This is a genomic window from Streptomyces sp. WP-1, from assembly GCF_030450125.1.
Taxonomy (GTDB): Bacteria; Actinomycetota; Actinomycetes; order Streptomycetales; family Streptomycetaceae; genus Streptomyces; species Streptomyces incarnatus.
In genome coordinates this window covers 3889750-4005092 of record NZ_CP123923.1, presented here as the reverse complement: position 1 = coordinate 4005092, position 115343 = coordinate 3889750, and the positions used below count along the sequence as shown (strand labels likewise).

Annotated in this window: 92 protein-coding genes and 3 pseudogenes (2 of these 95 only partly in view); 51 read left to right on the top strand and 44 right to left on the bottom strand. The window is 72.7% G+C overall.

All coding sequences use genetic code 11. The features are described from left to right. Window positions 1-574, top strand: partial view of a hypothetical protein gene (locus QHG49_RS17350; RefSeq protein WP_159703166.1) — the 3' portion only. The gene continues 239 nt to the left of window position 1, outside the view; 574 of the gene's 813 nt are visible here — the last part of the coding sequence; its start codon lies beyond the left edge, outside the window; the stop codon is at window positions 572-574. A 49-nt stretch (window positions 575-623) separates the two neighbouring features. Next, on the top strand, window positions 624-953 hold the full coding sequence (locus tag QHG49_RS17345) for a rhodanese-like domain-containing protein (RefSeq protein ID WP_086811240.1): 330 nt from the start codon (window positions 624-626) through the stop codon (window positions 951-953). Between the two features lie 24 nt (window positions 954-977). On the opposite strand, the gene QHG49_RS17340 is transcribed toward QHG49_RS17345, so the two are convergent. The 6 genes from QHG49_RS17340 to paaA form a co-directional block, all read right to left on the bottom strand. Further along, window positions 978-2120 (bottom strand): acyl-CoA dehydrogenase family protein, encoded by a 1143-nt coding sequence (locus QHG49_RS17340; RefSeq protein ID WP_159703169.1) that lies wholly within the window; start codon window positions 2118-2120, stop codon window positions 978-980. Between the two features lie 113 nt (window positions 2121-2233). Then, window positions 2234-3298, bottom strand: coding sequence for a 1,2-phenylacetyl-CoA epoxidase subunit PaaE (gene paaE, locus QHG49_RS17335; RefSeq protein ID WP_159703172.1), 1065 nt, complete (start codon window positions 3296-3298; stop codon window positions 2234-2236). Further along, on the bottom strand, window positions 3298-3852 hold the full coding sequence (gene paaD / locus QHG49_RS17330) for a 1,2-phenylacetyl-CoA epoxidase subunit PaaD (protein ID WP_301490245.1): 555 nt from the start codon (window positions 3850-3852) through the stop codon (window positions 3298-3300). The genes paaE and paaD overlap by 1 nt, the downstream gene beginning before the upstream one ends. Beyond that, the gene (gene paaC / locus QHG49_RS17325) at window positions 3846-4577 is read right to left on the bottom strand and encodes a 1,2-phenylacetyl-CoA epoxidase subunit PaaC (RefSeq protein WP_159703178.1); all 732 of its coding nucleotides are present in this window, start codon (window positions 4575-4577) and stop codon (window positions 3846-3848) included. Before paaC ends, paaD begins: the two co-directional genes overlap by 7 nt. After that, entirely contained in the window at window positions 4574-4861 is a 288-nt protein-coding gene (paaB, locus tag QHG49_RS17320; RefSeq protein ID WP_145486907.1) for a 1,2-phenylacetyl-CoA epoxidase subunit PaaB, read from the bottom strand. The genes paaC and paaB overlap by 4 nt, the downstream gene beginning before the upstream one ends. Next, on the bottom strand, window positions 4858-5892 hold the full coding sequence (gene paaA, locus QHG49_RS17315; protein ID WP_159703181.1) for a 1,2-phenylacetyl-CoA epoxidase subunit PaaA: 1035 nt from the start codon (window positions 5890-5892) through the stop codon (window positions 4858-4860). Before paaA ends, paaB begins: the two co-directional genes overlap by 4 nt. Before the next feature lie 943 nt (window positions 5893-6835). On the opposite strand from paaA, the gene QHG49_RS17310 reads away from it, so the two are divergent. Genes QHG49_RS17310 through QHG49_RS17300 form a run of 3 tightly spaced genes read left to right on the top strand, consistent with a single transcriptional unit; the run spans window position 6836 to window position 9521 of the window. Next, window positions 6836-7570, top strand: a complete 735-nt coding sequence (locus QHG49_RS17310; RefSeq protein WP_301490240.1) for a DUF5819 family protein — start codon at window positions 6836-6838, stop codon at window positions 7568-7570. Next, complete coding sequence (locus QHG49_RS17305; protein ID WP_301490239.1) at window positions 7567-8772, top strand: HTTM domain-containing protein; 1206 nt, start codon at window positions 7567-7569, stop codon at window positions 8770-8772. The genes QHG49_RS17310 and QHG49_RS17305 overlap by 4 nt, the downstream gene beginning before the upstream one ends. Beyond that, window positions 8769-9521: an RNA methyltransferase gene (locus QHG49_RS17300; RefSeq protein ID WP_301490238.1), complete on the top strand. Its 753-nt coding sequence runs from the start codon at window positions 8769-8771 to the stop codon at window positions 9519-9521. Before QHG49_RS17305 ends, QHG49_RS17300 begins: the two co-directional genes overlap by 4 nt. 52 nt (window positions 9522-9573) lie before the next feature. Here QHG49_RS17300 and paaN read toward each other — a convergent pair whose 3' ends face one another. After that, on the bottom strand, window positions 9574-11265 hold the full coding sequence (paaN, locus tag QHG49_RS17295) for a phenylacetic acid degradation protein PaaN (protein WP_301490237.1): 1692 nt from the start codon (window positions 11263-11265) through the stop codon (window positions 9574-9576). A gap of 159 nt (window positions 11266-11424) precedes the next feature. Here paaN and QHG49_RS17290 point away from each other — a divergent pair, with 159 nt between their 5' ends. Together QHG49_RS17290 and QHG49_RS17285 are read left to right on the top strand one after the other, a co-directional pair. Then, window positions 11425-12939 carry a 3-hydroxyacyl-CoA dehydrogenase gene (locus tag QHG49_RS17290; RefSeq protein ID WP_301490236.1) on the top strand — a complete coding sequence of 505 codons (1515 nt, stop codon included), beginning with the start codon at window positions 11425-11427 and terminating at the stop codon, window positions 12937-12939. Then, a complete protein-coding gene (locus QHG49_RS17285; RefSeq protein WP_301490234.1) occupies window positions 12936-13526 on the top strand; it encodes a TetR/AcrR family transcriptional regulator in 591 nt (196 codons plus the stop codon). The genes QHG49_RS17290 and QHG49_RS17285 overlap by 4 nt, the downstream gene beginning before the upstream one ends. Before the next feature lie 90 nt (window positions 13527-13616). On the opposite strand, the gene QHG49_RS17280 is transcribed toward QHG49_RS17285, so the two are convergent. Beyond that, window positions 13617-14114 carry an Lrp/AsnC family transcriptional regulator gene (locus QHG49_RS17280; protein WP_370530477.1) on the bottom strand — a complete coding sequence of 166 codons (498 nt, stop codon included), beginning with the start codon at window positions 14112-14114 and terminating at the stop codon, window positions 13617-13619. A 175-nt stretch (window positions 14115-14289) separates the two neighbouring features. Between QHG49_RS17280 and pdhA (QHG49_RS17275) the strand changes: the two genes are divergently transcribed. The 7 genes from pdhA (QHG49_RS17275) (at window position 14290) to QHG49_RS17245 (ending at window position 22395) form a co-directional block, all read left to right on the top strand. Next, window positions 14290-15444, top strand: a complete 1155-nt coding sequence (gene pdhA, locus QHG49_RS17275) for a pyruvate dehydrogenase (acetyl-transferring) E1 component subunit alpha (RefSeq protein WP_301490233.1) — start codon at window positions 14290-14292, stop codon at window positions 15442-15444. Then, a complete protein-coding gene (locus tag QHG49_RS17270) occupies window positions 15441-16445 on the top strand; it encodes an alpha-ketoacid dehydrogenase subunit beta (protein WP_301490232.1) in 1005 nt (334 codons plus the stop codon). The genes pdhA (QHG49_RS17275) and QHG49_RS17270 overlap by 4 nt, the downstream gene beginning before the upstream one ends. Beyond that, window positions 16445-17836 (top strand): dihydrolipoamide acetyltransferase family protein, encoded by a 1392-nt coding sequence (locus QHG49_RS17265; RefSeq protein WP_301490231.1) that lies wholly within the window; start codon window positions 16445-16447, stop codon window positions 17834-17836. The genes QHG49_RS17270 and QHG49_RS17265 overlap by 1 nt, the downstream gene beginning before the upstream one ends. A gap of 61 nt (window positions 17837-17897) precedes the next feature. After that, the gene (locus tag QHG49_RS17260; protein WP_159703202.1) at window positions 17898-18833 is read left to right on the top strand and encodes an NTP transferase domain-containing protein; all 936 of its coding nucleotides are present in this window, start codon (window positions 17898-17900) and stop codon (window positions 18831-18833) included. Beyond that, window positions 18830-20227: a molybdopterin molybdotransferase MoeA gene (locus QHG49_RS17255; protein ID WP_159703205.1), complete on the top strand. Its 1398-nt coding sequence runs from the start codon at window positions 18830-18832 to the stop codon at window positions 20225-20227. The genes QHG49_RS17260 and QHG49_RS17255 overlap by 4 nt, the downstream gene beginning before the upstream one ends. Next, window positions 20215-21357, top strand: coding sequence for a TrkA family potassium uptake protein (locus QHG49_RS17250; protein WP_370530476.1), 1143 nt, complete (start codon window positions 20215-20217; stop codon window positions 21355-21357). The genes QHG49_RS17255 and QHG49_RS17250 overlap by 13 nt, the downstream gene beginning before the upstream one ends. Window positions 21358-21414: 57 nt before the next feature. Further along, entirely contained in the window at window positions 21415-22395 is a 981-nt protein-coding gene (locus QHG49_RS17245) for an NAD(P)H-quinone oxidoreductase (RefSeq protein WP_301490228.1), read from the top strand. A 21-nt stretch (window positions 22396-22416) separates the two neighbouring features. On the opposite strand, the gene QHG49_RS17240 is transcribed toward QHG49_RS17245, so the two are convergent. Then, window positions 22417-23109 (bottom strand): hypothetical protein, encoded by a 693-nt coding sequence (locus tag QHG49_RS17240; protein WP_145486922.1) that lies wholly within the window; start codon window positions 23107-23109, stop codon window positions 22417-22419. 181 nt (window positions 23110-23290) lie between these two features. Here QHG49_RS17240 and QHG49_RS17235 point away from each other — a divergent pair, with 181 nt between their 5' ends. Then, complete coding sequence (locus QHG49_RS17235) at window positions 23291-23833, top strand: bacterial proteasome activator family protein (RefSeq protein WP_159703211.1); 543 nt, start codon at window positions 23291-23293, stop codon at window positions 23831-23833. An 85-nt stretch (window positions 23834-23918) separates the two neighbouring features. Here the strand turns inward: QHG49_RS17235 and QHG49_RS17230 are convergent, their stop codons facing one another. After that, window positions 23919-25556, bottom strand: a complete 1638-nt coding sequence (locus QHG49_RS17230; RefSeq protein ID WP_301490226.1) for a protein kinase — start codon at window positions 25554-25556, stop codon at window positions 23919-23921. A 344-nt stretch (window positions 25557-25900) separates the two neighbouring features. Between QHG49_RS17230 and QHG49_RS17225 the strand changes: the two genes are divergently transcribed. Next, window positions 25901-27532, top strand: coding sequence for a protein kinase (locus QHG49_RS17225; RefSeq protein ID WP_301490225.1), 1632 nt, complete (start codon window positions 25901-25903; stop codon window positions 27530-27532). Between the two features lie 201 nt (window positions 27533-27733). Here QHG49_RS17225 and QHG49_RS17220 read toward each other — a convergent pair whose 3' ends face one another. Continuing rightward, the gene (locus QHG49_RS17220; protein WP_301490223.1) at window positions 27734-28753 is read right to left on the bottom strand and encodes a phosphotransferase; all 1020 of its coding nucleotides are present in this window, start codon (window positions 28751-28753) and stop codon (window positions 27734-27736) included. Window positions 28754-29277: 524 nt separating this feature from the next. On the opposite strand from QHG49_RS17220, the gene pdhA (QHG49_RS17215) reads away from it, so the two are divergent. The 3 genes from pdhA (QHG49_RS17215) to QHG49_RS17205 are packed head-to-tail and all read left to right on the top strand — an operon-like array spanning window position 29278 to window position 32943. After that, entirely contained in the window at window positions 29278-30531 is a 1254-nt protein-coding gene (pdhA, locus tag QHG49_RS17215; RefSeq protein ID WP_159703217.1) for a pyruvate dehydrogenase (acetyl-transferring) E1 component subunit alpha, read from the top strand. Window position 30532: 1 nt separating this feature from the next. Further along, on the top strand, window positions 30533-31510 hold the full coding sequence (locus tag QHG49_RS17210; protein WP_037650243.1) for an alpha-ketoacid dehydrogenase subunit beta: 978 nt from the start codon (window positions 30533-30535) through the stop codon (window positions 31508-31510). Window positions 31511-31521: 11 nt separating this feature from the next. Beyond that, window positions 31522-32943, top strand: coding sequence for a dihydrolipoamide acetyltransferase family protein (locus QHG49_RS17205; RefSeq protein ID WP_301490222.1), 1422 nt, complete (start codon window positions 31522-31524; stop codon window positions 32941-32943). 80 nt (window positions 32944-33023) lie between these two features. Here QHG49_RS17205 and QHG49_RS17200 read toward each other — a convergent pair whose 3' ends face one another. After that, on the bottom strand, window positions 33024-33878 hold the full coding sequence (locus QHG49_RS17200; RefSeq protein WP_301490221.1) for a calcium-binding protein: 855 nt from the start codon (window positions 33876-33878) through the stop codon (window positions 33024-33026). Window positions 33879-34248: 370 nt separating this feature from the next. Between QHG49_RS17200 and QHG49_RS17195 the strand changes: the two genes are divergently transcribed. Further along, complete coding sequence (locus QHG49_RS17195; protein WP_301490220.1) at window positions 34249-35148, top strand: hypothetical protein; 900 nt, start codon at window positions 34249-34251, stop codon at window positions 35146-35148. A 35-nt stretch (window positions 35149-35183) separates the two neighbouring features. On the opposite strand, the gene QHG49_RS17190 is transcribed toward QHG49_RS17195, so the two are convergent. The 3 genes from QHG49_RS17190 to QHG49_RS17180 all read right to left on the bottom strand — a co-directional run bounded on the left by QHG49_RS17190 (window position 35184) and on the right by QHG49_RS17180 (window position 37660). Further along, complete coding sequence (locus tag QHG49_RS17190; protein ID WP_301490219.1) at window positions 35184-36182, bottom strand: DUF1648 domain-containing protein; 999 nt, start codon at window positions 36180-36182, stop codon at window positions 35184-35186. Further along, the gene (locus tag QHG49_RS17185; RefSeq protein ID WP_159703229.1) at window positions 36179-36529 is read right to left on the bottom strand and encodes a GntR family transcriptional regulator; all 351 of its coding nucleotides are present in this window, start codon (window positions 36527-36529) and stop codon (window positions 36179-36181) included. The genes QHG49_RS17190 and QHG49_RS17185 overlap by 4 nt, the downstream gene beginning before the upstream one ends. Window positions 36530-36757: 228 nt before the next feature. Next, complete coding sequence (locus tag QHG49_RS17180; RefSeq protein WP_145486929.1) at window positions 36758-37660, bottom strand: D-alanyl-D-alanine carboxypeptidase family protein; 903 nt, start codon at window positions 37658-37660, stop codon at window positions 36758-36760. A gap of 188 nt (window positions 37661-37848) precedes the next feature. Between QHG49_RS17180 and QHG49_RS17175 the strand changes: the two genes are divergently transcribed. Continuing rightward, on the top strand, window positions 37849-38520 hold the full coding sequence (locus tag QHG49_RS17175) for a GntR family transcriptional regulator (RefSeq protein WP_159703232.1): 672 nt from the start codon (window positions 37849-37851) through the stop codon (window positions 38518-38520). Then, a complete protein-coding gene (locus tag QHG49_RS17170) occupies window positions 38517-39812 on the top strand; it encodes a nitrate/nitrite transporter (protein ID WP_145486931.1) in 1296 nt (431 codons plus the stop codon). Before QHG49_RS17175 ends, QHG49_RS17170 begins: the two co-directional genes overlap by 4 nt. A gap of 20 nt (window positions 39813-39832) precedes the next feature. Here the strand turns inward: QHG49_RS17170 and QHG49_RS17165 are convergent, their stop codons facing one another. Further along, on the bottom strand, window positions 39833-40585 hold the full coding sequence (locus tag QHG49_RS17165; RefSeq protein ID WP_301490218.1) for a cyclopropane-fatty-acyl-phospholipid synthase family protein: 753 nt from the start codon (window positions 40583-40585) through the stop codon (window positions 39833-39835). A 184-nt stretch (window positions 40586-40769) separates the two neighbouring features. Then, complete coding sequence (locus tag QHG49_RS17160; protein ID WP_301490217.1) at window positions 40770-41594, bottom strand: maleylpyruvate isomerase family mycothiol-dependent enzyme; 825 nt, start codon at window positions 41592-41594, stop codon at window positions 40770-40772. A 182-nt stretch (window positions 41595-41776) separates the two neighbouring features. Here QHG49_RS17160 and QHG49_RS17155 point away from each other — a divergent pair, with 182 nt between their 5' ends. Continuing rightward, complete coding sequence (locus QHG49_RS17155) at window positions 41777-42595, top strand: carbon-nitrogen family hydrolase (protein WP_301490216.1); 819 nt, start codon at window positions 41777-41779, stop codon at window positions 42593-42595. An 88-nt stretch (window positions 42596-42683) separates the two neighbouring features. Here QHG49_RS17155 and QHG49_RS17150 read toward each other — a convergent pair whose 3' ends face one another. After that, the gene (locus tag QHG49_RS17150; RefSeq protein ID WP_145486935.1) at window positions 42684-43178 is read right to left on the bottom strand and encodes an LURP-one-related/scramblase family protein; all 495 of its coding nucleotides are present in this window, start codon (window positions 43176-43178) and stop codon (window positions 42684-42686) included. Between the two features lie 153 nt (window positions 43179-43331). Between QHG49_RS17150 and QHG49_RS17145 the strand changes: the two genes are divergently transcribed. Further along, window positions 43332-45176: an NHL domain-containing thioredoxin family protein gene (locus QHG49_RS17145; protein ID WP_301490215.1), complete on the top strand. Its 1845-nt coding sequence runs from the start codon at window positions 43332-43334 to the stop codon at window positions 45174-45176. On the opposite strand, the gene QHG49_RS17140 is transcribed toward QHG49_RS17145, so the two are convergent. The 3 genes from QHG49_RS17140 to QHG49_RS17130 all read right to left on the bottom strand — a co-directional run bounded on the left by QHG49_RS17140 (window position 45164) and on the right by QHG49_RS17130 (window position 48867). Next, window positions 45164-45421 (bottom strand): DUF6458 family protein, encoded by a 258-nt coding sequence (locus tag QHG49_RS17140; protein ID WP_145486937.1) that lies wholly within the window; start codon window positions 45419-45421, stop codon window positions 45164-45166. The genes QHG49_RS17145 and QHG49_RS17140 overlap by 13 nt on opposite strands. A gap of 146 nt (window positions 45422-45567) precedes the next feature. Continuing rightward, window positions 45568-46917, bottom strand: a complete 1350-nt coding sequence (locus QHG49_RS17135; RefSeq protein WP_301490214.1) for a M18 family aminopeptidase — start codon at window positions 46915-46917, stop codon at window positions 45568-45570. A 123-nt stretch (window positions 46918-47040) separates the two neighbouring features. After that, the gene (locus QHG49_RS17130; protein WP_145486938.1) at window positions 47041-48867 is read right to left on the bottom strand and encodes an acyl-CoA dehydrogenase; all 1827 of its coding nucleotides are present in this window, start codon (window positions 48865-48867) and stop codon (window positions 47041-47043) included. A 195-nt stretch (window positions 48868-49062) separates the two neighbouring features. Here QHG49_RS17130 and QHG49_RS17125 point away from each other — a divergent pair, with 195 nt between their 5' ends. The 3 genes and pseudogenes from QHG49_RS17125 to QHG49_RS17115 form a co-directional block, all read left to right on the top strand. Next, window positions 49063-49545, top strand: coding sequence for an SseB family protein (locus tag QHG49_RS17125; RefSeq protein WP_037650207.1), 483 nt, complete (start codon window positions 49063-49065; stop codon window positions 49543-49545). A gap of 132 nt (window positions 49546-49677) precedes the next feature. Beyond that, window positions 49678-50323, top strand: a pseudogene (locus tag QHG49_RS17120) (pirin family protein). A gap of 178 nt (window positions 50324-50501) precedes the next feature. Beyond that, window positions 50502-51562, top strand: a pseudogene (locus QHG49_RS17115) (AI-2E family transporter); the annotation flags it as partial. Here the strand turns inward: QHG49_RS17115 and QHG49_RS17110 are convergent. Then, on the bottom strand, window positions 51517-53742 hold the full coding sequence (locus QHG49_RS17110; RefSeq protein ID WP_301490212.1) for a SpoIIE family protein phosphatase: 2226 nt from the start codon (window positions 53740-53742) through the stop codon (window positions 51517-51519). The pseudogene QHG49_RS17115 and the gene QHG49_RS17110 overlap by 46 nt on opposite strands. A 170-nt stretch (window positions 53743-53912) precedes the next feature. Here QHG49_RS17110 and aspS point away from each other — a divergent pair, with 170 nt between their 5' ends. Next, window positions 53913-55676 carry an aspartate--tRNA ligase gene (gene aspS, locus QHG49_RS17105; RefSeq protein ID WP_145486941.1) on the top strand — a complete coding sequence of 588 codons (1764 nt, stop codon included), beginning with the start codon at window positions 53913-53915 and terminating at the stop codon, window positions 55674-55676. A 60-nt stretch (window positions 55677-55736) separates the two neighbouring features. On the opposite strand, the gene QHG49_RS17100 is transcribed toward aspS, so the two are convergent. The 4 genes from QHG49_RS17100 to QHG49_RS17085 all read right to left on the bottom strand — a co-directional run bounded on the left by QHG49_RS17100 (window position 55737) and on the right by QHG49_RS17085 (window position 61767). Further along, a complete protein-coding gene (locus tag QHG49_RS17100) occupies window positions 55737-56435 on the bottom strand; it encodes a hypothetical protein (protein ID WP_145486942.1) in 699 nt (232 codons plus the stop codon). 100 nt (window positions 56436-56535) lie between these two features. Continuing rightward, window positions 56536-58266, bottom strand: coding sequence for a methionine--tRNA ligase (metG, locus tag QHG49_RS17095; RefSeq protein ID WP_145486943.1), 1731 nt, complete (start codon window positions 58264-58266; stop codon window positions 56536-56538). Between the two features lie 127 nt (window positions 58267-58393). After that, window positions 58394-60673: a VWA domain-containing protein gene (locus tag QHG49_RS17090; RefSeq protein ID WP_370530475.1), complete on the bottom strand. Its 2280-nt coding sequence runs from the start codon at window positions 60671-60673 to the stop codon at window positions 58394-58396. Window positions 60674-60978: 305 nt separating this feature from the next. After that, a complete protein-coding gene (locus QHG49_RS17085) occupies window positions 60979-61767 on the bottom strand; it encodes an alpha/beta fold hydrolase (protein ID WP_159703256.1) in 789 nt (262 codons plus the stop codon). A gap of 99 nt (window positions 61768-61866) precedes the next feature. Between QHG49_RS17085 and QHG49_RS17080 the strand changes: the two genes are divergently transcribed. Continuing rightward, on the top strand, window positions 61867-63234 hold the full coding sequence (locus tag QHG49_RS17080; protein WP_301490210.1) for a PLP-dependent aminotransferase family protein: 1368 nt from the start codon (window positions 61867-61869) through the stop codon (window positions 63232-63234). Here the strand turns inward: QHG49_RS17080 and QHG49_RS17075 are convergent. Together QHG49_RS17075 and QHG49_RS17070 are read right to left on the bottom strand one after the other, a co-directional pair. Beyond that, window positions 63122-64057: a hypothetical protein gene (locus QHG49_RS17075; RefSeq protein ID WP_159703262.1), complete on the bottom strand. Its 936-nt coding sequence runs from the start codon at window positions 64055-64057 to the stop codon at window positions 63122-63124. The two genes, QHG49_RS17080 and QHG49_RS17075, sit on opposite strands and share 113 nt — an antisense overlap. A 79-nt stretch (window positions 64058-64136) precedes the next feature. Next, window positions 64137-64619 carry a hypothetical protein gene (locus QHG49_RS17070; RefSeq protein WP_145486948.1) on the bottom strand — a complete coding sequence of 161 codons (483 nt, stop codon included), beginning with the start codon at window positions 64617-64619 and terminating at the stop codon, window positions 64137-64139. A 193-nt stretch (window positions 64620-64812) separates the two neighbouring features. On the opposite strand from QHG49_RS17070, the gene QHG49_RS17065 reads away from it, so the two are divergent. Then, window positions 64813-66006 carry a PP2C family protein-serine/threonine phosphatase gene (locus tag QHG49_RS17065; protein WP_159703268.1) on the top strand — a complete coding sequence of 398 codons (1194 nt, stop codon included), beginning with the start codon at window positions 64813-64815 and terminating at the stop codon, window positions 66004-66006. A 152-nt stretch (window positions 66007-66158) separates the two neighbouring features. Further along, on the top strand, window positions 66159-67415 hold the full coding sequence (locus QHG49_RS17060) for a hypothetical protein (protein WP_301490209.1): 1257 nt from the start codon (window positions 66159-66161) through the stop codon (window positions 67413-67415). A gap of 161 nt (window positions 67416-67576) precedes the next feature. Here QHG49_RS17060 and QHG49_RS17055 read toward each other — a convergent pair whose 3' ends face one another. Both QHG49_RS17055 and QHG49_RS17050 read right to left on the bottom strand, forming a co-directional pair. Next, entirely contained in the window at window positions 67577-68836 is a 1260-nt protein-coding gene (locus QHG49_RS17055) for an amidohydrolase (protein ID WP_301490208.1), read from the bottom strand. Window positions 68837-68893: 57 nt separating this feature from the next. Further along, complete coding sequence (locus tag QHG49_RS17050; protein WP_145486953.1) at window positions 68894-69073, bottom strand: hypothetical protein; 180 nt, start codon at window positions 69071-69073, stop codon at window positions 68894-68896. 112 nt (window positions 69074-69185) lie between these two features. Between QHG49_RS17050 and QHG49_RS17045 the strand changes: the two genes are divergently transcribed. Next, window positions 69186-70529 (top strand): helix-turn-helix domain-containing protein, encoded by a 1344-nt coding sequence (locus tag QHG49_RS17045; protein WP_301490207.1) that lies wholly within the window; start codon window positions 69186-69188, stop codon window positions 70527-70529. Window positions 70530-70619: 90 nt separating this feature from the next. On the opposite strand, the gene QHG49_RS17040 is transcribed toward QHG49_RS17045, so the two are convergent. After that, window positions 70620-71408: a hypothetical protein gene (locus tag QHG49_RS17040; RefSeq protein WP_145486957.1), complete on the bottom strand. Its 789-nt coding sequence runs from the start codon at window positions 71406-71408 to the stop codon at window positions 70620-70622. 193 nt (window positions 71409-71601) lie between these two features. On the opposite strand from QHG49_RS17040, the gene QHG49_RS17035 reads away from it, so the two are divergent. The 5 genes from QHG49_RS17035 to QHG49_RS17015 all read left to right on the top strand — a co-directional run bounded on the left by QHG49_RS17035 (window position 71602) and on the right by QHG49_RS17015 (window position 76911). Beyond that, entirely contained in the window at window positions 71602-72570 is a 969-nt protein-coding gene (locus QHG49_RS17035; protein ID WP_301490206.1) for a nucleoside hydrolase, read from the top strand. 94 nt (window positions 72571-72664) lie between these two features. Further along, window positions 72665-74311 carry a glycoside hydrolase family 13 protein gene (locus QHG49_RS17030; RefSeq protein WP_301490205.1) on the top strand — a complete coding sequence of 549 codons (1647 nt, stop codon included), beginning with the start codon at window positions 72665-72667 and terminating at the stop codon, window positions 74309-74311. A gap of 133 nt (window positions 74312-74444) precedes the next feature. Beyond that, window positions 74445-75146 carry a DUF6445 family protein gene (locus QHG49_RS17025; protein WP_159703289.1) on the top strand — a complete coding sequence of 234 codons (702 nt, stop codon included), beginning with the start codon at window positions 74445-74447 and terminating at the stop codon, window positions 75144-75146. 41 nt (window positions 75147-75187) lie between these two features. Continuing rightward, window positions 75188-75865: an SDR family NAD(P)-dependent oxidoreductase gene (locus QHG49_RS17020; RefSeq protein ID WP_159703292.1), complete on the top strand. Its 678-nt coding sequence runs from the start codon at window positions 75188-75190 to the stop codon at window positions 75863-75865. A gap of 107 nt (window positions 75866-75972) precedes the next feature. Beyond that, window positions 75973-76911: an MIP/aquaporin family protein gene (locus tag QHG49_RS17015; RefSeq protein WP_159703295.1), complete on the top strand. Its 939-nt coding sequence runs from the start codon at window positions 75973-75975 to the stop codon at window positions 76909-76911. Window positions 76912-76956: 45 nt separating this feature from the next. On the opposite strand, the gene QHG49_RS17010 is transcribed toward QHG49_RS17015, so the two are convergent. After that, on the bottom strand, window positions 76957-78024 hold the full coding sequence (locus QHG49_RS17010) for a CdaR family transcriptional regulator (protein ID WP_145486966.1): 1068 nt from the start codon (window positions 78022-78024) through the stop codon (window positions 76957-76959). A 237-nt stretch (window positions 78025-78261) separates the two neighbouring features. Here QHG49_RS17010 and QHG49_RS17005 point away from each other — a divergent pair, with 237 nt between their 5' ends. The 3 genes from QHG49_RS17005 (at window position 78262) to QHG49_RS16995 (ending at window position 86733) form a co-directional block, all read left to right on the top strand. After that, window positions 78262-80481 (top strand): flotillin family protein, encoded by a 2220-nt coding sequence (locus QHG49_RS17005; RefSeq protein ID WP_145486968.1) that lies wholly within the window; start codon window positions 78262-78264, stop codon window positions 80479-80481. Between the two features lie 134 nt (window positions 80482-80615). Continuing rightward, complete coding sequence (locus tag QHG49_RS17000) at window positions 80616-85619, top strand: DNA repair ATPase (protein ID WP_301490203.1); 5004 nt, start codon at window positions 80616-80618, stop codon at window positions 85617-85619. Window positions 85620-85653: 34 nt separating this feature from the next. Further along, window positions 85654-86733 (top strand): restriction endonuclease, encoded by a 1080-nt coding sequence (locus QHG49_RS16995; protein WP_236576369.1) that lies wholly within the window; start codon window positions 85654-85656, stop codon window positions 86731-86733. A 14-nt stretch (window positions 86734-86747) separates the two neighbouring features. On the opposite strand, the gene QHG49_RS16990 is transcribed toward QHG49_RS16995, so the two are convergent. Together QHG49_RS16990 and QHG49_RS16980 are read right to left on the bottom strand one after the other, a co-directional pair. Next, the gene (locus QHG49_RS16990) at window positions 86748-87905 is read right to left on the bottom strand and encodes a permease (protein ID WP_301490202.1); all 1158 of its coding nucleotides are present in this window, start codon (window positions 87903-87905) and stop codon (window positions 86748-86750) included. A 339-nt stretch (window positions 87906-88244) separates the two neighbouring features. Beyond that, on the bottom strand, window positions 88245-88874 hold the full coding sequence (locus QHG49_RS16980) for a phosphatase PAP2 family protein (RefSeq protein ID WP_145486979.1): 630 nt from the start codon (window positions 88872-88874) through the stop codon (window positions 88245-88247). Window positions 88875-89244: 370 nt separating this feature from the next. Between QHG49_RS16980 and QHG49_RS16975 the strand changes: the two genes are divergently transcribed. From QHG49_RS16975 to QHG49_RS16960, 4 genes are all read left to right on the top strand, one after another. Then, on the top strand, window positions 89245-90852 hold the full coding sequence (locus QHG49_RS16975; RefSeq protein WP_301490201.1) for a hypothetical protein: 1608 nt from the start codon (window positions 89245-89247) through the stop codon (window positions 90850-90852). 360 nt (window positions 90853-91212) lie between these two features. Further along, window positions 91213-92250 carry a sphingomyelin phosphodiesterase gene (locus QHG49_RS16970; RefSeq protein ID WP_159703309.1) on the top strand — a complete coding sequence of 346 codons (1038 nt, stop codon included), beginning with the start codon at window positions 91213-91215 and terminating at the stop codon, window positions 92248-92250. A 171-nt stretch (window positions 92251-92421) separates the two neighbouring features. Continuing rightward, window positions 92422-93366: an RNA polymerase sigma factor SigJ gene (sigJ, locus tag QHG49_RS16965; RefSeq protein WP_301490200.1), complete on the top strand. Its 945-nt coding sequence runs from the start codon at window positions 92422-92424 to the stop codon at window positions 93364-93366. Between the two features lie 130 nt (window positions 93367-93496). Then, entirely contained in the window at window positions 93497-94702 is a 1206-nt protein-coding gene (locus tag QHG49_RS16960) for an NAD(P)/FAD-dependent oxidoreductase (protein WP_301490199.1), read from the top strand. Between the two features lie 45 nt (window positions 94703-94747). On the opposite strand, the gene QHG49_RS16955 is transcribed toward QHG49_RS16960, so the two are convergent. Next, window positions 94748-95344: a TetR/AcrR family transcriptional regulator gene (locus QHG49_RS16955; protein WP_301490198.1), complete on the bottom strand. Its 597-nt coding sequence runs from the start codon at window positions 95342-95344 to the stop codon at window positions 94748-94750. A 122-nt stretch (window positions 95345-95466) separates the two neighbouring features. Here QHG49_RS16955 and QHG49_RS16950 point away from each other — a divergent pair, with 122 nt between their 5' ends. Further along, a complete protein-coding gene (locus QHG49_RS16950) occupies window positions 95467-96279 on the top strand; it encodes an SDR family NAD(P)-dependent oxidoreductase (RefSeq protein WP_370530474.1) in 813 nt (270 codons plus the stop codon). Between the two features lie 187 nt (window positions 96280-96466). Continuing rightward, on the top strand, window positions 96467-97195 hold the full coding sequence (locus tag QHG49_RS16945) for a hypothetical protein (RefSeq protein WP_301490197.1): 729 nt from the start codon (window positions 96467-96469) through the stop codon (window positions 97193-97195). Between the two features lie 311 nt (window positions 97196-97506). Here the strand turns inward: QHG49_RS16945 and QHG49_RS16940 are convergent, their stop codons facing one another. Continuing rightward, entirely contained in the window at window positions 97507-100554 is a 3048-nt protein-coding gene (locus QHG49_RS16940; protein ID WP_301490196.1) for a tetratricopeptide repeat protein, read from the bottom strand. A gap of 417 nt (window positions 100555-100971) precedes the next feature. Between QHG49_RS16940 and QHG49_RS16935 the strand changes: the two genes are divergently transcribed. After that, on the top strand, window positions 100972-103188 hold the full coding sequence (locus QHG49_RS16935) for a tetratricopeptide repeat protein (protein ID WP_301490195.1): 2217 nt from the start codon (window positions 100972-100974) through the stop codon (window positions 103186-103188). Between the two features lie 75 nt (window positions 103189-103263). Here the strand turns inward: QHG49_RS16935 and QHG49_RS16930 are convergent, their stop codons facing one another. Then, window positions 103264-104631: a hypothetical protein gene (locus QHG49_RS16930; RefSeq protein ID WP_301490194.1), complete on the bottom strand. Its 1368-nt coding sequence runs from the start codon at window positions 104629-104631 to the stop codon at window positions 103264-103266. 314 nt (window positions 104632-104945) lie between these two features. Between QHG49_RS16930 and QHG49_RS16925 the strand changes: the two genes are divergently transcribed. Next, the gene (locus QHG49_RS16925; protein WP_301490193.1) at window positions 104946-106283 is read left to right on the top strand and encodes a hypothetical protein; all 1338 of its coding nucleotides are present in this window, start codon (window positions 104946-104948) and stop codon (window positions 106281-106283) included. Beyond that, the gene (locus QHG49_RS16920; protein ID WP_145486996.1) at window positions 106280-107608 is read left to right on the top strand and encodes a hypothetical protein; all 1329 of its coding nucleotides are present in this window, start codon (window positions 106280-106282) and stop codon (window positions 107606-107608) included. Before QHG49_RS16925 ends, QHG49_RS16920 begins: the two co-directional genes overlap by 4 nt. Here the strand turns inward: QHG49_RS16920 and QHG49_RS16915 are convergent. From QHG49_RS16915 to QHG49_RS16905, 3 genes are all read right to left on the bottom strand, one after another. Further along, window positions 107568-108482: a hypothetical protein gene (locus QHG49_RS16915; protein ID WP_301490192.1), complete on the bottom strand. Its 915-nt coding sequence runs from the start codon at window positions 108480-108482 to the stop codon at window positions 107568-107570. The genes QHG49_RS16920 and QHG49_RS16915 overlap by 41 nt on opposite strands. Window positions 108483-108526: 44 nt before the next feature. Continuing rightward, window positions 108527-109405: a hypothetical protein gene (locus QHG49_RS16910; protein WP_301490191.1), complete on the bottom strand. Its 879-nt coding sequence runs from the start codon at window positions 109403-109405 to the stop codon at window positions 108527-108529. A gap of 345 nt (window positions 109406-109750) precedes the next feature. Beyond that, on the bottom strand, window positions 109751-110194 hold the full coding sequence (locus QHG49_RS16905) for a VOC family protein (protein WP_159703335.1): 444 nt from the start codon (window positions 110192-110194) through the stop codon (window positions 109751-109753). Window positions 110195-110305: 111 nt separating this feature from the next. On the opposite strand from QHG49_RS16905, the gene QHG49_RS16900 reads away from it, so the two are divergent. Then, window positions 110306-111295, top strand: a complete 990-nt coding sequence (locus tag QHG49_RS16900; protein ID WP_301490190.1) for a YafY family protein — start codon at window positions 110306-110308, stop codon at window positions 111293-111295. A gap of 177 nt (window positions 111296-111472) precedes the next feature. On the opposite strand, the gene QHG49_RS16895 is transcribed toward QHG49_RS16900, so the two are convergent. From QHG49_RS16895 to QHG49_RS16885, 3 genes are all read right to left on the bottom strand, one after another. Continuing rightward, a complete protein-coding gene (locus QHG49_RS16895; protein WP_301490189.1) occupies window positions 111473-113107 on the bottom strand; it encodes a DEAD/DEAH box helicase in 1635 nt (544 codons plus the stop codon). A 260-nt stretch (window positions 113108-113367) separates the two neighbouring features. After that, the gene (locus tag QHG49_RS16890) at window positions 113368-113571 is read right to left on the bottom strand and encodes a cold-shock protein (RefSeq protein ID WP_003969786.1); all 204 of its coding nucleotides are present in this window, start codon (window positions 113569-113571) and stop codon (window positions 113368-113370) included. Window positions 113572-113802: 231 nt separating this feature from the next. Further along, window positions 113803-114141, bottom strand: a complete 339-nt coding sequence (locus QHG49_RS16885) for a MerR family transcriptional regulator (RefSeq protein WP_145487006.1) — start codon at window positions 114139-114141, stop codon at window positions 113803-113805. A gap of 272 nt (window positions 114142-114413) precedes the next feature. Here QHG49_RS16885 and QHG49_RS16880 point away from each other — a divergent pair, with 272 nt between their 5' ends. Next, window positions 114414-115256 carry an Fpg/Nei family DNA glycosylase gene (locus QHG49_RS16880; protein WP_301490188.1) on the top strand — a complete coding sequence of 281 codons (843 nt, stop codon included), beginning with the start codon at window positions 114414-114416 and terminating at the stop codon, window positions 115254-115256. Here the strand turns inward: QHG49_RS16880 and QHG49_RS16875 are convergent. After that, window positions 115238-115343, bottom strand: a pseudogene (locus QHG49_RS16875) (hypothetical protein) (its annotated part continues 266 nt past the right edge of the window); the annotation flags it as partial. The gene QHG49_RS16880 and the pseudogene QHG49_RS16875 sit on opposite strands and share 19 nt — an antisense overlap.

Below are 115343 nucleotides of genomic sequence, written 5' to 3'. Positions count from 1 at the left end.
GGACGTGCGCCGCGCCCAGGAGGCCCGCGCCAACGTCCTGCCGCTCGCCGGCGTCGAGGAGCTGATGCACGGCTGGATGGACGGCCACGGCCTCTACCCCGAGGCCGCCGCCATGCTCACCGACCAGGCGGTACGCCCCCCGGAGCGGGTACGGCCCAGCGAGGAGGCCCGCAAGCTCTACCGCGACCTCGCCCGCAAGGCCCACCCCGACCTGGCGCAGGAAGAGGACGAGCGCACCCGGCGCGAGGAGTTCCTCACCCGCGTCAACGCCGCCTACGCCCGCGGTGACGAGGCCCTGCTGAGGGAACTTGCCGAGGAATGGGCCGCCGGACCGGTGCCGCCCGAGCGGCGCCCGAGCCCCGCCGAGGAGCTGTACGCCCGCCTCGAATGGCTCTCCCAGCGCAAGGAACTGCTCAACCTGGTCGCCCGCGAACTGGAGGACGGCGCCATCGCCGGCATGCTCCGCCTCGCCCCCGACGACCCGGACGCGCTGCTGGCGGAGATCGCCGACAAGCTCCGCGCCGACATCACCCGGCGCGAGGCGGAACTGGCGGCCCTGCTGGCGCAGGACTGACCCGGGCCCGCCGTCGGGTAGCGTCGGAGTCATGAATTTCGGAGCTGGTGTGCCCACCGTCGGTGTCACGGACCTCAAGGACGACGACTTCCTGCTGGACGTCCGGGAGGACGACGAGTGGCAGGCTGGCCACGCCGAGGGAGCGCTGCACATCCCGACCAGTGAGTTCGTGGCCCGTTACGGCGAGCTGACCGAGGCCGCCCCGCAGGACGGCCGCGTCCATGTGATCTGCCGCTCCGGCGGCCGGTCCGCCCAGGTCACCATGTATCTGGTGCAGCAGGGCATCGACGCGGTGAACATCGACGGCGGCATGCAGTCCTGGGCCGCCGCGGGCCGCCCGGTCACCACCGACGACGGCCGCCCGGGCCACGTGATCTGACTTCTCTCCCCCGGCCACCGGCGGTCAGCCGAGCGGGTGCGCCGCCAGCAGGTCGCCGAGCCGCTCCTCGTACGCCGCCGCCGGGCCGAGCGCCAGTTCCAGGTGCTTGGCCCAGGCGTGGTAGCGGTGCAGGGGGTAGTCGGTGTCCGCGCCGAAGCCGCCGTGCAGATGCTGCGCGGTCTGCACCACCCGGCGCACGCCCTCCGCCGCCCAGATCTTCGCCACCGCGACATCCCCGGCGGCGGGCAGCGCCCCCGGCGCTCCGGAGGCGATCCGCCACGCGGCCTGCCACAGGGTGGCCGCCATGGCCCGCAGATCGATGTACCGGTCGGCGGCCTGCACGGCGACCGCCTGGAAGGTCGCGATCGGGTGCCCGAACTGCTGGCGCCCGCCGGTGTATTCGGCGGTCATCTCCAGCACCCGCTCACCCAGCCCGAGTGCCAGCGCGCAGGTGCCCGTGGCGAGCAGCGCGTGCAGCCACTCCCAGGCGCCCTCGGCCTCGATGACCTCGGCCGCCTCAAGGCGCGCCCCCGCCAGCCGCAGCTCGGCCAGCCGCTCCCCGCTGGTGGACACCTGCTCGACGAGCGTCACCCCGCCCAGCCCCCGGGGCAGCAGCGCGAGCACGCTCCCCCCGGCCGCCGCGCCCTCGATGTGCGCCGGTACGACGACGAGGTCCGCGTCGTACGCCCACGGCACCGCCGTCTGCACCCCGTCCAGCACCCAACCCGGGCCCTCCCGGCGCGCGGTGACGGCGAGTTCGGCCGGGTCATGGCCGCTGCGCCCGCTCGCGGCGACGGTCAGCACCAGCTCCCCGTGCCCGGCGCGCTCCAGCAGGCGCTCCCCCGACTCCTTGCTCCCGTAGGCCCCCACGACCGCAGCCGCCGCGCTGTGCTCCAGCAGCGGCACCCGTGCGAGGACCTTCGCCGACTCCCGCAGCACCAGGCACAGGGCGATCGCGTCCAGGCCCGCGCCGCCGTACGCCTCGTCGAGCAGCAGGCTCAGGAGATCGGCGCCGGCCAGCCGGGACCACAGTTCCCGGTCGAGGCCCTCGGCCACGGCGCCCGGAGTCAGCGCCGGGCTGGGCACCGCGTCCGGCGCGACACCGGCGAACACCCCCCGCGCCGCCTCGGCCGCCGCCTGCTGCTCCTCGGTGAAGGTGAAGTCCACGGCCTGTCCCTCCGACGGTGCGGCGTCATCTGACGGGCCGTCAAGATAGAACAGGTTCTAGGAGAAGGGAAGATCGGCGGTTCCCCTCCACGGAACGTTCCGCGGTGTGCGCCTCACCGGTCGAAGTCCAGCTCCACCTGTTCGGTCAGCGGATGGGACTGGCAGGCCAGTACGTACCCGGCATCCGTCTCCTCCTCTTCCAGGGCGAAGTTGCGGTCCATGCGGACCTCGCCGGAGACCAGGAAGGCCCGGCAGGTGCCGCAGACCCCGCCCTTGCAGGCGTAGGGCGCGTCGGGGCGGTTGCGCAGCACGGTCTCCAGCAGGGACTCGCCCTCCTGTACCGGCCAGGTGCCGCCGCGTCCGTCGAGCCGGGCGGTGACCGTGCTGTGCGCGGCCCCCGGCGCGGTGCCCGCCGCGGTCGGACCCGAGTCCACGTGGAAGATCTCCTGGTGGATCCGGGCGCGGTCCACGCCCAGCCCGCGCAGCGCCCCCTCGGCGCCCTGCACCAGCCCGTAGGGACCGCACAGGAACCATCCCGCCACCCGCTCCACCGGCAGCAGCGCGGGCAGCAGTCCGGTGAGGCGCCCCTGGTCGAGCCGGCCGGACGGCAGGCCCGCCTGCTGCTCCTCCCGGGAGAGCACGGTCACCAGCTGAAGCCGCTCGGGGTAGCGGTCCTTCAGGTCGGCGACCTCCTCAAGGAACATCGTGGACGCGGCCGTACGGTCGCCCCGTATCAGGCAGAACCGGGCCTCCGGCTCCCGCGCCAGCAGGGTGGAGACGATGGACAGCACCGGGGTGATGCCGCTGCCGCCGACGATCGCCGCGTACCGCCCCGGCGCCGGTTCCAGGGTGAAGCGGCCGGCCGGGGTCATGACCTCCAGCTCGTCCCCGATGTTGATCTCCTTCAGCGCGTAGGTGGAGAAGGCGCCGCCCTCCACCAGCCGCACCCCCACGCGCAGACTGCTCGGGCCCTCGCCGTCCGGGGCGGGGGCGGGGGAGCAGATCGAGTAGGTGCGCCGCACCTCCGTGCCGTCCACCCGGCGGCGCAGCGCGAGGTGCTGGCCGGGCGCGTGCCGGTACTCCGCGCGCAGTTCGGCCGGGACGGTGAGGGTGAGGGCGACGGAGTCGTCGGTGAGCCGGTCGACCGCGGCCACCTGGAGGGGGTGGAAGCGCGCCATCACAACTCCTTGAAGTGGTCGAACGGTTCGCGGCAGGACAGGCAGCGGCGCAGCGCCTTGCACGCGGTGGAGGAGAACCTGCTCAGCAGCTCGGTGTCGGCCGAGCCGCAGTGCGGGCAGTGGACCGGCTCGGCCTCGACGGTGCCGGCGGCCCCGGTGGCTTCCATGGCGCCGGTGCGGGTCGGGCCGAGGGCCAGCGGTATCGGACCGGAGGTCCCGCGCGTCCTCGGGGGAGCTATGCCGAACTCCCTCAGTTTGCGACGGCCTTCGGGGGTGATGTCGTCGGTCGACCAGGCGGGCGTGAGCACCGTACGCACCGACACCTCGCGCAGGCCGTGCTCCCGCAGGACCCGTTCGATGTCGAGGGACATCGTCTCGATGGCCGGGCAGCCGGTGTAGGTGGGGGTCAGATCGACCTCGGCGGCATCGCTGCCGTGCAGACGCAGCGCGCGCACCACGCCCAGTTCGTGGAGCGTCAGCACCGGAAGCTCGGGGTCGGGAACCGAACCCGCCAGCTCCAGCAGCTCCGCCTCCAGGGCGGTGGCGGTCACCATGACGCCCCCGGATGGCTGCGGTGCAGATGCTGCATCTCGGCGAGCATCCGGCCGAAGGATTCGGTGTGGACGCCCTGCCGCCCGGCGCCCGCCGACCAGGCCCCGGTGCGGGGCCCCTCCGGGACGGTCAGGGTGGCCCGGTCGAGCACCCAGGTGACCGACTCCAGCCAACGGGACTCCAGGACCGCCCAGTCGACGTCCAGTCCCTCCACGGGCTGGAACATCTCCCCGGTGAACCGCCACAGCGCGTCACAGGCGCGCCGCATCCGCTCATGACTGGTCCCGGTGCCGTCGCCGAGACGCAGGGTCCACTGCTCGGCGTGGTCGCGGTGGTAGGCGACCTCCTTGACCGCCTTCGCGGCCAGCGGCGCGAACGGGCCGTCCCCGGTGGCGAGTTCGGCGTGCAGCAGATGCTGGTAGGTGGAGAAGTACAGCTGGCGGGCGATGGTGTGGGCGAAGTCGCCGTTCGGCTGCTCGACCAGCTGGAGGTTGCGGAAGGAGCGCTCCTCGCGCAGGAAGGCCAGCTCGTCCTCGTCGCCCGCCAGGGACAGCAGCACCCGGGCCTGGCCGAGCAGGTCGAGGGCGATGTTGGCGAGGGCGACCTCCTCCTCCAGGGCGGGCGCGTGCCCGGCCCACTCCCCCAGGCGGTGGGAGAGCACCAGGGCGTCGTCGCCGAGCGCGAGCGCGGCGGTCACCGGGACGGTGGCGGGGCCGGTGGCGGTCACAGGTGCTTCACCCCTTCCGGGATCTCGTAGAAGGTCGGGTGCCGGTACGGCTTGTCGGCGGCCGGCTCGAAGAAGGGGTCCTTCTCGTCCGGCGAGGACGCGGTGATCGCGGTGGCCGGGACGACCCAGAGGGAGACGCCCTCGCCGCGGCGGGTGTACAGATCGCGGGCATTGCGCAGCGCCATCTCGGCGTCGGGCGCGTGCAGGCTGCCGGCGTGGGTGTGGGACAGGCCGCGGCGCGAGCGCACGAAGACCTCCCACAGGGGCCAGTCGGTGGTGCTCATGCTCGCTCCGCTCCCGTCGTCCGGTGTCCGGCGGCCGCGGTGCCGCCGCTGTGCTTGGCCGCGTGGGCGGCGGCCGCTTCCCGCACCCACGCGCCCTCGTCGTGGGCGCGCCTGCGCTGGGTCAGGCGCTGTTCGTTGCACGGCCCGTTGCCCTTGAGGACCTCCCAGAACTCCGTCCAGTCGATGCTGCCGAAGTCGTGGTGCCCCCGCTCCTCGTTCCACCTGAGGTCCGGGTCGGGGAGGGTGAGGCCCAGGGACTCGGCCTGGGGGACGCAGATGTCGACGAAGCGCTGGCGCAGCTCGTCGTTCGAATGGCGCTTGATCTTCCAGGCCATCGACTGGGCGGAGTGCTGGGACTCGTCGTCGGGCGGGCCGAACATCATCAGCGAGGGCCACCACCAGCGGTCCACCGCGTCCTGCGCCATCGCGTGCTGCTCCGGGGTGCCCCGGCTCAGGGCCAGCAGCAGCTCGTACCCCTGGCGCTGGTGGAAGGACTCCTCCTTGCAGATCCGCACCATGGCGCGTGCGTACGGGCCGTAGGAGCAGCGGCACAGCGGCACCTGGTTGGTGATCGCGGCGCCGTCCACCAGCCAGCCGATCGCGCCGACGTCGGCCCAGGTCAGCGTGGGGTAGTTGAAGATCGAGGAGTACTTCTGGCGGCCGCTGTGCAGCTTGTCGAGCAGTTCGTCCCGGCCGGTGCCGAGGGTTTCCGCCGCGCTGTACAGATACAGGCCGTGCCCCGCCTCGTCCTGGACCTTGGCCATCAGGATCGCCTTGCGGCGCAGGGAGGGCGCGCGGGTGATCCAGTTGGCCTCCGGCTGCATCCCGATGATCTCGGAGTGCGCGTGCTGGGCGATCTGGCGGACCAGCGTCGCGCGGTAGGCGTCGGGCATCCAGTCGCGCGGTTCGATGCGCTCGTCGGCGGCCACCGCCGCGTCGAAGGCGTGCTGGTGTTCCGCCTCGTCCCCGGTGGTGTGCCGGGCGCCGTCCGCCTCCGGGCGGGCCGTGCCCTGCGCGGCTGCTGTGGCCATGCGATCCCCCTGACCTCGGGCTCTGCGGTGGGAGTCTCCCGACCGATCGTTCGGTCCGTGCGTCATCAATGGTTGCCGGGCCGCCGGACAGTGTCAACCGCTGTGGAAAACTCCGCGCGGAACCTGTGGACGAGCGGGATCCGAGGGCGTGGGATCCGGGCGGGCGGTGTCTGTGGACGAAGCGTGCGGGGACGGCGGGGTCCGGGCCCCGGGGCTGCGCTCGGTGGCCGGGGCTGAGTACCGTTCCGTGCATGTGCCGCGAGGGGGGCGCTCGCGCACCGCGCGGCGCCCGGGCCGGGCGGCCGTATCGGACGGGTCGGCCTGTGGGGGCCGTCCCGGTGGGCCGACCCACGACTGAGCCGGAATTGGGGGACGGGGCGGAATGGACGCGTACGACGAGGACCCGAGGGCCGCGCGCGGCCCGGACGGGCCGGCCGGGGCGCGTCCCCCGGGGGAGCCGGGGGCCCCGGAGAATCCGGGAGACCCCGAGAACGCGGAGACGCTTGAGAGTCCGGGGACTCCTGAGATTCCTGAGATCTCTGCGGATCTGGGGACTCCTGAGGTTTCCGAGGCCTCCGGGAGTCCGGAGGCCCCTGAGAACGCGGGGCACCCGGAGACTCTGAGGGGCTCCGAGGACGCTCCGGAACGCCTTCCGGAGGGCGAGCGCGTCGGCGGATCCGCCGAGCGGGAGCCCGGCCGTGCGCCGCTGGGCGAGAAGCCGGGCCAAGCGCCGACGGACGAGAAGCGGGCGGACGAGAAGCCGACGGACGAGAAGCCGACGGGCCACAGGCCGACGGGGCAGAAGCCTCCGGGCCAGGAGTCCCCGGGCCAGGAGTCCCCGGGCCACGAGTCGACGGGTCAGGAACTTCCAGACCGCGAGTCGACGGGCCAGGAGCCTTCGGCCCAGGGAACTCCGGGCCATGAGTCGACGGCTCAGGGATCTTTGGACCACGAGCCCCCGGCCCAGGAAGCCCCAGGCCAGGCAACCCCGAGCCCCCAGCCCCCGCCCCCGGCGGTCCCCGATCCGGCCCGTCGCGGTCTCGCCGCCCTCTCCCCCCGCTACCAGGCCGTCGCCGCGCTGGCGGTCGCCGTCGTCGGTGTCGGCGTCGTGGCGCACCTGCTGATGGTGTTCCTCAGCCTCGCGCCGCAGAACACGGTGTCGAAGCAGCACGGCAAGGCCGTCGAGGCATGGGTGTTCCCGGAGTTCGAACAGAACTGGAAGCTGTTCGCCCCCAACCCGCTCCAGCAGAACATCGCCGTGCAGGTGCGCGCCGACGTGCGGATGAAGGACGGCAGCGTGCGCACCACCGGCTGGACCGACCTGTCCGCGCAGGACGGCGCCGCCATCAAGGGCAATCCGGCACCCAGCCACACCCAGCAGAACGAGCTGCGCCGCGCCTGGGACTTCCTCACCGCGACGCACACCGCGGACAACCGTCCCGTCGGCATGCGCGGCGCGCTGTCCGAGCAGTACCTGCGCCGGATCACGGTGATGCGCCTGTACCGCACCGATCCGACCAGCAGGATCGGCGTCATCCAGCGGGTGCAGGTCCGTTCCCGCATCATCAATGTGCAGCCCCCCTCCTGGAGCGGTGAACAGGTGCCCGACAAACCCGTCTACCGGATGCTGCCCTGGTGGACGGTGAGCGCCGTCGAGGCCGCCGGAGGTGTGCGGTGAACCAGCCCTCTCAGGTCCTCTCGCGCGGGCTCACCCGTATCACCGGGGCGGCGCTCGGGCCGTACCAGAGCGCCGTGATCCGGATCGGGTTCGCCGGTACCTGGCTGTTCTTCCTGCTGCGCGAGTTCTCCCACCGCCAGGAGCTGTACGGCCCCGACGGTCCCTGGGACTGGGACATGGGCCGGCGGCTGACCCTGGACAACCACGCCTTCACGGCCCTCATGTGGTCGAGCGGGCAGCTGTGGTTCGAGTGCTTCTACGCGTTCGCGATCCTCGCCAGTGCCGCGCTGCTGCTCGGCTGGCGCACCCGTACGGCGTCCGTGCTGTTCATGGTGGGCGTCCTGTCGCTCCAGAACCGCAGCGTCTTCGTCGGCGACGGCGGCGACAACGTGCTGCATCTGATGGCCATCTACCTCGTGTTCACGCGCTGCGGGCAGGTGTGGTCCCTCGACGCGCGGCGCAGGGCCCGCGAGCGGCGGATCCCCACCGACTGGACCGGCCTCGTGCTGTGGACGGTCCTCGGGTTCGTCCTGGTCACGATGACCGCGGCGGGCCGGCTCTTCGGCAACGCCTGGCTGATCCCCGCCCTGCTGTGGGCGGCATGGGTGGGTCTCGCCCTGTGGTGGCTGGTCCAGCGCCTGGCGCGCTCGGCCGAGCCGCGGATCCTGCTGGACGTGATCGCCGACGTCCTGCACAACGGCGCCCTCGTGGTGATCATGGCGGAGGCGTGTCTGATCTACGCCACGGCCGGCTGGTACAAGATCCAGGGCTCGCGCTGGCAGGACGGCACCGCCGTCTACTACCCGCTGCACCTGGACTACTTCTCGCCCTGGCCCGGTCTCGCCGATCTGATGTCCGCCAGCGGCACCATCCTGACGGTCGTGGCGTACGGCACCGTCATCGTGCAGGTCGCCTTCCCGTTCACCCTGCTCAACAGGCGGGTGAAGAACGTGCTGCTGGTGCTGCTGATGACGGAGCACCTCGTGATCGCGATCGCGCTCGGCCTGCCGTTCTTCTCACTGGCGATGATCACCGCCGACGCGGTCTTCCTGCCGACGTCCTTCCTGCGCCGGGTCGGCGCCTTCGCCGCCCGCGCGCGGGGACGGTTCGTCAAGGAAGGCGGCGACGGCGAGGACGGTACGGTGCCCGCGCCCCGCTCGCAGCAGGACGGCACGCCCGGCCGCGTAGGGTTCACGGCATGACCGACCCGTTGACCCGCTGGCGCGAGCACGCCGCCGGTGCCGTACTGCTCGACGGCTTCCACGCCCTCAAGCACGCGCTGCGCTTCGGGGCCGAGGTGCCGGTGGCGGTCACCACCGACCGGCGGGCCGCCCTCGCCCTGGCCGAGGAACTGGCCGGGGACGTACGGGAGGCCCTGGACGGGCTGCTCGTCGAGGTGCCCGAGCAGACGTACGCCGCGCTCGTGGCCCGCCCGCATCCGACGGGGGTCGCCGCGCTCGCCGTACGACCCGCGCGCGAGGCCAACCTGGAGGCGCTCGCCCGGATGCCGCGCACCGCGCCCGTGGTGGTCCTCGACAACCCCCGCAATCTCGGCAACGCGGGGGCCGTGATCCGGCTGGCCGCCGGTTTCGGGGCGACCGGCGTGGTCACCACCGGCACGCTCGACCCCTGGCACCCCACCGTGGTGCGCGGCGGGGCGGGCCTGCACTTCGCGACCGCCGTGGAGCGCCTCGGCGTCGACGAGCTGCCGCCCGGCCCGCTGTTCGCCCTGGACCCGGAGGGCGAGGACATCCGGGGCACGGTGCTGCCCGACGACGCCGTTCTCGCCTTCGGTTCGGAGCGCACCGGTCTCTCGGCGGAGGTACGCGCGCGTGCCGACCATCTGCTGCGGCTGCCGATGCGCCCCCAGGTCTCCAGCTACAACCTCGCCACCAGCGTGGCGATGACGCTGTACCACTGGAGCACCGCCGCGAACGCACCCGCCGCCTAGCCCCGGCGGCCGTCGGGGGAACAAACCCGCTCCTCCCGACGGCCGTTGCCGACTAGCCCTGGTGGCGCACCTCGACCACCCGGAAGCGGTTCGCCACGAAGGCGCCGTCGCACAGGGCCGCGTTCGCCGCCGGGTTGCCGCCCGAGCCGTGGAAGTCGGAGAAGGCGGCCGTCTGGTTCACGAACACCCCGCCCGTGAGGTTGAAGGACAGCTGGGCGGCCTCCTCCAGGCACACCTCCTCGATGGCCCGCTCCACCTCGCTGTCCGTGGTGTACGCGCCGACCGTCATCGCGCCCTTCTCGCGGACCGTGCGCCGCAGCAGCTCCACCGCGTCGGTCGCCGAGTCGACGGCGACGGCGAAGGAGACCGGGCCGAAGCACTCGCTCATGTAGGCGGCCTCGGCGTCCGGCTTGGCGCCGTCCAGCTTGACGATCACCGGGGTGCGCACCACCGCGCCCGGGAACTCCGGGTTGGTGATCTCCCGCGAGGCGAGGGCGACCTCGCCGAGACCGGCCGCGGCCTCCAGACGGGCCTTGACGTCGGGGTTGACGATCGCGCCCAGCAGCGCGTTGGCCCGCGCGTCGTCGCCGAGCAGACCGTCGACCGCGCGGGCGAGGTCGGCGGTGACCTCGTCGAACGTCTTCGGGCCCTGGTCGGTGGCGATGCCCTCGCGCGGGATCAGCAGGTTCTGCGGGGTGGTGCACATCTGGCCGCTGTACAGGGACAGCGAGAACGCCAGGTTGGACAGCATCCCCTTGTAGTCGTCCGTGGAGTGCACGATCACCGTGTTGACGCCGGCCTTCTCCGTGTAGACCTGCGCCTGGCGGGCGTTGGCCTCCAGCCAGTCGCCGAAGGACGTCGAACCGGTGTAGTCGATGATCCGGATCTCCGGGCGGGTGGCGAGGGCCTTGGCGATGCCCTCGCCGGGGCGCTCGGCGGCCAGCGCGACCAGGTCGGCGGCGAAACCGGCCTCGGTGAGCACCTCACGGGCGATCCGCACGGTCAGCGCGAGCGGCAGCACCGCGCGCGGGTGCGGCTTGACCAGGACCGCGTTGCCGGTCGCCAGGGAGGCGAACAGGCCCGGGTAGCCGTTCCACGTCGGGAAGGTGTTGCAGCCGATGACCAGGCCGATGCCGCGCGGCACGGGCGTGAAGTTCTTGGTGAGCACCAGCGGGTCGCGCTTGCCCTGCGGCTTGGACCACTCGGCGCTGTGGGGGGTGCGGACCTGCTCCGCGTACGCGTACGCCACCGCCTCCAGGCCGCGGTCCTGGGCGTGCGGGCCGCCCGCCTGGAACGCCATCAGGAAGGCCTGGCCGCTGGTGTGCATGACGGCGTGCGCGAACTCGTGCGTCCGGTCGCTGATGCGCTTGAGGATCTCCAGGCAGACCACGGCACGCACCTCGGCGCCCGCGTCCCGCCAGGCCGGCTGCCCGGCCCTCATCGCGGGCAGCAGCACATCCAGGTCCGCGTGCGGGTAGCTCACGCCCAGCTCGATGCCGTACGGCGAGGTCTCACCGCCCACCCAGTCGTCCGTGCCCGCCTGGCCGAGGTCGAGGCGGGTGCCGAGCAGGGCGTCGAAGGCGGCCTTGCCCGCGGCGGCGTCCAGGCTGCCGTGCTCGCCGTACGCCTTGGGGTGCTCGGGATGCGGGGACCAGTACGCGCGGGTGCGGATCGCTTCCAGGGCCTGGTCGAGAGTGGGCCGGTGCTTCGCGATCAGCTCGGGGGCGGTCAGTTCGGCGGCCATGCGGGACCAACTCCTCGTCTGGAGAACTCGCCTTCGAGTTCAGGACCTGGCGGAAAGAGCAGCGGGATGGGACGGTCAGGGCTAGAGTAACCGAACGATCGGTCGGTTCAAGGGGGTCCGCCGCATCTGTGGAAAACCCCGTGCGGGAGGATCGCGCACATGACAGCACTCGACCTCAGCAGCCCCGTGGCCGTCGTCGGCACCGGCACCATGGGCCAGGGCATCGCCCAGGTCGCACTGGTCGCCGGCCACCCGGTGCGGCTCTACGACACCGCACCCGGACGGGCCCGGGAGGCGGCTGGGGCGATCGGCGCGCGCCTGGACCGGCTGGTGGAGAAGGGCCGGCTCGACGCCGCCGCCCGGGACGCGGCCCGCGCCCGTCTGGAGCCCGCGGAGGCGCTCGCGGAGCTGGCCGACTGCGGTCTCGTCGTGGAGGCCGTTCTGGAGCGGCTGGACGTCAAGCAGCAGCTCTTCCGTGAGCTGGAGGACGTCGTCGGCGAGGACTGCCTGCTCGCCACCAACACCTCCTCGCTGTCGGTGACGGCGATCGGCGGCGCCCTGCGCCAGCCGGGCCGCTTCCTCGGCCTGCACTTCTTCAACCCCGCGCCGCTGCTGCCGCTGGTCGAGGTCGTCTCCGGCTTCGCCACCGACGTCACCTCGGCGACGCGTGCGTACGAGACCGCCCGCGCCTGGGGCAAGACCCCGGTGGCCTGCGCGGACACCCCCGGCTTCATCGTCAACCGGATCGCCCGGCCCTTCTACGCCGAGGCGTTCGCCGTCTACGAGGCCCAGGGCGCCGACCCGGCCACCATCGACGCGGTGCTGCGCGAGTCGGGCGGCTTCCGCATGGGCGCGTTCGAACTCACCGACCTGATCGGCCAGGACGTCAACGAGGCGGTGACGCACTCGGTGTGGCAGTCCTTCTTCCAGGACGTGCGGTTCACTCCCTCGCTCGCCCAGCGCCGCCTGGTGGAGTCCGGCCGCCTGGGCCGCAAGGCCGGTCACGGCTGGTACGACCACGGGGAGGGCGCCGAGCGGCCCGAGCCGCACACCGCCGACCAGGAGCGGCCGCCCGCCTACGTACTCGTCGCCGGCGATCTCGGCCCCGCCGCCGAACTGCTCGCGCTGATCCGCGAGGCGGGCATCCAGGTCCGCACCGAGGACGGCGACGAGGACGGCCACCTGGAGCTGCCGGGCGGCGGCCAGCTGGTCCTCGCCGACGGCCAGACCTCGGTGGAGTTCCGCGATGTCGTCTACTTCGACCTCGCCCTCGACTACCGCAAGGCGACCCGGATCGCCCTGTCCGCCTCCCAGGACACCTCGCAGGCGACCCTCGCCGAGGCCATCGGCCTGTTCCAGGCGCTCGGCAAGGACGTCAGCGTCATCGGCGACGTCCCCGGCATGATCGTGGCGCGCACGGTGGCCCGGATCATCGACCTCGCCCATGACGCCGTCGCCAAGGGCGTCGCCACCGAGGAGGACGTCGACACCGCGATGCGCCTCGGCGTCAACTACCCGCTCGGCCCCTTCGCATGGGACCGCAGGCTGGGCGACGAGTTCGCCTACGACGTCCTGGACGCGATGCACGAGCGCGACCCCTCCGGACGCTACGCCCCCTCCCTCGCGCTCTACCGCCACGCCTACGCCGACGAGAAGCGGGAGGGCACCTCATGACCACGCCCCGGCGCGACACGTACACCCCCGAGACGCTGCTCTCCGTCGCCGTCCAGGTCTTCATCCAGCGCGGCTACGACGGCACCTCCATGGAGCACCTGTCCAAGGCGGCCGGCATCTCCAAGTCGTCGATCTACCACCATGTCAGCGGCAAGGAGGAACTGCTGGAGCGTGCCGTCAGCCGCGCCCTGGACGGCCTCTTCGCCATCCTGGAGGAGCCGGCGGCGCGCGAGGGGCGGGCCGTGGAGCGCCTGGAGCACGTCGTACGGCGCATGGTCGAGGTGCTGATAGCCGAGCTGCCCTATGTGACGCTGCTGCTGCGGGTGCGCGGCAACACCGCCACCGAGCGCTGGGCGCTGGAGCGCCGCCGCGACTTCGACCACCGGGTCGCCGAGCTGCTCAAGGCGGCCGCCGCCGACGGGGACGTACGCCCCGAGGTGGAGGTGCGGCTGGCCACCCGGCTGGTCTTCGGGATGATCAACTCCATTGTGGAGTGGTACCGGCCGGAGGCCCGCGGCGCCTCGGGCCGCGAGGTGGCCGACGCGGTCGTCCAGCTGGTCTTCTCCGGACTGCGCCGGGCCGACTGATCTTCCGACGATCCGAGAAAGACGGCCTACTGATCCGCAAAGGCGGCCCAGTGGACCGGAAAAACGGCCTGCTGGACCGGAGAAGACGGCCTACGCGTCCGGTTCCAGGTCCTCCTCCTCGAAGACCAGCAGCGTGCGGGTGCTCAGCACCTCCGGGATCGCCTGGAGCCGGGTGAGCACCAGCTCGCGCAGCGCCCGGTTGTCGGGCGTGTGCACCAGCAGCAGGACGTCGAAGTCGCCGCCCACCAACGCGATGTGCGAGGCGCCCGGCAGCTGGCGCAGCTGCTCGCGGACCGTGCGCCAGGTGTTCTGGACGATCTTCAGGGTGATGTAGGCCGAGGTGCTGTGCCCGGCCCGCTCGTGGTCCACGCGGGCGCCGAAGCCCCGGATCACCCCGTCCTCGACCAGCCGGTTGATGCGCGCGTAGGCGTTGGCCCGCGAGACATGGACACGTTCGGCGACGGACCGTATCGAAGCGCGGCCGTCCGCCTGGAGGATGCGCAGGATGTCCTGATCGATGGCGTCCAGCGGTCGCGCCGGCGGCGGCAGCGCCTCCTGCGCTGTCTCGGCCATTTGTTCAGGTGTCATGTCCCCCCGCTTCATCGCCGTGGACGTCCTGCGTTCATTGCAGGCTGTGGAGAACCGTTTGTCCACAGCCTGGAGGTGCCTGTAGCCAAAATGTGCCGACGACCGAACAATCGGTAGGTGAGGCGGGTCACAGCCGACACGTCTCCCGTAGCCGCTCCCATGAGGAGGTGCCGTCATGACGGTTCTGGAGCAGCGGGGCGCGTACCGGCCATCGCCGCCGCCCGCCTGGCAGCCCCGTATGGACCCCGCGCCGCTGCTGCCCGACGCCGAGCCGTACCGCGTCCTCGGCACCGAGGCGGCCGCCGGGGCCGATCCCGATCTGCTCCGCAGGCTCCACGCCCAGCTGGTGCGCGGCCGCCGCTACAACACGCAGGCCACCGCGCTCACCAAGCAGGGCCGCCTCGCCGTCTACCCCTCCAGCACCGGCCAGGAGGCATGCGAGATCGCCGCCGCCCTGGCCCTCGAAGAGCGCGACTGGCTCTTCCCCAGCTACCGCGACACGCTGGCCGTCGTCGCCCGCGGGGTGGACCCGGTCGAGGCCCTCACCCTGCTGCGCGGCGACTGGCACACCGGCTACGACCCGTACGCGCACCGGGTCGCCCCCCTCTCCACCCCGCTGGCCACCCAGCTGCCGCACGCCGTCGGCCTCGCCCACGCCGCCCGCCTCAAGGGCGACGACGTGGTCGCGCTCGCCATGGTCGGCGACGGCGGCACCAGCGAGGGCGACTTCCACGAGGCACTGAACTTCGCCGCCGTCTGGCAGGCACCCGTCGTCTTCCTGGTGCAGAACAACGGCTTCGCCATCTCCGTCCCGCTCGCCAAGCAGACCGCCGCGCCCTCCCTGGCCCACAAGGCCGTCGGCTACGGCATGCCGGGCCGCCTGGTCGACGGCAATGACGCGGCCGCGGTGCACGAGGTGCTCACCGACGCCGTACGGCACGCCCGCGCGGGCGGCGGACCGACCCTGATCGAGGCGGTCACCTACCGCATCGACGCCCACACCAACGCCGACGACGCCACCCGCTACCGGGGTGACGCCGAGGTGGAGGCCTGGCGCGCGCACGACCCGGTGCGCCTGCTGGAGACGGAGCTGACCGAGCGCGGCCTGATCGACGCGGCCGGTCTGGAAGCCGTACGGGGGGACGCCGAGGCGATGGCCGCCGACCTGCGCGCACGCATGAACCAGGACCCCGGGCTCGACCCGATGGACCTCTTCGACCACGTCTACGCCGAGACGACTGCCCAACTGCGCGAACAGCGGGACCTGTTGCGGGCCGAGCTGGCGGCCGAGCAGGACGGGCCCGACCCGCAGGAAGGCGACCGCCGATGACCACCGTGGCCGTCAAGCCCGCCACCATGGCCCAGGCCCTCACCCGCGCGATGCGCGACGCGATGGCCGCCGACCCCGCCGTGCACGTGCTCGGTGAGGACGTCGGCACCCTCGGCGGTGTCTTCCGCGTCACCGACGGGCTCGCCAAGGAGTTCGGCGAGGACCGCTGCACCGACACCCCGCTCGCGGAGGCCGGCATCCTCGGCGCCGCCGTCGGCATGGCCATGTACGGCCTGCGCCCGGTGGTGGAGATGCAGTTCGATGCCTTCGCCTACCCGGCGTTCGAGCAACTCGTCAGCCATGTCTCCCGGATGCGCAACCGCACCCGGGGCCGGATGCCCCTGCCGATCACCGTCCGCATCCCCTACGGCGGCGGCATCGGCGGCGTCGAGCACCACAGCGACTCCTCCGAGGCGTACTACATGGCCACCCCCGGCCTGCACGTGGTGACGCCCGCGACCGTCGCCGACGCCTACGGCCTGCTGCGCCGGGCCATCGCCTCCGACGACCCGGTCGTCTTCCTGGAGCCCAAGCGGCTCTACTGGTCCAAGAACACCTGGAACCCCGAGGAGCCGGCCGAGGTCGAGCCGATCGGGCGCGCGGTGGTCCGGCGTACCGGCCGCAGCGCCACGCTGATCACCTACGGCCCCTCCGTGCCCGTCTGCCTGGAGGCCGCCGAGGCCGCGCGGGCCGAGGGCTGGGACCTGGAGGTGGTCGACCTGCGCTCCCTGGTGCCGTTCGACGACGAGACGGTCTGCGCCTCCGTGCGGCGCACCGGACGCGCGGTCGTGGTACACGAGTCCACCGGGTTCGGCGGGCCGGGCGGCGAGATCGCGGCCCGGATCACCGAGCGCTGCTTCCACCACCTGGAGGCCCCCGTGCTGCGCGTCGCCGGGTTCGACCTCCCCTACCCGCCGCCCATGCTGGAGCGGCACCATCTGCCCGGCGTGGACCGCGTCCTGGACGCCGTGGCCCGGCTCCAGTGGGAGGCCGAGGGCTGATGGCACAGGTGCTGGAGTTCAAGCTGCCCGATCTCGGCGAGGGACTGACCGAGGCGGAGATCGTGCGCTGGCTGGTCCAGGTCGGTGACGTGGTCGCCGTCGACCAGCCGGTGGTCGAGGTCGAGACGGCCAAGGCGTCGGTGGAGGTCCCCTGCCCCTACGGCGGTGTGGTCACCGCCCGCTACGGCGAGGAGGGCACCGAACTCCCGGTCGGCGCCCCGCTCCTGACGGTCGCGGTCGGCGAACCGGACGCGGAGTCCACGGCCGGCTCGGGCAATGTCCTGGTCGGATACGGCACGTCCGAGGCGCCGGGCCGGCGCCGCAGGGTGCGGCCGGTGGCCCTGACCGGCGGCGGCGCGGGAGCGAACGGTGCCACGGGCGGGAGCGCGGCGGTGAACGGCGCCGAGGCCGCGGGCACCGGAGTGAACGGCACCGCCGCCGCGCCGGGTTCGGGCCTGCCCGCCACTGCGCTGCCGGCCGACGGCCCCGTGCCCGTGATCTCCCCGCTGGTGCGCAGGCTCGCCCGCGAGGGCGGACTGGACCTGCGGCGGCTGGCCGGATCCGGCCCGGACGGACTGATCCTGCGCGCCGACGTGGAGCGCGCCCTGCGCGACGGGGCGGACCAGGGCAGCGGTCGTACGGCCGAGGGCCCCGTCATGGCCCAGGCCATGGCGTCGGCCGTGGCCCCGGCCCCCGTCTCCGGCGAGGTGCGTGTTCCGCTCAAGGGCATCCGCGGTGCCGTCGCCGACAAGCTGTCCCGCAGCCGCCGGGAGATCCCGGACGCCACCTGCTGGGTGGACGCCGACGCGACGGAACTGATGCGCGCCCGGGCCGCGATGAACGCGGCGGGGGGCGTGAGGATCTCCCTCGTCGCGCTGCTCGCCCGCATCTGCGCCGCGGCCCTCGCCCGGTTCCCGGAGCTGAACTCCTCGGTCGACACCGAGGCCCGCGAGATCGTCCGGCACCCCCATGTGCACCTCGGGTTCGCGGCCCAGACCGAGCGCGGCCTGGTCGTGCCGGTCGTCCGGGACGCCCACGCCCGTGACGCGGAGTCGCTGACCGGCGAGTTCGCCCGGCTCACCGAGGCGGCCCGCGCCGGGACGCTCACCCCGGCGGAACTCACCGGCGGCACCTTCACGTTGAACAACTACGGGGTCTTCGGCGTCGACGGCTCCACACCGATCGTCAACCACCCCGAGGCGGCCATGCTCGGCGTCGGCCGGATCGTCCCCAAGCCATGGGTGCACGAGGGCGAGCTGGCCGTGCGCCAGGTCGTCCAGCTCTCGCTCACCTTCGACCACCGGGTGTGCGACGGCGGCACGGCGGGCGGCTTCCTGAGGTACGTGGCGGACTGCGTGGAACAGCCGGCGGTGCTGCTGCGCACCCTGTGACCCACCGGGGGCCCGCCGCCCCTCGGTTCCCTGCGATCGGACCGGCCCGCATACTCGGGGAGTGACCGACAACGCCACCGCCGGGCCGGCGGGCACCGCGGCCGCCCTCGGAGCCGACGCGGCACCCCCGCCGTACGACGCCGTCGTGCTGGCCGGAGGTGCCGCGCGGCGGCTCGGCGGGGCCGACAAGCCCGGCGTCCGGGTCGGCGGCCGGGCGCTGCTGGACCGGGTGCTCACGGCCTGCGCGAACGCTCGTACGACCGTCGTCGTGGCCGCGCCCCGCAGCACCGTCCGCCCGGTGCGCTGGGCCCGCGAGGAGCCGCCCGGCGGGGGACCGGTCGCCGCGCTGGCGGCCGGGCTGCGGCACGTCACCGCCGAACGCGCCGTCGTCCTCTCCGCCGACCTGCCCTTCCTCCGGGCGGACACACTGCGGCGGCTGCTGACCGCCCTGGGCGAGAGCGGCGCCGACGGCGCGCTGCTCACCGACGCGGACGGCCGCGACCAGCCCCTGGTCGCGGCGTACCGCACCGCCGCGCTGCGCCGCGAACTGGCCGCCCTCGCCGCCGCGCACGACGGCCTCACCGGACTGCCGCTGCGCCGCCTCACCGCCGCCCTCCGCCTCACCCGTGTCCCGGACCCGCACGCGTCCTTCGACTGCGACACCTGGGACGACATCGTCAACGCCAGGGCACGCATCAGGGAGCATGGGCACGTGTTGGATGAATGGATCTCCGCAGTCAAGGACGAGCTGGGCATCGACCTGGACGTCGACACGAACGTCCTGCTCGACCTGGCCCGGGACGCCGCGCACAATGTCGCCCGGCCCGCCGCCCCGCTGACCACCTTCCTCGTCGGCTACGCCGCGGCCCGGGGCGAGGGCGGCCCCGAGGCCGTCGCCGAAGCCGCCCGCAAGGCCGCCGCGCTGGCCCTGCGCTGGGAGGAAGAGGCGGCACGGACCGGGGAAAGCGGGGGCCCGAGCGCCCCGGACGCCGGATGACCGCGCCCGGCCTGCGCGACGGGGCACCCGTGGAGGACAGCGACGACCTCGATGTCGAGGAGGCCCTGGCCCTCGTGAGGGAAGCCAAGGACGACGGCACCGGCCCGGCCCGGGACCCGGGGGCCACCGGGCCGCACCGCCCTGCCCCGGCGGAACGGCACCGCGCCACCCCCTGGCCCGACGCCCGCGAGATCGCCGCCCGCGCCGCGCGGGCCACCCGCGCGACCCGGCCCGCCCCCACGTCACCGGCCCCCCGCCGCACCCCCGTCTCCGTCCCCCTCGGCAACGCCCTCGGCCTGGTCCTCGCCGCACCCCTGGACGCGCTCGGCGACCTGCCGTCCTTCGACACCTCCGCGATGGACGGCTGGGCGGTCGCCGGCCCCGGACCCTGGGCGGTGCGCGAGGAGGGTGTGCTCGCCGGGCACGCCCAGCCCGAGCCGCTCACCGACGGCGAGGCGGTCCGCATCGCCACCGGCGCCCGCGTCCCCGCCGACACCACCGCCGTGCTGCGCACCGAGCACGGCCGCACGGACGCCCAGGGCCGGCTGCACGCCACCCGCGAGACGGTCCACGGCCAGGACATCCGCCCGCGCGGCCAGGAGTGCCGCAGCGGCGACCAACTGCTGCCCGTCGGCACCCAGATCACCCCGGCCGTCCTCGGCCTGGCCGCGGCCGCGGGATACGACACCGTCACCGTCGTCCCCCGGCCCCGCGCCGAAGTCCTCGTCCTCGGGGACGAGTTGCTGACCGAGGGGCTGCCGCACGACGGGCTGATCCGGGACGCGCTCGGCCCCATGCTGCCGCCCTGGCTGCGGGCGCTCGGCGCCGAGGTCGTCGCGGTGCGCCGGATCCGCGACGACGCCAGGGCCCTGCACAAGGCGATCACCGCGTCCACGGCCGATCTGGTCGTCACCACCGGAGGCACCGCCGCCGGACCCCACGACCACGTCCACTCCACCCTGGAACGCATCGGCGCCGAACTCCTCGTCGACGGCGTGAAGGTGCGCCCCGGCCACCCCATGCTGCTGGCCCGCACCAAGGACGACCAGCATCTCGTCGGTCTGCCCGGCAACCCCCTCGCGGCCGTCTCCGGCCTCATCACGCTCGCCGAGCCGCTGCTGCGCACCCTCGCCGCCCGCCCCGCCCCCGAGCCGTACACGCTGCCGCTGACCGAGGCCGTGCACGGGCACCCGTACGACACCCGGCTCGTCCCCGTGGTGCTGCGCGGCGACCGTGCCGTACCGCTGCACTACAACGGCCCGGCCATGCTGCGCGGCATCGCGGCCGCCGACGCGCTGGCCGTCGTACCGCCGGGCGGGGCCCGCCACGGTGCGGAGACGGAGCTGCTGGACCTGCCCTGGACGACCGCGGGGATCGGGGTATGTTTCACGTGAAACGTGCGGACAGCGACACCCCCGGCACCCCCGACACCACCGGGACTCCGCAGGACGACGCCCGCGCGGCGGACGAACGCCCGGTCGTCCACCAGGTGAAACTGCCGGTGAAGGTGGTGGAACGGCCGCTCCGCCAGGTCGCCAAACGGCTGCTCATGGCGCTGCTGTTGCTGGTCCTCACCGCGCTGGTCGTCTACGTCGACCGCGCGGGCTACCGCGACAGCGCCGACGACTCCGTGGACCTGCTCGACTCGTTCTACTACGCCACCGTCACCCTCTCCACCACGGGTTACGGCGACATCACCCCGGTCAGCGACAGCGCCCGGCTGACCAACATCTTCGTCATCACGCCCCTGCGGGTGCTGTTCCTGATCATCCTGGTCGGCACCACGCTGGAGGTCCTCACCGAGCGCACCCGGGAGGAATGGCGCCTGAAACGCTGGAGGTCCGCCTTGCGCGAGCACACCGTCGTCGTCGGCTTCGGCACGAAGGGGCGCTCGGCCGTGCAGACCGTCTGCGCGACCGGGCTGAAGAAGGAGCAGGTGGTCGTGGTCGACCCCAGCGCCAAGGTGATCGACGCGGCGACCGCCGACGGCTACGCCGGGGTCATCGGCGACGCCACCCGCAGCGACATCCTCAAGCGGGCCGAGGTGCACAAGGCCCGGCAGATCATCGTGGCCCCGCAGCGTGACGACACCGCCGTGCTGGTCACCTTGACCGCCCGTCAGCTCAACCGCAGCGCGAAGATCGTGGCCGCGGTGCGCGAGGAGGAGAACGCCCCGCTGCTGCGGCAGTCCGGCGCCGACGCCGTCATCACCAGCGCCAGCGCGGCCGGCCGGCTGCTCGGCCTGTCGGTCCTCAGCCCCGCCGCCGGCATGGTCATGGAGGACCTCATCCAGCAGGGCAGCGGCCTGGACCTCGTGGAGCGGCCGGTGGTGCGCGCCGAGGCGGGCAAGGGGCCGCGCGAGATCGACGACCTCGTGGTGAGCGTCGTACGCGGGCACCGGGTGCTCGGTTACGACGACCGGTCCATCGGCACCCTCCAGCTGACCGACCGGCTCATCACCATCGTGCGCGCCAGCCCCGGCACCCAGATCACCCCGCACTCGCGCCCGCTGCCCAGGGACTGAGACGGGGCGTCGAGCGCCGTGGCCGCCCGGGGCGCCAGGGGGAGTAGCGTCGCGGACATGCATGCGATCACGATTCCCGAACCTGGTGGTCCCGAGGCGCTGGTGTGGGACGAGGTCCCCGATCCGGTGGCCGGCGAGGGCGAGGTGCTGGTCGAGGTGGTGGCCAGTGCCGTCAACCGTGCCGACGTCCTGCAACGGCAGGGCTTCTACAACCCGCCGCCCGGCGCCTCCCCCTACCCCGGCCTGGAGTGCTCCGGCCGGATCGCCGCGCTCGGCCCCGGGGTGTCCGGCTGGGCCATCGGCGACGAGGTGTGCGCGCTGCTCGCGGGCGGCGGCTACGCCCAGAAGGTCGTCGTACCGGCCGGGCAGCTGCTGCCGGTGCCGGAGGGCGTCGACCTGGTGCGGGCCGCCGCGCTGCCCGAGGTGGCGTGCACGGTCTGGTCCAACGTGTTCATGGTGTCCCACCTGGGGCCGGGCGAGACCCTGCTGGTGCACGGCGGCTCCAGCGGCATCGGCACCATGGCGATCCAGCTGGCCAAGGCAGTCGGCGCCAGGGTCGCGGTGACCGCCGGGACCAAGGAGAAGCTGGAGCGCTGCGCCGAACTGGGCGCGGACATCCTGATCAACTACCGGGAGCAGGACTTCGTCGCCGAGGTCGAGGAGGCCACCGGCGGCGCGGGCGCCGACGTCATCCTCGACAACATGGGCGCCAAGTACCTCGACCGCAATGTGCGGGCGCTGGCGGTCAACGGGCGTCTGGCGATCATCGGGCTCCAGGGCGGTGCCAAGGGCGAGCTGAACATCGGCGCGCTGCTGCACAAGCGCGCTGCCGTCACCGCGACCTCGCTGCGGGCGCGGCCGGTGGAGGAGAAGACGGCCATCGTCGCCGCGGTCCGCGAGCACGTCTGGCCGCTGCTCGCCGGGGGGCGGGTACGCCCGGTGGTGGACCGCGAGCTGCCGATGGCGCGGGCCGCCGAGGCGCACCGGGTGCTGGAGGAGAGCGGCCACATCGGCAAGGTGCTGCTCGTGGCCCCGTAGCGGAGCGTCCGGGCCCGGGGCTCAGCTCCTGCGCAGCCGCAGCCCCAGGAAGGCCAGGCCGAGGCCGAGACCGATGAGGACGAGCCCGCTGCCGAGCGGCAGGATCCGCAGGGCCGGCTCGCTCGCGTTCTCGCTCTGCCGGGCGGCGTCCTGGTCCGCCGACCGCCCCGGCGTGGGATCGAGACCCGCCTCCTCGGTCGGCCGGGAGGCCGTCGGGGGCTCCGCGGTCTCCGGCTCCGCGGGCTGTGCGGCGGAGTCGGGGACGGCGTCCTCGTCGCCCTCCACCTGGGCCCAGGGCCCGTCCTGGCGCCCCGGGCGCAGCTTCCCCTCACCGGCCCCGCTGCCCGCCCGCGACGGCTCGCCGGACGGCACGCTGTACGAGGCGGAGGCCGGGCCGGAGGGCGGGTGCGGGTGCTGGGCACCGGCGCCGTCGTGCCCCGGGCGGTCCTGGTGATCGTGCCCGGCGTGACCGGAACCGGCGGCGTTCCCGGCCGCCGCGGGCCCTCCGGCACCGGCCGGGCCGCCTGAGCCGCCCGTGTGGCCGGCGGGCGAGGACGAGGCCGAGGGCGTACCGGCGGGGTGGCCCGCGGAGGGGGAGTGCGGCGGGCCGGCCTCGGCGGCGTACGCGGCGGCGGTGCCGTAGGCGGGCAGGGCCGCCGTGAGGACGAGCAGCAGCCGCAGACAGGGGTGGGTGAGTCGCAGCCATGGAGTCACGTCGGTGACCTCCCGGAGCCCAGCTGGCGTGAGCGCGTGATCGATGATGAACCGACGGGAACAGCCTCACATCACCGGACTCCCGGGGCATTCCGGATTGGGCCGACGGGTCTAAACCGCGGATCCGCTGCACCGGGGGGCGCCACGGTGGTGAGGTGGGCGGGTGCGAGACAATGACGGCATGGAGATGCCGAGGAACGAACGGTCGCCGGAGAAGCCCCAGATCCTCGTCGTGGGTCAGGACGGGATGGCGCTGGGCGGAGGTGGCGGGGACGACGATTCCCGCGAGATTCCGGTCACCGAGCAGGTGGAGCAGCCCGCCAAGGTCATGCGGATCGGCAGCATGATCAAGCAGCTCCTGGAGGAGGTGCGCGCCGCTCCCCTCGACGAGGCCAGCCGGGTCCGGCTGCGGGAGATCCACGCCAGCTCGGTGAAGGAGCTGGAGGACGGTCTGGCGCCGGAGCTGGTCGAGGAGCTGGAGCGCCTGTCGCTGCCGTTCACCGACGACGTCACCCCGAGCGACGCCGAGCTGCGTATCGCGCAGGCACAGCTGGTGGGCTGGCTGGAGGGCCTCTTCCACGGGATCCAGACCACGCTGTTCGCCCAGCAGATGGCCGCGCGGGCCCAGCTGGAGCAGATGCGCCGGGCGCTCCCGCCGGGTGTGTCGGGCCCCGAGGGCGACGACCAGCACACGGGCGGGCACACGGGCGGCCCGTACCTGTAGATCCCAGATATCCGTACCCGTAGATCCGGACACGCGAAAGGGGCCCGGCGGTCGGTCACCGCCGGGCCCCTTCTCATGCGCGCGTCTACTGCGGCGGATTGCCCGTCGACACGCTCAGCTCGATGGTGCCCGGGTTCTTGGCGTTCACATCCGTGCCCTCGGACGGGAACTGGTCCATGACCGTGCCGTCGCCCCAGGTGTTGTCGTCCACCTTCTTGACGTGCAGCGTCCAGCCCGCGGCCTGGAAGCAGGCCTTCACGGAGTTGATGTCCTTGTAGCGGAAATCGGGCAGCTGGATCTTGTTCGGATCGTCGTAGGACTCCGCCGGCTCCGTGCACTTGGTCTTGTCGATCACCCGGGTGGTGTCCGGGCCCCGGTAGCCCGCCTGGTGGCGGGGGGACGCCGAGGTGCTGGCACCGCCGTGCCCGCCCGTGTCGTCACCGCCGCCGCTGTTCATGGTCAGCGCGACGGCCAGGCCGACGACCGCGACGAGCGACACCCCGACCGCCCCGATGATCACGGCCTTTCCGCTCTTGCCGCCGTCCGGGCCGGACCCCTGCGTGGTCGTCTGCGGGGACTGCGCGTACGGCGGCGGGGTGCTGGGCCCGTAGCCGGCCGGAGGCGTCTGGTAGCCCGCCGGCTGGGGATAGCCGTAGGAGGGCGCGGGCGCGGGCGTGGCCGGTGCCGGGGTATGGGGGCCGTACGGACCCGGCTGGTACGGCGTCCGCACCGGTCCGGGCGGCGTCTGCCGGGACTGGTCGACCGGCGGGAACACCGCGGAGCCGACGCCCGAGCCGCTCTGCCGCGGACCGGCGTCCGGCACGATGCTCGGCGCGGCCGCCTGGAGGGAGGCGGCGACCCGCAGGCACTCCTCGCGCATGGCGTCGGCGGTCGGGAAGCGCTCGTTCGGGTTCTTCCGCAGCGCGCGGGCGACCAGCGCGTCCACCGCCGGGGGCAGCGCGCGGTTGATGGAGGACGGGGCGACCGGCTCCTCCTGGACGTGCGCGTACGCGATCGCCAGCGGGGAGTCCGCGTCGAACGGCAGCCGCCCGGTCACCAGCTGGAAGAGCATGATGCCGACCGAGTACAGGTCGGAGCGGGCGTCCACACCGCGGCCGAGGGCCTGCTCGGGCGAGAGGTACTGCGGGGTGCCGACGACCATGCCGGTCTGCGTCATCGAGGTCACGCCGGACTGCATGGCGCGCGCGATGCCGAAGTCCATGACCTTGACCACACCTCGCTTGGTCACCATCACGTTGCCGGGCTTGATGTCGCGGTGGACCAGGCCCATCTCGTGGCTGATGTCCAGCGCGGCGAGCACGTCGGCGGTGACCTTCAGCGCCTGGTCGGCGGGCATGGCGCCGTACCGGCGTATGTCCTCCTCCAGGACCGAGCCCAGCGGGTGGCCCTCGACGTACTCCATGACGATGTACGGGGTCGCCAGGCCGCCGAGGTCGTCCTCGCCCGTGTCGAAGACGGAGACGATGTTGGTGTGCGTGAGCTTCGCCACGGCCTGGGCCTCGCGGCGGAAGCGCTCGCGGAAGGCCTGCTCCCGGCCCAGCTCGGTGTGCAGTGTCTTGATCGCGACCTGGCGGTCCAGCACGGCGTCGTACGCGAGGTGGACCGAGGCCATGCCGCCCTCGCCGAGCAGGTCGCGCAGCTGGTATCGGCCACCGGCCAGACCCTGCCCCGAATATCGGCCGTGTGTGCCGTCCTGGCTCATCTCTCCGCGTCCCCCATCGGCCGTCCGGCACCTTGGCTCGTCGCACAGGCCTTGATCGAATGTGTCATTCCCGGCCAAGTCTGCCCCAGGGCACCGGCACGTCAAGCTCGGTGCCCGTTCCGTGACCGTACGGACAAGAAGCGTCGCGCAAGCGTTACAGGGGGCGTGCGAGCAGCACACAGAATTTGCACGACGACCTGTGCTGAGGGTTTCATGGCCGGTCCGTCGCAGAGTCGGTCCCGGTTCCGGTTCCGAACCGGTGGCCCCCACGGAGGCTGTAGCGTGGCCGACGGAGACCGTGACAACACCGCGCGCACCGCGGGCAGAAACGACGGCGAGGACTGATGGCACAGACGCAGCGCGCCCAGGGCCCGTCCGACCCGGAGGCGTCTGGCGGCGGCGGCATCTCGGACGGGCCGGAGAACTGGGGCAACGCAGGGCTGGTCGGCGACGGCCGGTACCGGCTGACGCACCGCCTGGGCCGGGGCGGCATGGCCGAGGTCTTCGCGGCCGAGGACGTCCGTCTGGGCCGTACGGTCGCGGTCAAGCTGCTCCGTGCCGACCTGGCCGAGGACCCTGTCTCCAAGGCGCGGTTCACGCGCGAGGCGCAGTCGGTCGCCGGGCTCAACCACCACGCGATCGTCGCCGTGTACGACTCCGGCGAGGACGTCGCGGGCGGCCAGTCGGTGCCGTACATCGTGATGGAGCTGGTCGAGGGCCGCACCATCCGCGATCTGCTGCTGAACGCGGAGGCGCCCGGCCCCGAGCAGGCGCTGATCATCGTCTCCGGAGTCCTGGAGGCGCTCGCCTACTCGCACCAGCACGGCATCGTGCACCGCGACATCAAGCCCGCGAACGTGATCATCACCGACAGCGGCGCCGTCAAGGTGATGGACTTCGGCATCGCCCGCGCCCTGCACGGCGCGCAGTCCACGATGACGCAGACCGGCATGGTCATGGGCACCCCCCAGTACCTCTCCCCGGAGCAGGCGCTCGGCAAGGCCGTCGACCACCGCTCCGACCTGTACGCGACCGGCTGCCTGCTGTACGAACTGCTCGCGCTGCGGCCCCCGTTCACCGGTGAGACCCCGCTGTCCGTGGTCTACCAGCACGTCCAGGACACGCCCATCGCGCCGTCGCAGGTCCTCCAGGCCTGCCCGCCGGAGCTGGACGGCCTGGTCATGCGCTCGCTCGCCAAGGAGCCGGACGACCGGTTCCAGACGGCGGAGGAGATGCGCGGCCTGGTCCAGTACGGCCTCCAGATGCTCTACGACCAGGGCGGCCACACCGGCACCTGGAACACCGGCCCGGTGGCGGTGCACGACACCCGGCACACCCCGGCGGGCGGCTTCGCGGGCACCACCGCGATGTCGCCGATGGCCGGTTCCGGCACCACGCAGATCCCGCAGCCGCTGCTGCCGCAGGGCTACGGCCACGGCGACGACGGCGGCTTCGAGGGGCACGGCAACAAGGGCAGCGGCCGCGGCAAGCTGTGGATCCTCGCCGTGCTCGCGGTCATCGCCATCGCGGCGGGCGTGGCGCTGGCGCTGAAGGGCGCGGGCGGCGGTGGCGGCGCCGGTACGGACACCAAGCCGCCGGCCACGCACACCAAGAGCACCGACGACGACACCGCCAGCTCGTCCCCGAGCGACGACGACACCGGGCAGCCCACGGACAGCTCGACCGACGACGGGACGGGCACCGGTTCCGGGTCGAACTGGTCGCCGTCGTACACGCCGTCGTACACCCCGACCGACCCGGAGACCACCGGCCCGACGAACCAGCCGTCGAAGACCCCGCCCACGTCGACGCAGCCCACGGACCCGACGGACGGCGGCAACGCCGACGGCGGCGCCGCGGACGGTGGCACCGACACCGGCGCGACGGGCGGCGGCACGGACGCGGGTACGACGAACGGCAACGCCACCGACGGCAACGCGGCGGCCGGCGGGGCGGCGGGCCTGCCCACCGGATGAGCATCGGCGGGGCTGCCCGCCAGTAGGACAACCGCGGGGCCCGGGAGACCGGGCCCCGTTCGTCTGCCCGCCGCCGAAGGATCTCGGCTTCCGAAGGAGCCTGATCGGCTGAAGGGCCGTGACCGATTGAAGGGCCGTGACCGACAGAAGGGCCGTGACCGACGGAAAGGGCCTTGGCCGACGCGACGGACGTAAACCCGCTCACCCGGTGAACGCGTCGCACACCGCGTCGTACTCGCGGGTCCACCACACCACGAGCGCCGAGGCGGCCGGGAACTGGCAGTCGGCACGGCTGTCGCCGCGCTCGTAGTGCCAGCGCAGCATCCAGAAGTCGTTCAGGCGTTCCCACCACACCCGGCGTACGGCCGCCGCCAGTTCCTCGGGCGTGGCATCGGCCGCGCGCCGGTACGCGCGGGCGTACGCCCGCACCTTCGGCAGGTCCAGGGCGCCCGCGGGCCGTACGAAGAAGATCGCGGCGGCCCGCACGGCCTCCTCCGCGCGGGGCTGCACGCCGAGCCGGTCCCAGTCCACGATGGCCGCCGGGGCGCCGTCCTTGTAGAGCAGGTTGAACGGGTGGAAGTCGCCGTGCACCCAGCCCACCGGGCCGCCGGGCGGCGGTCGCCGGTCCGCGTGCCGTTCCAGCAGCTCCCGCCGCTCCCGGAGCCGGTGCCGGGCCAGCGCGTCGAAGGCGTCGGCCGGGCGGTGCCGGCGCACCCGCGCGAGCAGCTGGTCGATGAGCGCGAACGTGTCCGCCGGGTCGGCGCTCTCCACCGGATGGGGGCTGGTGGCCGGGCGGGTGCGCCCCTTGGGCGGCATCACGCGCTCCAGGCAGGCGTGCACGGCGCCCAGCAGCGCTCCCAGGCGCGCGCTCTCCGAGCGGGTCAGCTGGCCGCCGTGGCGGTGTCCGCCGTCGATCCAGGGGTGCAGGGCGTAGGCATGGCCGCCGACGACGGCGACGGTACGGCCCTCGCGGTGCGCGAGCGGCACGGCGACCGGCACGCCGAGGGCGGCCAGGCGCTGGGTGGCCCGGTGCCGGCGTTCGATGGCGGCCGGGTCGGCGGTGTCGGGGTCGAAGTGGTGCTTGAGGAAATACCGGCCGCGCGTGGTGCAGAGGCGGTAGCCGCGGTTGAGCAGCCCCTGGTCGACCGGTTCGCAGGCCAGGGGCGTCCCGGCGGCGTCGTACAGGCGGAGCAGGGCGCCCAGAGGGGGCGCGTGGGGCATGGGGGTTGGTACACAAGGGCGCGGCACGCCGCAGATGCTAAGGCACGAAAAAGGCCCCTTGAGCTGGGCCTTTCACAGTCAGTCGTCGGTGGTCGCAATCGGTCACAGGGTGAACGGGCCTGAACGGTGGAGGTCCGCCGTGTTCGAGCAGGTCGTGAAGCCTTTTCAAGGTTTCGGGGTTTTCCTCCCACAAAGCACGGGGCCGGGACTCCCTCCGGAGAACTCTTCCCGTCACCTGGGTGACCGGGATAACGTTCGGGTGCTCCGGCCTTGCCACAAGGCTGTGACCAGCGCGCTTCCGCATCTCTTCGATTTACTTGGAAATCCAAGCAAAATCGCAGGTCAAGTGGGGTTTCACAGAAATGTGGAGCACTGGGTAACGTAATGGTCGCAGGGCGCTCGCCGGGGCACCTGTCACGCCTGTTCCCGGCCGAGTGGCACCCACCCCGTGCCCGGTGGTCGAAACAGGTGAGCCGCACTGGCCTACCGGCAACCCCGGGGGCCGGAACGACGGAGGAGCACACGTGACCGTGGACAGCAGTGCCGCGCGCAAGCGCAGCGCCGCAGGCAAGGCCGGCACCACCGGCAGCAAGGCCGGCTCGGCCGGGACCAAGTCCGGAGCCACCGGCGCCAAGCGCACCACCAGCACGACCCGGGCCCCGCGCGCCGCGCGCGCCGGCGCGAAGAAGAGCACCGAGCACGAGCTCGTGCAGCTTCTGACGCCGGAGGGCAAGCGGGTCAAGAATGCCGAGTACGACTCCTACGTCGCCGGCATCACTCCCGAAGACCTGCGCGGCCTCTACCGCGACATGGTGCTCACCCGTCGTTTCGACGCCGAGGCCACCGCCCTGCAGCGCCAGGGCGAGCTGGGCCTGTGGGCCTCCCTGCTGGGCCAGGAGGCCGCCCAGATCGGCTCCGGCCGGGCCACTCGTGAGGACGACTACGTCTTCCCGACCTACCGCGAGCACGGCGTCGCCTGGTGCCGCGGCGTGGACCCGACCAACCTGCTCGGCATGTTCCGCGGTGTGAACAACGGCGGCTGGGACCCCAACAGCAACAACTTCCACCTGTACACGATCGTCATCGGCTCGCAGGCCCTGCACGCCACCGGCTACGCGATGGGCGTGGCCAAGGACGGCGCGGACTCCGCGGTCATCGCCTACTTCGGCGACGGCGCCTCCAGCCAGGGCGACGTGGCCGAGTCGTTCACCTTCTCCGCGGTCTACAACGCGCCCGTGGTGTTCTTCTGCCAGAACAACCAGTGGGCGATCTCCGAGCCGACCGAGAAGCAGACCCGGGTGCCGCTCTACCAGCGCGCCCAGGGCTACGGCTTCCCGGGCGTGCGCGTGGACGGCAACGACGTGCTGGCCTGTCTCGCGGTCACCAAGTGGGCCCTGGAGCGCGCCCGCAACGGCGAGGGCCCGACCCTGGTCGAGGCCTTCACCTACCGCATGGGCGCCCACACCACCTCCGACGACCCCAGCCGCTACCGGGGCGACGAGGAGCGGCAGGCATGGGAGGCCAAGGACCCGATCCTGCGCCTGCGCCGCCACCTGGAGGCGTCGAACCACGCGGACGAGGGATTCTTCGAGGAACTCGAGGCCGAGTCCGAGGCGTTGGGCAAGCGGGTGCGCGAAGCGGTCCGCGCCATGCCCGACCCGGACCACTTCGCCATCTTCGAGAACGTGTACGCGGACGGGCACGCGCTCGTCGACGAGGAGCGGGCCCAGTTCGCCGCCTACCAGGCGTCGTTCGCGGACTCAGAAGGGGGTCACTGAGATGGCCGAGAAGATGGCGATGGCCAAGGCCATCAACGAGTCGCTGCGGCGCGCCCTGGAGGCCGACCCCAAGGTCCTGGTCATGGGCGAGGACGTCGGCAAGCTCGGCGGCGTCTTCCGTGTCACGGACGGCCTCCAGAAGGACTTCGGCGACAGCCGGGTCATCGACACCCCGCTCGCCGAGTCCGGCATCGTCGGCACCGCGATCGGCCTGGCCCTGCGCGGCTACCGGCCGGTGGTGGAGATCCAGTTCGACGGCTTCGTCTTCCCGGCGTACGACCAGATCGTCACCCAGCTCGCCAAGATGCACGCGCGCTCGCTCGGCAAGGTCAAGATGCCCGTCGTCGTGCGCATCCCCTACGGCGGCGGCATCGGCGCGGTCGAGCACCACTCCGAGTCCCCCGAGGCCCTGTTCGCACACGTCGCCGGCCTGAAGATCGTCAGCCCGTCGAACGCGTCGGACGCCTACTGGATGATGCAGCAGGCCATCCAGAGCGACGACCCGGTGATCTACTTCGAGCCCAAGCGCCGCTACTGGGACAAGGCCGAGGTGGACGTCGAGGCGATCCCCGCCCCGCTGCACAAGGCCCAGGTGGTCCGCGAGGGCACCGACCTGACCCTCGCGGCCTACGGCCCGATGGTGAAGCTGTGCCAGGAGGTCGCCGCCGCGGCCGCCGAGGAGGGCAAGAGCCTGGAGGTCCTGGACCTGCGCTCGGTCTCCCCCCTCGACTTCGACGCCATCCAGGCCTCGGTCGAGAAGACCCGCCGCCTGGTCGTGGTCCACGAGGCGCCGGTGTTCTTCGGCTCCGGCGGCGAGATCGCCGCCCGGATCACCGAGCGCTGCTTCTACCACCTGGAGGCCCCGGTGCTCCGGGTCGGCGGCTACCACGCCCCGTACCCGCCGGCCCGCCTGGAGGAGGAGTACCTGCCGGACCTGGACCGCGTGCTCGACGCCGTCGACCGCTCGCTGGCGTACTGAGGGAGAGGGTCGTGACGACGATGACGGACGCGTCCGTACGCGAGTTCAAGATGCCCGACGTGGGCGAGGGCCTGACCGAGGCCGAGATCCTCAAGTGGTACGTCCAGCCGGGCGACACGGTCACCGACGGCCAGGTGGTGTGCGAGGTCGAGACCGCCAAGGCGGCCGTCGAACTGCCCATCCCCTACGACGGCGTGGTCAGCGAGCTGCGGTTCCCCGAGGGGACCACGGTCGACGTGGGTACGGCGATCATCACGGTGCGGGTGGCGGGCGGGGCCCCGGCTCCGGTCCCGGCGCAGGCCGAGGCGGCGGCGCCCGCGGCTGAGGCGGCCCCGGAGGCTTCGGCTGCGGCCCCGTCCGCGGCTCCGGCTCCGGCCGAGGAGGCGAAGCCCGCGGCTCGTCAGCCGGTCCTGGTGGGCTACGGCGTGTCGACCTCCGCGACCAAGCGCCGCCCGCGCAAGGGCCCCGAGGTCACCGTCCCGGCGCCCGCCCAGCCCGAGCTGAACGGCCACACCCCGGCGGCGGACAGCCCCCGCCCGCTGGCCAAGCCCCCGGTGCGCAAGCTGGCCAAGGACCTCGGCGTCGACCTGACCGCGGTCACCCCGTCCGGCCCGGACGGGATCATCACCCGCGAGGACGTGCACGCGGCGGCCGCACCGGCGGCCGTGACCGCGCCCGCGCCGGTGGCGGCGGCTCCGGCCGCGCCCGCCCCCGTGGCGTCGTACGACGGCGCCCGCGAGACCCGTCTCCCCGTCAAGGGCGTGCGCAAGGCGACCGCGACGGCGATGGTCGGCTCGGCGTTCACGGCCCCGCACGTCACGGAGTTCGTGACGGTGGACGTGACCCGGACCATGAAGCTGGTCGAGGAGCTGAAGCAGGACAAGGAGATGCAAGGCAGGCGGGTCAACCCGCTGCTGCTGATCGCCAAGGCCCTGCTGGTCGCGATCAAGCGCAACCCGGACATCAACGCGTCCTGGGACGAGGCCGACCAGGAGATCGTGGTCAAGCACTACGTCAACCTGGGCATCGCGGCGGCCACCCCGCGCGGCCTGATCGTGCCGAACATCAAGGACGCGCACGCCAAGACGCTGCCCCAGCTGGCCGACTCCCTCGGCGAGCTGGTGTCCACGGCGCGCGAGGGCAAGACCTCCCCGTCCGCCATGCAGGGCGGCACGGTGACGATCACCAATGTCGGCGTCTTCGGCGTCGACACCGGCACGCCGATCCTCAACCCGGGCGAGTCGGCGATCCTCGCCATCGGCGCGATCAAGCTCCAGCCGTGGGTCCACAAGGGCAAGGTCAAGCCGCGCCAGGTGACCACCCTCGCGCTGAGCTTCGACCACCGCCTCGTCGACGGCGAGCTGGGCTCCAGGTTCCTGGCCGACGTGGCCGCGGTCCTGGAGCAGCCGAAGCGGCTGATCACCTGGGCGTGACCGGCCCCTCCGCATAGAACCGAAGGCCCTGTGGACCGCTCCACAGGGCCTTCGTTCATGCCGCCGTCCGCGGCGAGGGGTCAGCGCACGTCGACGTAGTCGTAGGCGTCCGCGACGGAGGAGTTGGCGTTACCGGCGTAGTGGAAGCGCCAGGTGCCGTCCACCGAGGCGGTGACGGTGGTCTTCAGGTAGCCGGTGGACGAGCTCTTGACCGTCTTCACCGTGCTGTAGGTGCTGCTGTTCGCGGGCTTGAACTGCAGCTGCACGGACTGGCTGCCGTAGCCGTAGTACTTCATGTACGACCAGCTGGCACGGTTGAGGGTGCCGGTGACCGTGATGGACTTGCCCTTGGTGACGGGCTCCGGAGCGGCGTTGAAACCGCTGAAGCCGGCGGCACGCTTGACCCAGCGGTTCTTGTAGACGTCCGTCTCGACGTAGTCGCCGTTGTTGGCGACCGCGTAGACGGCCACGTTCCACTTGCCGTTCAGGGCGCTGTCGTACAGGTCGGTGCCCGGCACGGCGGTGATCGTGATCTTGCAGGTGGCGCTCGTGGCGCTCCAGTTGTCGCAGGTGGCGTTGGTCTCGCCGGTGTCCGTGTAGAGCGCGCCGTCCACGTCGTTGTCCAGGTTGGTGCCGTGCCACAGCATGGCGTCGGCGGTGTAGATCCCGGACGGGTCCGTGGCCGTGACGTAGATGTTGAAGGTCTTCTTGCCGAGGCCGACGACGACGTCCTTGTCGGCGTTGTCGGTGACCTTGGTGATCTGGATGTCACCCTGCTTCTCGTCGGCCGGCGCGTTGCGTCCGAGGGACGGCTTCGAGGTGAAGCCCTGAGGGATCCTCGGGCTGTCCGCCGCCTGCGCGGCGGGAGCGAGAAGCGCGGTGAGCGCCACGGCGCCGGACACCGTCGCGGCGGCCAGGCTGGCACGAATACGCATCTGTGTTCCCCACGTGGAGAGAGCCGCGCGCACGATGCATGGGGGGTATGCGGGCTCTGAACGATGTAGTGAGCCTGTTGGCTCGCAAGAAAGACATGTGACACCTGCGAACGGTTGTACGCCTCGCCGGCTTTTCCTGAACCGAATATGGCCGCTTCTGGCACCGCGCCGGTATATGGCGGGAGTTCGTCGGTGGTTCGGACGGAAAGGATGCGCTTGCCGCAATTCGGCCCGGAATCACGGAAGGGGGTGGAGACGATCCCTGAGCTTTTCCCGCCCGGTCCCTGACGCACGGTCAGGGGTGGATCAGGGTCTCGCCAGGGGGGGGCACGGATGGTGAGGGCGCGGCGGTCGGCGGCAGGCTGGTGGCATGACGAAATCCACTGCCGCCGGGGCCGGTTCGGGCCCCGTCCGCCGTTCCGCCTTCGGGCGGCGCGGGTCCGTCCGCCGCGTCGCCGCCGTCGCGGGTGCGGCCGTCCTCGCCGGTACGGCGGCGGTGTGCGCGCCCGGTGTCGCGGTCGCCGCGCCCCGGGCCGCCGCGTCCGCCGTGCCCACGGCCGGCTTCCGTGACTGCCCGCCCCTGCCCGGCGGGGCCGACCCGGCCCGCTGGAGATGCGAAGTGCACACCGCCGCACCGGTGCTGACCCTCGGGAAGGTGACGGTGCGGCTCGCCCCGGTCACCATGACCCACGCCGAGGGGCCCCTGCCGGACGGCGGTGACGGGCAGGTGTGGGGCGCGATGCACAGCACGCCGACGGCCGTGCCGGGCGTCCGGGGCCTCGCGATACAGCCCGAGTACGGGGGCCGGTCCGACTTCTACGCCGGCACGTTCAGTCTCCGCTTCCGGCTCCTCGGCCGCCTGCCGGCGCCGGGCTGCACCATCGGCGCCACCGCGCCCGTCGACTTCCGGCTGAAGCGCTCGGGCCCCTCCACCCGGGTCTCCCAGGACCCGCCGCTGATCGAGTTCTCGGCCTACGACGACACCTTCACCGTCCCCGCCGCCGAGCACTGCGGCCCGCTCGCCCCGCTCCTCGACCACCGCCTCGGCCTGCCCGCGGCCGGGGGAAACCTGATGACGTACGACGCGTCGTACACCTTCACGGCCTACGACGACACCTTCACCGCCCCCGCCGCCGAGCACTGCGGCCCGCTCGCCCCGCTCTTCGACCACCGCCTCGGCCTGCCCGCGGCCGGGGGAAACCTGATGACGTACGACGCGTCGTACACCTTCACGGCCTACGACCGACTGCCGCGAGCAGCCGCGCAGTAGAGGGGGCCGGAGAGGACAGGGCACGGGCACACGGTTCACCGGCCGGCAGCGGCCCGGCGCGCGCGGAGGGCGTTCAGCAGGGCCGCGCCCCGTTCCGCGTCGTCCACGCTCACCGCGAAGTCGGAACGCCGGCCCCGGGGGCGTACGACCAGGCAGTCACCGGCGCGGAGCATGACCGTGGTGCCGAGGCCGCTGAACCGGTAGCCCCAGCCGCCGACCTGGGAGGGCAGACGCCGCTCGGCGCGGGCGGACTCCAGGGCGTCCGGGGCCCAGCGGCGGACGGGCCAGCCGAGGGGGCCGAAGGAGACCTCCAGTCCCGCCTCCGAGACCTTCGCCCGGACCGAGGAGGAGATACCGCCCGCGAGGGCGACGGCGGCACAGGCGGCGCACACCGGCCAGAGCGCCGCGGCGGGCGCCAGACCCAGTGCCAGGCCCAGCGCCGCGCCGGCGGCGACCAGGCAGGCCACCGCCGACAGCGACTGGAGCCAGGGGTTGGCCGTGCGGGAAAACCAGACCAGGCGCTCGTCCCGCGCCAGGTCCAGCTCCGGGGTCCCGGCCCGGGGCGCGGTGGCGGTGACCCGGACGGTCAGCCGCCAGGCGAGCACCCCGGCCACCGCGGCGAGAGCCAGGGTGACGGCGAGCCACCAGACCGGCTGGCGCGCCTGGTGCCAGTCGGCGCGATCGAGGTTCGCCCGCACGACGCAGACCTGGGCGCCGACGAGGACGACACCGGTGGGGGCGAGGGCGATCGGCAGCCAGGAGCGGGGGCGCGCCCAGGAGCGGCGCCACCGCACGCTCAGCGCGAGGGCGAGCATTAGCCAGACCGCGGCCGGTATCAGGGAGGCCGACCACAGGGGCATCGAGCCGTCGGGTGCCGGTCCGCCGCTCCAGTGGGTGGCCAGCCGGTCGGGGAGCCGGTCCCGCTGGAGCCAGGGCAGCCCGGCGACCAGTGCGGCGACGACCGCCGTGCCGCCCGCCAGTGCCCAGCGCGCGGCACGGCGCCGGCCGCGTCCCCCGTCGTGCCCGTCCGTCATGACAACTCCCGGATCATGTCGATGAGATCGGTCCGGCTGTACCCCAGCCGGGATGCCTCGGCCACCAGCTCCCGCACCTTGATCCGGAGCCCCGAGCGGGGGGCCGCGGCACCTTCGGCGACGGTGATGCCCCGGCCGCGGCGGAACTCCAGCAGGCCCTCGTCGCGCAGTTCGCGCAGGCCGCGCAGGACGGTGTTGACGTTGAGGTCCAGGGCCGTGGAGAGATCGCGGGCGGAGGGCAGGCGCTCGCCGGCACGGCATTCGCCCTCGGCGATGGCCCGTCGGACGGCCGCCGCGACCTGCTCGTGCAGGGGGCGGGTGTCGGTGGTGTCCAGGCGCAGCAACATGGTGCTAATGAAGCTAGCACCATTCGCTTCATCGCGGCACCCCGACCGGCCCTCCGGCTCCTCCGGCTCCTCCGGCTCCGGCGGCTCCGGTGGCTCCGGTGGCCTCCCGGCTCCGGTGGCCTCCCGGCTCCGGCGGGCCCGCCCCGTCCCGGGCAGCGCGACGGGCCCGCCGCTGGATGCGACGGGCCCGGTGGTGGCGCGGGTGAGCCGGCGGACCGGCGTCGGTGGTCAGCCGAGCTTGGCGAAGCCGTAGTTGAGGAGCTTCGTGGCGTCCGACTCGCGCTGGGGGATGGAGGTGGAGGACAGGACGGTGCCGATGACGGTCTTGCCGTGGCGGGTGGCGGCGAAGACCAGGCAGTAGCCGGCCTCGGGGCCGGAGCCGGTCTTCACACCGATGGTGCCGCTGTAGCTCTTGAGCAGACCGTTGGTGTTGACCCAGGCGCCCATCGTGCGGGTGCCGCCGGACTTGGTCTTCGTCTTGGCCGTGTACGACTTGGTCCCGACGACGGTGCGGAACGTCGCGTTCTTCATCGCGCTGCTGGCGATCTTCGTCAGGTCGCGCGGCGTCGAGTAGTTCTTGCCGTTGCCGATGCCGTCGAAGGAATCGAAGTGCGTGTTCTTCAGGCCGAGGCTCTTGGCGGCGCTGTTCATCTTGCCGATGAAGTTCGACACGCGGGCGGCGCGGCTGGAGCCGGAGCCGTACTTGTCCGCGAGGGCGTAGGCGGCGTCGCAGCCGGACGGCAGCATCAGCCCGTACAGCAGCTGGCGGACGGTCACCTTGTCGCCGACGATCAGATGGGCCTGGGAGGCGTTGTTCTTGACGACGTAGTCGCTGTACGCCTTCTGGATCGTCACCGTGGCGTTGAGGTTCAGGTTCTTCTGCGCCAGTACGACCTTGGCCGTCATGATCTTGGTCGTGGACCCGGTGGACCGCTTGGTGTCCGCGGCCTTGGTGTAGAGGGTCGAACCGCTCCCGTTGTTCATCACGTAGCCGCCCTTGGCCCCGATGGAGGGCGCGGTGACGGCCTGCGCGGGTGCCGCGGTCAGGGCGCCGGTGGCGATCAGCGCACCGGAGGTGATCGCGACGGCGGTGGCTCGGCGGAGGCGGATGCCCTTGATGCCGGTAATCAAAGTGAATACCCCGATTGTCTGGAATGCCCCTGGATGCGGCCGAGTTGAGATGCTCAGAGAAAAGGGCCGCATCTGTCTGACACGTAGGTAGCACAGAAGGTTGTGCGTCCAGTCGGGGGAGAGGCGCGTCACGTCCACATCGTGGACGCCGGCGCGTGTTGCGTACCTGTTGTATCTATCCTGTGGGCATGAAGACGGCCGTCCCGCATTCCGCCCCTCCCGCCAAACAGCCACCCGCCGCCGACCGCGTCTATACGCACGTCAAACAGAGCGTCCTCGACCGGAGCTACGAGGGCGGCACCCTGCTCACCGAGGGCGAGCTGGCCGAGGCCGTGGGCGTGTCGCGCACGCCCGTGCGGGAGGCGCTGCTGCGGCTGGAGGTCGAGGGCCTGATCCGGCTCTACCCGAAGAAGGGCGCCCTGGTCCTGCCGGTCTCCGCGCAGGAGATCTCCGACGTGGTGGAGACCCGGCTGCTGGTGGAGGAGCACGCCGCGCGCAAGGCCGTACCCGCGCCGCCGGGCCTGCTGGAGCGGCTGGCCGAGCTGCTGGAGCGGCAGAAGGCGCAGGTCGCCGCCGGGGAGCTGGCCGAGGCCGCGGTGACCGACCGCTGCTTCCACGCGGAGATCGTCCGCAGCGGGGGCAACGAGATCCTGGCGCGCCTCTACGACCAGCTGCGCGACCGCCAGCTGCGGATGGGCGTCGCCGTCATGTACTCCCACCCCGACCGGGTGGCCACCACGCTCGCCGAGCACGAGGAGATCCTTGAGGCGCTGCGGGCCGGGGACGCGGAGGCGGCCGTCGGGGTCGTGCACCGGCATGTGAGCCGGGTGTCGCTGCTCGCGCGGGGTGAGGTCCGATGAACAAGCTCACCCTTCCGGGTGACCCGCCGGGCGGCGTCCGGGCCGTCGGCGTGTGGTCCATAGGCGTCGCGGTCTACTTCGTCGCCGTCATCTTCCGCACCTCGCTGGGCGTGGCGGGTCTCGACGCGGCCGACCGCTTCCATGTGAACGCCTCGGCGCTGTCCACCTTCTCCATACTCCAGCTGCTGGTCTACGCCGGCATGCAGATACCCGTCGGCCTGATGGTCGACCGCCTCGGCACCAAGAAGGTGCTGGCCCTGGGCGCCGTCCTGTTCACGATCGGGCAGCTGGGCTTCGCCTTCTCGCCGTCGTACGGCACCGCGCTCGCCTCCCGGGCGCTGCTGGGCTGCGGTGACGCGATGACGTTCATCAGCGTGCTGCGCCTGGGCACCCGCTGGTTCCCGGCCCGCCGCGGCCCCCTGGTCGCGCAGCTCGCCGCCCTGGTCGGCATGGCGGGCAACCTCGTCTCCACCCTCGTCCTGGCCCGGCTGCTGCACAGCATCGGCTGGACGCAGGCGTTCGCCGGCAGCGCGCTCGCCGGCGCGGTCGTCCTCGTACTGACGCTGCTGTTCCTGAAGGACCACCCCGAGGGCCACGAACCCGCGCCGTCCGCGCACCAGGGCTCCGCCTACGTCCGCCGGCAGATCGCCGAGGCGTGGCGGGAGCCGGGCACCCGGCTCGGGATGTGGGTGCACTTCACCACCCAGTTCCCGGCGATGGTCTTCCTGCTGCTGTGGGGCCTGCCGTTCCTGGTCGAGTCGGAGGGGCTCAGCCGGGCCACGGCCGGGGAGCTGCTGACCCTCGTCGTGCTCTCGAACATGGTGGTGGGGCTGGTCTACGGCCAGGTCATCGCCCGGCACCACACCGCCCGGCTGCCGCTCGCGCTGTGCACGGTGGCGGCGACCGCGCTGCTGTGGGCGGCGACGCTGGCCTACCCCGCGCCGCACGCGCCGATGTGGCTGCTGATCGTCCTGTGCGCGGTGCTCGGCGCCTGCGGGCCCGCCTCGATGATCGGATTCGACTTCTCCCGCCCGGCCAATCCGCCCGAGCGTCAGGGCACCGCGTCCGGCATCACCAACATGGGCGGTTTCATCGCCTCGATGACCACCCTGCTCGCGATCGGTGTGCTGCTGGACGCGACGGGGGACGACTACCAGGTGGCGTTCAGCGCGGTGTTCGTCCTCCAGGCGATCGGCCTCAGCCAGATCCTGCGGCTGCGGGCCCGGGCGGCCCGCCGTGAGCGCGAGCGGCTGGTGGCCAGCCGGGTGGAGACGGTGCACGTACCCGCCTGAGGCGGCCGTCCGGCTCCCGGTCAGCGCAGATCGGGTACGAGGGTGAGGTACGCGATACCGAGGACGCCCCGGTAGCTCATCCACTGGCCGCGGTGCCGGTCCAGGCGGGCGCGGGTCTCGGGCGCCAGCGGATGACCGGGGTGCCGGGCGAGCCAGACCTCCAGGTCCGCCTGGTAGCCCGACTCGAACTCCTCCCACTCCTGGGGGCTCGCCGTCTCGGTCCACTCCGGGCGGAAACCGGCCTCGACCGCGAGGCCGAGCAGCCCCCCGAGGTCGTCGTGGTCGTCCGGGGCGGCGCCCGGCCACATGCCGGACAACTCGGCCTCGGTGGGCGGCCGCTGCCAGAAACCCTCGCCGACCAGCACCCGGCCCCGGTCGGTCACCAGGCGCCGCAGCGCGCGCAGGGCCTCGGCGGTCGGCGGCTCGGCCTCGCTGAGGGCCTGGGTCGCGCCGAGACAGAGCACCAGGTCGGCGGGGCCCCGGCCGGTCCCCACGGCGGACTCCTCGGCGAACTCCACCCGGTGGCCGAGCCCGCGTTCCTCGGCGTTCTTCCGGGCGCGGGCGAGATCCCCGGCGTTCAGGTCGACGCCGGTTCCGGTGGCCTCCGGTACGGCGTCCAGCACCCGGAGCAGCAACTCGGCCCAGCCGCAGCCGATGTCCAGCACGGTGCGGGGCCGGCCGGCCGCGAGCCGCTGGACCATGGCGGTCGCGCGGGCCTTTGAGAGGGGGCCGTGGAAGGTGAGCCGGGTGAGCCGGGGCAGGTCGATGGTCATACCGGGCAACGCTAGAAGGCCGCCCCGACCGCCACCACCGAATTGCCGGCGCCCTCAAGTCCCGTCCGGACAAGGGCCGCTCGCGGCATCACCGGGTCATGGCAGCACGGCAGCATGGCATCACGGGGTCACTGCATCACGGGGTCACTGCATCACGGGGTCACGGCGCCGCAGAGCCATGACGTCAGGGCGTCACCGCGAAGTTCCGCAGGATGGCCTCCGCCAGCTCCTGGTCGCCCTCCGTCTTGACGCGGTCCGCCACCGCCTCGGGGGTCACCCGGCCGCAGGCCAGCCGCACATAGGTCTCCCAGTCGAGGGAGAGGGAGGCCACCGGGCCGAGCGCCGGGGCGGTCTCCAGGGTGCCGCGGCCCTGGATGTCGACGCGGACGGTGCGCAGGAACTCCACGGGGCCGTGCACATCGAAGACGACGGCCGAACTGCGCGGCGCGTCCGCGTCCTTCGCCACGATCTTCGGCAGGACGTCCAGCAGGAGGTCGCGGGTGACGTACGCGCCGGGCGAGTCGAGGTTGCCGGGGCGGCCGAGGGCCGTACGCAGGTCCTGTTCGTGCACCCAGACGTCGAAGGCCCGCGTACGGTAGGCGTGTTCGAGGGTGATCTCCCTGCCCATCGGGCCGCGCACGGTGGCGCCGGGCTCGCGGTTCTCGTTGCGCATCTGGCGGTTGCGGCGGATGACCGTGTACTCCAGTTCGGCCGTCATCTCCGGCGCCGTGTGATGGCGGCGGACGTCGACCTGCATCTCCATGTAGCGCTGGTGCTCGTTGGTGACATGGAAGAGGTCGCGCGGCAGGGAGTGGATGGGGCGCGGGTCGCCGAGCAGTTCGCAGTCCAGGCCGATGACGTGCGAGACGACATCGCGTACCGACCATCCCGGGCACGGTGTCCGCCGGTTCCACTCGGACTCGGCCAGTGGCTGCACCATCTCTGATATCGCGTCGACGGAGTGCGTCCAGGCGTCGGCGTAGGGCTGGAGGGTGGGATGCAGACTCACGGAACGGGACCCCTCGGCGGTCGGTACACGGGCAGGTTGCGGCGGCGGTGCCAGCGGGCGGCGGCTGCACGTCGGCGGGTGTCTGGGAAGCTAAGTTACGCTGCTGGCAGGCACCCCGGCAGTGCTTTCGCGTGACGATCGTAGGCCCGTATGGACGACTCGAATGCCAGGACGGTGGTAGTGTGCGCGCCTCTCTGATCCAGATCGCCGTCGACGAGGGCGAATCGCCCGCCTCGCGCAGAAAGCGCGCGGCCGCGCTGGTCCGGGCCCAGGCCGGGGCCGATCTGGTGGTGCTGCCCGAGCTGTGGACCACCGGCGCCTTCGCCTACGAGGACTTCGGCCGCGAGGCCGAGCCGCTGCGCGGACCGACGTACGAGGCGATGGCCGAGGCCGCGGCCGACGCGGGCGTGTGGCTGCACGCCGGGTCGATCCCCGAGCGCGCGGCGTCCGCCGACGGCTCCGGGCCGGACGACGGGACCCTCTACAACACCTCCCTCGTCCTCTCCCCCTCCGGTGAACTGGCCGCCGCCTACCGCAAGATCCACCGCTTCGGCTTCGACCAGGGCGAGGCCGTGCTGATGGGCGCGGGACGGGAGCCGGTGACGGTCCCGCTGCCCGGCACCACACTCGGCCTCGGCACCTGCTACGACCTGCGCTTCCCCGAACTCTTCCGCACGCTGGTCGACTCCGGCGCCGAGCTGCTGGTGCTCCCGGCGGGCTGGCCCGAGCGGCGACGCGCGCACTGGACGCTGCTGGCCCGGGCACGGGCGGTGGAGAACCAGGCGTTCGTGCTCGCCTGTGGAACGGCCGGGACGCACGCGGGAGTTCCGCAGGCGGGCCACTCGATCGTGGTGGACCCCTGGGGCGAGGTGCTGGCCGAGGCCGGTGCGGGCGAGGAGGTCCTCACGGTCGACCTCGACCCGGCGAAGGTGGCGGCGACGCGCGAGCAGTTCCCCGCGCTCAAGGACCGCGTCCTGGGGCTGGCGCCGCCCCGGCGATAGCGGGGCCCGCCAGCGCACCGGCCCCGCCGGCAGCAGGCGCACCGCCGGCCCCGCCGACGGCCCGCGCGCCGGCCCCGCCGACGGCACGTCAGTCGTCCTCCCGCTCCTTCTCCGCGAGGTGGATCACGCACACCGCCACCGCGATGAGCAGCGCCGGGTCCACGTCCTCGCGTACGACGTCCACGCCGTACGTCTCCCGCAGGTGCAGCCAGCGCCGGGAGATCACGGCCAGCACCTCGTCGTCGTACTCGACGACGAACTCGCGGTCGAGGATCTTGCCGCTGACGTCCAGTTCGGAGCCGTCGGCCAGCGCGACGCGGTAGTGGTTGCGCAGCAGCGACAGCCGCTTCCGCTTGATGGTGGCGAGGCCCTCGCCGTCCCGTTCGATCACCATCGTGTCGCGCAGCGCGAACATCTTCTGGTGGATGTCGATCAGGACCCGGCCCTGGGCGTCCTTCAGCTCGAAGGTGTCCCGCAGCCGCATGGCCTTGCCGTCGACGAGGAAGACCTTGCGGCCGTGCTCGTCCTCGATCCAATAGTCTTCGCCGATGCCGAGGAGCCGGTCGCGTACCAGGAATCTCATGTCCTGAGGCCTTCCCAGCTTCGGCGGATTCATCACGGCGGGCGCGGGGCGATTCGCCGTGCGCGGGCCGCTTTTCCACAGGCGTTACGGGCGGATGTCCAGGGTTGTCCACAGGCCGAGCGGGATGCCGGGGCGCGGTGGCACCCTTGGGCCATGACCGATTTCGCACCACCCCGGCGCCCCCGCGTCCGTGCCCCCGAGCTGACCGGCAAGGGCGGCTGGCTGAACACGGGCGACCGCGCGTACACCCTGTCCGACCTGCGCGGCCGCATCGTCGTCCTGGACTTCTGGACCTTCTGCTGCATCAACTGCCTGCACGTCCTCGACGAGCTGCGCGAGCTGGAGCACCGGCACCCGGACACCGTGGTGGTGATCGGCGTGCACTCCCCCAAATTCGCGCACGAGGCGGAGCACGCCGCGGTCGTGGACGCGGTGGAGCGGTACGGCGTGGCGCACCCGGTGCTGGACGACCCCGAGCTGGCCACCTGGAAGCAGTACGCGGTGCGCGCCTGGCCGACGCTCGTGGTGATCGACCCGGAGGGGTATGTCGTCGCCCAGCACGCGGGCGAGGGGCATGTGCACGCCATCGAGCGGCTAGTGACCGAGCTGGAGGCCGAGCACGGCGCGAAGGGCACACTGCGCCGCGGTGACGGACCGTACGTCCCGCCGGAGCCGGAGCCGACGACCCTGCGCTTCCCGGGCAAGGCCCTCCTGCTGCCGTCCGGGAATCTGCTGGTCAGCGACACCACCCGGCACCAGCTGGTGGAGCTGGCGGCGGACGGGGAGACGGTCGTCCGGCGCATCGGCCAGGGCGGCCGGGGGCTGGCCGACGGTCCCGAGGACCGCGCCCGATTCCAGGAGCCGCAGGGGCTGGCCCTGCTGCCCGACGGCAGTGTGGTGGTCGCGGACACCGTCAATCACGCCCTGCGCCGCTTCGACCCCGGGACGGGCCGCACCACGACCCTCGCGGGCACCGGGCGCCAGTGGATGCAGGGGGCCGCCACCTCGGGACCGGCCCGCGAGGTCGACCTCTCCTCGCCCTGGGACGTCGCCTGGTGGCAGGGCAGGGTGTGGATCGCCATGGCGGGCGTCCACCAGCTGTGGACGTACGACCCCGGGGACGGCACGGTCGCCGTCGCGGCCGGCACCACCAACGAGGGACTGGTCGACGGCCCCGCCACCGAGGCGTGGTTCGCCCAGCCCTCCGGACTCGCGGCCACCGCCGACCGGCTCTGGCTCGCCGACTCCGAGACCAGCGCCCTGCGCTGGGTGGACCCCGACGGGGCGGTGCACACCGCGGTCGGCACCGGTCTGTTCGACTTCGGGCACCGGGACGGCGCGGCCGGACAGGCGCTGTTCCAGCACCCGTTGGGCGTCACCGCGCTGCCGGACGGCTCGGTCGCGGTCGCCGACACCTACAACCACGCCCTGCGCCGGTACGACCCGGCGAGCGGCGAGGTGACCACGCTCGCCACGGATCTGCGCGAGCCCAGCGACGCGGTGCTCGTCGGCGAGGACATCGTGGTGGTGGAGTCGGCCCGGCACCGGCTGACCCGGCTGCGGCTGCCGGAGGAGGCGGTGCGCGTGGAGTCGGTGGCCCACCGCACCCGGCGCGCGGCCACCGAGGTCGCCCCCGGCCGGCTGCGGCTCGACGTCGTCTTCCAGGCCCCGCGCGGCCAGAAGCTGGACACCCGGTACGGCCCCTCCACCCGCCTGCTGGTCTCCTCGACCCCGCCCGAGCTGCTGCTCCAGGGCGAGGGAGCGGGCACCGGTCTGAGCCGTGAACTGGAGCTCGACGCGGCCGTCCGGGAAGGGGTGTTGCACATATCCGCGATGGCCGCGTCCTGCGACGACGACGGGGACAACGAGTACCCCGCGTGCCATGTCCACCAGCAGGACTGGGGTGTCCCGGTCCGCCTCACCGAGGGTGCGACGGACCGTCTGCCGCTCGTCCTGGCGGGCATGGACGAGCAGGAGAGCGGGTCTCAGACGCCGTAGCCGTCGGTGTAGCCGTCACCGGTGTGGTGATGGCGGTGGGGGTCCTCCTCCACGATCGGCGTCGCGGGCGGTACGACGACCCGCCGGCGCCGTGCGATACCGCTGAACGTGGCGACGCCGATCAGTCCGACGGCCATCAGGATCAGGCCGACGACGGTGAGATTGACGCCGTGCATGTGCCAGTCGGTCGCGAACGTGAGGATGGCCCCCACGGCGATGAGGATGATGCATCCGCCGAGCCCCATGAGGCTTCGCCTCCCCTTTCGGTGCCGGAATCTCCGGTCCCGTCCGGGTACCCGGTGCGGCCCCGAATAGCCCTGCGCACGGCGGCAGTTCGAAAGCCGCCCCTCCGAAAGGCCGCCACGACCGGCCTTTCGGAGGTCCCCGCGGGCTAGCCCTCCAGGAAGGCCGTCAGGGCGTTGGCGAGGAGGAACGGGTCGTCGGCGCCGCACAGTTCGCGGGCGCTGTGCATGGAGAGGATGGCCACGCCGATGTCGACGGTGCGGATGCCGTGCCGGGCCGCGGTGATCGGGCCGATGGTGGTGCCGCAGGGCATGGAGTTGTTGGAGACGAACGACTGGAAGGGGACACCGGCCTTCTCGCAGGCGGCGGCGAACACCGCGCGGCCCGAACCGTCCGTGGCGTAGCGGTTGTTGACGTTCACCTTGAGGATCGGGCCGCCGTTGACGCGCGGGTGGTGCGTCGGGTCGTGCCGCTCCGCGTAGTTGGGGTGCACGGCGTGCCCGGTGTCGGAGGAGAGGCACACGGTGCCGGCGAAGGCGCGGGCACGGTCCTCGTAGGTGCCGCCGCGGGCGAACACCGAGCGCTCCAGGACGGAGCCGAGCAGCGGGCCGTCCGCGCCGGTGTCGGACTGCGAGCCGTTCTCCTCGTGGTCGAAGGCGGCCAGCACCGGGATGCGGGTGAGCGGGGCGCCGGAGGTCGCGGCGGCGGCCAGCGCGGCGGCGCCCGCGTGCACGGACAGCAGGTTGTCCATGCGGGGCCCGGCGACCAGTTCGCGGTCCCGGCCGAGGTAGGCCGGTGCCTCCACCGGGTACGTCATCAGGTCCCAGCCGGCCACCGCGTGCGCGTCCAGGCCGGCCTCCTGCTCCAGGAAGGAGATCAGGTCACCGTCGAGCACCTCGTCGCCGAGGCCCCACACGGGCTGGAGGTGGCGCTGCTTGTCCAGCTTGAGGCCCTCGCTGCTGACCGAGCGGTCCAGATGGATGGCGAGCTGCGGCACCCGCAGCAGCGGCCGGTCCACGTCGACCAGGACGGTGGAGCCGTCGCGCAGGGTCAGCCGGCCGGCCAGGCCCAGGTCGCGGTCCAGCCAGGAGTTCATCAGCGGGCCGCCGTAGACCTCCACGGCGACCTGCCGCCAGCCGTGCGCGCCGGTGTCCGGGCGCGGCTTGACCCGCAGGTTGGGGGAGTCGGTGTGCGCGCCGACGATGTGGAACGGCGTGTGCGGCGCGGCGTCCTCGGGGACGTACCAGGCGATGATCGCGCCGCCGCGCAGCACGTACCGGCCGCCGCTGGTGCCGTCCCAGGCGTCCGTCTCCGCGACCTGCCTGAAGCCGGCCTTCTCCAGCCGCTCGGCGACGTTCGCCACGGCGTGGTACGGCGACGGGCTGGCCGCCAGGAAGGACATCAGGTCGTCGGTGTGGTCGCGGCCGAAGGTGAGAGAGGCGCGCGCAGCGCTCGCTGGAGGGGTGGCGGCGGGCGACGGGCGGGAGGGTGCGCTCATGGGATTCACCTTAACGACGGGTACGGGCCCGCTCCCGGTAAGGGGAGCGGGCCCGTGCGCGGAAACGACGGGGACGTCCGGAACGTCCGGAACCGGCGTCGTGGAAAGGCGCCGTTCCGTGTTCTAGAACGCGGCCTCGTCCAGCTCCATCAGGTCTAGCTCGACGCCCGTGGAGAGCTTGCGGGCCAGGGTGACGCCCGGCAGGACGTTCGCGGCGAAGAACTTCGCGGCGGCGATCTTGCCGGTGTAGAACGCCTTGTCCTTCGCGGAGGCCGTGGCGAGCTTCTCGGCGGCGACGGCGGCACCCTTGAGCAGCAGGTAGCCGATGATGACATCGCCGGAGGCGAGCAGCAGGCGGGTGGTGTTCAGGCCGACCTTGTAGATGTTCTTGGCGTCGTCCTGGGTGGCGGCGAGGTCGGTCAGCATCAGGCCGACGATCGCCTCCAGCTCCACGGCGGCCTTGGCCAGCTGCTCGCGGGCGCCGGCCAGCTCCTCGCCGCCGGTGCCGAGCGCCAGGAACTTCTTGATGTCCTCGGCGAGCGAGTTCAGCGCGGCGCCCTGGTTGCGGACGATCTTGCGGAAGAAGAAGTCCTGGCCCTGGATCGCGGTGGTGCCCTCGTAGAGGGTGTCGATCTTGGAGTCCCGGATGTACTGCTCGATCGGGTACTCCTGGAGGAAGCCGGAGCCGCCGAAGGTCTGCAGCGACTGGGCCAGCTGCTCGTACGCCTTCTCGGAGCCGTAACCCTTGACGACGGGCAGCAGCAGGTCGTTGAGGGCGTGGTCGGCGGAGGCGTCCTCGCCGTTCGCCTCCTTGATCTGGATCGCGTCCTGGATCGAGGCGGTGTACATCACCAGGGCGCGCATGCCCTCGGCGTACGCCTTCTGCGTCATCAGCGAGCGGCGCACGTCGGGGTGGTGGGTGATGGTGACCTTGGGCGCGGCCTTGTCCATGAAGTTGGCCAGGTCCGGACCCTGGACGCGCTCCTTGGCGTACTCCAGGGCGTTCAGGTAGCCGGTGGACAGCGTGGAGATCGCCTTCGTGCCGACCATCATGCGGGCGAACTCGATGATGCGGAACATCTGGCGGATGCCGTCGTGCTTGTCGCCGATCAGCCAGCCCTTGGCGGGGTGGCGGTCGCCGAAGGTCATCTCGCACGTGTTGGAGGCCTTCAGGCCCATCTTGTGCTCGACGTTGGTGGCGTAGACGCCGTTGCGCTCGCCCAGCTCGCCGGTCTCGAAGTCGAACTCGTACTTCGGCACGAGGAAGAGGGACAGGCCCTTGGTGCCGGGGCCGGCGCCCTCGGGGCGCGCGAGCACGTAGTGGAGGATGTTCTCCGACATGTCGTGCTCACCCGAGGTGATGAAGCGCTTCACGCCCTCGATGTGCCAGGAGCCGTCCTCCTGCTGGACCGCCTTGGTGCGGCCGGCGCCCACGTCGGAGCCCGCGTCGGGCTCGGTGAGCACCATCGTGGAGCCCCACTGCTTCTCCACGGCGATCGAGGCGATGTGCTTCTGGACCTCGTTGCCCTCCTCGAAGAGGATGCCGGCGAACGCGGGGCCGGAGGAGTACATCCACACGGCCGGGTTGGCGCCCAGGATCAGCTCGGCGTAGGCCCAGATCAGGGAGCGCGGCGAGGTGGTGCCGCCGATCTCCTCGGGCAGGCCGAGGCGCCAGTACTCGGAGTCCATGAAGGACTGGTAGCTCTTCTTGAAGGAGGCCGGGACCGGCGCCGTGTTGGTCTCCGGGTCGAAGACCGGCGGGTTGCGGTCGGCGTCGGCGAAGGACTCGGCCAGCTCGTTCTCCGAGAGGCGGGTCATCTCCTCCAGGATGCTCTTGGCGGTCTCGACGTCCATCTCCTCGAACGGGCCGGTGCCGTACACCTTGTCGCGCCCGAGTACTTCGAAGAGGTTGAACTCGATGTCGCGGAGATTCGACTTGTAGTGCCCCATGGCGACGGCTCCGTTGAGGGATCGGCGAGGCACTGACTCCTCGCATCTGTTTCACGTACCAATAAGTAGCTACGATGATGCTACCCGCCGGTAATAAGACGCAACCCCAGTCCGGCCAAGTGTGAGAAGGGTCTACTCCTGTGGGCCTTTCGGGTCCATCCCTGCGGCGCCCCGGATCTCGGTACGCTTGCGCCCATGTACGGATACGGCCAGCCCATGGACGGCGGCGCCGCGCAGCAGCAGTACACGTCGGGGCAGCAGCAGATGGCGGGCGGGGCCGGCGGGTACGGCCAGCAGCCGCCGCTCTATCCGGAGCCGTCCCCGCCGTCGCTCGCGGACGCGGTGCGCGCGTTCACCACCGGTCAGATGTCCCCCGAGGACTTCCAGCAGATCTTCGCGTCGTCGAAGGTGTACTGCCCGCGCGGTGACACCCCCGGCTTCCTCGCCCTGCACAACACCCAGCAGCCGGTGATCCCGATGTTCACCTCGCTCAAGGAGCTGCGGCGGTACGCCGGCAAGGAGTCCAAGTACTTCGTGATCACCGGCGCCGAGGTGATCGACCTGCTGCCGACCGGCTACGGCTTCGTCCTGGACATGGAGGGCGAGCACCGGATGGTGTTCGACGCGAAGGCCGTCGAGCAGATGGTCGACTTCGCGATGCGCCGGATGTACGGCTGAGGGGCGTACGGCTGATCGGCTGAGACTCGTCGTCGCGCGGGCCCGGAGGGAATTCCCTCCGGGCCCGTCCTGTTGTGAGTGGCAAGAAGTTCAATGCTCAACTAATGTGAGCGTACGAAGGAGGTAGCCACCATGCCTGCAGTGACCGTCGAGAACCCGTTGACGCTGCCCCGTGTGACCGCTCCCGCCGATGCCGTGGCGCGCAAGGTGCTCACCGTCACCACCGCGCCGAGCGGGTACGAGGGCGAGGGCTTCCCAGATGATGGCCCCCCGCTACCAGGACATCCGGGCCGGCAGCGTCCAGCTGCTGACCTCGCCGGACGGCGGCGCGCTGCTCCGGGTGATCGCCGGTGAGCTGGACGGCCACGAGGGCCCCGGCATCACCCACACCCCGATCACCATGGTCCACGCGACGCTCGCGCCCGGCGCGGAGATCACGCTGCCCTGGCGGGAGGACTTCAACGGGCTGGCGTACGTGCTGGCGGGCCGCGGCAGCGTCGGCGAGGAGCGGCGTCCCGTCCACACGGGCCAGACGGCCGTCTTCGGCGCCGGTTCCGCGCTGACCGTGCGCGCGGACGAGCGGCAGGACGGCAACACGCCGGACCTGGAGGTCGTGCTCCTCGGCGGCCGCCCGATCCGCGAGCCGATGGCCCACTACGGCCCCTTCGTCATGAACACCAAGGACGAACTCATGCAGGCGTTCGAGGACTTCCAGAAGGGCCGCCTCGGCACCGTCCCGGCCGTGCACGGCATGACGGACGAGGGCCCGGAGGCCTGACCCTCCCCGGAACAGGGCGCCCCGCCGGCCGACGAAGCCCGGCGGGGCGCCCTTCCGGCCGACCGGACGCCACAAAGCACCCTGACCCGGCCCGACCCCGTCCCTGGACCGGACCCCGCTCACCCGCCCGGGCCCGCAGCGCGAGACACCCGGCGGCCGGCGTGATCCGCTGGGTGACGTGCATCTGTTGCCCGAGCCCGTCCGGCGGTTCGCCGCGTGGTGCGCCGTGCTGCTGCTGGCCGCGGGGGTCGGATGGGTCGGGGTGCGGCTGTGCGGGGAACTGCGTACGGCCGTCACCGCGGTCCTGCTCGCCCTCCTCGGCACCGCCCTGCTCGGCCCCCTGCACCGGCGGCTGGTGCGGGCCGGCGTGCAGCGCTCGGTGTCGGCCGGGCTGACCTGCGTCGCCGTGGTCGCCGTCGTCGGCGGCGCGGTCTACGTGGTCGTCGCCGCCCTCGTGGACAGCGGCGACGAGATCATGACCTCGCTGCGCAACGCCGCCAAGAGCGTCTCCCGGCACTTCGGGGCCGCCGGGACCGGCCTGGAGACCTCACCACCAACTCCGGGGAGCTGCTGCGCCGGTTCGGCGGCACCGCCGCGTCCAATGTCATCAGCGGGGTGAGCGTGGTCGGCGAGAGCATCGCGCTGGCCGTCCTCGCCCTGGTCCTGGTCTTCTTCTTCCTGCGCGACTCCTACCTCGTGGCGGGCACCCTGCGCTCCCTCGCGCCCCGGGGCACCGCCGACACCCTCGAAGCCGTCGCGCGGCGCGCCTACCGGGCGGTCGAGGGCTTCATGCGCGGCACCACCCTGATCGCCCTGATCGACGCCGTCTGCATCACCGTCGGCCTGCTCATCCTCCGGGTGCCCGGCGCCCTCGGGCTCGGCGCGCTGGTCTTCGTCGGCGCCTTCATCCCCTACCTCGGCGCATTCATCTCCGGCGCGGTCGCGGTGCTCGTCGCCCTCGCCGACCGGGGCTTCGTCATCGCGCTGTGGACGCTCGGGGTGGTGCTCGCGGTGCAGGTGCTGGAGGGGCATGTGCTCCAGCCGGTGATCCAGAGCCGCACCGTCCAGATGCATCCCGCGGTGGTCATGGTCACCATCACGGCCGGCGCCTCCGTGGCGGGCATCCTCGGCATGCTCCTGGCCGTCCCGCTGACCGCGGCCGCCTTCGGCGTCGTACAGGAACTGCGCGACCGCTACGGGCCCCCGGCCGCGGAGGACCCGCCGTCACCCGGCACCCCGTCGCCCGGCACCTCGGCACCTGGCACGCCGTCGCCCGGCACGCCGTCGCCCGGGGTCCTGCCGCCCGGTTCGCCCGGTCCTTCGTAGAGCTCGAACCAGATGCTCTTGCCCTCACCCCGCGGGTCCACCCCCCACGCGTGCGCCAGGAGCCCGATCAGCAGCAGGCCCCGACCGGAGGAGGCCAGTTCGCCGGGGCGGCGCTTGTGCGGGAGGTCGTCGCCGCTGTCGAAGACCTCGACCCGCAGCCGGCGCCGGCCGTCCTCCTCGACGACCTCGACCAGCAGCAGCGCGTCCGCGTCGGTGTGCACCAGGACGTTGGTGACCATCTCGGAGACCAGCAGCTCCGCCGAGTCGACCTGGTCCGGCGAGGCCCAGTCGTGCAGCAGGTCGCGCACATGCCGGCGCGCCACGGCGATCCGCTCGGGCTCGTCCTGGCCGACGGAATGCAGCATGCGCCGCACCCGGGGCCGTACCGTCGTCGTCTCGTCGCACCCGCCGCCCGGACCCGGACGGCACAGCAGCAACAGCGCGATGTCGTCCTCGCGCCGGTCGGCCAGCGGCCCCGTCGTGTGGTGCGAGGACGGCCCGTGCACGCCCTGCACCAGCGCGTCGGCCAGCGCCTCCGGATCGCCCTCGTGGGCCTCCAGGATCGAGCGCAGCCGCAGCCAGCCGCTGTCCAGGTCGTGCCCGCCGGTCTCGATCAGCCCGTCGGTGCACAGCATCAGCGTCTCCCCGGGCTGGAGCGCGAACCGGGTCGTCGGATAGTCCGCGTCCGGGTCGATGCCCAGCGGCAGCCCGCCCGCCGTCGGCCGCAGCATCACCGTGCCGTCGGCCATCCGTATCACCGGGTCCGGATGGCCCGCGCGGGCGATCTCCAGCCGTCCGCTCACCGGATCGACCGCCACATACAGGCAGGTCGCGAACCGGGGGTCGGACATCTGCTCGTCATGGGTGATCCCGTGCAGGAAGCGGGAGGCGCGCGAGAGCACCGCGTCCGGGCGGTGCCCCTCGGAGGCGTAGGCGCGCAGCGCGATCCGCAGCTGGCCCATCAGCCCGGCCGCCCGCACATCGTGCCCCTGCACATCCCCGATGACCAGCGCGAACCGCCCGGCGGGCAGCGGGATCATGTCGTACCAGTCGCCGCCCACCTGGAGCCCGCCGCCGGTCGGGATGTAGCGGGCCGCGATCCGCACCCCCGGGACCTCCGGGCCCAGCGAGGGCAGCATGGAACGCTGGAGACCCTCCGTCAGCTCCCGCTCCGACTCGGCGGTCTCCGCCCGGGACAGCGCCTGCGCCAGCATCCGGGCCACCGTCGTCAGCACCGCCCGCTCGTCCGGGGTGAACGCCACCGGATGGGCGAAGCCCGCCATCCAGGCGCCCATCGTGCGCCCGCCCACGGTCAGCGGCAGGAACGCCCAGGAACTGCGCCCGAAGGGCCGGGCCAGCGGCCAGGTCACCGGATAGCGGTCCCGGTACTCCTCCGGCGAGGAGAGGTACACCGCCCGCCCGGTGCGCACCACCTCGGCCGCCGGGTACTCCAGCCCCAGCGGCATGCTGGTGAACGGGCCCATCTCGTCGGGCTGGTGCCCGTGGTGGCCGATCATCGTCAGCCGGTCGCCCTCCACCCCGAACACCACCAGGCCGTTCGGCGAGAACCCCGGCATCGACAGGCCCGCCGCGACCCGCAGCACCTCCGCCGTGGACCGCGCCTCGGCCAGCGCCCGGCCCGCGTCCAGCAGGAACGCCTCCCGCGAGCGCCGCCAGGGCCCGGTGACCGTGCTGCGGCCGCCCGCCGGGTCGGGGCCCGGCTCGGCGACCTCCTGGAGGGTGCCGGTCAGTACATAGGCGCGCCGCCCGGCGTCGTACGACGGCTTCGAACGGCTGCGTACGACGCGCAGCACGGTGCCCCCCTCGTCCATGATCCGCACCCGGGCCTCGGCGAGCGTGCCCTCGGCGACCGCGAGCTGCACCACCGCGGTGATCTCGTTCCAGTCGGCCGGATGCAGCCGGGCCCGGGTCTGGGCCTCGGTGAGGGTGGCCGGCGCCGCGGGCAGCCCGAGCAGCCGCGCCGCCTCCGCGTCCACGGTGACCAGCTTGTCCGCGGTGTCCCAGTGCCACAGCCCGGTCGCGAGGGCGGCGAGGACGTCTCCGACGGCCGGGAGCGGCTCACCTGTACGCATTGCCCCAATTTAAGGAGATGCGCTCGATGCGTGCCACCGTAGGGCCGCGGGCCGTGAATCGTGGGGAGCCGATCTTGGGGTGCCCGGTACCCTTGGATCAGATCAGCCGGGTCGGCAACCCGGGCGATCACCACCTCGAAACCCGCACCCACGAAGGACGATGAACGACGATGCATCGGTACAGGTCCCACACCTGCGGCCAGCTCCGCGCCTCTGACGTCGGCACCGACGTCCGGCTCAGTGGCTGGCTGCACAATCGGCGCGACCTGGGCGGCATCCTCTTCATCGATCTGCGCGACCACTACGGCATCACGCAGCTGGTCGCCCGCCCCGGCACCCCCGCCTACGAGGCCCTGGACAAGCTCTCCAAGGAGTCCACGGTCCGTATCGACGGCTCCGTTGTTTCACGTGGAACCGAGAACGTGAACCCGGACCTGCCGACCGGCGAGATCGAGGTCGAGGTGACCGAGGTCGAGCTGCTCGGCGCGGCCCAGCCCCTCCCCTTCACCATCAACGCCGAGGACGGGGTCAACGAGGAGCGGCGCCTGGAGTACCGCTTCCTCGACCTGCGCCGCGAGCGCATGCACCGCAACATCATGCTGCGTACGGCGGTCATCTCGGCGATCCGCCACAAGATGACCGCGCTCGGCTTCAACGAGATGGCGACGCCGATCCTGTCCGCGACCTCCCCCGAGGGCGCCCGCGACTTCGTCGTCCCCTCCCGGCTGAACCCCGGCAAGTTCTACGCCCTGCCGCAGGCCCCGCAGCAGTTCAAGCAGCTGCTGATGATCTCCGGCTTCGACCGCTACTTCCAGATCGCGCCCTGCTTCCGCGACGAGGACGCCCGCGCCGACCGTTCGCCGGGCGAGTTCTACCAGCTCGACGTCGAGATGAGCTTCGTCGAGCAGGAGGACGTCTTCCAGCCGATCGAGAAGCTCATGACCGAGCTGTTCGAGGAGTTCGGCGGCGGTCGCCATGTCACCTCCCCCTTCCCGCGGATCCCGTTCCGCGAGGCGATGCTGAAGTACGGCTCCGACAAGCCGGACCTGCGCGCCAAGCTGGAGCTGGTGGACATCACCGATGTCTTCGAGGGCTCGGAGTTCAAGGCGTTCGCGGGCAAGCACGTGCGCGCGCTGCCGGTGCCGGCGGTCCAGGACCAGCCGCGCAAGTTCTTCGACCAGCTCGGTGACTTCGCGGTCACGCTGGGCGCGAAGGGCCTGGCCTGGGTCCGCGTCGGCGAGGACGGCACGCTGACCGGCCCGATCGCGAAGTTCCTCACCGAGGAGAACGTCGCCGAGCTGACCAAGCGCCTCTCGCTCGCCCCCGGCCACGCGATCTTCTTCGGCGCGGGCGAGTACGACGAGGTCTCCAAGATCATGGGCGCGGTCCGCGTCGAGGCCGCCAAGCGCGCCGGCCAGTTCGAGGAGAACGTCTTCCGGTTCTGCTGGATCGTCGACTTCCCGATGTACGAGAAGGACGAGGAGACCGGCTCGATCGACTTCTCGCACAACCCCTTCTCGATGCCGCAGGGCGGTCTTGAGGCCCTGGAGACCCAGGACCCGCTGGACATCCTGGGCTGGCAGTACGACATCGTCTGCAACGGTGTCGAGCTGTCCTCCGGCGCGATCCGGAACCACGAGCCGGACATCATGCTGAAGGCGTTCGAGATCGCGGGCTACGACCGCGAGACCGTCGAGGAGAAGTTCGCGGGCATGCTCCGCGCGTTCCGCTTCGGCGCCCCGCCGCACGGCGGCATCGCCCCCGGCGTGGACCGCATCGTGATGCTCCTCGCGGACGAGCCCAGCATCCGCGAGACGATCGCCTTCCCGCTCAACGGCAACGCCCAGGACCTGATGATGGGCGCGCCGACCGAGCTGGACGAGTCCCGCCTGCGCGAGCTGCACCTGAACATCAGGAAGCCGCAGCCGAAGTAGTCCGGCCGGCCGCTGTCGTGAAGACGCCCGGAACCCCTCGGGGTCCCGGGCGTCTTCGCGTCACTCGGCGTCTTCCGGCCCGTCCTCCTCCTCGTCCGGGCAGGCCCCGTCCTCCAGCAGCCGCTCGGCGATGTCGTCCGACCAGTGCTGGGCCCAGGCCCGCAGCCCGGCGATCTCCGCCTCGTCCAGGCCGTAGCGGGTGAACTGGCTGTCCGGGTAGAAGTCGGTGCCGGTGAGGCGGGACTGGAGGGTGGGCAGGTCGAAGGTGTCATGGGTGTGCCGGCGGCCCAGTTCCTCCAGGTCGGGCAGCGAGAACCGGGCCGCCGCGGCCCGCGCGTCGATCAGGTCGACGGCCGCGCCCCGGTCGTAGAGCGCGCGGATCTTCGTGCCGACGGCGTCCTCCAGGCACAGGGCGGGCCCGTACCCGGTGAGGTCCGGCGGCCCCCACAGGCTCTCCTTGTGCAGCGCGAGGACGTGCGGCTCCCCGGTCGGCGGGTCGGAGACGGTCAGCCGCGCGGTGCGCGCGGTCGCGTCCCCGGCCCGGACGGTACGGCCCCGCGCCTCCAGGGCGGCCGTGACCGCGGCGGCGATGCCGGCCATGTCCTCGGCGCTCTCGGTCGCGAGGTCGACATCCGCGTGCGGACGCCGGACGAGTCCGTGCGCCTCGAGCGCGTATCCGCCGGCGAGGACCAGACCATGCGGTCCGCCCGCCGTGACGGCGTCCGCGATCAGCCGCCGGTGGGGTTCGGGAAGGTTCACGGGATCCGCACTCTGCCAGGGGGAACGGGGGCGGTGGAGACGGGCAGGGCCCGGAAGCCATGATGGCGTTCCGGGCCCTGGTGTGTCGTCGCGACCCGGCTCAGGCGGTCGGTTCGGCCTTGTCCTCGCCGCCGAAGCGCTCCTTGTAGGCGGCCAGGTCCTCGTCCGTCAGCTTGGCGAACAGGACCGGCGGGACCGTGAAGGGGGTGCCGGCCGGGACCGAGGCGAGGGACTTGGCCTCGTCCGCGCTCACCCAGGTCGCGGTGTCCGACGCGAGGGCGAAGGCACCGCGCATGGCCGCCGCCGTGGCCGGGATCAGGGGCTCGGAGACGACCGCGTAGAGGTGGATGAGATTCATCGCCGTGCGCAGGGTGAGGGCCGCGCCGTCCTTGTCGGTCTTGATCTCCAGCCAGGGAGCCTTCTCCTCCAGGTAGGAGTTGCCGGCCGACCACAGCGCGCGCAGGGCGGCCGCGGCCTTGCGGAACTGGAGGGCCTCCATCTGGGACTCGTACTCCGCGAGGAGCCGCGCGATCTCCTCGCCGAGCTTCGCCTCCGCCTCGCCCGGCTCGCCGCCGGCCGGGACGTCGTCGCCGAAGCGCTTGCGGGAGAAGGACAGGACGCGGTTGACGAAGTTGCCGAGCGTGTCGGCCAGGTCCTTGTTCACCGTGGCGGTGAAGTGCTCCCAGGTGAAGGACGAGTCGTCCGACTCCGGGGCGTTGGCGATCAGGAAGTAGCGCCAGTAGTCGGCGGGCAGGATCGACAGGGCCTGGTCGGTGAAGACGCCCCGCTTCTGCGAGGTGGAGAACTTGCCGCCGTAGTACGTCAGCCAGTTGAAGGCCTTGACGTAGTCGACCTTCTTCCACGGCTCGCGCACGCCCAGTTCCGTGGCCGGGAACATCACCGTGTGGAACGGGACGTTGTCCTTGGCCATGAACTCCGTGTAGCGCACGTCGGTGTCGACGTCGTACCACCAGGACTTCCAGTCCCGGCCGGCCGGGTCCTGGTCCGCCCACTCCTTCGTCGCGCCGATGTACTCGATCGGGGCGTCGAACCAGACGTAGAAGACCTTGCCCTCGGCCGCCAGCTCGGGCCAGGTGTCCGCCGGGACCGGGACGCCCCAGTCCAGGTCACGGGTGATCGCACGGTCGTGCAGGCCCTCGGTCAGCCACTTGCGGGCGATGGAGGAGGCCAGCTGCGGCCAGTCGTCCTCGTGCCGGGCGACCCACGCCTCCACCTCGTGCTGGAGCTTGGACTGGAGCAGGAAGAGGTGCTTGGTCTCGCGGACCTCCAGGTCCGTGGAGCCGGAGATCGCGCTGCGCGGGTTGATCAGGTCGGTCGGGTCCAGCACACGGGTGCAGTTCTCGCACTGGTCGCCGCGGGCCTTGTCGTAGCCGCAGTGCGGGCAGGTGCCCTCGACATAGCGGTCCGGGAGGAACCGGCCGTCGGCGGGGCTGTAGACCTGCCGGATCGCCCGCTCCTCGATGAAGCCGTTCTCGTTCAGCTTGCGGGCGAAGTGCTGGGTGATCTCGCGGTTCTCGGCGGAGGAGCTGCGGCCGAAGTAGTCGAAGGCCAGCGCGAAGCCGTCGTAGACCGCCTTCTGGGCGTCGTGCGCCTGGGCGCAGAACGCGTCCACGGCGAGACCCTGCTCCTTGGCGGCCAGCTCGGCGGGGGTGCCGTGCTCGTCGGTGGCGCAGATGTAGAGGACGTCGTGGCCGCGCTGGCGGAGGTACCGGGAGTACACGTCCGCCGGGAGCATGGACCCCACCATGTTGCCCAGGTGCTTGATCCCGTTGATGTACGGAAGGGCGCTGGTGATGAGGTGTCGAGCCATCGGGGGCTGCTCCCAGGTCGGGTTGTTTTACGAACCTTGAAATGGTAGCCGAGACGGGTGGGCCGCCCGCTTCCCGTTTTACAGGGTGGGAAGGGGCGGCCGGTGACTGGACGGGGTTGCCTCGCGGCTACGGGCGCCAGGTGGCGAGGACGCCCTCGTAGAGTTCCGTGTCCGTCAGTTCGCGGGGGGTGGGACCCGCGTGGAAGAAGGCGGTGTTGGGGGTCTTCAGCTTGCGGAGGTAGTCGAAGGCCTTGTTGTCGAGGTCACCGAAGGCGACGAAGGAGAAGAACACCGTGGGGTGGGACTTCGCGGCGGCGGTCAGAGCCTGGGTCGCGGGGGTCTTGGCGTCCGGGGCGCCGTCGGTCTGGAAGACGACGAGGACGGGGGTGCCGGGGGCGACGTTCGCGTCGTAGTGGGCGAGTACGGCTTCCACGGCGGCGTGGTAGCTGGTACGGCCCATACGGCCCAGGTCCGCGTGGGTGTCGTCGATCCGCGTCGCGTGGTCCGGGGTGAGGGTGAGGTCGGTGGTGCCGTCGACCTCGGTGGAGAAGAAGACGGTGTGGACCGCGGCCTCGGGGTCCAGGTGTGCGGCGAGGGCGAGGGTCTGGTCGGCGAGGGCCTGCGCGGAGCCGTCCTTGTAGTACGGGCGCATGCTCGCGGAGCGGTCCAGCACGAGGTAGAGCTTCGCTCGGGTGCCGGTGAGGTCGGTGTTCGCGAGGGGGGCGGTGGCGGCGGTGTAGGCGGTGGTGAGGGTGGGGGCGGATTCCTTGAGGGTGGGGAGGGGGGTGGCGGGGGTGCGGGTGCCGTCTGTGCGGGGCACGCCTTGGCCGACGGCGGGCTGGGGGGAGTCTTCGTTCCCACCCGCGCCACCCGTGCGAGGGGTTTCGGAGGCGGGGGCCGCCTGTGGGGCGCGTTCGCCGTCGGCGGCTTGCGGGTCGTGGGGGGTGTGGTCGTCCCCACCCGCGCGGGTTGCGTCGTCGAGTGCGGGTGCGACCTGTGGGGCGCCTTCGCCGTCGGCGGCTTGCGGGGGGTGGGGGGCTTCGGCGGGGGCCGGGGAGGTGGGCTCGGTGACGGGAGTGTCCGCCGTCGCCTCCGGCTCGGCCTCGGTCGGCTCCGGGTCGGGGGTGGCCTTCGGCTCCTCGGCGGACGCGGGTTCCGTGGGGGCGTCCGTTGCCGTCGGGTGCGAGGGCTCCTCGTCCGTGGAGGTGGTGAGTGCGGCGGTGGCCTCGTGCGTCTCTTCGGAGACCGGCTCCGGGGACGTTTCGGCCTCGGCCTCCGACGTCTCCGTCGTCGGCTCCACGTCGGAAGCCGGCTCGGGGGTCGGTTCCGTCCGCTCCGCGGTCTCGGTCTCGGCCTCCGGCCGGAGGTCCGCTTCGGCTTCCGCCTCGATCACAGGCTCAGCCGTGTCCGCGGCCTGTGGCTCGACGGCCGTCTCGGGCCCGGCTTCGGCTTCGGCGTTCTCCTCGGTCTCGACCGGGGCATCGAGGGCGGTCTCGGCGGCTGCTGCTTCAGGTTCCGGGTCCGGCTCGACGTCCGCCTCGGGCTTGTCCTCCGCTGCCACCTCGGCCTCTACCGGCGCATCGGCGGCGGCTTCGGTGACTGCTGCCTGAGCTTCCGGGGCCGGCTCGACGGTGGTCTCGGGCTGCTCCTCGGTCGCTACCGGAACTTCAGCCTTCGGCTCGTTGTCCGCTGCCGCCTCAGGCTCGGGCGTCGGGTCGGCTTCGGCTTCGGCCTTTTCCTCGGTCTCGACCGGGGCATCAAGGGCGGCCTCGGCGGCGGCGGCCTCAGCGACCGACTCGGCTTCGGCTTCAACGGTCGTGTTGGGCTCGGCCTGCTCCTCGGTGGGAGCGCCGGTCTCTGCCGCGACCTCGGCCTCAGCGTCCGCCTGCGGTTCGGCGTCCGGCTCGGCCTGGGCCGCGACCGTCGTCTCAGGCTCTGCCTTCGACTCGGCCTCGGCTCCAGTTCCTACGGCAGGCTCGGCCTCAGTCGCCACCGCCGCCTCGGGCTCAGCCGCTGCCTCCGCCTCGGCGTTGTCCTCGGCCGCACGCTCAACCTCGGCCTCTCCCTCAGCCTCGGCCTCGACGTCGGCCCCGGTCTCAACCTCGGCCTCTCCCGCAGTCTTGGTCTCGACGCCGGCCTCGGCCGTGCCCCCGGACTGTCCCTCGGAGTCGGCCTCCCCCTCGGCCTCTCCCTCAGCCTCGGCCTCGACGTCGGCCCCGGTCTCAACCTCGGCCTCTCCCACAGCCTTGGTCTCGACGCCGGCCTCGGCCGTGTCCCCGGCCTTTTCCTCGGCGTCGGGCTCGCCCTCGGCCTTTTCCTCGGCGTCGGGTTCGCCCCCCGCCTCTTCCTCGGCGTCGGGCTCGTCCGCCTGCCTCGGTACCCGGATCTTGTCGAACGCGGCTGCCACCAGGTCGTGTTCCTCGGTGGTCGTGGCGTCCTGTTCGAGGGACGGGGACTCGCGGGGTTCCGGGATCGTGGGGGAGGCTGCGGCGGACTCGGCGGGGGACGAGGCCGGCGGGGTTGTCTCCGGTTGGGTCGTCGCACCCTCTGCCTCGGCGGCCCGGGGTTTGCGTGAGCGGCCGAATGCGTTTCGCAGGAGAGTGAGAATGCCCATGTGTGCAACCCTTCGCTGAGGTGACACCGTCAATCGCTGGCCAGGACGGACACGTAAGGTTAGCGGCCCTGGATGCGGTGCCCCGTCCGCGTCCGTGCCTACGCGGTGCCGTCCACGCGCAGCAGAAAGGCGTGCAGCGCGCGGTCGAACTCCTCGGGACGCTCCAGATTCGGCAGATGCGCCGCGCCCTCGACCACCTCCACGACGGAGCCCGGCACCGTGGCGCCCAGGGCCTCGGCGTCCGAGACGGGCGTATAGGTGTCGTCGGCGCCGACCACGATCAGCGTCGGGACCGTGACCCGGGCCAACACGGGCCGGTAGTCGGGGCGTTCGGCACGGCCGCGCAGCGACGCCGCGGCGCCCTCCGGGGGCGTGGCCGTCATCATGCCGTGGACATGGGCCTTGACCCGGGCGTCGGCGTACGGCGCGACCATCCGTTCCAGCACCTCGTCGGCGTACCCCCGCATCCCCTCGGCGAGCAGCCGGTCCGCCATCGCCCGCCGGCCCCGCTTGCCCTCGGGCGTCTCCGGGGTGGCGAAGGTGTCCGCGAGGACCAGGCCCCGGATCCGGTCGCCGAGGCGGTCGCAGCACTCCATCGCGATCTGGCCGCCCATCGACAGCCCCGCCGGCACGAACGTCTCCACGCCCAGGAAGTCCAGGAGTGCGGCGAGGTCGTCGGCATGGCGGGCGAACGGGACGGTACCCGGGGTCACCGGTGAGGCGCCGTAGCCGCGCAGATCCGGGGCGATCACCCGGCGCTCGGCCGAGAACCGCGTCACCTGCGGGTTCCACATCGTGCGGTCGAAGGGGTGGCCGTGGAGAAGGAGAAGAGGGGCCCGGTGGGAGGTTTCGGGGCCTTTGTCGGTGTAGGCGAGGTAAGGGGGCATGTGGGTGACCCTAGGCGGCTCAATTCCTCGGTGCAATAAGATCTTTGCCCTCGGTGCAATCCACGACCGCGCCGGGAGTGCGGGACAACAGGGGGAACTGTGAACGACTACCGGCGTATCGCCGACCGAATAGCCGCCGACATCGCGAGCGGACGACTGCGCGCGGGCCAACGGCTGCCGCCGCAGCGGGCGTTCGCGCGTCGGCACGGTCTCGCGCCCTCCACCGCGGGGCGGGTGTACGGCGAACTCGTGCGCCGGGGACTGGTGGTGGGGGAGGTCGGACGCGGGACGTTCGTACGGGCCGGGGCGCCGGACGGGCAGTCCGGGCACGCCCTGACCGAGGCGGCGGGCGACGAACCCGTGAATCTGGAGCTCAACTACCCTTATCTGCCAGATCAGTCGGAGATGCTGAGTCCGGCGCTCGCGTCGCTCGCGCGGTCGGACGCGCTCGGCGGCGCGCTGCGGCCGGCCTCGGTCGCGGGGACGCCGGCCGCGCGGGAGGCGGTCGCCGGGCTGCTCGCCCAGGGCGGTGTGCGCGCCGACCCGGAGCGGATCCTGTTCACCGGCAACGCCCGGCAGGCCATCGCCGCCACGCTCGTCTCCCTCGTCCGGCCCGGCGGCCGGGTCGGCGTCGAACCGCTGACGTATCCGCTGGTCAAGGAGATCGGCGCCCGGCTCGGCCGGACCCTGGTGCCGCTCGCCATGGACGAGGAGGGGCCCCGCCCGGAGGCCCTCGCCGCCGCGCACCGCGCCGCCCCGCTGTCCGCCCTCTACCTCCAGCCGACCCTGCACAACCCGACCACGCTGACCATGAGCGCGAGCCGCCGGGCCGAGGTGGCGGATGTCGTCCACAGGCTGGGGATACCGGTGATCGAGGACCGGATCTGGTCCTTCCTGCACCCGCCGGCCGAGACGGGCGCGCCCCCGCTCGCCGCCCTCGCCCCCGGTCTCGTCCACCTCGTCGACGGCCTCTCGAAACGCGTCGCCCCCGGGCTCACCGTCGGCTTCGTCGTCGTACCCGGGGACCGCACCGAGGCCGTGGCACGGGCGATCCGGTCCGGGGGCTGGAGCGCGGGCGCGTTCGCGCTGGAGGCGGCGGTGCGCTGGATCGGCGACGGGACCGTGGAGCGGCTGGTGGCGGCCAAGCGGCGGGATGCCGCCCGGCGCCGGCGGCTGCTGGCCGAGGAGCTGGCCGGGTACGCCGTACGGTCGGACCCGTTCTCCTATTTCGCCTGGTGGGAGCTGCCGGCGCCGTGGCGGGCCGACACCTTCGCGGCGGCGGCGCGGGAGCGCGGGATCGCGGTCACGCCGGGCACCGCGTTCGCGGTGGCGCCCGGCGGGGCGCCGGGCGCGGTCAGGCTTGGACTCGGGTCGGTTCCTGAGCCGGAGCTGGCGCGGGCTCTTTCGGTCCTCGCAGCCGTCGCACGAGGCGGGCGGGCCGCAGGTTCCGGGTCAGCCAGGTGGTGAGGGCCACCGTGAGGCCGAGGACCAGCAGCAGCCAGGAGGCGGTGCGCAGGGTCCCGGTCAGGGCGTCGTAGACGGCGCCCGCGGCCGGGTGGGGTACGTCGGAGGGCAGGCCGGCGAGGGTCAGGGAGCGGCCGACGGCGACGGCGAGACCGAGCAGCGCGCCCGCGAGGGCGGTGCCGAGGGCGGTCGCGGCGATGGCCCGGCGGCGGCGCACGGCCAGGGCGATCCCCGCGGCGGCGAAGACCACGGCCGCGAGCGGAAGCCAGAATCCGGCGACTTCGAGCACGTGGAACCCCTTTCGTAGCGAGGTCAGTTCGTCGGCCGGGAGCACGGCGACCGCGGTGTGCTGCACCGGGATACGGGCGGCGAGCGGTATGTGCTCGTCGCTGAGCTGCTGCTTGACCTGGGCGGTGACGGGGGCGAAGTCCACGGTGACCGGCTCGGCGGCCGCTTCGTCGCGGTCGTCGCGCAGGGCCCGCAGCACCGTGTCGTGGGTGACCCGGTTACCGGCGTCCCAGGCGAGCCTGAAGGCCTGGGTCTGGGTGAAGGAGCGCACGGCGTCGTGCACGAAGGGCCGTACCGAGCCCCGCAGCGGGCCGGTGTCCAGCCCCCGCCCCGCCTCGCGCAGCAGGCTGTCGCCGACGGCGTCCGCGACGGCGTCCCGCACGTCCGGGTCGGCGGCGAGCGGGGCCATCGTGGTGACGTACCGGCCCGTGTCGGTGAGCCCGTACGCCGCCCAGAGTGCCAGCGCGCCGAACGGCACGAGCAGGCAGGACAGGGTGATCAGTACGGCCGACAGGGCGCTCCTCAGGCGTGACGGCACCCTCCCAGGCAACGGCCTGCGGGCCCGGCGCGCGACCGGAGTGCGTCCGCTCGGGCGAACCGGGTGGATCGCGCCCGCCTCAGCGGATCCGCCGCCCGAAGGCGTCCTCGCGGGTGTAGTACCGGTAGAAGAAGACGACGAAGGTGGCCCCGGCGATCAGCAGGGACATCAGGATGGAGCGCAGGATCGAGTGGTCGCTCTGGGCGTAGAGCCAGCCGAAGGCGATGCCGACGAACGCCGTCCACAGCAGCGCGTGCGCCTCCCGGATCATCCGGGGGGCCAGCGTCAGCAGCGCGACGCAGACCACGGCGAAGACGAGGGCGCTGACGAACCCGAGCAGCAGGTTCCAGCCGGTGATGGGGCCGCCCGCGCGGTTGTCGGCCGCCACCCAGTAGCCGTAGACCAGGGCCAGGGCGACGGGGATGGCGATCCGGGCCAGGCGATGGGTGCGGGCGTCGAGGATGTCGGGTGTCCGCCGCTGGTCGGGGGAGGTGCCGGCCTGCACCTCGGGTGCCGGGCCGCGCCGGGGCATTCCGCCGGATGTGGGTGCCGCGTGAGCCATGAGAGCACTCCTCTCTCCTCGCCCCCGTTCCGCTATCCAATGCACACCTGGGAGCACGCTCCGGCAAGTCGGCCGGGCCCCCGGGCCCAAAATCACGGGGAATCCGGGCCCCTGACGCCGGATACCCCGCCGATCTGCCGTGTCGCTCCCCGGAACCTGGAGACTCGGACGACGTGAGCGGAAGGACCGAGCCGTGAACAGGGTGAAGCACCCGCGGCGCCCGGCAGGCATCGGCGGGCGCGGTCACGGCTGGCTGCTGCCGGCGCTGCTGCTCGTCGCCATCGCCGCGCTGGACCTGGAGACCGGCGCGCAGTTCCGCATCGTCTCCTGGATCGTCCTGGTGCCCGGCCTCGCCGCCGCCGTCTGCGGGGTGGGCACGACGGCCGGGTTCGCGATGGTGTCGCTGGTGGCGTACGTCCTGGTGGACAACGCCTGGCCCGACCAGTACAAGGCGGGCCTGCCCGACTTCGTCCTCGTCGCTCTCGGCGGCGTCCTGGCCACCCTGACGGCGGCGCTGCGCGTGCGGCAGGAACGCCACATGCTGCGCATGGAGCACGTCGCCGAGACCACGGTACGGGCCGTGCTGCGCCCCCTGCCCGAGCGCTGGGCCGGGCTCGAACAGGCCGGCATGTACCTCGCCGCGGATGTGGAGGCGCAGGTCGGAGGCGATTTCTACGACATCCAGCCAGGCCCGTACGGCATCCGGGTGCTTCTCGGCGACGTGCAGGGCAAGGGGCTCGGCGCGGTGGACGCGGCGGCCGCGCTGCTCGGCACCTTCCGGGAGGCCGCGTACCACGAGAAGGATCTCGGGACCGTCGGCGAGCGGCTGGAGATCCGGATGCTGCGGCACCGGGTGCACTCCGCCGCGATCGGCCGCCGGGACGTGGACCGGTTCGCCACGGCGGTGCTGGCCGACTTCTCCTGGGGCGAGCGCGGGACGGTCGACGTCGTCAACTTCGGGCACGGGGCACCGCTCGCGGTCGGGCCGCGCGGGGTGCGCGAGCTGCCCAGCGGGGACGGGGCGCCGCTCGGGCTGTGCGAGCTGGTCGGCGGGCTGCCGCCGGTCCACCGGGTGCCGCTCGCCGAGGAGGAGACGCTGCTGGTGGTCACCGACGGGGTGACCGAGGCCCGCGACGGCGGGGGCGAGTTCTACGACCTGATCGGCGACATCGCCCGCGCGGTCGCCGCCGATCCGCGCTGCGCCGAACCCAGCCGGCTGATCCGGCGGGTGCGCGACGGGGTGCTGCGGCACAGCGGGGGCCGGCTGGCCGACGACACCACGGCCTTCGCGGTCCGCCGCCTGCCGGAGACCGAGGAGTGCCCGGGGACCGAGCCGCTGCCGGATATCGGGTCGGCACCGCGGCCGCCGGGGACCCGGATCCCCTGAGGGGGCAGTCCCGGGGGACCCGGGGGGCAGCCCGAAGCGCCCGAACGGGGACGTTCCCCGGGCTGAGGCGCGTCGCGGGGGTCACAGCGGCTACGGTGCTGACGGGAGAGAGCGGATCCGCAGGGACCGCAGCGCCTACAGGGGGAGGGACCATGCCCGGAACCGTGCTGCTGCTCGCGGCCTCGCCGCTGGGCCGGGGACGCCTGGTGGACGCGGCCGCCGTGCTGCCGGTGCTGGCCGCCGTCGCCCCCGCCGTGCTGTCCGGCGCCGACACCGCCAACGTCGTGGAGCTGGCGGACCCGGTGGAGCCCCAGGGCGTCCTCACCCGGCTGCGCGCCGCCGCGGCCGCGCCGGGACCGCTCACCGTGTACCTCACCGGCCAGCTGCACCTGGACCGCCGGCAGCGGCTGCCGCATCTGGCGCTGGCCCGCACCACCTCGGCCACCGTCCGCTACACCGCGGTGCCCTGGCACTGGATCCGCGAGGAGCTGCGGCTGCGCGCCCCCGGGCAGACGGCCCTGGTGGTCGACCTGCACGCGGACCCGGAGGTCTGGCGCCACCTGCACGAACACCCGCTGGACTGCGGCCGCACCACCGCGGTCTACGGCCGGATCGCCCCGCCGCACGGGCGCCGGGGCCCGGCCGAGCCGTCGTACATGAAGACGGTCGCCACCCTGCTGCGCAGCGGGCACCGCCCCCCGCTGGACGACCTCCACCAGCAGGCGCTCGCCCGGATCCCGGAGGAGATCCCGAGCAACATCCTGCTGGCCCCGGTCGCGGCGACGGCCCCGCAGCCGTATCCGGCGATCCCGCACCCGACGCCGGGCGGGGATCCCGGGTTCGGGCCGGCGGTGGGCGCGCAGCAGACGTACGGCGGTCCCGTGGGCGGGAGTGCGGGCGCGGGTACGAGTACGGGCGCGGTCGTGGAAGCGGAGGCCCCGCTCGACATCCCCGCGCAGCCCGAGCCGCCCGCCCTGGAGAACCCCGCCCCCGACCCCCACGCCGCCATCAGCACCGCCGTGCGGGCAGGGCGGCACGAGGAGGCGGACGCGATCGCCGCCCGGCACCAGGAAGCCGCCGCGGACGAGCACGGACCGGCCTCCGAGGACGCCCTGCACTGGGCCGAGGTCCGCGCGGATCTCGCGATGTTCGCGGGCGACGCGGCGCGCAGCTGCCAGGGCTGGATGGAGGTCGCCGAGCACCGGCTCGCCGCCGGGCAGCAGGCGGACGCGCCCGCCGTGGAGGCCGCGGTGGACCGGGCGCACCACCAGTGGGGCCGGATCGAGGAGGCGGCGCGGGCCCGTGAACTGGGGCCCATGCTCGCCGGGTTGCGCGCCCGGGTGCCGGGGCGCAGGCAGGGCGCGCTGGAGGACGTACGGCGGCAGCTCAGGGAGCTTCAGCGGATCTGAATCCGAACCGCCGCCGTACGACGGCTGTTTGGTGAAGGTGAGGTACTTCCAGGCGCCGTACGTCGTGGAGTTCACGATGTCGGCGCCTTCGGGCACGGCCCGCGCGCGCCCCGGCTGCGCGGGACCTGTCTGTTCTCCGTGGCGCGTGTGCGACGAGTGGGTCACGCCTGCGACAACAGGGCCAGCGCCCCCGAGACCAGGGTGCGCACGCCCGGCGCGACGGTGGCCGGGTCGGGGGCGAAGTGGGGGCTGTGGTTGCTGGGGACGGCGGCGAGCTTCTCCGGGAGGGTGTCGCCGGGCGCCTCGTTCCAGGTGTCGTGGGGCGTGGTGGTGACGAACCAGTACGAGTAGGGGAGGGCGCCGTCCAGGGCGAGTTCGGGGAAGTCCTCGCTGCCCATCGCCGGGCCGGGGTCGAACACCGTCGCCGCGCCGAAGAGTTCGCCGTGCACGGCGGCCACGGTGGTGTCGGTGGGGGCGTCGTTCACGGTCACCGGGAAGGTGGCGCCGATGGTCACCTCCGGCTCCCGGGGGCAGCCGGCGGCCAGGCACTCGCCCTGGGCGATCCGGCGGATCGCGGCCAGCATCCGCTGCCGTACCGCCTCGGACTGGGTGCGCAGGTTCAAGGCGATGCGCGCCTCGTCGGGGATGATGTTGTGCCGGGTGCCCGCCTCGATACGGCCCACCGTGAGGACGGCGGACTCGCCCGCGGCGACCTCGCGCGAGACCACGCTCTGCAGCCGGGTGACGAGATAGGCGGCGGTCACCACCGGGTCCACGGTCGCCTCGGGGCGCGAGCCGTGGCCGCCCCGGCCGTGCACCACGATGTCCACGTCCGTCGCCGCGGACATGATCAGCCCCGGCACGTGCGGGTACAGGCCCGCCGGGCCGGGCGCGGCGTGCTGGCCGAGCAGGACGTCGGGCCGCCCGAAGCGCTCGTACAGGCCGTCCGCGAGCATCCGCCGGGCGCCCTGTCCGGACTCCTCGGCGGGCTGCCCCACCACCAGCAGGGTGCCGCGCCAGGTGTCCCGGCCCGCGGCGAGCGCGGCGGCGGCCCCGGCCAGCCAGGTGACGTGCAGATCGTGCCCGCAGGCGTGCATCACGCCGTCGGCGGTGGAGGCGTACGGCAGCCCGGTCGCCTCGGAGACGGGCAGCGCGTCCATGTCGGCGCGCAGCAGCACGGTGGGGCCGTCGCCGTTGGCCAGCCGCCCGACGACGCCGGTGCCGCCGACGCCCTCCGCCGTCTCGAACCCGGCGTCCGTCAGCCGCCCGGCCAGCTTCCCGGCGGTGCGGTGCTCGCGCAGGGACAGCTCGGGGTGCCGGTGCAGGTCCCGGTAGAAGTCCTCCAGGCCGGGGAGCGGGAGGTCGGCGGTGAGGTCCCGCGCGGTGCGGGCGGCGGCGGAGGCATGGGCGGCAGAGGTCATGCGGGCAGGTTAGGCGGGTGGCGGGGATTGCGACACCGGTGGTCCCCGTGGTTCCGGTCAGCGGCCGGCCGCCGCCGGGGCCGAGGCGGTGACCTGCGCCTCGGGGGGCGCCGGTGCCATGGCGCGGGCCGGGCCCGCGTTGGCCGCGAGTATGAGGGACGCCGCGGCTATCACGGCGGCGGCGACGGCCCTCCGCGCGGTGGAGTGTCCGTAGGGAGCGGATGGACGTCCGTACACGGCGACCTCGCAACACGACAGCGGCGTATTAAGCAGGTTTAATCCGCCGTTTAACCTAGAGGCATTCCGAGCCGAACGGCAAGGTCCGGCGGGCCAGTTGGGGGGTGCTGCGGTGCGTGAGCGGGACGATCCGGAGACGGTGGGGCGGCGGGTGCAGCGGCTGCGCGCGGAGCGCGGGCTGACCCAGCGCCAGCTGGCCGAACCGGCCTACACACCGGCGTACATCTCCACCCTGGAGGCGGGCCGGGTGCGCGCCTCCGACGAGGCGCTGCGGCACATCGCGCGGCGGCTCGGCGTGAGCTTCGAGGAACTGGCCCTGGGCCGCCCCGCCCATCTCGCCACCGAGCTGCGGCTGCGGCTGACCGAGGCCCGGCGGACGCTCGCGGCCGGGCGGGCCGAGGAGGCGGCCGGACGGTACACCGAGCTGCTGGCCGAGGCGGAGGCGCACGGCCTGGCGGGCGAGCAGGCGGCCGCGCTGCTGGGCCTTGGCGAATGCGCCCTGGAGACGGGCGAGTTGGCGAGCGCGCACACCCACTTCGAGCGCGCCGAGGAACGCCTCGCGGACGCCTCCCCCGCGGCCCGCGCCCCCGCCGTGCGCGGCCGGGCGGTCGCCCACTACCTGGCGGGCGAACTCCGGTACGCCGTCTACCTGCTGGAGACCACCCTCGACGAACTCAACCGGGGTGGCCTGTCCGACCCGGACGCGCTGCTGCTCCTGTACGCCAGCGTCATCGGCCCCTACCTGGACATGGGCGCTCACGCGCGCGCCGCCCAGGCCGCCGAGTTCGCGCTCGCGCTCGCCCCGCGGGCCGGGGACCCGGCGCTGATCGCCCGGATGCACCGCTCGGTGGCCCGCACCCTGCTCGCCGAGGGCCGCCCCGCCGAGGCCGACGCCTCCCTCGCCAAGGCCGCCGAGCTGTACCGCCAGCTCCAGCTGCGCACCGAGCTGGCCAACTGCCACTGGATGCGCGGCTATGTGCAGGCGCAGAACGGGCAACTGGAGGCTGCGGAAGCGGAGTTGCGGCAGGCGCTCGCCATGCTCTCCGAGACCAGCGCCGCGCTCTACCGCAGCCAGGCCGCGGTGGAACTGGCCGATGTGCTGCACCGCCTGGGCCGCTCCACGGAGGCCGCCGCGCTCCTGGAGGGGGTGCTGGGCGACTTCTCCTCCGAACGCGGCGCGATGCACGCCGCCGCCGCGCACCGGCTCCTCGGCATCATCGCCGAGGACGCCCGCGACACCGAGTCCGCCGAGGAGCACTACGTCCGCGCCCTCAGCCTCCTGGAACGCGCGGGCGCCGCGGGCGATCTGGCCGACCTCTGCCGCCTCCTGGGCGACCTGCTGCGCCGCACCGGCCGCACGGAGGCCGCCCTGGACGCCTACCGCACGGGCCTCGGCCACCGCACCACCCCCGGCACCACCACCCTGGGCCCGGCCCCGGCCCAGCCACCCCTCTGACCCCGCGCCCCCACCTGCTGCACGCGCCCCCGCCTCAGCCTCCTGCACGTGCCCCCGCCCCCACCTCCTGCACGCGCCCGGCCCCGCTCCCTACACGTCCACCCGCCCCTGCCTGCGCACATCCGCCAGCCGCAGCGCGCCCACCTGCACGGCCGCCTGCGTGGCGTCGTTGGGGACGTCGCCCAGGCCGCCGTTGGTGAAGGCGAAGGCGTCGTCGCCGACGCGGACGGTGGCGACATCGAGGGTGAGGCGGACGTCCTGGCCGTCCTCGGTGGTGGCGGAGACGGTGATGTGCAGGCCCTGGCGGGCGTCGCCGACCTCGGGGAGGGCGAGGTCCGAGACCTGGACGTCCTCCTGGAGGTTCTGCTGGGTGACGGCGTCGAAGCGGGCGCACTTCGCCGGCATGGTGCGCAGCCAGTTCAGCGCGGCGTCCACGTCGGAGGGGCGGCGGGCGCCGATCTGGTAGCGGAGCTGGGCGTCGGTGTCGGCGTCGTCCAGGCCGACGGCGACCCGGGCCGGGCCGCCGAGGAGCTGGTCGCTGTAGAGGGCGTCGAGGAGTTTCTGGCACTCACCGGCCGAGGTGCTCGCCTTCAGCATCCCGTCCCGCCAGGTCGCCGCCCCGCGCGTCGCGGTCCAGGGGGCGCCGAGATCGCTCTGGCCGAGGAGCGCGGCCTGCGCCTGCGCGTCGGTGAGCGAGGACCCGTCGGGCCGGGCGGGGGCCTTGGAACTCTGGGCCGGCCGGTCGATCGTCGGCAGCGGCTGCCGCGCCGTCTCCGGCTGCTTCAGCGTCAGCGCGGCACACCCCCCGATGCCGAGCAGCCCGAGCCCGGTCAGGAACCTCGGCAGCCGACCACGCGGGCGTATCCCCTCGTACCTCACGCTGCCTCCCGGTCCTGGTGCCTCCTCCCACGGCACCACCGTCCCGGCCGCCCCACCAGCGCGGGGCGCCGGACGGGTGAGGCGTCTGGGACCCGTCCGGCGGCGGGCCTCGTACGGCCTGCCTGAACTAGTGTTTGATCCCCTCGCGCCCCCGGCGGGCCGAGCCGCGAACCTCCGTCGTGAAGGAGCCCCCATGCCCGGCCGTCCCGTGCCCGTGATCATGGACTGTGACACCGGGGTCGACGACGCCCTCGCGCTGCTGTTCGCCGTGCGGCACCCCGGGATCGAGCTGCGGGCGGTGAGCTGCGTGGCCGGGAACACCGATGTGGACGGGGTGGTGCGCAACACGCTGACCGTGCTGGAGCAGGCCGGGGCGCCGGAGATCCCCGTGGCGCGCGGGGCCGGGCGGCCGCTGCTGGAGCCGGCCCGGCCCGCCACCCATGTGCACGGGGCGGACGGCATGGGGGACCTGGGGCTGCCCGCCCCGGCCCGGCGGCCCGCCGACGTGGACGCGGTCACCCTGCTGCGCCGGGAGATCCTCGCCTCGCCCCGCCCGGTCACCCTCGTCCCCACCGCGCCGCTGACCAACATCGCGCTGCTGCTGCGCACCCACCCCGAGGTGACCCGCAACATCGAGCGGATCGTCTTCATGGGCGGCGCGGTCGAGGTCGGGAACGCCACGCCCGTCGCGGAGTTCAACGTCTGGCACGACCCGGAGGCGGCCGCCGTGCTGCTCACCGCCGGGGTGCCGATCACGATGTACGGCCTGGACGTGTTCCGGCAGGTGGTGGTGGAGGCCGAGGAGGTGCGGAGGCTGCGGGCGAGCGGGGACCGCGCGGCGCGGCTGGCCGGGGAACTGCTCGCGCACCGTCCGGCCGCCCAGGGCGAGCCGCCCGGGGCGGAGGAGGCGGGCGGGCTCGGCGACGCGGGCGCGGTGTGCGCGGTCGCCGACCCGGGGGGACTGACCACCCGGCTGCTGCCGGTCGAGGTCGCCCTCGCGCCCGGACCGGGCCGCGGGCAGACGATCGTCGACCGGCGGCCCCGGCCGGGCGAGGCCGAGATCCATCACGGCGCGCGTGAACGGCCGCTGATCGACGTCGCGTTGGCGGTCGACGCCCGCCGGTACGCGCGGCTGTACCTGGAGACGGTCGGGCGGCCCTGACACCGGTCCCGGTTTCCAAGGTTCGCTTTCCGGGCAATGTGGACAGATTCTCTACGTCGCGTCCGCTTCGTCCGTCGTACCGAAGGGAACCCGTATGGCAGACCTCTCCTCCAGGAACCCCGACTGGTGGCGGCAGGCCGTCATCTACCAGGTGTATCCGCGCAGCTTCGCCGACGCCGACGGGGACGGACTCGGGGACCTCAAGGGCATCACCCGGCGCCTGGACCATCTCGGGACGCTCGGCGTGGACGCCCTGTGGCTGAGCCCGTTCTACCCGTCCGAACTCGCCGACGGGGGGTACGACGTCGCCGACCACCGGGACGTCGACCCGCGCCTGGGCAGCCTGGACGACTTCGACGCCCTGGTCGCCGAGGCGCACCGGCTGGGCCTGAAGGTCGTGGTGGACCTCGTGCCCAACCACACCTCCCACCAGCACCCGTGGTTCCAGGAGGCGCTGCGGGCCGGGCCCGGCTCCGCCGCCCGCGAGCGGTACGTCTTCCGTCCCGGCCGGGGCACCCGGGGCGAACTCCCGCCCTCCGACTGGCAGTCCGTCTTCGGCGGCAGCGCCTGGCACCGGGTGCCCGACGGCGAGTGGTACCTGCATCTGTTCGCCGCCGAACAGCCCGACCTCAACTGGGACGACGAGGAGGTGCGCGCCGACTTCCGCACCACCCTGCGGTTCTGGTCCGACCGGGGCGTGGACGGCTTCCGCGTGGACGTGGCGCACGGCCTGGCCAAGGAGCTGACCGAACCGCTGCGCGACATCGGCGACATCGGCGCCTCCGGGGAGACCGCGCTGCTCCGCGTCCCGGCCGGCGACCACCCCTACTGGGACCGTGACGAGGTGCACGAGATCTACCGCGACTGGCGCAAGGTCTTCGACGCCTACCGGCCACCGCGCAGCGCCGTCGCCGAAGCCTGGGTCCCCGGCCCCCGCCGCGCCCTGTACGCCCGTCCCGACGAACTCGGCCAGGCGTTCAACTTCGAGTACCTGGAGGCCGGTTGGAGCGCGGCGGAGCTGCGCCGTGTCATCACCGAGGAGCTGGCCACCGCGCGGGCCGCGGGCGCCGCCGCCACCTGGGTGCTGTCCAACCACGACGTCGTACGGCACCACTCCCGGCTGATGCTCCCGCCCGGCACCGACCCCGGCGCCTGGCTGCTGTCCGGCGGTCACGCGCCCGCCGTCGACCGGGAGGCGGGCCTGCGCCGGGGGCGGGCCGCGACCCTGCTGATGCTGGCGCTGCCCGGCTCCTCGTACCTCTACCAGGGGGAGGAACTCGGTCTGCCCGAGGTCGCCGACCTGCCCACCGAGGTGCTCCAGGACCCGATCTGGGAGCAGACCGGGCATGTCCGCAAGGGGCGCGACGGATGCCGGGTGCCGCTGCCGTGGACGGCGGACGGGCCGTCGTACGGCTTCGGGCCCGGCGGTGCCTGGCTGCCGCAGCCGCCCGGGTTCGCGGCGTACGCCGTCGAGGCGCAGAGCGGCGTCGAGGGCTCGACGCTGGAGCTGTACCGCACCGCGCTGCGGCTGCGCCGCAAGCTGCTCGACGGGGAGTCGCTCATCTGGTCGACCAACTCCCCTGAGGGAGTACTGGACTTCCGCCGCTGCGAGGACTGGCGGTGCGTCGTCAACCTGGGGGCGGAGCCGGTGCCGATGCCCGCCGGGGAAGTGCTCCTGAGCAGCGCGCCGCTGTCCGGGGACGGGGGGCTGCCGCCGGACACCACGGTCTGGCTCGGCTGACCCTCGGGGCGAAGGGGCCGGTCACCGGCGGACCGGCCCCATTGCCGTGACTTGGTGTACATGACACATGGTTGGGGAAACGTTGACCGGTCCCCGGGAGAAGGCGGGGAGAACGCGGGCCTAGATTCGCCGCATGCCCCCACAGCCACCTCCCAGGATGCCCGCGGCCCGCCCCTCGGGCGCACTGCCCGTGCTGCCCTACCGCAAGCCCACCAAGGGCCGCGACTACTGGGTCCTGGACGACGTCCTGCCCGACGTGGACGCCGTACGCGCGCGCTGTCTGGCCAAGGACGACTGGGTCGAGGGCTACCCGTACACCTCCGAGACCTGGCCGGGGCTGCGCGCCATGCCGGGGCTCGAACCCGCCGAACTCGCCGTCATCGAACGGCTGGTGAGGAAGGCGACCGGCGCCAAGGAGCTGTGGGTGCAGGAGGCGCCCGGCGGCGGCACGCTCAACCACAACTGCGTGCAGGTCGTCGGCGCGGGCGAGAGCGAGCCCCGCCCGCACACCGACTCGCGCGCGCTGTGCCGGTACGCGGCCGTGCTGTACCTCAACCCGGGCGTCCCCAAGGACTGCGGCACCAGCTTCTACCGCCAGCACCTGCCCGGCGGCCGGCTCGGCGGCAATGTCGTCCAGGCCCCGCACACCAACCTGGTCGAGGCCCTCGGCACCCGCTTCGTCGCCCCGGACGCCTTCGAGGAGGACGTCCGCGTCCCGCACAGGTACAACCGGCTGCTGCTCTACAACGCCAACCTCGTGCACAGCGCGACCGGTTACACCGGCGCCACGCTGGAGGAGAAGCGCATGACGGCCGTCTTCTTCTGGATGGCCTGACCGCCGGTCCGGGGTGCGGGGAGGGCCGGCGTGCGGTACGGATGGTGGGCGTGAGCGCTGTCGCCATCGTGGGCGCCGGTCCCGGACTCGGCGCCGCCGTCGCCCGGCGGTTCGGACGCGAGGGGTACGGCATCGCCCTCGTCGCCCGCGACCGGGACCGGCTGGACACGCTGGTCCGGGAGCTGGCCGAGGAGGGCGTCACCGCGCGCGCCTTCCCCGCCGACGTCCGCGGGCCGGAACGGCTGAGCCGCGCCCTCGCCGACGCCGCACGGGAGCTGGGCACCGTCGAGGTGCTCCAGTACAGCCCGGTCCCGCAGCGGGACTTCATGCGGCCCGTGCTGGAGACCGGCCACCGGCAGCTGGCCGGGCCCATCGAGTTCTCCGTGTACGGCCCCGTCGCCGCCGTGCAGCGGGTGCTGCCCGGGATGCGGGCCCTGGGGCGCGGAACCATACTGTTCGTGAACGGGGGCACGGCCGCCGTGCCGCATGTCGAGCGCACCGGCACGTCCGTCGCGTTCGCCGCGCAGAGCGCCTACGGGCATCTGCTGCACGAACGCCTCGCCGCCGAGGGAATCCATGTCGCGCAACTCGTCGTCCCCGGCGCCATCGTCCCCGGCCACGCCCGCAAGGACCCCGCCGTGCTCGCCGAGATGCTGTGGAGCATGCACCGGGAGCGGCACGGATTCCGGCACTTCGCGGACGACCTCGACAGCCGATGACGGATCACGCGAAGGGGTGACGGCTCCTCGGCCCGTCCTGCATGAAGAGCATTTGTGGGCCAATATGGGGACGTTGGCCGTTTTGCTCCTCTTCAAGGGGGCCGTTCATGGCTGTCGAGATTCCGTCGCTGATCAAACCCGCCAGGCTGCGGGCGCGGGGCGGCCTGCTGGGCGAGTGCCTGGCGGAGTTCCTCGGGACGTTCGTCCTCATCTGCTTCGGCTGCGGTGTGGTCGCGATGGCCGTCGCCGCGCTGCCCGGCTCGGGCCGCGCCGCCACGCCCACCACGATCTTCCTCGCCGCCGGTGACTGGCTGCTGATCACCTGGGGCTGGGCGATGGCCGTCGTCTTCGGTGTCTATGTGGCCGGCGGTGTCAGCGGCGCCCACATCAACCCCGCCGTGACGCTCGCGATGGCGGTGCGCCGCGGCTTCCCCTGGGTCAAGGTGCTGCCGTACTGGTTCGCGCAGCTGGTCGGCGCCTTCACCGGGGCTGCGCTGGTGTACCTGGTCTACCACCAGGCGATCGGCGCGTACGACGCCGCCGCCCTGGGCCCGAAGGTGAACGGTCACACGAACGCCTCGTTCTCCATCTTCGCGACGTTCCCCGCCGAGTACTTCCACGGCGGGATCTGGGGCCCGCTGATCGACCAGATCGTCGGTACGGCGTTCCTGGTGATGTTCGTCGTGGCCGTCATCGACCTGCGCAACCAGGCCGTGCAGTCCAACCTCGGCCCGCTGATCACCGGCTTCATCGTGGCCGCCATCGGCATGTCCTTCGGCGCCAACGCGGGCTACGCCATCAACCCGGCCCGCGACTTCGGCCCCCGCCTGCTCACCTACGCGGAGGGCTGGGGGAGCCTCGCCTTCCCGGGCAGCGTGGCCGGGGTGTTCAGCGACTACTGGTGGATCCCGATCGTGGGCCCGCTGGTCGGCGGCGTCATCGGGGTCCTGGTGTACGACCTGTTCATCGGCGACGTGCTGGCGGCGCGCGCCATGCGGGACGAGACCCCGGAGCCGGGCCGGGCACGCCCGGAGCCGCCGCGGTAGCCCGGGGACGCCTCGGTCTCCCGCGCCGGGCCCGGCCGCGGCACGTCACAGCGGCTGGTTCGGCCAGTCCAGCAGGCGGGCGCCGATCACCGCGGTCTGGAGCATGTAGCGGTGCGCGGGATCGGCCGGGTCGGCGCCGGTGAGCTGGTGGATGCGCTCCAGGCGGTAGGTGAGCGCGCGCACGCTCAGCGAGAGCCGGCGGGCGGCCTCGGCGGCCACGCAGCCGGAGTCGAAGTAGGCGACCAGGGTGTCCAGCAGCGGGACCGCGCCGCCCCGGGCCGCGGTCAGCGGGCCCAGGGTGTGCTGCACCAGGTCGGCCATGGCCTGCCGGTCGCGCGCGAGCACCGGATAGACCAGCAGGTCGGCGGCGCGCAGCACCGGCCCGGGCAGCCCGAGCCGCTCGGCCATCTCCAGCGCGGCGAGCGCCTCCTCGTACGACTGCACGACGCCGCCGGGGCCGGTCCGCGGGCGTCCGACGGCCACCCGGCCGCCCTCGGTGGCGGCGGACGCCTGCCGGGCGAAGTGGTCGAGGACCTCGTCGGTGTCACCGGGCGCGATGCACAGCAGCCGGCCGTTCTTGGTGGTGAGCAGGATGCTGTGGGAGTCGAAGCGGGCGAGCACCTCGGCCTCCACCCGGCGGGCGACGGCGCCGCCCTCGCCGTAGGACTGGGGGCCCTCGGCGACCGCGACGGCGTGCGCGCGCGAGAGCCGCAGCCCGAACCGTTCGGCGCGCTCGGCGAGCCGGCCCAGGTCGCTGCGGCCGTAGAGCAGATCGTCGATGAACTCCCGCCGGGCGGCCTCCTCCCGGCGCACCGTCAGCCGCTGGGCCCGCTCGTAGCCTTCCGCGAACACGTCGACGGCCTGCTCCACGGCGGCCAGTGCCGCGAGGGTGCTCTCGGTGGAACCGGGTCCGACCGGCCAGGCGGCGCGGGCGGCGGCCAGGTGCGCGACGACCAGGGCACGCAGCCCGAGCCCCGCCTCGGCGGCCTGTTCGCCCAGCGTGCGGCGGGTCTTCAGCTCCTCGCGGGTGAGCCGCCGGCCGGTGCTCGCGACCTCGGCCAGCACGCCCGCGAAGCCGTCCAGATAGCGCGCGGATATCCCCTGTTCGCTCACCCTGCCCCTGTTCCCCCGTGATCTTGACGTGCCGGTGACGTTTTCTTAGCGCGCTTCCGGCATGCAGACAGTAGTGAAGACTGCCGGAAACCGGCAATGCGGAAACGGTCCTCCCGGACGCACCATCCTCTGCGGGGAGCACTACGGAGGGTTCCGGTGCCGGGCATCGCGGGGGGATGCCCGGCACCGGCGCCTCGGGGGAGCTCCGGCCCGCTGTCTGACGCAAGGACGTATGCCATGGAAGCCCTCGGCGTGCTCGTCGCCGCCTGTGTGATCATCGCCGTGCTGTTGCTGCTCGGGTTCTCCCGGCTGTACCGCAAGGTGGACCAGAGCCAGGCACTGATCGTCTCCAGGACGCGGCGTGTGGATGTGTCCTTCACCGGACAGGTCGTGCTGCCGATCCTGCACAAGGCCGAGGTCATGGACATCTCGGTGAAGACCATCGAGATCAGCCGCTCCGGCCGGGACGGGCTGATCTGCCGGGACAACATCCGCGCCGACATCCGGATCCTGTTCTTCGTCAAGGTCAACAAGACCGTCGAGGACGTCATCAAGGTCGCCCAGTCCGTGGGCACCGAGCGGGCCAGCCACCAGGACACGCTCCAGGAGCTGTTCCACGCGAAGTTCTCCGAGGCGCTGAAGACCGTCGGCAAGCAGATGGACTTCACCGACCTGTACACCAAGCGCGAGGAACTGCGATACCACATCATCGAGTTGATCGGCGTCGACCTCAACGGCTACCACCTGGAGGACGCGGCGATCGACTACCTGGAGCAGACGCCGCTGACCCAGCTGGATCCGGCCAACGTCCTCGACGCGCAGGGCATCCGCAAGATCACCGAGCTGACCGCCGTCGAGCATGTGCGCACCAACGAGGCGAAGCGCACGGAGCAGAAGGAGATCACCCGGCAGGACGTCGACGCCCGCGAGGCCATCCTGGAGCTGGAGCGCCGGCAGGCGGACGCCGAGATCAAGCAGAGGCGGGAGATCGAGACGTCCCGCGCCCGCGAGGAGGCCGAGACCGCCCGGGTGATGGAGGAGGAGCGGCTGCGCGCGCAGACCGCGTTCCTGCGCACCGAGGAGCAGCTCGGGGTGCAGCGGGAGAACCAGGCCCGGGAGATCGCGGTCGCCGCGAAGAACCGCGAGCGGGTCATCGCCGTGGAGAACGAGCGCATCGAGAAGGACCGCCTGCTGGAGGTCATCGCCCGGGAGCGGGAGACGCAGCTGACCCAGATCTCCGCCGAGAAGGAGGTCGAGGCGGAGAAGCGGGAGATCGCCGAGGTCGTCCGGGAGCGGGTCGCGGTGGACCGTACGGTCGCCGAGCAGGAGGAGTCCATCAAGAAGCTGCGCGTGGTCGAGGAGGCCGAGCGCGAGCGGCAGGCCCTCGTCATCGCCGCCGAGGCGGAGGCGCAGGAGAAGCTGGTCAAGGACATCAAGGCCGCGGAGGCCGCCGAGCAGGCCGCGACGCACCGGGCCGCCGAGGAACTCACCCTGGCCGAGGCCCGGTTGAAGACCGCCGACCTGAACGCGCGGGCCAAGCTGCGGCTCGCCGAGGGCGTGCAGGCCGAGTCGGCCGCCGAGGGGCTCGCCGCGGTGCAGGTCCGCGACAAGGAGGCCGAGGTCACGGTCAAGGCCGGGCGCGCGGAGGCGGAGGCCACCGAGGCGCGGCTGCGGGCGGAGGCCGAGGGCGCGCAGGCGAAGGCGCTCGCGGAGGCGGAGGGCGCGCGGGCGAGGGGGCTCGCGGAGGCGGAGAGTGCGCGGGCCAGGGGGCTCGCGGAGGCCGAGGGCGCGCAGGCGGCGGCCGCGGCGACGGAGGCACGGCTGCGGGCCGAGGCGGAGGGCGCGCGGGCGAAGGCCCTCGCCGAGGCCGAGGGCACGAAGGCGGCGGCGCTCGCGGAGGCCACCGGCATCGGCGAGAAGCTGAAGGCCGAGGCGGCGGGGCTCACCGAGAAGGCGGCGGCGATGGCCGCGCTGGACGAGGCGTCGCGGGGCCACGAGGAGTACCGGCTGCGGCTCCAGGCGGAGAAGGAGATCCGGCTGGCCGGGCTGGAGACGCAGCGGCAGGTGGCCGAGGCACAGGCGACGGTGCTGGCCACCGGTCTGGAGAACGCCGACATCGACATCGTCGGCGGGGAGTCCGTCTTCTTCGACCGGCTCGTCTCGGCGGTGTCCTTCGGCAAGGGCGTCGACGGTTTCGTGGCCAGCTCCCGTACGGCCCAGACCCTGGCGAAGCCCTGGCTGGACGGGTCGGGGAGCTTCACGGAGGACCTGGGCCGGGTGCTCGGGACCGTGGGGACGGCGGACGTCCAGAACCTCACGGTGTCGGCGCTGCTGCTGAAACTGATGAACGGCGGCGGCGCGGAGGCGTCCCAGTTCCGCCAACTGCTGGAGAAGGCGGGGGAGCTGGGGCTGGCGGAGGTGCCGGTCGCCTCGCTGAACGGCGCTGCCCGCACCTGAGGCGAGCACCCCGAAGGGGCGCGGGGCCGCATCGATGTGCGGCCCCGCCGCGTGGGCGCGAGCGGCCACGACGCACCCGCCCCCGCCATTGACCAGCCCCCGCGGCGAGTAGCCCGCACACGAAAGGGACGCGCATGTCCACCGCCCCCGAGCCGCAGGCATCCGTCGACGCCGGCACCTACGACGTCCTCCGCGACCGGCTGGCCGCACACGCCGCCGAGCTGGCGCGGCGGGCCGAGGACCTGAACACCCGCCGCGCGCAGGAGTTCGGCTCGACCCGCCTCGCCCTCGCCTCCACCACCAGCCTCAAGACCCCCCACGCCACCCTCCGCCAGGACATCGTGGCCGTCGGCGACCGCCTCCTCCTCGGCAGCCGGGCCCGCGGCAGCGAACCCGTCCTCGCCCTCTACGACCGCGACGGCAACCGCCTCCCCGAGGACGACGGCTTCCTCGACGACCCCGCGTTCGTCCGCGAGTTCACCGCCCTGACCCGCTACTACCGCGACGCCCACCTGCTGCGCCTGCGCCGCACCGACGGCCGCCTCCTCGCGGTGTTCCGCACCGGCGAGAAGGCCGACGACATCCGCGCCCTGCGCTGGACCCTGACCGAGGACGGCCGCGCCGAGTTCCTGGACGCGCGCGGCGACCGCGACGACGTCGTACCGCCGGCCCAGGACGTCACCTGGACCGACACCGGCCGCGCCGACCACGTGCTGGGCCGCGAGCCGTACGTCGCCGTACCCGGCGGGCTCGGCGTCGCGGCCCTCGGCGGCACCCTCACCGTCCGCGCCGAGGACGGCACGGAGCTGTACGCCGAGCCCGTCGAGGAACCCCTCCAGTCCCTCGCCGACGCCGCCGTGGCGTACACGAGGGTCGGCCCCCTGACGCTGCTGCGCGTACGGCCGTACAAGGAGGACACCGACCGCTACCTGGTCTTCAACGCCCTGACCCGGACGGTCGTCCGCCTCGACGGCCTCGGCCAGGCGTGCCGGCGGCTGCCCGAGGAGCAGGGCGTCGTCTTCCCCGGCGGCTACTGCCTGGCGAGCGGTCGGCACAAGGCGTACGAACTCGACGTGCGGGGCCTTGAGTTCGAGCAGGAGATCCGCGCGCCCAACGGGGAGGACGTGCTGTACGCGTTCCGGGACCGTTCCGGCGGCGGCACGCTCCTGCTGTCGTACAACACCCTGCGCAAGGAGGTCGCGACCCCGCTGTCCTGCCAGGGCTGGGCGCTGTTCGAGGACGGCGCGCTGGCCGTGCTGCGCGCCGGGGGCGACGAGCCCGCGCACACGCATCCCGTGCAGTGGTGGACCTCGCCGTACGTCTCCGACACCCACGCCGCCGCCCTGCGCACCGGCACCGGCCCGCTCGCCCGCGTCGGCAACGCCGACCTCGTGCGGGGCCTCGCCGACTGCCTGTCCGTGGCGCGGCTGGTGGCCGACGGCATCACCACCGGCGAGGGCTACCGGGCGCTGACCGCCGCGTGCGTCCGCGCGGCCGACACCCACCACTGGCTCACCGACCCCGAACTGGGCAGCATCCAGAAGCCGTTGGCCGCCGTCCGCGAGACGGCCGAGCAGGTGCTGGCCGAGTTCGAGACCGTACGCGCACTCACCCGGCAGGCCGCCGAGGCGCTGGACGAGGCCGCCGAGCGGATCGCCGCCGTGGTGCGCCGGGTGCGCGGGGAGGCCCCGCGCGAGGCCGCCGCCTGGGTACGCGGACTCACCGAACTCCGGCGCGCGCACGGTCACTTGCTCACTCTGCGCGAACTGCGCCACGTGGACGCCGAGCGGCTGGCCACGCTCGCCGCCGAGGCGGAGTCCGACCTGGCCGCCTTCGGCAGACGCGCGGTGGCCTTCCTGTCCCGGGAGGACGCCTTCACGGCCCAACGCGCCGACGTGGAGCAGCTGGTGGCCGACGCGGACGCGATCCGCACGGTCGCCGACGCAGTGCCCGTCGCCGAGCGTCTCGACGAGCTGGCGGACGGGCTGCGCACCGTCACCGAGGTGGTCACCGGCCTCGACATCGCCGACGCCACCGTGCGCACCGCCGTACTGGAGCGGATCGCCGACGTCCTGGGCGGCGTCAACCGAGCCCGGGCCACCCTCGAAGGCCGCCGTCGCGCCCTCCAGGACCAGGAGGGCCGCGCGGAGTTCGCCGCCGAGACCGCCCTGCTCGCGCAGGCCGTCACCGCCGCGCTCGCCGGTGCCACCACCCCCGAGGCGTGCGACGATCAACTCGCCACCGTACTGGCCCGGTTGGAGGACCTGGACGGCCGGTTCGCCGAGTTCGACGACTTCCTGACCGAGCTGGCCGGCAGACGCACCGAGATCTACGAGGCGTTCGCCGCCCGCAAGCAGTCCCTCGCCGATGTCCGGGCCCGCCGGGCCGAGCAGCTCGCCGTATCGGCCGGACGGATGCTGGAGACGGTGGCCCGGCGCGCGGCCGGGCTCCCCGACGCCGACGCGGTCACCGCCTGTTTCGCCTCCGACCCGCTGGTCACCAAGATCGTCCGCATCGCCGGTGAGCTGCGCGGCCTCGGCGACAGCGTGCGCGCCGAGGAACTCGACGGGCGGCTCAAGGCCGCCCGGCAGGAGGCCGCGCGGGCCCTGCGCGACCGCGGCGACCTGTACGCCGACGACGGCCGCACCCTGCTGCTCGGCGGCCACCGCTTCGCCGTCAACACCCAGCCGCTGGACCTCGCCCTCGTCCCGGCCGCCGACGGCCTCGCCCTCGCGGTCACCGGCACCGACTACCGCGCCCCCGTCACCGACCCCGGCTTCGCCGCCACCCGCCCCTACTGGGACCGGCACCTGCCCTCCGAGTCGCCCGGGGTCTACCGCGCCGAACACCTCGCCGCCCGCCTCCTCACCGAGCACGGCCCGGCCGCCCTCGCCGCCGCCGACGACCTGCCGGGCCTGGTCCGCCGGGTGGCGCAGGAGTCGTACGACGAGGGCTACGAGCGCGGGGTCCACGACCATGACGCGACCCTGATCCTGACCGCGCTGCTGCCCCTGTACGACGCCGCGGGCCCCCTGCGCCACGAGCCTGCCGCCCGCGCCCGGGCCCAGCTCTTCTGGACCCACGGCACCACGGAGGCGGCCCGCACCGCCTGGACCCGCCGCGCCGTGTCCCTGGCCCGCGCCCGCGACGCCTTCGGCCCGACGGCGGCGCTGGGGGACCTGGTGGCGGAGCTGGCGGCGGCCCTCGGGGAGTGGGAGCGGTCCGAAACCGGTGATCGGACGGGCGGGGAGCGGTCCGAAACCGGTGATCGGACGGGCGGGGAGCGGTCTGACTCCCGCGATCGGGCGGGCGGGGAGCGGGCTGATTCCCGTGCGAGGTCGGCCGGGGAACGGTCTGATTCCCCTGAGAGGGCGGGTGCGGGCCCCGACCGGTGGTCCGCCGAGGCGTCCGCCGCCTACCTCCTCGACGAACTGACCGGCGGCACCGGCCCCGAGGGCTTCGTGCTCGGCGCGGCCGCCCGCGCCCTGCTCGACAAGTTCCGCCGGGCGCTCGGCGGTTCGGACTACGGCCATGACCTGGAGGGGCTGACCGAGCTGCGCGCCCGCCGTCAGGTGGTCGAGGCATGGCTCACGGCTTACGCCACGGCGAGCGGCAGCGACGCCGCCCCCGGCGAACTGGCGGAGGCGGTCGCCGCCGAACTGTGCCCCGCGCTGCCGCGCTACGACGGCGACGCCCGGCTCACCACCACCGTCGAGGGCCTCCTCGGCGCCCACCCCCGGGTGGCGGGCGGCCGGCTGGAACTGCGCCTGGACGAGTTCCTGGCCCGTACCGCCCGGCACACCGCGCACGACGTCCCCGGCTTCCGCGCCTACCAGCGCCGCCGCTCCGCGCTGCTCGCCGCCGAACGCGAACGGCTGCGCCTGGCCGACCACCGCCCCCGGGTGATGCCGGCGTTCGTCCGCAACCGCCTCGTGGACGAGGTCTACCTCCCGCTGATCGGCGACAGCCTCGCCCGCCAGCTGGGCACCACCGGCGCCGGGAAGCGCACCGACACCGGCGGGCTGCTCCTGCTGGTCTCGCCGCCCGGCTACGGCAAGACGACGCTCATGGAGTACGTCGCCGACCGGCTCGGGCTGATGCTGGTCAAGATCAGCGGCCCGGCGCTCGGCCACTCCGTCACCTCGCTGGACCCGGCCGACGCCCCGAACGCCACCGCGCGCCGCGAGATCGAGAAGATCAACTTCGCGCTCGCGGCGGGCAACAACACCCTCCTCCACCTGGACGACATCCAGCACACCTCGCCCGAACTCCTCCAGAAATTCATCCCGTTGTGCGATGCGACACGGCGCGTGGACGGCGTGTGGGACGGGGAGCCGCGCACCTACGACCTGCGCGGCAAGCGGTTCGCGGTGTGCATGGCGGGCAACCCGTACACGGAGTCCGGGGAGCGGTTCCGCATCCCCGACATGCTCGCCAACCGCGCCGACGTATGGAACCTGGGCGACGTCCTGACCGGCAAGGAGGACGTCTTCGCGCTGAGCTTCGTGGAGAACGCCCTGACCGCCAACCCGGTCCTCGCGCCCCTCGCCGCCCGCGAGCGCGCCGACCTGGACCTGCTGGTCCGGCTGGCCGCGGGCGACCCGACGGCCCGCCCCGACCGGCTCTCCACCGCGCTGGCGCCCACCGAACTCGACGCCGTGCTGGCCCTGTTGCGCCACGTCCTCGCCGTCCGCGACACCGTCCTCACGGTCAACGCGGCCTACATCGCCTCCGCCGCCCAGTCCGCCGACGCCCGCACCGAACCGCCGTTCCGCCTCCAGGGCTCGTACCGCGACATGAACAAGATCACCCAGCGGCTGCGCCCGGTCATGAACACCGCCGAGCGCGATGCGGTCGTCCGGGACCACTACACGGCCGAGGCCCAGACCCTGACCACGGGCGCCGAAGCCAACCTCCTCAAACTCGCCGAGCTGCGAGACGAGTTGGACTCCGCCCGGTCATCCCGCTGGACGGAGATCAAGTCCGCCCACATCCGCACCCGCACCCTCGGCGGCCCCGAGAACGACCCACTGACCCGCGCGGTCGCCGCCCTGACGCTGCTGGCGGACCGGGTGGCGGCGGTGGAGTCGGCGATCGTCCGGGCCGTGAGGACCGAGCGCGAGGGCACCTCCCGCTGAGAACCGCCGTCGTACCCGTCCCTAGAGTCTGGGCATGGTCACCGAAGCGGCTCTGCGCGGATATCTGCTGGAGGAAGTGCTCGCCTGGCTGCTCAGGTCGAGCGGCTACGAACTCGTCTCGGAGGAGGAGGAGAAGTGGCTGCCCCGGGAACACCGGGTGCTCGAACAGGGTCCCCACGGGCTGACCGTGCGTGGCCGGGGCGCGCGGCACCAGGCCGACGCGCTCGGGCAGTTCTGCTATGTCCCGCCGTTCTCGCTGCCGGTGAGGCTCTTCGTGGAGGCGAAGTTCACGGAGAGCAAGGTGCAGTTGCCGACCGTGCGCAACGGGCACGGAGTGGTGCACGACATCAACGAGAACATGGTGACCACCCTCCAGGGCCCCGGCCCGAGCCGTCCTCGGCCGCGCCACCACTACAGCTACGCCATTTTCTCCACGGCCGGCTTCAGCCGGAACGCGCAGGAGTACGCGCTCGCCCACCAGATATCGCTGGTCGACCTGTCCATGCCCGACTTCGCGGGCCTGCGGGAGCTGGTGCGGTCGGTGGCCGGGGAGATCCACCGGGCGCTTGCGGCGCTCCCGGCCGGGGAAGCGCCGCGGCCGTACCGCGTGCGCAGACATCTGCGCCGCCTTCTGCTCGCCCTCGTGGGTGAATACATGGAGTACGACCGCGACGCCGATGCTCACCCGCTGCCGGAGAGCGTCGCGCAGCCCCTCGACCGGATGGCCGATGTCCTGCGCAGTCGGTCGACGCTCGGCCTCGTGCTCGCCTTCCCGTCGGCGCCGTTCGTGCTGGGCCTGGCCTCCCGGGACCTCTACGCTTTCGTGGACTACGCCCGCGACCACCTCACCCACGACGTCAACCTGGGCCGGGTCCAGGACGGGAGCCACTCCGTGTGGCGTGTGCGCCCCGCCGACGATCCGGATGCCTACGCCATGACCTTCAGCCTCCCCAAGCAGGTCGAGTCCTGGATCCGCGACCAGGAGAAGGCGGTCAACGAACGCGCCCGCTCGGTCAAGCGCCGCCTCCTTTCGACCATGACCGTCTACTGGCTCGACGGCGACCACATCCTGACCTTCCAACTCAGGTACGCACCGGTCCAGTTGCACCAGTGACCTCAGCTCGCGCCTCAGCCGTGCCCGTGCTCCTCGCCGTCCCCCGGCCCCCCGCCCATCGTGCGCAGCATCGCCGTTCCGCCCGTGCGCAGGAAGCGGAGGGCGAGGGAGGCGGCGAGGAGGAGGAAGGCGATGTTGAGCCAGGTCGTGTAGTTCCAGCGGACGCCCTCCTCGGGGAGCTGGGCGACGGCCTGGTCGGGGATGAGGCCGAGGCCGCCGAAGAGGAACTCCACGGCGTAGCCGGCGACCGCGATGGCGGTGAAGAAGGTGGCGAGCAGGAAGCCGGCCATGCGGGGGCCGTAGTACTTCCGGTAGATGTTGAGGATCGGCAGGATCAGCAGGTCGGCGTAGATGAAGGCGATCACGCCGCCGAAGCTGATGCCGCCCTTCCACAGGACCACCGCCAGCGGCACGTTGCCGATGGAGCAGACGAACGTGGCGACGGCGACGACCGGGCCGATCAGCGGGCCGATCAGCTTGGCCGCGAGGGGATGGCCGGCCAGGAAGAAGGTGTGCCAGAAGTCGTCGGGCACCCAGGCGGCGATGGCACCGGCGATCAGCAGTCCGGCCACCAGGTCGCGCAGGATCGCGGCCCACTCCATGACGAAGATGTGCGACACGGAGGTGAGCCCCGCGCGGGAGAGCAGCCGGCGCAGGAAGCCGCCCTCGCCCCGGACCGACATGTCCATCGCCGCGTGGCCCTCCATCGACCCGGCGACACCGCGCTCGGCCTGCTCCCGGGCTCCGCGCAGCAGGCGGTCGCGCAGGAGGACGCGGAACAGCACCGCGAGTACGACGATCATGATCGGGCCGCCGGTGAACTCCGCCGCGGTGAACTGCCAGCCCATCAACAGGGCCAGGATCACGCCGAGTTCGATGACGAGGTTGGTCGAGGCGATCTCGAAGGCCATCGCCGCGGTGAAGTTCGCGCCCTTGCGGAACAGGGAGCGGGCGAGGGCGATGGCGGCGTAGGAGCAGGAGGACGAGGCGGCACCGAGGCCCGCGGACAGGGCGAGCGTGCGCGGGCGGTCGTCACCGAGCAGTCGTACGACCGTCTCGCGGCGCACCACCGCCTGGACGACGGCCGAGAGGGTGAAGCCGAGGATCAGCGCCCAGGTGATCTCCCAGGTCATCGATCCGGTGATGAACAACGCGTGCCCGATCGCGTGCATGCGGCGCACTCCCTTCCCGCTTCACGGTGGTGCGGGTTCCGTCACGCGGCCGAGAGTACCCCTACGGGGTATGGAGAAACGCGGGAACGACCCGTTCGGCGATCGGTGTCCTCCCCGCATGGATATCCGCGTGGAAGTGGTACGGGGTGTCGCGGGGCTGTTGACCGAGGAGGCGGTGCGGCTCGCCCGTTAGGCGGGGGCGCGCACGCTGGATCTCACCTCGCGCCCGGACCGCGCCTCCGCGAACCGCCTCTACGAGCGGATCGGCTTCCGGCCGCAGGGGTCCCCGCTGTTCCGGCTCGGCGAATAGAGGTCCGGGCGTCGGGTGGCCGGGAGGGATCAGGAGGGCTGGGACGTCAGCAGGGGACGCAGGGCGCCCGTGCGCAGCCGTTCCACCAGCGGTGGGGCGATCCGGCGCAGCACCAGGACGATGACGAGGGAGACGGCGCTGCCGACCAGGGCGCCCACGGCGACGTCGTGCGGGTAGTGCGCGCCGACGTACACCCGGGAGGCGCCCATCGCGAGCGCGGTGACGAGGGCGAGGGCGCCGAGGCGGCGGCTGATCAGCAGCAGGGCCACCGTGAAGGCGAACGCGACGGTGGTGTGGTTGCTGGGGAAGGCGTAGTCGTCCGGCGCGGGGCACGCCTCCAGCAGGAAGTCGTGGGGGAGCGCGCGGCACGGGCGGGGCTCGTCGAAGACGTCCTTGATCCCGCTGTTGACCACGTACGCGAGGACGACGGCGACGGGTGTCGCCAGCACGGCGGCCATCGCGGTGCTGCCCTGACCTCTGGCCCGCCACCATGCCACCAGCAGATACACCGCGAACAGGCCCATGCCGAAGGCGCTGAACACCGACACCGGTTCGTTCAGCCAGTGCGTGTGCCGGGCGAAGTCGGTGACGTCGGTGTACAGGCCGCCGTCTATCGCCGCGCCGTCGAGCGCCTGGGTGGTCGGGGCGGAAGTCGTCATCAAATGGGTCTCCGGGCCGTGCTGCTGTGCCGCGGACTCCGGGAAACGGGCGCGGGCACCGATCGGACGTACGGATGAAGCGCGGACGTCCCCGAGGTGAACGTCTACAAGTATGTAGACGATATCAGGTGACAACACGTGCCGCCGACCCGCCCGTGCACCCCCGCCCCCTCCTTGCCGCCTCCGCCTCCGCCTCCGCCTCCGCCCGGGTCCCGAGCCCGTCCCCTCCCGTGCCCGTGCCGCCTCCGCCCAGGTCCGCGCCGTCCTCGCCCGTGACTGCGCCGCCCCTCCTGACCCGAACGGCCCCGCCCTGCTCGCGCCCGCGTGTGCGGGGCGGTCCGCTGGTGATCTGTACGGCGAGGAGGTGCCAGTGACGAACGGCGCGACCCCCGACCACCCCGACGACCCGGAACGCTCCGACCCCCCTGGCGACCCCTCCCGCTCCGACCGCCCTGGCAGCCTCGACCAGCCGGAACGCCCTGGCGCCCCCGACCGGCCGGAACACACGGACCACCCGGAACACATGGACCACCGGGAGCACACGGACCATCCGGAGCACACGGACCACCCGGAGCACACGGACCACCCGGAACACGCGCAACACGCGGCCCACCCGGAACAACACGACCGCCCCGACGCCCCTGCCCGGCCCCGCCGCACGGACCGCCCCACCCGCCCCGCCCCCTCCGAGCTGGACGCCCTCCGTGCCCGGCTCGCCGCGCTCGAAGCGGAGCGGCACGCGCGGCATGGCGAGGGGCCGCGGGCCCGGCGGCGGCCCGCCTCCGCGCTCGCCGCCGTACTCCTCGTCATCGGCTGCCTGCTCGCCCCGCTCGCCGTCCTCGCCACCTGGGCCGCCGACCTGGTCGGCGACACCGACCGCTATGTCGCCACCGTCGCCCCGCTCGCCCGCGACCCCGCCGTGCAGGACGCCGCCGCGAACCGGGCCACGGACGCGCTGATGGGCCGGATCGACCTGCCCACGCTGCTCTCCGACGTGGCGCCCGAGGACCGGCCCCTGCTGGAGAAGGCGCTCGGCGGGCTGGGCGGCGGCCTGGAGAACGCCGTACGGGGGTTCGTGCACGACCAGGCCCGCAAGGCCGTCGCGTCCCCGGCCTTCGCCACGGTCTGGACCGACGCCAACCGCCAGGTCCACGCCTCCCTGGACAAGGCGCTGACCGGCAGCGGCGGCGGCGCGGTGCGGCTCAAGGACGACACCGTCACCCTCGACCTCGCCCCGCTGATCGAGGACGTCAAGAAGCGCATGGCCGACGCGGAGATGACCTTCGCGAGCCATATCCCCGCCGTCCACGCCCAGTTCACACTGCTGGAGTCCCGGCAGGTCGGCGAGGTGAAGACGTACGTACGGCTGCTGCGGATCGCCGGCAACTGGCTGCCGGTGCTCGCCGTCCTGCTGATCGCCGCCGGTGTCCTGCTGTCGCTGTGCCGCCGCCGCGCCCTCGTCGCGGGCTGCCTCGGCGCGGCCGTCGCCACCGCCCTGCTCGGCATCGGGCTGCGCGTCTTCCGCGTGTTCTACCTGGACCGGCTGCCCGCCGACGTCTCCCCGGGCGCGGCCGGCGCGGTCTACGACACCCTGACCCGCTTCCTGGAGAACGCGGTACGGATGGTGATCGTGCTCGGCGTCGTGATCGCCCTGGCCGCCTGGCTCAGCGGGCCCGGGCGGCGGGCCGGTCTGGTGCGGGGCCTGTGGGGCGACGGCATCGGCGCGGCCCGCGGCACCGCCGACCACGCGGGGCTGCGCACCGGCCCGGTCGGCCCCTTCACGCGCCGGCACCGCGCCTGGTTCACCTGGATCCTGGTCGCCGTGGCGGCGCTGGTCTGCCTGCTGTGGCCGTACCCCACGGGCTGGGTGATCCTCGGGATCGCCCTGTGCCTGCTGTGCGCGCTGGCGGTGGTCGAGTTCCTGGCGGCGCAGCCCCCGCCCCGCCGCCCACGCGAAGGCCACGCACCGCGTTCCTGATCCGTCAGGCTCGCCATCGCGCCCGGCGACCCGGCGACCCGGCGACCCGGCGACCCGGCGACCCGGCGGCCCGACGCCCCCGCGTCAGCACGCACCGCGAGTTCCTCGCCGACGGTCGGCCCATCCGACTCCCGTAATCGCGGCAGCCGTTGGCTGTGCACAGATGACGGAGGAAGATCACGCCTCCGCAAGCTCAATTGACGCCTCCGCACGCCGACTTGTCCAGACACCTCTTCTCTTCTGTCTGTCCACGGCCCGCTTCAGCGATGTTCTTCCGGGCGTACCCGCGCGCCCCTAGTGTCCTGGTGTCATGTACGCGCCCCGCTTCCGGTCGGGGGCTCACTCGCAGCAGGAGAGCGCATGGTCTCGCGTCGTACCGCTACCGCCCTCACCGCCACCGCGGCCGCCACGCTCCTCGGGGTCGCCGGTTACACGGCCCCCGCGGCCGGTGCGGCGGGCGCCGGCACCAGCCTGTCGGTGTTCGCCTGGAACGTCGACCTCGCCACCGCGATCGTGGACAGCACCCAGAACGAGAAGGCGGCCCAGCGCACGCCGGTCATCGAGTCGATCGTCCGCGAGCACGGCGCGGACGTGGTGGTGCTGAACGAGGCCTTCAACAACACCTCGACCGCGGACATCACCAGCAAGCTGTCCGACCTGTACCCGTACCACACCCCGGTGGTCGGCCAGACCTGTTCCGGCGGCGGCTGGACCGGGGTCAGCGGCGACTGCTCCAGCTCGCCGTTCGTCATCAGCGGCGGCACGATGATCCTGTCCAAGTACCCGATCACCGCCCAGTACGCGCACGTCTTCGGCAACTCCGCGTCCAGCACCTGGGACTACCACGCCAACAAGGGCGCGGCACTGGTCCGGATCGCCAAGGGCGGCACGCAGAGCTGGGTGGTCGGCACCCACCTCCAGGCCGACGAGTCCGGCACCTCCACCGACACCACCCGGACCACCCGGCTCGCCCAGCTCCGCGAGATCCGCTCCTGGGCGGACTCCCTCGCCGGGGCGAGCGGCCCGGTGCTGATCGGCGGCGACCTGAACGTGGAGTACTACGGCGGCCGGTCCCGCGGCGATTACGCCGACGCCCAGAGTGCGGTGAACGGCGTCCTCGGCACCCCCGCCACCGACCCGGGCCAGACCCTGCGCACCATGGACTGCGCGGTCTCCGCCTGGTGCCGGCACATGTCCGGCATCGGGTCCTTCCCCAAGGACTACCGCGACGACATCGACTACCTCGGCTACCTCAACGCCCCCGGCCGCCCGGTCCCCTCGGCCGTCTCCCCGGTGAAGGTCGACTTCGACCCCCAGCCCGGCTGGACCACCGGCCAGACCGACACCAACGCGCCCAGCGACCACTACCCGATCGAGACGACGTTCCAGCTCAACTGAACCCGAGTGAATAGGCAGTTCGGTCTCCCGGAGCGCCGTACGGGCGCACCGGGCGGCCGGGCCCCGACGGAGTCGCCCCGGTCCGTGTTCCGCCTCACCGGCGGGCGTCGGCGGGTCACCGGGCCCGATATCCAGGGCGATCGACCGGTTCCGCGGGCTAGGATCCCGGTCATGGCCCTGACCGTGGACGACGTGGACCGGTTCGAGGCGTCCAGGCACCGGCTGGAAGCCATCGCCTACCGCCTGCTCGGTTCGGCGAGCGACGCGGAGGACGCCGTACAGGAGACGTATCTGCGCTGGGGGGCCGCCGACACCGGGCGCCTCGAGGTGCCCGAGGCCTGGCTGACCAAGGTGCTCACCAACCTGTGCCTCAACCAGCTCACCTCCGCCCGCGCCCGCCGCGAGACCTACGTCGGCGCCTGGCTGCCCGAGCCGCTGCTCGCCGGGGACCCGATGCTGGGCCCCGCCGACACCGCCGAACAGCGCGAGTCGGTGTCGTACGCCGTCCTGACCCTGCTGGAGCGCCTCACCCCGAACGAGCGCGCGGTGTACGTGCTGCGCGAGGCGTTCGACTACCCGCACCGGGAGATCGCGGCGATCCTCGACCTCACCGAGACCGCCAGCCAGCAGATCTTCCACCGCGCGAAGAAGCATGTCACCACCGGCCGGGCCCGAGCCGAGGTCGACGAGGCGGCCGCAAGGCGGATCGTGGACGAGTTTCTCGCCGCCGCCACCAGCGGCCACACCGAACCTCTGGTACGACTGCTCACCGAGAACGCCATCGCGATCGGCGACGGCGGCGGCAAGGTGCCGGCCCGCGCCCGGGCGTTCGAGGGGGCCCGCGCGGTCGCGACCTTCATGCGGGGCCTGTTCAAGCCCGGCAAGGCCAAGCGCAACCTGGTCGGCGGCTCGCCCGACCTCCATGTCGCCCTGGTCAACGGCGCCCCCGCGCTCGTGGTGGTGCTCGACGGACGGGTCATCGGCATCACCTGCCTGGAGATCACCCGGCAGGGCATCGCCGCCTTCCGCAGCCAGGTCAACCCGGACAAGCTGGTGCGCGCGACCCGCCGTTGGGCGGCCGGTGAGCACGGCGACCCCGTGCTCAAGGTCTTCTGACGCCCGCGTGACGCCGGTGTGACGCCAGTGTGACGCGGGCCACAGCCCGCTCCTGTCAGGAAACGGCGGGCCGCCCGGTTCAAGGGGCGAACCGCTTGGGACACCGTCCCACGAGCGACAGGAGCAGGCCATGCAGCACCGCGTCATCGTCCTCGGCGCCGGATACACCGGAGCCACCGCAGCCGGCCGCCTCGCCCGCCGGCTGCGCCGCGAGGACGTCGCCATCACCCTCGTCAACGCCGAGGCCGACTTCGTCGAGCGCGTCCGGATGCACCAGCTCGCCGCCGGACAGGAACTGGCGCCCCGGCCCCTCGCCGCCATGTTCACGGGCACCGGCGTCACCCTCAAGCTCGCCCGGGTCACCGCCGTGGACGCCGACCGCGGCACCGTGACCGTCACCGGGGAGCGGGGCACGGCGGAGGAACTGCCGTACGACACTCTCGTCTACGCCCTCGGCAGCGGAGGGCACGACCAGGGCGTCCCGGGTGTCGCCGAGCACGCCCACGACCTCGCGGGCCGCCCCGGCGCGCTGCGGCTGCGCGCCCGCCTGGCCGAGCTGGCGGCCGGCGCCCCCGTGGTCGTGGTCGGCGGGGGCCTCACCGGCGTGGAGGCCGCGACCGAACTCGCCGAGGCCCGCCCGGATCTGAACGTCGCCCTCGCCGTGCGCGGTGAGCTGGGCGAACGGTTCTCGGCCAAGGGGCGCCGCCATCTGCGGGCGGTCTGCGACCGGCTCGGCATCACCGTGCACGAGCACACCGCCGTGACCGCGGTGGCCGCCGGCCATGTCGCCACCGCCGACGGCGGCACGCTCCCGTCCGCCGCGACCGTGTGGACCGCAGGCTTCGCCGTCCACCCGATCGCGCGGGCCACCACCCTGGAGACCGGGGAGAACGGTCAGATCTTCGTCGACCGGTCGATGCGCTCGGTCTCGCACCCGCGGGTGTACGCCGTCGGCGACGCGGCCCTCGCCATGGGTCCCGGTGACAAGCCGCTGCGGATGTCCTGCGCCTCGGGGATACCGGGCGCCTGGCAGGCGGCCGACGCGATCGCGGCGCGGCTCAGCGGCGGGAAGGTGCCGGTGACGCCGGTGCGGTACTTCCAGCAGTGCGTCTCCCTGGGCCGCCGGGACGGCCTGATCCAGTTCGTCACCGCCGACGACCGCCCTGTCGACCGCGCCCTGACCGGCCGCCTCGCCGCCCGCTACAAGGAGGCCATCTGCAAGGCCGCGACCTGGGGCGTCGCCCACCCGCTGCTGGTGCCGGGCAGGGCGCGGCGGGTGGTGCCGGGGGAGGGTGGCGCGGTCGGCGCGGAGGCCGTCGGGACGGCGGCGGTCTGAGCGTCCCGTTCCCTCGAACCGCGCGTGTGCGCACGGGAGTTGGCGCTACTTCCCGGCCGTACGGAGGTAATCGATCCCGGTGTCGAGCGCCGCGCTGAGGTGGGTGGAGTCGCCGGTGGACATCATGAGGGAGACGCCGCCCTGGATGCCGGCGAGCAGGGCGGCGGCGGCCCGGTCCACATCGAGGGCGGGGGAGGCCAGGCCGCCCGCCTGGAGGGCGCGCATGCCCTCGGCGAGCTGGTGCTGCCACTGGCGCATCAGCTCGGTGACGATCGCGCGGGCGCCGGGCCGCCGGTGGCCGACCTGGAGGAAGAGCGAGCCCAACGGGCAGGTGTCGCCCTGGCGTTCGTACCGCTCCACGACCACGTCGCGCCAGCGCCCCCAGGACTCCCAGGAGTCGAGGCAGCTCAGGTGCGGCTGCTGGTCGGCGAGGACGCGGTCGGCCTCGAACCGGGCGACGGCGAGCAGCAGTTCGTCCTTCCCGTCGGGGAAGTAGTGGAAGAGCTGGCTCTTGCTGGTGCCGGTGCGCGCGCGGATGTCGTCCAGGGTGGCGGCCGGGCCCTGCTCGCGCAGCAGCTCGGCGGCGCCCTCGACGATGCGGGCCCGGGTGGCGCGGCCCTTCGCGGTCAGTGTCTCCGACACCGTCGGCTCCCTCCGCTCGGTGGACCGGTGGGTCCACCGTAGCGCCGCCCGTTCTGGACTTGCCGGTCCAATTTTGGCGGCGCACAGTGGGCGCCACACGGCGGGACATGGGAGACCGCGTCATGCGAGACGAGGGAGAGCGCGTCATGAACGACACCGGCACCGCAGGTGGCCGACTCCAGGGCAGGACCGCGCTGGTCACGGGCTCGACCAGCAATATCGGACGGGCGATCGCGGAGGCGTTCGCGGCGCAGGGCGCGTGGGTGATCGTCTCCGGCCGTGACCGGGCGCGGGGCGCGGAGGTGGTCGAGGGCATCCGCGCCGCGGGCGGCCGGGCCGACTTCCTGGCGGCGGACCTGGACGGCGGCGCGGAGGCGTCCCGCGACCTGGCGGAGCGGGCCCGCGCCGCGCTGGGCGGCCGGATCGACATCCTGGTGAACAACGCGGGCATCTACCCGGGCCAGGACACCGCCGGCACCGACGAGAAGACGTTCGACCAGGTCTACGGCGTGAACGTCAAGGCACCCTTCTTCCTCACCGCCGCCGTCGCCCCGTGGATGGCGGAGGCGGGCGGCGGGGCGATCGTCAACCTCGGCTCCTGGATCGCCCGCCTCGGTGTCCCGGTCGGCGCGCTCTACAGCTCGACCAAGGGCGCGATGGAGACGCTGACGCGGGCGTGGGCGGCGGAGTTCGGGCCGCGGGGCGTACGGGTGAACGCGGTGTCGCCGGGGGTGATCCTGCCGCCGTCCCCGGCGGGCACCGAGCCGCATCCGGGCGAGCTCATGATGCGGGGCACCCCGGCGGGCACGGTCGGGACGCCGGACGCGATCGCGCACGCCGTGGTGTGGCTGGCGAGCGACGAGGCGGCGTTCGTGCACGGGGCGGTGGTGGACGTCGACGGGGGCCGGACCGGGGTGGCGGTCGTCGCGGCGTGAGCCGGACCGGGGACGCCCGGAAAGCCTCTCGACACACGGGAGTCGGCCCGGGTTCACCCACCCTTGGCGCAGCTTCACACCGGCCGCACTCTCGCACTACGTTAGAGATTGAACGACCGGTGCCGCCGTGCGCCGAGCCGTGGAGAGGCGGCCGCGTGCGTTCCGTCCCGAGCGCGCAAGGAGCCGCATGCTGCCCTCGTCCTCGCCACCGACCGCCCGCCACATCACGGGTGTCGACCGACTGCTGACCGCCGCCGTACGACTGTCCGGCACCCTTCCGGCCACCCGCTCCACCCTCGGGGTGGTCCGGGGCCGCCACCGGTCCGAACACGAACGCACGGCCGCGCTGCGTGCCCGCCTGTCCGAACGGGGCCTCGTCAGCGTCGAGTTGAGCCCGGCACCGGAGCCGGGTGAGCGTGCCGGCACCCAGCACGGTCTGCCGCCGCGGCCGGTGGGGCTGCTGGTGCACACGCCGGGGGTGCGGCCGGAGCAGGCGATGCGGGCAGCGGCGTTATGGCGGCTGCCGCTGCTGATCGACCGGCCGGACGGGGTGGCGGGCGCGGGGGCCTGCCAGCAGGACGTCATCGGCATCCACCTCGCGGGCCGCGGCTACGAACTCGCGCTGCGCCAGGCCGACTTGATCGCTCTGCACGCCGAGCCGGGCCCCATCCGCCTCATCCTCGACAACGAGAAGATCACCATGCCGGACGGCCGCCGCCTCAGCGTGACGACGACCGGTTCGGGTCTGCTGGAGGTCCGGGGCGAACCCTTCGGGACACGCCGGGTACGCCGCCTGCGCTTCGAACGGGCCTGGGGCACGCACCGGTTGGACGTGGACGGCATCCCGGTACGGGAGGTACGGGCACCACTGCGGATGGAGGCGGACCCGGGGCGGCTGCGCATGGTGCGGGCCTGAGGATCGGGCCCGCGTCCGGAAATTCAGGAGGGCCGCCCTGCCGCCGAGGACGGGGGAGGGCGGCCTGCGTGGTACTACGGGGTGCTTACGCGAGAGGGAGCGTCGGCGGATGGCACGCTATTGCAAAGAGCATGCATGTCATGGCCACGTAAAGAATGTTTCTCACCGGAGCTGCTTTCTAAGTGGCAGGGCAGTACGAACCGCGCTCCATACGGGCGTCTCGTTCGAGCGCTCCGTGGTAGCGGGACGCCATTCATATCCCACCGAAGGCCCCTAGATCAACGGGCGCGTGTGCAGCCGGAAAGGGCCGGTCACCCAGCGGTTGTTCGCGGAATGGCGCGCAGGGCGGTGAGAGTGCGCGAGGCGCGGGCCGCTTCGGCGTGAGCGCCGATCCGCATACTCATTTGGAGACTTTCTTTGGCATATGCCAGAGCCTGGGCCGCGCGGCCGGTGTCCATGTGGGCCAGGGCGGCGTCATGGGCCGCGTCGACCACCTCGCCCGCGGCGTGGATCCGCCTGGCCAGTGCGAGAGCGGCGATGTGCAGCGGTATGGCCTGCTCGCTGCGGCCGGCCGTGCGATGCGCCCGGCCGATCCGGTTCAGGGCGATGGCCTCCCTGCGCCGGTCGCCCACGCCCCGGAAGAAGTCCAGGCTGTGCTGCGAGAGAGCCAGCGCTTCGTCGGCTTTCCCCAGATCGATCAGGGCGTTGGCCAAGTTCATCCGAAGAGTGGCCAGCTCTCTTTTGTCGGACCTTCTCAGTGCCAGGCAGATGGCTTTCCGGTAGGCGCGTTCGGCGCCCTCCGGATCCCCTGTCCTCGTGGCGAGTTCGGCCATGTTGTTGAGCGTGCTGAAGATTCCTCGCTCATGATCGATGGCCGTGAATTGTCTGAGGGCGGAGTCGAAGTAATCGCGGGCCGATTCGATATCCGAAAGATGGAGATGGGTGACGCCCAGGATGTTGTAACTGCGCGCGATCTGGAGCACATTTCCAGTTTGCAGTAGGGAATCAAGGATTCCTTCTTGCAGTGACTTGATCGCTCCGTACTGGCCGGCCTGCCACAGCGATATGCACATCTGGTCGACGCATTCGATCTCCAGTTCCGCGTCCCCCAGCGCGCGCGCCAGCTTCCGTGCCTCGCCCGCCACCGAGATCGCCTCCTCGTAACGGGAGTGATGGATGCGCGCGACGGCGAGGTCGAGCAGGGCCCGTGCCCGCGCCCCGTCGTCCCCGGTGGCGGCCCAGTGGTCGACCGCCCGCCGCAGCAGCGACTCCGACGTGGCCAGGTGCCCGCGCATGTAGAGGAGGCCCATCAATACATGGACAGACAAGGCGAGTTGGCGTTCGGATCCGTACCGGGTGATCCACTCCAGTGTGTCCGAGAGGTTGCCGCTTTCGGTCAGCAGCCATTGCTCGGCCGTGTGTACGTCATTGATCTGAGGGAGAGTGATGAGATTGTCGGCGTCCAGACTGGTACGAGATCGGTAGCGGTGTACTAGACGGTCCGCGCGGTCCGCCGCCCCCATATAGAACGACGCCAGCCGTGCCGTCGCCGCCCGCGACTCCGTTCCTTCCGCGTCGCTCAGTGATCGTGCGTATGTGCGCAGAAGATCGTGCAGGGTGAAGCGATGCGGGGCCGGTTCGGAGATCAGATGCTGGGTGAGCAGCTGTTCCAGCGCCCGTTCCGTCGCGGCGAGAGAGAGACCCGTCAGCGCCGCCACCGCATGCGGTCCGAACTCCATTCCCGTGTGGAGGCTGATCCGCCGGAACACCAGCTGTTGTTCGGCGTTCAGCGCGCGATAGGACAGAGCGAACACATGCTCCAATGTCCTTTCCCCGTCACGCAGTTCGTCCAGCCCGCCCGCACCGGCGGACAGCTGCCGCAGCAGATCCGCCGCGGTCCACGACGACCTGGCCAGCAGCCGGCTCGCCGCGATCTCGACGGCCAGCGGCAAATGGCCGCAGATCCGGACGATCTCCGCGATCTCCTCCGCCTCCGACCGCCCGCCCGCGCCGAGGCGCCGTTCGAACAGGGCGATCGCGTCGGCAGGGGGCAGCACGTCCAGCGAGACCGGTCGCGCGCCCGGCAGGCCCGTGAGCCGGCGGCGGCTGGTCACCACCACTGCCGTCGGCGAGGTGCCGGGAAGCAGCTGCCGTACCTGCTCCGAGCACACGGCGTCGTCGAGGATCACCAGCATCCGCCGCTCCCGCGCCAACGACCGCCACATCGCGGTGAGTTCCTCGGTGTCCTGCGGCAGCTCCCGGCCCTCCGGACCGAGCACCCGCAGCAGCGTGGTGAGCGCGCGGTCCGGCGCGCCGGCCGTCCCCAGTGCCGCGTGACCGCCGAGCCGTACGAAGCAGCGGCCGTCGGGATAGCGGTCCGCCACCTCGTACCCGAGGTGCACGGCGAGCGCGGTCTTGCCGACGCCCCCCATCCCCTCCACGGTCACCACGGCCCCCGACTCGCCCCCGCCCTCGCACAGCGCCGAGGTGAGCCGCCGTATCTCCTCGCGGCGGCCGATCCAGGGGACGTCCCGGGGCAGGTTGTCCGGCACGGATCGGCGGGCGGGCCGGATCACCGGTCGGCGGCGGGGGTCCTGGCCGTGGAGCGCGCCGGCCGGGGTGCCGGCCAGGATCCCCTCCTGGATGCGGTGGAGTCGCCGGCCCCCGTCCAGGCCGATGTCCCGGATGACCCGCTGCCGGGTGCGCTGCAGCAGCTTGGTCGCCTCCGCCGTACGCCCGCCGCCGTGCAGCGCGACGGCCAGCAGCCCCACCAGGGCCTCGTCCACGGGGTGTTCGGAGACCAGGGGGGCGAGGACCGGTACCGCCTCGGTGAACTTCTGTGCGTTCATGAGGAGTTCGGCGCGAGTCATGGCGGCGATGAGCGTCGTCTCGCCCACCGTGGCGCGCAGATGGTCCGGCCAGGACCCGGAGATCCCGGCGAGCGGCTCGCCGTACCGGTGGGCGTCCGCCCGCTCCAGCAACTGGAGCGCCGCGTCGTCGTCGCTGCCCTTGAGCGCGCGGGCCTGTTCGACGCAGCTGGTGTAGGCGCGCAGGTCGACGCGGTCCGGGTCGACGTGCAGGACGTACGAGTTCGTCCGGCTGGTGATGACCGGCGCGTCGGGGTCGGCGGTCCGCAGGGCGCGGCGCACCCGGGAGATATGGGTGTGCAGGGTCTCGCGGGCGGTGGCCGGCGGATGGTCGTCCCAGATGCGGTGGACCAGGCTGTCCACGCTCACGGACCGCCCCGCGTCCCAGGCCAGCGCGGCGAGCGCCGCCCGGGACTTCGTGGGCCCCAAGGGCATGGCCCGCCCGTCGACGCGCACCTCGACCGAACCTGAGAGCCGTATCTCGAACTCCACCAGCGTCCTCCCGCCGGTAGGACCTGTACTGGCCGGGCCTATCAGGGTGTCATGACCCTGATAACGCTGGCTATGCGCACACCACGTCATCCCGAATTTGACCGATAAACAAGATATTTTCCCGGGCCCGGAGCCCGGGGACAGATCCTTCGAGGGGAGGCGGTCGGCATGCGAAATCCCGGGTGGAACAGGGACGAGGTGCTGCGGTCGGCGTTGGCCGCGTGTACGGGAGGCCAGTACTCGCCCGCCTTGCGGGAGTTGGCTCAAGTCGTTCGGATCGCCGATCGTTTCGACGGGAGCCTGACTACGTTCTGGCCACCGCGGGAGTCCGGTCCTGTCTCCCTGCGCGCCGCGTGCCAGCGTCTTGCCCGCGAATTGGACAGGTTGGCCCGCGGGGATGCGGAGACGGACAGGGCGGTGGCGGACTGGCTGACGCGGCATGCGACGCCTGCGGAACCGCTCGCACCGCCACCTGCGGCGCCCCTCAACACCATCGGCGGGCAGGCCGTTCTGCACGGTCCCAGCGTGCAGTCGGGTGACATCTCCGGCGGCGTCCAGATCTATCAGGAGCTCCGGCCAGCCGGTTGGCGCAGGCCCCGGCCGCGTCAGCTTCCACCGATGACCGCGAGTTTCCTGGGGCGGGAGACCGATCTGGGCTGCCTCGACGCACTACGTTCCCGGCACCCCGTCCACGTGCCCCAGGTGCTGGTCGTCAGCGGACTTCCCGGCGTGGGAAAGACGACCCTCGCCATTCATTGGCTGCACCGGCACATCGGCTCCTTCCCGGACGGCCACCTCCATGCAGACCTGGGGGGACACTCCCCTGCCGACGGAAGCGGCCCCGTGCCCGCCGACGCCGTCCTGGAAGCCTTCCTGGTCGCACTCGGAGTCCCCTCCATACCGGTCGGCACGGCACAGCGGTCCGCTCTGTGGCGTTCGGCGACCGTAGATCTGAGGTTGGCGGTGCTGCTGGACGACGCCGCTTCGGCGGCCCAGGTACGGCCGCTTCTGTCGGCAGGCCCCTCGGTGCTCACCGTGGTGACCAGCAGGGCCTGCCTCACCGAACTGAGCGTCGAGGGCTCCCGCGGCTATCGGCTGGAGGGCCTTTCGACTGACGCGGCCCTTGAGCTGCTGACCCTGGGCGGCGGCGCGCGCGTCGGCCGGGAGCGGCAAGCCGCGCGCGAAGTCGTCCGGCTGTGTGGTCGACTTCCGCTTGCAGTCGGCCTCGCCTCCGCCCATCTCGCGCTGAGACCTCACCGGTCCGTGTCCACGCTCGTCCGGTATCTGTCCCAGGAGCCCGGCGCCGTCGACACCCTTCGAGTGAACGGTGAGTCCGTGATCCGTACCGCGCTGGACATGTCGTACCGCCTGTTGCCACCGGATCCGGCAAAGCTCTACCGCAGGATGGGGCTCCTGCCGACGGACCGCTACGACCTCTTCATGCTGGCCGCCATCGCCCCCGAGGACGTTCGGCCGGCCTCCTTCGGACACCGGCCCGAGACCGTGGCCCGGGCAACTGATGCCGCCGTGCACACGCTGGTGGAGGCGAACCTCCTCAAGGAGACCGGCCCGGACACGTACGAATTCCATACCCTCGTACAGTCACATGCCCGTCAGCTCGGTGAGGAGCGAGCGGACGCCGAACGACACGATGTCCTGGACCGCCTCGTGGACTGGTGCCTGGCCACCGCGGCCGTGGCGGAGGACATCCTCGCCCCCGGCCACCGGCTGCCGGGGTACGACGGCCTTCTGCATGCCGTCGCCCCTACTCCGCTCAACGGCCCGCAAGAAGCGCTGAGATGGCTGGACACCCGGCGAAGCACCTTGATGAGTGCCGTGCGGCACTGCGCCCGAGAGGGGCGGTACGCACACTGCTGGCGTCTGACGGATGTCATGTGGCCCCTGTTCCTCCGCTTCCGCCCTGCAGAGCTGTGGATCGAGGCCCATCACCTCGGCCTTGACGCGGCTCGGCGGTGCGGCGCACGAGCGGGCGAAGGCCGCATGCTCACCTCGGGCGCCATCGGCCTGCGGGCGGCCGGTGCGTACGCGGAAGCCGCCCAGTGGTATCAGCAGGCGCTGGACATGGCCGCCGACGACGGCGACCCACGGCTACAGGCGCAGGCGGTCAACGGGCTGGGGCACATCTGCCTTCTCACCCACCGGCTGGACGACGCTCGCGAGTACTTCGAGACCGCGCTGCGCCTGCGAGAGGCGATCGGATACCGGCGCGGGGCCGCGCTCTCCCGGCGGCGCCTCGGCGAGACGCTCCTGGCCGCCGGCGACATGCCGGGTGCGGCCCGCTGCCTCCGGCGCGCACTGCACGAGCTGCGGTCGTTAGGCGAGGACTACGAGGCCACCCGGGCGCTCGCCCTTCTCGGATACGCGCTCTGCCGCGCCGAGGACCATGAGAGGGGCGTACGATTGCTGCGGCAAGCCGAGTTGGGTTTTCACGCCGACGGGGCCGCCCACTCGGAACACTGGGAGGGGCGCTGCCTGGAATGGCTCGGTGCGGCGGCCGAGGCGCGGGGCGACCGGGCGGAAGCGGTCCTGCTCTACAAGGCCGCCCGTAAGCTCTTCCGGAGGCTGGATCTCACCGACGTGGGGCGTCTCGACGAGGCGTTGCGTCGCTTGTGACGCACGCCGTGCGGAATACACCTGACAGCAGCGCCGGTCGCCATCCGTGAGCGGCCGGCGCCATGTGCCGATCGGCTACGACCACTCCTCCGCCCTCGGGGAGTCCACCCACCGCTTCAGCGGCGGGGGCGCGGCCAGTGGGTCGGCGTCCGGTGGCAGGGCGGGCTCACCCAGCTGCAACAGGCGGTAGATGAGCGAGCGCATACGCCGGTGGAACTCCCCGGGTACCGAGGACAGCGACGCGGCCACTGCGCGGTACTGATCCGGACGGCGTCGACCGGCCGCGTACTCCAGCTGTACGTCCAGCGGATGCGTGGGAGAGAGCACGGGCGCGACGGTGGCCAGGAGAGCCGCCGGCGATGACGGTGCCACCTCGCGCTCCGGGTCCTGGGTGAGCAGGAGGGTCGCCTCGGTGAGGGAACCGTACGCGGTGAGGGAGCCGTGGTCGCCGATGATCCAGTCGGCCGCGACCAGCAGGGGCTGCCAGTCCGCTTCCGGCGGCACGATCGCGATCCCGCGCTCGCTGCACGAAGCCAGCCAGGCGCGTACCTGCCGGTCGCCGTGCCCGGCGAACACATTCGGATGGATCAGCAGAGCGAGTCGGTAGCGGTCGACCAGAGACTGCCCCAACAGCTGTGGCAGCAGCGAGACGAGCCGGCCGAACGAGGAGGTGGTTCCCCAGGTCGAATTCACCACCACGAGTCCTTGCCCGGGCTCGAGCCCCAGCGAGCGGCGGAAGTGCTCCCGACGCGGCCGGGCGGCCGTGATCCGGTCCACGCAGGGGTCGCCGACCACATGCGCGAAGGGCAGCGCCTTGGGACAGGAATTCCCCAGTTCCTCCAGATCCCGCCTGTGCGCGTAGGCGATCGCGGTGGGGACCACACGGCCTTCGTGCACCAGGTGCCGGGGATTCAGCATTCCCGGCCACCGCGGCTCGCCCGGTTCCAGGACGGAGGTATCGGTCAGCGGCTTGATGTGTCCCGCTCCGTGCGAGATGCGCACGACCGGTGCGTGGAGTTCATGCAATCCGCGGGAGCCTGCCGCCAGTGCCAGATCGAACTCGGCGTGCCGGGCCTCGTCCCAGTCCAGCGCGGTGATGCCCAGGCGCTCCAGATGGCGGGATACCCCGCTGCTGAACGCATGCGGCACGACCGTGAAGATCACCTGGACACGGATATCGCGCTCCAGAAGGCAGTAGACCTCCTTCAGCCGCTGGCCGAACGTCAGGGTGTGCACCACGACCAGGACCCTTTTGCAGTGCGGCACGGTCAGCCAATGCCCCTGCTCGATCAGCGCGGGTCCCGTGGTGCGGAGGCCCGCGCGATTCCCCTTGACGCGCACCGGTGGGCACACCCGCCGGCCGGACGGCGCCGGCGCGGGCAACGTGTCCACCGGCCGGGCCTGGTGAAGGCGCGCGCCGCGTGAGGAAGCTCTGTCGATCATGGTCGGCTCCAGGGGGGTTCGTAGTACGGTCCGGGGCCCAGGCGTGTGCTGACGGCAGGCGGTTGGCTCCGTCGGTGCGCGCGTCGGTCACCGGGTCCGGGGCGCGGCGAAATCCCGCTGCTGGCCTTCGTTTTGGTGACCGATCGAACGCCTGGTCACTCTAAGTAAATGGACGGCGTTTCGCCGCGCATTCAGCAGTGGCCGAACCAGTAGGGTTCCTATCCGTCGGGCTCTCATGGCCCATGAGCGACAATTCTGGAAGGACACATCGTGTGCAGATCACTCGGATGGCCTAATCGGAACGTGTCGCTGTCATGAGCGTCGGTGGAATGGGAATTCCGCGCCTTCAGGAGCTCTCGTACATCGAGACGGCGGCGCTCTCGGTGGCACGGGGTGACTCGTTCGAACAGATCCGGGTGGCCATGGTGAACCAGGCCGAGAAGCTCGCTCGTGAAGCGGATCTGGACGGTTCGTTCGTCACCGCGAAATGGGACGTGATGCGCTCGGATCACCGGTCTCATGTGCACAACACGGTCGACGTCCTGAAAGAGCTGATGCGCCTCGGCTGGGTGGAGCACCATGTGCTGCCCTCCACGCCTCAGTCCGCCTTCGCGCATGGCCATGTGGTCTTCGAGCTGACCGAGCGAGGCCGGGAGTGGGCCGAGGCCGTCACCCAGGACAAGCGGGCCGGCTACAACGCCCTGGTCGGTGAACTTTTGGCCGCTCACCCGCAGTTCGAGGGGTTCCTGCGCGTGGTCGGGGCACGGCCGGACAGCGTGTCGGATCAGCTGACGGTTCCGCTCCTGCGCTGGGAAGAAGGGGCTCATCGCAATGCCGACGAGTTCCTGCTGGCCTTCGTGGCGCACATGGTCGACTGCCTCCGGCAAGGCGGACTGGGGTGGACCGCGGAGCCGAAAGCAGTCGAGACCGCCGTACTCGACTATGCGACGACGGCCATGCGGCGGGTCGAGATGCGTATCAAGCGGTGGGAGGCCCAGCGCCTCGCCGATGAGAGGAAACGAGCTGCCGGTGCGCTCGAGGAGCGGGAGCCAGGGCGATCGGTCAAGGCACCGCCGGCGCTGACGCGCAAGCGGATCGCCTCGTTCTGCGAGGAGGCGGCGGTACGGTTCGCCTTCACGGCGGCGGGCTGCCCGATGGACTACATCAGCCATGAACTGCTGCGTCGCTGGAGCGGCTTCATGGGGCTGGCGAACTTCAGCTACTACGCGCCCGGCCCGTCCGCCTTGCGGCTGTGGGCCACCGGGAGCGTCGAGGGAAGCGGACCACAGGCCGAGTTCAAGCGGTCGGTCGGGCATCCCGTACGGAGTGCGCTGCTGGCGGCCCTGCCGCGCATCTGCCAGGAGGAGACGGAGCGCTCCGCCGAAGGAACCGGATACTGCGCGGTGTGGCGCGTTCGGGCGGCCGCCTGCTGGCAACAGCGGATCAGCAACGCCGAGTTCGACGCCGCAGTCTGTGATGCCTACCGCGGTCATGTCGAGGGGCTTCCCTTCCGGCTCCATCTTGACGAGGCGTCCGCGACCAGGACCCCGGGATCCACCCGGCCACTCGTGGTGAAGACCCATGCGGGAGTTCACCGGGTCTTCCACGTCATGCGCCTCTTCGAAAAGCAGCGGGAGGTCGCGGCACCGTGACCACAGCGCGCACAGCTCCCGGGATCGTGTGGATCAAACGCGAATGGCGTATGCGGAAGAATCCGTTTCCGTCGACGGGGATGGCCGGGTTCGGCCGTCAGGACGATCGTGAGAACGGGCTTCTGTATGAGCCCGGCGTGCATGCCGAGCAACTGCAGGAAGCCATCGAGAAGTTCATCCTCGGTATGTCGTACTCCGGTCTCAAATTCGGCTACCTGTGGTCGGTCGGCATCGTTCCGGGCGACTCCGACGCGCGCGGATTTGGAAAGTCTGTTCTCATGCAGCATCTGGCGAGAGAGGTCAACAAGGATTTCGGGGAATGGGCCTATCTCCAGGCCGGCCTGGACGAGGAGGACGCCGCCGAGGTTCCGGTCTGCTGTCTGGTCACCGGCTTCGACACGGCCAATGTGCGGTCCCTCGGGGCCGCGCTGTTCGCCGCGGTCGAGTACGCCGTCACCTACTCCGCAGGCGGGGAGGAACGGCCGTTGGCCGAACGGCTGCGGGAGCGACTGGTCCAGCGGGTGGGCAGCGACGACGTACGCGATCTGGTGAAGGCGGTCACGGACGAGCACCGGTCGATCAAAGGCCGTACGCTCGGGCCGCCCGACGACAAGCTCATCGTCGCGCTGTGCGAGGACGGTGGGGAAGCCGCCGCCGAGCATCTGCGGCTGGTCACCCCGGTGTCACGCAGCCGCAACGGCGCCTCCTGCATGGCCACGTTCCTCCTCTTCGCCGCGGCGGCCGGAATGAAACACGTGCTGGTCTTCTGCGATCAGCTGGAGGACCTGGCCAGCACGACGACGGCCAGGGCGAAGCGCATTCTGGAGGTGGAGAAGTTCCGCGACGTACTCGTGGAGACACTCCCGATGGCCGACATGGTCACCATGGTCGTGACCATGCATCCCCGGGCCTCGCTGGCGATCGGAACGGCCTGGGCCCTCGCCGATCTGCCCCCCTTCGAGCTGACGGAGGCCAACCGGCAGAGCACCGTCAGGTTGCCCGCCCTGCGGAACGCCGCGCAGGCCGCCCAGCTCCTCAAGCCCTATCTGACCGCGGCCACCAAGGAAGGAACGGTCCGGGAAGAGGGGGACGAACTCTTCCCGTTCACCCCCGACGCCATCGCCTGCCTCTTCGACCGCTCCACGCGCAAGCCGCGCGATGTCCTGCGCAAGGCGCACATCGTCACCTCTGCGGCGGCGGCCGAGAACCTGCCTCGCATCGATACCGCCGACGTCCTCAGGTGCCTGGACACACCGGTGCCGCCCCAGCCCCATGAGGCCGGTCTCACGGGGATTGCGAGCGCCATCGACTGGAGTCAGGACTGATCTTGAGATCTTTCAGGCGGACGGGCCCTGGCAGTTTGCCGTTCTTCGGCATCGAAAGTTTGTGTACGGCGCTGCCCTCGACCCAGTGGTTCCATGCTTTCACGTAGAGGCCGGCCTGGGGGCGTGTCGACCTTCGGCGACGGCTGGAGCGACCGGGAACGGTCATCGCGTTGCGCAGGGCAAGGCGGGCGTCGCCCTGCGAGAGATCGGCTCCGGAGGCGAGCCCGGACAGCCATTCCTCGACCCGTGTCGCCGAGGTGCTCCCGTCCACGGTGACGTAGTACCCCACGGCAGCGGCGCTGGGAAGGATATGGATCTCGGCTCCGAGCCGGCGTCCGACGGCGGCCGCCCGCCGGTACCCGTCCGGGTCCTTGGCGAGGGCTTCGAGCATCTGATCGTTCGACATCCGGGACTTGGGGCCCGTCCACGGAGCGTTCGGCACGTTCAGATAGAGGTGGACGTGGCGCACGGTGGAGGCGAGCAGCGCCGCGTCCTTCTCACCGCTGAGTGACAGGGTGTCCGCCGCGCTGCGCCGCCGCCCGGTGTCGAGGACGGGCAAGGTCTCACGGGACATGCTCTCGAAGACCATCATGGAAACCGTCGTGTTCGCTACGACGACGGCGTGCAGCCGGTGCTGACCGTCGATGACCGCGCCGGTCTCCAGCGGACCGTCGAGCGCGATTCCCTGATGGGTGAGCTGCCAACGGCCACACACCATGCTCTCCGCGAGCGCCGAGACGTTGCCGCGGTTCAGCGGGCGGTTGCAGGTCCTCCGGGACAGCAGTTCGGCCGCGAACTCGGGGCTCATCATCACGATCTGCATGCGAATCCGCCGGGCGGGTTCGCCCTGGGAGCTGTCGGGTTCATCCAGCATTTCTTGATCGTGACACTCCGTGGGGAGCGGCCGAGAACTCTGTCTCAAGCTGATCGCAAGGGCGCGCCAGAGGACCGGTTGAGGGCGGTGAATGACCCGTGCCGTGACGGCAGCAGAGCGAACTTGTCGGTGTCGTACGACAACCCTTCCGTCCTGTGTCCCGGTCTCCCGCTCGGCGCCGGGGTGACCTGGCTGGTGGCGTACGGCGCCTGAGGGTGGTGTTGCAATTCGCTGGATGGCCGCGAAGCCGGCCGGATCGTACTGCTCCTCGATCTGCCGCCGCTGCCGTCCCGAGTTGTGGTCGCGTGTGCCGGTGTCCTGCTGCGGCGGCGCGGCAGGAGACCCGCGCCGGTGGCGGCGCCGGTGAGGGTGGGCAGGCCGTGGATGTCGCGGACGGCGGTGTCCGCGACCGCTCCGGCCGGTACCGCGGCGCCCCGGACGCGGACCCGGTTGAGCAGCGGTCGGGGCCGGCCCTTCTCCTGGGCCGCCAGGAAGAGCCAGGACCCCAGGCCACCGGCCAGGCCGAGCACGGGGATGGAGTTGCCGGCGCCGTGCGGCTGCCGCGCATAGCCGAGGCCCTCGCCGTCGGCTACGGGCACCAGGTACAGCGCGAGCATGCCCTTGGCGCCGTAGATCCGTTCGACGGGGATACCGAGGGCCGCGACGGCGGGCACGGTCACCAGGGCCTGCCGGCCGGGGGACTGCACCAGCAGCGGGGACAGGGCGCGCCACCACTCGCCCGACGCCAGCGCGCCGGGATCGCGGCGCAGCGCTTCGAGCACCTCGGGGAAGGCGAACTGGGCCGCGGTCACCGCCCCGGTGGCCAGGAACACCGCCGCCGTCGCCGACGGCACCCGCCACCGGCCGCCACCGGGCCGGGGCTCCGGGGCCAGTATCCGTTCCTCGCGCCGTGCATCGGTCACCCTGCCCAACTCCTGCCCGCACCAAGGCCGTTCCGGCGCGCGGTGGGCGCCCGCTCGGCTGGTCCCTGTGTTCCCCGGGTCGCTCGGCTGGTCTCTGCCTTCCCCGGCCCGCTCGTCCGGTCCCTGCCTTCCCCGGCCTGCTCGTCCGGTCCCCGTGTCCCCCAGGCCCCGCAGTCGGTCCCCGTGTTCCCCGGCCCGCTCGGCTGGTCCCCGTGTTCCCCAGGCCCCGCAGCCGGTCCCCGCGTTCCCCGGCCTGCTCGTCCGGTCCCTGCGCTCCCCGGGCCGCTCGGCCGGTCCCCGCGTTCCCCCGGCCTCCCGGACCCCGCTGGAGCGGCCTGCGGGAGGCTATCGCGAGCGGTCGCGGGCGGGCGTGACCGGCTGTGCGGAGCGGCGGTCCGCGAACTTCTCGACGGCGGCCGGGGTGACGGGCGTGAAGAAGTTGACGAGGTTGCCGTCGGGGTCGCGCAGCAGCAGCGAACGGTTGCCCCAGGGCATCGTGGTCGGCTCGGTGACGAACTCGGTGACGAAGCCGGACAGGTCCCGGTGGACGCGGTCCACGTCGTCGACCAGGAACTCGGTGATCACGCTGTGGTTGTCGGCCGGGCGGGCGGAGCCCGGCGCGAACAGCGGGACGGTGCGGGTACCGGCGATCGCGAGCGTGGCGCCCGCGGGCCGGAGTTCGGCGAAGTCCTCGGTGGCCCAGTCCGCCCGCACCCCCAGGGCGCGCTCGTAGAACGCGACGAGGCGTGCCACGTCGCCGGTGATGACGCGGATCGAGACGAAGTCCATGGGATCTCCCTGGCTGTGCTGGTGCCGGATTCGGGTTGCGTTCCGCACGCTAGGAGAAATAGTGGACAGAATCGGTCCACTATAGGGATGCACCGGCGTTAGATTGTGCGCATGCCCCGACCCACCGGCCGCGTCCTGACCCTCCTCGAACTGCTCCAGTCGGGCGGCACCCGGACGGTCGCCGAGCTGGCCGGCCGCCTCGGCGTCGAGGGCCGGACCGTGCGCCGGTACGTGGACCAGCTGATCGACCTGGACGTGCCCGTGGAGTCGGTGCGTGGCCGCTACGGCGGCTACCGGCTCGCCCCCGGCTACCGGCTGCCGCCGCTCATGCTCAGCGACGACGAGGCGCTGGCCGTCCTGCTCGGCCTGATCGCCGGGCGCCGGACGGGGCTGACGACGGCGCAGCGCACCGCGAACGAGACCGCCTCGGCGAAGATCCGGCGCGTCCTGCCCCGGCACATCGCCGGCCGCCTGGAGACCCTCCTGGACGCCCTGGCCTTCACGGACGAGCCCGGCACGTCCGACATCGCGGACCCCCCGGACAGCGCCGTCCTGCTCACCCTCGCCGACGCGGTGCGCCACCGCCGTCCGGTCTCGGTCCGCTACACCGACCGCGAGGACCGGCGCAGCGAACGCACCCTGCACCCGTACGGGATCGTCGCCCACAAAGGCCGCTGGTACGTCACCGGCCAGGACGCCGCCCTGTGCGAGGACCGCGTCTTCCGCCTGGACCGCATCACCGCCACGCGCACCCTGTCCGGCACGTTCGAACCGCCCTCCGGCCCCGACCCGGCCGAACGCGTCCTGTCCGCCTTCGCCACCGCCGAGTACCGCCACCGGGTCACCCTGCGGATCCACGGCACCCCGGCCCGGATCCGCGCCCGCCTCCCCGCGACCGTCGCCACCCTGGAGGACCCCGCAGCGGACTCGGACCCCACGACCGACCGCTGGCTACGCGTCGAACTCCGCGCCGAACGCCTGGACTGGCTCCCCCCGCTCCTCGCCGCCCTGGACCGCCCCTTCACGATCGAGGGCCCGGCCGAACTGCGCGCCCTGATGGCGGAGTTCGCCGAGCGGCTGGCGTCCTACGCCCGCGCCTGACGGCATCGCGGCGACCGGACGCCGTACCCCTGCCCGGTCAGCGCCGCCTCCGGCACCACCGGTGCCGAAGAGGATGCGCCCTCAGACCTGCCGTCGGCCCATCGGCCCATCGGCCCATCGGCCCATCCGGCTCGTCGGTCGGAGGACGCGTCCACTCATCCCGTCAACGCGTTCCGGCTACGGGTTGGTCCGGCGGGGCCGGCGCGTCTGCGCCCCGCCCCGGCCGTTCGCACTGCGGCCGGCGGCGCCCTGACCGCCACCGCCACCGCTCTCGCTACGCGCGGCGGCACCCTGGCCGCTCCTGCTCCGGGCCGCGCCCTGTCCGTTCGCGCCGCCGCGGCCGCTTCCCTGGCCGGTGGCGCGCGCGGCGCCGCTCTGGCCGCCCGGGCCGCGGCCCCGGCCACGGCCCCGGCGGCGGCCGGTGGAGCCCTCGCCGTTCTCGCGGCGGTCGTCGGCGGGTGCGGCGAGGACGACCGGTATGCCGGAGGGCGTCCGGGCGCCGGTGATGCGCTGGAGCTCGTCCTCGCCGGGACGCACCCGCGCGGTGCTCGGGGTGATGTCGGCGTCGGCCATCAGCCGGTCCATCGCCCGCCGCTGGTGCGGCAGCACGAGGGTGACGACGGTGCCGGACTCGCCCGCGCGGGCGGTACGGCCGCCGCGGTGCAGGTAGTCCTTGTGGTCGGCCGGGGGATCGACGTTCACGACGAGGTCGAGGCCCTCGACATGGATGCCACGGGCCGCGACATTGGTCGCCACCAGCGCCGTGACCTGGCCGTTCTTGAACTGTGCCAGCGTACGGTCGCGCTGCGGCTGGGACTTGCCGCCATGCAGGGCGGCCGCGCGCACCCCGACGGACAGCAGGTGCTTGGCCAGCCGGTCCGCCGCGTGCTTGGTGTCCAGGAACATGATCACGCGCCCGTCGCGGGCGGCGATCTCGGTCACGGCGTCGTGCTTCTCGGTGTCCCGCACCTGGAGCAGGTGGTGCTCCATCGTGGTGACCGCACCGGCGGACGGGTCGACCGAGTGCACGACCGGGTCGTGGAGGTAACGCCGCACCAGGAGGTCGATGTTGCGGTCCAGCGTGGCCGAGAACAGCAGCCGCTGCCCACGGGCCGGTACCTGGTCGAGCAGCGCGGTCACCTGCGGCATGAAGCCCATGTCGGCCATCTGGTCCGCCTCGTCGAGGACGGTGACGGCGACGTGGTCGAGACGGCAGGCGCCGCGGTCGATCAGGTCTTTGAGACGGCCGGGCGTGGCGACCACGACCTCCGCGCCGGCGCGCAGCGCGCTGGTCTGGCGGCCGATCGACACACCGCCGACCACGGTGGCGAAGCGCACGTGCAGGGCACGGGCGTACGGGGCGAGCGAGTCGGTGACCTGCGTGGCCAGTTCCCGCGTCGGTACGAGGACCAGGGCGAGGGGCTGCTTGGGCTGGGCCCGCTGTCCCTCCAGCCGGGCCAGCACCGGCAGGCCGAAGGCGAGCGTCTTGCCCGAGCCGGTACGGCCCCGGCCCAGGACGTCCCGGCCCGCGAGCGCGTTCGGCAGGGTGGCCGCCTGGATCGGGAAGGGCACGGTCATGCCCTCGTTGACCAGCGCGGTCAGCAGCCGCTCGGACATGTCCAGCTCGGCGAACGCCTCGACCGCGGGCAGCGGCTCGGTGACCGTGGTGGGCAGGGCGAACTCCTGCCGGCGCGCGGCGGGGCGGGCACTCTGGCCGGACTTGCGGCCACCGGTGCCGGGACGGGGCCGCGCGGACCTGCGGGGGGCGCGGAGGTCACCGGTGGTGCCGTTGGTGCGACGGGTGCGGTTCATGGGGGAACCCTCCTCGATGCGGCGTATCGAGGAATTCCGTCCGGCGGTGCCGACCGCGTGAGGATTCGCAAGAATGAGCCGAAGAAATGGTGAAGAACCGGGCCGCTCTGGGCGCTGGAGTCGTCCGCCTTGGCGCTGGAGTCGTCCAGGAAAAGGCGAGAGCCCGGAAAAAGACAATGAGCTGGGGCCCGCACCCCGAGAGCGCGGGCCCCAGCCTCATGATGTGCGAGCCGCTCGGCTCGCTACGACGCGTGTCAGCGTCAGGCAGGAACGATGTTCTCGGCCTGCGGGCCCTTCTGGCCCTGCGTGACGTCGAAGCTGACCTTCTGGCCTTCCTGAAGCTCACGGAAGCCGGAGGTGGCGATGTTCGAGTAGTGGGCGAACACGTCAGCGCCGCCGCCGTCCTGCTCGATGAAGCCAAAACCCTTTTCCGAGTTGAACCACTTCACGGTGCCAGTTGCCATGTGAATCTCCCTTTGGGGGCAGTGCCGGACTTCGCACCTTGCGAAGCCGAGTCGCCGCTGTGATCACCCCTCCGGAAAGATCCGGAAAGCTCTGCAAAGAAAAAATTCTCTGGCAACCAAAACTGCAACGCCTATCACGCTAACACACGTCGCCTGGCGGCGCCGGTGGGGTTTTCCGGCCCTCCGGCGCATTCTCGCCCCGTCCTGGCGAGCGATTCTGTATCGGCGGGACTAGATATCGGTACCGCGCGCGTCCAGCTTCCGGCGCATTTCCCGGTTCAGCCGGTGGGCGTCCGCCAACTGGTCCTCCAGCGAGACGATGCGGCAGGCGGCCTCCACGGGAGTGCCCTGGTCGACCAGCTCCCGGGCGCGGGCGGCGATGCGCAGCTGCCGCCGGGAGTACCGGCGGTGCCCGCCCTCCGAACGCAGCGGAGTGATCAGCCCCGCTCTGCCCACGGCCCGCAGGAAGGCGGGGGTGATGCCCAGGACGGCGGCGGCCCGTCCCATGGTGTAGGCGGGGTAATCGTCGTCGTCGAGGTTGCCGACGCCGGGGGTGTGCTCAGCGGGCATGACACCTTCGTGTTCCGGGGACTACGGCGAGGAGTCCGGCGCCCGCCCTCCCGGGATCCGGCGCCGTCCACCTCGTAGCACCACATTAGTGCTGACCGGCGCGGACATGTGTACCGGCCGTGACAGATTTTCTGACGCGTCGGCCGGGCGAGTTGCCGCACATCGTGAGGCGGACGGGGGAGAAGCCGTGAGGCGGACGGGGGAGGAAAGGGATCTCATGGACTCCATGGACTCCACGGACCGCATGTCTCCCGCCCGGACGGCGCTCCCGGATGCCTGAGCTCCCGGACGTCGAGGGGTTCCGCCGGGTGCTGGAGTCCTGCGCCCGGGGGCGCGTCGTACGCCGTGTCGAGGTCCGCGACACCGGCGTCCTGCACGGCGTCGGCGCGCGCGGGCTGCGTGCCGCGCTGGAGGGGCGGCGGTTCGCCGAGCCGGAGCGGCGCGGGAAGTGGCTGCTGGCCCGCACCGACGGCCCCACCCTGCTGCTGCACTTCGGCATGACCGGCCTGCTGCTGTGCGCCGACCCGGCCGCCCCGGACGTCGCCCCGGACAATCCGGCGGCCCCGGACGTCGCCCCGGACGACGACCCTGCCGAGGCCCATGACCGCGTCCTGTTCACGCTGGACGACGGCCACCGGCTGCACTACCGCGACCAGCGCAAACTCCGGGGCCTGTGGCTGGCGCACGACGAGCCCGACGTCGACCGGCTGCTCGCCGACCAGGGCCCCGACGCCCTGACGGTCAGCCGCGACGACCTCGCGGCCGCCCTCGCCGCCCGCCGCGGCCGGCTCAAGACCACCCTCACCGACCAGTCCGTCCTCGCCGGCCTCGGCAACCTGCTCGCCGACGAGATCCTGTGGCGCGCCCGGCTGCGCCCCGACCGCCGGGCCGGCGACCTCACCCCGGCCGAACTCCGGTGCCTGCACACCCAGATGCGCCGCACCCTCCGCTCCGCCGTCCCCACGGGCCGCGTCCCGCCCCGCCCCTCCTGGCTCACCGGCCACCGCGACGACCCGGACCCGGCGTGCCCACGCTGCGGGACCCCGCTGCGCCGGACGCGGCTGGGCGGCCGGGGAACGGTGTGGTGCCCGCGGTGTCAGGGGGACGGGGACTGAGTTCCTGGTCCCGGTGGCCGCGAACGGCCCGCTGCCTTGCCTTCTTCCGGAAGGCGGGCCGGCCGGGGCTCCCCGGCGAAGAACGTC

Excerpts from the sequence above, each read along its gene's own strand:
- metG (WP_145486943.1), bottom strand. The coding sequence starts at position 58,266 with ATGGCTCGACACCTCATCACCAGCGCCCTTCCGTACATCAACGGGATC.
- QHG49_RS17265 (WP_301490231.1), top strand. The coding sequence starts at position 16,445 with ATGGCACAGGTGCTGGAGTTCAAGCTGCCCGATCTCGGCGAGGGACTG.
- QHG49_RS17220 (WP_301490223.1), bottom strand. The coding sequence starts at position 28,753 with ATGCCCCACGCGCCCCCTCTGGGCGCCCTGCTCCGCCTGTACGACGCC.
- QHG49_RS16880 (WP_301490188.1), top strand. The coding sequence starts at position 114,414 with ATGCCTGAGCTCCCGGACGTCGAGGGGTTCCGCCGGGTGCTGGAGTCC.
- QHG49_RS17190 (WP_301490219.1), bottom strand. The coding sequence starts at position 36,182 with ATGACGGACGGGCACGACGGGGGACGCGGCCGGCGCCGTGCCGCGCGC.
- QHG49_RS17285 (WP_301490234.1), top strand. The coding sequence starts at position 12,936 with ATGACCACGCCCCGGCGCGACACGTACACCCCCGAGACGCTGCTCTCC.
- QHG49_RS17200 (WP_301490221.1), bottom strand. The coding sequence starts at position 33,878 with ATGCGTATTCGTGCCAGCCTGGCCGCCGCGACGGTGTCCGGCGCCGTG.
- QHG49_RS16895 (WP_301490189.1), bottom strand. The coding sequence starts at position 113,107 with ATGAACCGCACCCGTCGCACCAACGGCACCACCGGTGACCTCCGCGCC.
- QHG49_RS17035 (WP_301490206.1), top strand. The coding sequence starts at position 71,602 with ATGCCCGGCCGTCCCGTGCCCGTGATCATGGACTGTGACACCGGGGTC.
- QHG49_RS17020 (WP_159703292.1), top strand. The coding sequence starts at position 75,188 with ATGGTGGGCGTGAGCGCTGTCGCCATCGTGGGCGCCGGTCCCGGACTC.
- QHG49_RS17125 (WP_037650207.1), top strand. The coding sequence starts at position 49,063 with ATGTACGGATACGGCCAGCCCATGGACGGCGGCGCCGCGCAGCAGCAG.
- QHG49_RS17165 (WP_301490218.1), bottom strand. The coding sequence starts at position 40,585 with ATGACCATCGACCTGCCCCGGCTCACCCGGCTCACCTTCCACGGCCCC.
- QHG49_RS17185 (WP_159703229.1), bottom strand. The coding sequence starts at position 36,529 with ATGTTGCTGCGCCTGGACACCACCGACACCCGCCCCCTGCACGAGCAG.
- QHG49_RS16945 (WP_301490197.1), top strand. The coding sequence starts at position 96,467 with ATGCTGCCCTCGTCCTCGCCACCGACCGCCCGCCACATCACGGGTGTC.
- QHG49_RS16960 (WP_301490199.1), top strand. The coding sequence starts at position 93,497 with ATGCAGCACCGCGTCATCGTCCTCGGCGCCGGATACACCGGAGCCACC.
- QHG49_RS17000 (WP_301490203.1), top strand. The coding sequence starts at position 80,616 with ATGTCCACCGCCCCCGAGCCGCAGGCATCCGTCGACGCCGGCACCTAC.
- QHG49_RS16995 (WP_236576369.1), top strand. The coding sequence starts at position 85,654 with ATGGTCACCGAAGCGGCTCTGCGCGGATATCTGCTGGAGGAAGTGCTC.
- QHG49_RS17070 (WP_145486948.1), bottom strand. The coding sequence starts at position 64,619 with ATGGCTCACGCGGCACCCACATCCGGCGGAATGCCCCGGCGCGGCCCG.
- QHG49_RS16990 (WP_301490202.1), bottom strand. The coding sequence starts at position 87,905 with ATGCACGCGATCGGGCACGCGTTGTTCATCACCGGATCGATGACCTGG.
- QHG49_RS16900 (WP_301490190.1), top strand. The coding sequence starts at position 110,306 with ATGCCCCGACCCACCGGCCGCGTCCTGACCCTCCTCGAACTGCTCCAG.
- QHG49_RS17150 (WP_145486935.1), bottom strand. The coding sequence starts at position 43,178 with ATGAGATTCCTGGTACGCGACCGGCTCCTCGGCATCGGCGAAGACTAT.
- QHG49_RS16925 (WP_301490193.1), top strand. The coding sequence starts at position 104,946 with ATGAGCGTCGGTGGAATGGGAATTCCGCGCCTTCAGGAGCTCTCGTAC.
- paaB (WP_145486907.1), bottom strand. The coding sequence starts at position 4,861 with ATGAGCACCACCGACTGGCCCCTGTGGGAGGTCTTCGTGCGCTCGCGC.
- QHG49_RS17230 (WP_301490226.1), bottom strand. The coding sequence starts at position 25,556 with ATGAGCCAGGACGGCACACACGGCCGATATTCGGGGCAGGGTCTGGCC.
- QHG49_RS17255 (WP_159703205.1), top strand. The coding sequence starts at position 18,830 with ATGACCGCGCCCGGCCTGCGCGACGGGGCACCCGTGGAGGACAGCGAC.
- QHG49_RS17140 (WP_145486937.1), bottom strand. The coding sequence starts at position 45,421 with ATGGGGCTCGGCGGATGCATCATCCTCATCGCCGTGGGGGCCATCCTC.
- QHG49_RS16950 (WP_370530474.1), top strand. The coding sequence starts at position 95,467 with ATGCGAGACGAGGGAGAGCGCGTCATGAACGACACCGGCACCGCAGGT.
- QHG49_RS17030 (WP_301490205.1), top strand. The coding sequence starts at position 72,665 with ATGGCAGACCTCTCCTCCAGGAACCCCGACTGGTGGCGGCAGGCCGTC.
- QHG49_RS16930 (WP_301490194.1), bottom strand. The coding sequence starts at position 104,631 with ATGATCGACAGAGCTTCCTCACGCGGCGCGCGCCTTCACCAGGCCCGG.
- QHG49_RS17015 (WP_159703295.1), top strand. The coding sequence starts at position 75,973 with ATGGCTGTCGAGATTCCGTCGCTGATCAAACCCGCCAGGCTGCGGGCG.
- QHG49_RS16970 (WP_159703309.1), top strand. The coding sequence starts at position 91,213 with ATGGTCTCGCGTCGTACCGCTACCGCCCTCACCGCCACCGCGGCCGCC.
- QHG49_RS17175 (WP_159703232.1), top strand. The coding sequence starts at position 37,849 with ATGAAGACGGCCGTCCCGCATTCCGCCCCTCCCGCCAAACAGCCACCC.
- QHG49_RS17145 (WP_301490215.1), top strand. The coding sequence starts at position 43,332 with ATGACCGATTTCGCACCACCCCGGCGCCCCCGCGTCCGTGCCCCCGAG.
- QHG49_RS17270 (WP_301490232.1), top strand. The coding sequence starts at position 15,441 with ATGACCACCGTGGCCGTCAAGCCCGCCACCATGGCCCAGGCCCTCACC.
- QHG49_RS17085 (WP_159703256.1), bottom strand. The coding sequence starts at position 61,767 with ATGCCCCCTTACCTCGCCTACACCGACAAAGGCCCCGAAACCTCCCAC.
- QHG49_RS17060 (WP_301490209.1), top strand. The coding sequence starts at position 66,159 with ATGCCCGGAACCGTGCTGCTGCTCGCGGCCTCGCCGCTGGGCCGGGGA.
- paaD (WP_301490245.1), bottom strand. The coding sequence starts at position 3,852 with ATGGTGACCGCCACCGCCCTGGAGGCGGAGCTGCTGGAGCTGGCGGGT.
- QHG49_RS16885 (WP_145487006.1), bottom strand. The coding sequence starts at position 114,141 with ATGCCCGCTGAGCACACCCCCGGCGTCGGCAACCTCGACGACGACGAT.
- QHG49_RS17290 (WP_301490236.1), top strand. The coding sequence starts at position 11,425 with ATGACAGCACTCGACCTCAGCAGCCCCGTGGCCGTCGTCGGCACCGGC.
- QHG49_RS17005 (WP_145486968.1), top strand. The coding sequence starts at position 78,262 with ATGGAAGCCCTCGGCGTGCTCGTCGCCGCCTGTGTGATCATCGCCGTG.
- sigJ (WP_301490200.1), top strand. The coding sequence starts at position 92,422 with ATGGCCCTGACCGTGGACGACGTGGACCGGTTCGAGGCGTCCAGGCAC.
- QHG49_RS17135 (WP_301490214.1), bottom strand. The coding sequence starts at position 46,917 with ATGAGCGCACCCTCCCGCCCGTCGCCCGCCGCCACCCCTCCAGCGAGC.
- paaE (WP_159703172.1), bottom strand. The coding sequence starts at position 3,298 with ATGGCGCGCTTCCACCCCCTCCAGGTGGCCGCGGTCGACCGGCTCACC.
- QHG49_RS17110 (WP_301490212.1), bottom strand. The coding sequence starts at position 53,742 with ATGCGTACAGGTGAGCCGCTCCCGGCCGTCGGAGACGTCCTCGCCGCC.
- QHG49_RS17170 (WP_145486931.1), top strand. The coding sequence starts at position 38,517 with ATGAACAAGCTCACCCTTCCGGGTGACCCGCCGGGCGGCGTCCGGGCC.
- QHG49_RS17280 (WP_370530477.1), bottom strand. The coding sequence starts at position 14,114 with ATGACACCTGAACAAATGGCCGAGACAGCGCAGGAGGCGCTGCCGCCG.
- QHG49_RS16905 (WP_159703335.1), bottom strand. The coding sequence starts at position 110,194 with ATGGACTTCGTCTCGATCCGCGTCATCACCGGCGACGTGGCACGCCTC.
- QHG49_RS17130 (WP_145486938.1), bottom strand. The coding sequence starts at position 48,867 with ATGGGGCACTACAAGTCGAATCTCCGCGACATCGAGTTCAACCTCTTC.
- QHG49_RS17300 (WP_301490238.1), top strand. The coding sequence starts at position 8,769 with ATGACCGACCCGTTGACCCGCTGGCGCGAGCACGCCGCCGGTGCCGTA.
- QHG49_RS16980 (WP_145486979.1), bottom strand. The coding sequence starts at position 88,874 with ATGACGACTTCCGCCCCGACCACCCAGGCGCTCGACGGCGCGGCGATA.
- aspS (WP_145486941.1), top strand. The coding sequence starts at position 53,913 with ATGCATCGGTACAGGTCCCACACCTGCGGCCAGCTCCGCGCCTCTGAC.
- QHG49_RS17210 (WP_037650243.1), top strand. The coding sequence starts at position 30,533 with ATGGCCGAGAAGATGGCGATGGCCAAGGCCATCAACGAGTCGCTGCGG.
- pdhA (WP_301490233.1), top strand. The coding sequence starts at position 14,290 with ATGACGGTTCTGGAGCAGCGGGGCGCGTACCGGCCATCGCCGCCGCCC.
- QHG49_RS17055 (WP_301490208.1), bottom strand. The coding sequence starts at position 68,836 with ATGACCTCTGCCGCCCATGCCTCCGCCGCCGCCCGCACCGCGCGGGAC.
- paaA (WP_159703181.1), bottom strand. The coding sequence starts at position 5,892 with ATGGCCACAGCAGCCGCGCAGGGCACGGCCCGCCCGGAGGCGGACGGC.
- QHG49_RS16915 (WP_301490192.1), bottom strand. The coding sequence starts at position 108,482 with ATGCTGGATGAACCCGACAGCTCCCAGGGCGAACCCGCCCGGCGGATT.
- QHG49_RS17235 (WP_159703211.1), top strand. The coding sequence starts at position 23,291 with ATGGAGATGCCGAGGAACGAACGGTCGCCGGAGAAGCCCCAGATCCTC.
- QHG49_RS16890 (WP_003969786.1), bottom strand. The coding sequence starts at position 113,571 with ATGGCAACTGGCACCGTGAAGTGGTTCAACTCGGAAAAGGGTTTTGGC.
- QHG49_RS17245 (WP_301490228.1), top strand. The coding sequence starts at position 21,415 with ATGCATGCGATCACGATTCCCGAACCTGGTGGTCCCGAGGCGCTGGTG.
- QHG49_RS17250 (WP_370530476.1), top strand. The coding sequence starts at position 20,215 with ATGTTTCACGTGAAACGTGCGGACAGCGACACCCCCGGCACCCCCGAC.
- QHG49_RS17225 (WP_301490225.1), top strand. The coding sequence starts at position 25,901 with ATGGCACAGACGCAGCGCGCCCAGGGCCCGTCCGACCCGGAGGCGTCT.
- QHG49_RS17025 (WP_159703289.1), top strand. The coding sequence starts at position 74,445 with ATGCCCCCACAGCCACCTCCCAGGATGCCCGCGGCCCGCCCCTCGGGC.
- QHG49_RS17195 (WP_301490220.1), top strand. The coding sequence starts at position 34,249 with ATGACGAAATCCACTGCCGCCGGGGCCGGTTCGGGCCCCGTCCGCCGT.
- paaN (WP_301490237.1), bottom strand. The coding sequence starts at position 11,265 with ATGGCCGCCGAACTGACCGCCCCCGAGCTGATCGCGAAGCACCGGCCC.